The sequence below is a fragment of the Vibrio chagasii genome (assembly GCA_041879415.1).
Taxonomy (GTDB): Bacteria; Pseudomonadota; Gammaproteobacteria; order Enterobacterales; family Vibrionaceae; genus Vibrio.
Genome location: CP090852.1, coordinates 692,059 through 807,401, shown reverse-complemented (window position 1 = coordinate 807,401; position 115,343 = coordinate 692,059). Strand labels below are relative to the sequence as shown.

At 44.5% G+C, this 115,343-nt stretch carries 96 protein-coding genes (2 of these 96 only partly in view); 54 read left to right on the top strand and 42 right to left on the bottom strand.

Features of this window, described 5'->3' with window-relative positions:
• On the bottom strand, window positions 1-772 hold the 5' portion of the coding sequence (locus L0991_17515; protein XGB65327.1) for an acyl-homoserine-lactone synthase. The gene continues 446 nt to the left of window position 1, outside the view; the window shows 772 of its 1,218 coding nt (coding positions 1-772); the start codon lies at window positions 770-772; its stop codon lies off the left edge, out of view.
• A 419-nt stretch (window positions 773-1,191) separates the two neighbouring features.
• Between L0991_17515 and L0991_17510 the strand changes: the two genes are divergently transcribed.
• A complete protein-coding gene (locus tag L0991_17510; protein XGB65326.1) occupies window positions 1,192-3,621 on the top strand; it encodes a M9 family metallopeptidase in 2,430 nt (809 codons plus the stop codon).
• Between the two features lie 205 nt (window positions 3,622-3,826).
• Window positions 3,827-4,219, top strand: coding sequence for a cystatin domain-containing protein (locus tag L0991_17505; protein ID XGB65325.1), 393 nt, complete (start codon window positions 3,827-3,829; stop codon window positions 4,217-4,219).
• 95 nt (window positions 4,220-4,314) lie between these two features.
• On the opposite strand, the gene L0991_17500 is transcribed toward L0991_17505, so the two are convergent.
• Together L0991_17500 and L0991_17495 are read right to left on the bottom strand one after the other, a co-directional pair.
• Complete coding sequence (locus tag L0991_17500) at window positions 4,315-4,911, bottom strand: hypothetical protein (protein ID XGB65324.1); 597 nt, start codon at window positions 4,909-4,911, stop codon at window positions 4,315-4,317.
• Between the two features lie 233 nt (window positions 4,912-5,144).
• Entirely contained in the window at window positions 5,145-6,743 is a 1,599-nt protein-coding gene (locus L0991_17495; GenBank protein ID XGB65323.1) for an isocitrate lyase, read from the bottom strand.
• Window positions 6,744-6,872: 129 nt separating this feature from the next.
• Here L0991_17495 and L0991_17490 point away from each other — a divergent pair, with 129 nt between their 5' ends.
• Both L0991_17490 and L0991_17485 read left to right on the top strand, forming a co-directional pair.
• Window positions 6,873-7,826, top strand: coding sequence for a LysR family transcriptional regulator (locus L0991_17490; GenBank protein XGB65322.1), 954 nt, complete (start codon window positions 6,873-6,875; stop codon window positions 7,824-7,826).
• A 118-nt stretch (window positions 7,827-7,944) separates the two neighbouring features.
• Complete coding sequence (locus L0991_17485) at window positions 7,945-10,128, top strand: malate synthase G (GenBank protein ID XGB65321.1); 2,184 nt, start codon at window positions 7,945-7,947, stop codon at window positions 10,126-10,128.
• Window positions 10,129-10,279: 151 nt separating this feature from the next.
• Here the strand turns inward: L0991_17485 and L0991_17480 are convergent, their stop codons facing one another.
• The gene (locus L0991_17480; GenBank protein ID XGB65320.1) at window positions 10,280-11,707 is read right to left on the bottom strand and encodes an NAD-dependent succinate-semialdehyde dehydrogenase; all 1,428 of its coding nucleotides are present in this window, start codon (window positions 11,705-11,707) and stop codon (window positions 10,280-10,282) included.
• Window positions 11,708-11,794: 87 nt separating this feature from the next.
• Window positions 11,795-12,583, bottom strand: a complete 789-nt coding sequence (locus tag L0991_17475) for an IclR family transcriptional regulator (GenBank protein ID XGB65319.1) — start codon at window positions 12,581-12,583, stop codon at window positions 11,795-11,797.
• A gap of 154 nt (window positions 12,584-12,737) precedes the next feature.
• Between L0991_17475 and pta the strand changes: the two genes are divergently transcribed.
• Both pta and L0991_17465 read left to right on the top strand, forming a co-directional pair.
• Entirely contained in the window at window positions 12,738-13,811 is a 1,074-nt protein-coding gene (gene pta, locus L0991_17470; protein ID XGB65318.1) for a phosphate acetyltransferase, read from the top strand.
• 74 nt (window positions 13,812-13,885) lie between these two features.
• Window positions 13,886-14,653, top strand: a complete 768-nt coding sequence (locus L0991_17465) for a sulfite exporter TauE/SafE family protein (GenBank protein XGB65317.1) — start codon at window positions 13,886-13,888, stop codon at window positions 14,651-14,653.
• Between the two features lie 50 nt (window positions 14,654-14,703).
• On the opposite strand, the gene L0991_17460 is transcribed toward L0991_17465, so the two are convergent.
• Together L0991_17460 and L0991_17455 are read right to left on the bottom strand one after the other, a co-directional pair.
• A complete protein-coding gene (locus L0991_17460) occupies window positions 14,704-16,425 on the bottom strand; it encodes a cobalamin biosynthesis protein CobT (GenBank protein ID XGB65316.1) in 1,722 nt (573 codons plus the stop codon).
• A gap of 3 nt (window positions 16,426-16,428) precedes the next feature.
• Window positions 16,429-17,409: a MoxR family ATPase gene (locus L0991_17455; protein ID XGB65315.1), complete on the bottom strand. Its 981-nt coding sequence runs from the start codon at window positions 17,407-17,409 to the stop codon at window positions 16,429-16,431.
• A gap of 264 nt (window positions 17,410-17,673) precedes the next feature.
• Between L0991_17455 and xsc the strand changes: the two genes are divergently transcribed.
• The 10 genes from xsc to L0991_17405 all read left to right on the top strand — a co-directional run bounded on the left by xsc (window position 17,674) and on the right by L0991_17405 (window position 29,908).
• The gene (xsc, locus tag L0991_17450; protein XGB65314.1) at window positions 17,674-19,485 is read left to right on the top strand and encodes a sulfoacetaldehyde acetyltransferase; all 1,812 of its coding nucleotides are present in this window, start codon (window positions 17,674-17,676) and stop codon (window positions 19,483-19,485) included.
• 376 nt (window positions 19,486-19,861) lie between these two features.
• Window positions 19,862-20,668, top strand: a complete 807-nt coding sequence (locus L0991_17445) for an FRG domain-containing protein (GenBank protein XGB65313.1) — start codon at window positions 19,862-19,864, stop codon at window positions 20,666-20,668.
• A gap of 284 nt (window positions 20,669-20,952) precedes the next feature.
• A complete protein-coding gene (locus tag L0991_17440) occupies window positions 20,953-21,378 on the top strand; it encodes a nuclear transport factor 2 family protein (protein XGB65312.1) in 426 nt (141 codons plus the stop codon).
• A gap of 48 nt (window positions 21,379-21,426) precedes the next feature.
• Entirely contained in the window at window positions 21,427-22,893 is a 1,467-nt protein-coding gene (locus L0991_17435) for an FAD-binding oxidoreductase (GenBank protein ID XGB65311.1), read from the top strand.
• 116 nt (window positions 22,894-23,009) lie between these two features.
• On the top strand, window positions 23,010-24,011 hold the full coding sequence (locus tag L0991_17430; GenBank protein XGB65310.1) for a TRAP transporter substrate-binding protein: 1,002 nt from the start codon (window positions 23,010-23,012) through the stop codon (window positions 24,009-24,011).
• A 163-nt stretch (window positions 24,012-24,174) separates the two neighbouring features.
• Complete coding sequence (locus L0991_17425; protein XGB65309.1) at window positions 24,175-24,717, top strand: TRAP transporter small permease; 543 nt, start codon at window positions 24,175-24,177, stop codon at window positions 24,715-24,717.
• A 34-nt stretch (window positions 24,718-24,751) separates the two neighbouring features.
• Window positions 24,752-26,092 carry a TRAP transporter large permease gene (locus L0991_17420; protein XGB65308.1) on the top strand — a complete coding sequence of 447 codons (1,341 nt, stop codon included), beginning with the start codon at window positions 24,752-24,754 and terminating at the stop codon, window positions 26,090-26,092.
• A gap of 11 nt (window positions 26,093-26,103) precedes the next feature.
• The gene (locus L0991_17415) at window positions 26,104-27,024 is read left to right on the top strand and encodes a cache domain-containing protein (protein ID XGB65307.1); all 921 of its coding nucleotides are present in this window, start codon (window positions 26,104-26,106) and stop codon (window positions 27,022-27,024) included.
• A gap of 247 nt (window positions 27,025-27,271) precedes the next feature.
• On the top strand, window positions 27,272-27,844 hold the full coding sequence (locus L0991_17410; GenBank protein XGB65306.1) for a hypothetical protein: 573 nt from the start codon (window positions 27,272-27,274) through the stop codon (window positions 27,842-27,844).
• A gap of 456 nt (window positions 27,845-28,300) precedes the next feature.
• Window positions 28,301-29,908 (top strand): BCCT family transporter, encoded by a 1,608-nt coding sequence (locus L0991_17405; protein XGB65305.1) that lies wholly within the window; start codon window positions 28,301-28,303, stop codon window positions 29,906-29,908.
• Window positions 29,909-30,089: 181 nt separating this feature from the next.
• Here the strand turns inward: L0991_17405 and L0991_17400 are convergent, their stop codons facing one another.
• The gene (locus L0991_17400; protein XGB65304.1) at window positions 30,090-31,016 is read right to left on the bottom strand and encodes a M14 family metallocarboxypeptidase; all 927 of its coding nucleotides are present in this window, start codon (window positions 31,014-31,016) and stop codon (window positions 30,090-30,092) included.
• A gap of 174 nt (window positions 31,017-31,190) precedes the next feature.
• Here L0991_17400 and L0991_17395 point away from each other — a divergent pair, with 174 nt between their 5' ends.
• A complete protein-coding gene (locus tag L0991_17395; GenBank protein ID XGB65303.1) occupies window positions 31,191-32,096 on the top strand; it encodes a DUF808 domain-containing protein in 906 nt (301 codons plus the stop codon).
• Between the two features lie 135 nt (window positions 32,097-32,231).
• Here L0991_17395 and pyrC read toward each other — a convergent pair whose 3' ends face one another.
• Window positions 32,232-33,260, bottom strand: coding sequence for a dihydroorotase (gene pyrC, locus L0991_17390; protein ID XGB65302.1), 1,029 nt, complete (start codon window positions 33,258-33,260; stop codon window positions 32,232-32,234).
• Window positions 33,261-33,452: 192 nt separating this feature from the next.
• The gene (locus L0991_17385; GenBank protein ID XGB65301.1) at window positions 33,453-33,611 is read right to left on the bottom strand and encodes a YqaE/Pmp3 family membrane protein; all 159 of its coding nucleotides are present in this window, start codon (window positions 33,609-33,611) and stop codon (window positions 33,453-33,455) included.
• 218 nt (window positions 33,612-33,829) lie between these two features.
• Here L0991_17385 and L0991_17380 point away from each other — a divergent pair, with 218 nt between their 5' ends.
• Window positions 33,830-35,686, top strand: a complete 1,857-nt coding sequence (locus tag L0991_17380; GenBank protein XGB65300.1) for a hybrid-cluster NAD(P)-dependent oxidoreductase — start codon at window positions 33,830-33,832, stop codon at window positions 35,684-35,686.
• Between the two features lie 86 nt (window positions 35,687-35,772).
• On the opposite strand, the gene nadE is transcribed toward L0991_17380, so the two are convergent.
• Complete coding sequence (nadE, locus tag L0991_17375) at window positions 35,773-36,603, bottom strand: ammonia-dependent NAD(+) synthetase (GenBank protein XGB65299.1); 831 nt, start codon at window positions 36,601-36,603, stop codon at window positions 35,773-35,775.
• A 109-nt stretch (window positions 36,604-36,712) separates the two neighbouring features.
• Between nadE and L0991_17370 the strand changes: the two genes are divergently transcribed.
• Both L0991_17370 and L0991_17365 read left to right on the top strand, forming a co-directional pair.
• Entirely contained in the window at window positions 36,713-37,234 is a 522-nt protein-coding gene (locus L0991_17370) for a nicotinate-nicotinamide nucleotide adenylyltransferase (GenBank protein XGB65298.1), read from the top strand.
• Window positions 37,235-37,256: 22 nt separating this feature from the next.
• Window positions 37,257-37,748 carry a hypothetical protein gene (locus tag L0991_17365; protein XGB65297.1) on the top strand — a complete coding sequence of 164 codons (492 nt, stop codon included), beginning with the start codon at window positions 37,257-37,259 and terminating at the stop codon, window positions 37,746-37,748.
• 151 nt (window positions 37,749-37,899) lie between these two features.
• Here L0991_17365 and L0991_17360 read toward each other — a convergent pair whose 3' ends face one another.
• Window positions 37,900-38,526, bottom strand: a complete 627-nt coding sequence (locus L0991_17360; protein ID XGB65296.1) for an AraC family transcriptional regulator — start codon at window positions 38,524-38,526, stop codon at window positions 37,900-37,902.
• A gap of 175 nt (window positions 38,527-38,701) precedes the next feature.
• On the opposite strand from L0991_17360, the gene L0991_17355 reads away from it, so the two are divergent.
• Complete coding sequence (locus L0991_17355) at window positions 38,702-39,808, top strand: 1-acyl-sn-glycerol-3-phosphate acyltransferase (protein XGB65295.1); 1,107 nt, start codon at window positions 38,702-38,704, stop codon at window positions 39,806-39,808.
• A 104-nt stretch (window positions 39,809-39,912) separates the two neighbouring features.
• Here the strand turns inward: L0991_17355 and L0991_17350 are convergent, their stop codons facing one another.
• The gene (locus L0991_17350; protein ID XGB65294.1) at window positions 39,913-40,512 is read right to left on the bottom strand and encodes a hypothetical protein; all 600 of its coding nucleotides are present in this window, start codon (window positions 40,510-40,512) and stop codon (window positions 39,913-39,915) included.
• 122 nt (window positions 40,513-40,634) lie between these two features.
• Between L0991_17350 and L0991_17345 the strand changes: the two genes are divergently transcribed.
• Window positions 40,635-40,931: a YnjH family protein gene (locus L0991_17345; protein ID XGB65293.1), complete on the top strand. Its 297-nt coding sequence runs from the start codon at window positions 40,635-40,637 to the stop codon at window positions 40,929-40,931.
• A gap of 37 nt (window positions 40,932-40,968) precedes the next feature.
• On the opposite strand, the gene L0991_17340 is transcribed toward L0991_17345, so the two are convergent.
• Window positions 40,969-41,268, bottom strand: coding sequence for a YfcZ/YiiS family protein (locus L0991_17340; GenBank protein ID XGB65292.1), 300 nt, complete (start codon window positions 41,266-41,268; stop codon window positions 40,969-40,971).
• Window positions 41,269-41,798: 530 nt separating this feature from the next.
• Between L0991_17340 and L0991_17335 the strand changes: the two genes are divergently transcribed.
• On the top strand, window positions 41,799-42,260 hold the full coding sequence (locus tag L0991_17335; GenBank protein ID XGB65291.1) for a TetR/AcrR family transcriptional regulator: 462 nt from the start codon (window positions 41,799-41,801) through the stop codon (window positions 42,258-42,260).
• A 391-nt stretch (window positions 42,261-42,651) separates the two neighbouring features.
• On the opposite strand, the gene L0991_17330 is transcribed toward L0991_17335, so the two are convergent.
• The 6 genes from L0991_17330 to L0991_17305 all read right to left on the bottom strand — a co-directional run bounded on the left by L0991_17330 (window position 42,652) and on the right by L0991_17305 (window position 47,541).
• Complete coding sequence (locus L0991_17330) at window positions 42,652-43,434, bottom strand: heme ABC transporter ATP-binding protein (protein ID XGB65290.1); 783 nt, start codon at window positions 43,432-43,434, stop codon at window positions 42,652-42,654.
• The gene (locus tag L0991_17325) at window positions 43,434-44,471 is read right to left on the bottom strand and encodes an iron ABC transporter permease (GenBank protein XGB65289.1); all 1,038 of its coding nucleotides are present in this window, start codon (window positions 44,469-44,471) and stop codon (window positions 43,434-43,436) included. Before L0991_17325 ends, L0991_17330 begins: the two co-directional genes overlap by 1 nt.
• Window positions 44,472-44,577: 106 nt before the next feature.
• Window positions 44,578-45,468: an ABC transporter substrate-binding protein gene (locus tag L0991_17320; GenBank protein ID XGB65288.1), complete on the bottom strand. Its 891-nt coding sequence runs from the start codon at window positions 45,466-45,468 to the stop codon at window positions 44,578-44,580.
• 164 nt (window positions 45,469-45,632) lie between these two features.
• On the bottom strand, window positions 45,633-46,046 hold the full coding sequence (locus L0991_17315) for a biopolymer transporter ExbD (GenBank protein ID XGB65287.1): 414 nt from the start codon (window positions 46,044-46,046) through the stop codon (window positions 45,633-45,635).
• Entirely contained in the window at window positions 46,043-46,744 is a 702-nt protein-coding gene (locus L0991_17310; protein ID XGB65286.1) for a MotA/TolQ/ExbB proton channel family protein, read from the bottom strand. The genes L0991_17315 and L0991_17310 overlap by 4 nt, the downstream gene beginning before the upstream one ends.
• 2 nt (window positions 46,745-46,746) lie before the next feature.
• Window positions 46,747-47,541, bottom strand: a complete 795-nt coding sequence (locus L0991_17305; GenBank protein ID XGB65285.1) for an energy transducer TonB — start codon at window positions 47,539-47,541, stop codon at window positions 46,747-46,749.
• Between the two features lie 161 nt (window positions 47,542-47,702).
• Here L0991_17305 and hutW point away from each other — a divergent pair, with 161 nt between their 5' ends.
• The 4 genes from hutW to L0991_17285 all read left to right on the top strand — a co-directional run bounded on the left by hutW (window position 47,703) and on the right by L0991_17285 (window position 51,096).
• The gene (hutW, locus tag L0991_17300; protein ID XGB65284.1) at window positions 47,703-49,112 is read left to right on the top strand and encodes a heme anaerobic degradation radical SAM methyltransferase ChuW/HutW; all 1,410 of its coding nucleotides are present in this window, start codon (window positions 47,703-47,705) and stop codon (window positions 49,110-49,112) included.
• A gap of 57 nt (window positions 49,113-49,169) precedes the next feature.
• Window positions 49,170-49,691 carry a heme utilization cystosolic carrier protein HutX gene (gene hutX / locus L0991_17295; GenBank protein XGB65283.1) on the top strand — a complete coding sequence of 174 codons (522 nt, stop codon included), beginning with the start codon at window positions 49,170-49,172 and terminating at the stop codon, window positions 49,689-49,691.
• Window positions 49,692-49,826: 135 nt separating this feature from the next.
• Window positions 49,827-50,357: a heme utilization protein HutZ gene (hutZ, locus tag L0991_17290; protein ID XGB65282.1), complete on the top strand. Its 531-nt coding sequence runs from the start codon at window positions 49,827-49,829 to the stop codon at window positions 50,355-50,357.
• Window positions 50,358-50,535: 178 nt separating this feature from the next.
• Window positions 50,536-51,096, top strand: a complete 561-nt coding sequence (locus L0991_17285; GenBank protein XGB65281.1) for an ATP:cob(I)alamin adenosyltransferase — start codon at window positions 50,536-50,538, stop codon at window positions 51,094-51,096.
• 90 nt (window positions 51,097-51,186) lie between these two features.
• Here L0991_17285 and L0991_17280 read toward each other — a convergent pair whose 3' ends face one another.
• The gene (locus tag L0991_17280) at window positions 51,187-52,101 is read right to left on the bottom strand and encodes a chemotaxis protein (protein ID XGB65280.1); all 915 of its coding nucleotides are present in this window, start codon (window positions 52,099-52,101) and stop codon (window positions 51,187-51,189) included.
• A gap of 213 nt (window positions 52,102-52,314) precedes the next feature.
• On the opposite strand from L0991_17280, the gene L0991_17275 reads away from it, so the two are divergent.
• The 4 genes from L0991_17275 to L0991_17260 all read left to right on the top strand — a co-directional run bounded on the left by L0991_17275 (window position 52,315) and on the right by L0991_17260 (window position 57,401).
• Window positions 52,315-52,593, top strand: coding sequence for a peptidylprolyl isomerase (locus L0991_17275; protein ID XGB65279.1), 279 nt, complete (start codon window positions 52,315-52,317; stop codon window positions 52,591-52,593).
• A gap of 279 nt (window positions 52,594-52,872) precedes the next feature.
• Window positions 52,873-54,108 (top strand): dipeptidase, encoded by a 1,236-nt coding sequence (locus tag L0991_17270; protein ID XGB65278.1) that lies wholly within the window; start codon window positions 52,873-52,875, stop codon window positions 54,106-54,108.
• A gap of 283 nt (window positions 54,109-54,391) precedes the next feature.
• Window positions 54,392-55,618: a dipeptidase gene (locus L0991_17265; protein ID XGB65277.1), complete on the top strand. Its 1,227-nt coding sequence runs from the start codon at window positions 54,392-54,394 to the stop codon at window positions 55,616-55,618.
• 376 nt (window positions 55,619-55,994) lie between these two features.
• On the top strand, window positions 55,995-57,401 hold the full coding sequence (locus tag L0991_17260) for an alpha-amylase (protein ID XGB65276.1): 1,407 nt from the start codon (window positions 55,995-55,997) through the stop codon (window positions 57,399-57,401).
• A gap of 107 nt (window positions 57,402-57,508) precedes the next feature.
• Here L0991_17260 and L0991_17255 read toward each other — a convergent pair whose 3' ends face one another.
• From L0991_17255 to L0991_17240, 4 genes are all read right to left on the bottom strand, one after another.
• The gene (locus L0991_17255) at window positions 57,509-59,380 is read right to left on the bottom strand and encodes a methyl-accepting chemotaxis protein (protein ID XGB65275.1); all 1,872 of its coding nucleotides are present in this window, start codon (window positions 59,378-59,380) and stop codon (window positions 57,509-57,511) included.
• Between the two features lie 435 nt (window positions 59,381-59,815).
• Window positions 59,816-61,186 carry a YjiH family protein gene (locus L0991_17250; protein XGB65274.1) on the bottom strand — a complete coding sequence of 457 codons (1,371 nt, stop codon included), beginning with the start codon at window positions 61,184-61,186 and terminating at the stop codon, window positions 59,816-59,818.
• Between the two features lie 228 nt (window positions 61,187-61,414).
• Entirely contained in the window at window positions 61,415-62,089 is a 675-nt protein-coding gene (locus L0991_17245) for a DUF1275 domain-containing protein (protein XGB65273.1), read from the bottom strand.
• Between the two features lie 153 nt (window positions 62,090-62,242).
• Entirely contained in the window at window positions 62,243-62,725 is a 483-nt protein-coding gene (locus L0991_17240; protein XGB65272.1) for a GFA family protein, read from the bottom strand.
• A 32-nt stretch (window positions 62,726-62,757) separates the two neighbouring features.
• Here L0991_17240 and L0991_17235 point away from each other — a divergent pair, with 32 nt between their 5' ends.
• The 3 genes from L0991_17235 to L0991_17225 all read left to right on the top strand — a co-directional run bounded on the left by L0991_17235 (window position 62,758) and on the right by L0991_17225 (window position 65,471).
• Entirely contained in the window at window positions 62,758-63,411 is a 654-nt protein-coding gene (locus tag L0991_17235; protein XGB65271.1) for a hypothetical protein, read from the top strand.
• Between the two features lie 123 nt (window positions 63,412-63,534).
• On the top strand, window positions 63,535-63,834 hold the full coding sequence (locus L0991_17230; GenBank protein ID XGB65270.1) for an isoamylase early set domain-containing protein: 300 nt from the start codon (window positions 63,535-63,537) through the stop codon (window positions 63,832-63,834).
• 344 nt (window positions 63,835-64,178) lie between these two features.
• Entirely contained in the window at window positions 64,179-65,471 is a 1,293-nt protein-coding gene (locus tag L0991_17225) for a peptidoglycan DD-metalloendopeptidase family protein (GenBank protein ID XGB65269.1), read from the top strand.
• Window positions 65,472-65,594: 123 nt separating this feature from the next.
• Here L0991_17225 and L0991_17220 read toward each other — a convergent pair whose 3' ends face one another.
• Both L0991_17220 and L0991_17215 read right to left on the bottom strand, forming a co-directional pair.
• Complete coding sequence (locus L0991_17220) at window positions 65,595-67,439, bottom strand: EAL domain-containing protein (protein XGB65268.1); 1,845 nt, start codon at window positions 67,437-67,439, stop codon at window positions 65,595-65,597.
• A 105-nt stretch (window positions 67,440-67,544) separates the two neighbouring features.
• Window positions 67,545-68,441: a LysR family transcriptional regulator gene (locus L0991_17215; GenBank protein ID XGB65267.1), complete on the bottom strand. Its 897-nt coding sequence runs from the start codon at window positions 68,439-68,441 to the stop codon at window positions 67,545-67,547.
• A 107-nt stretch (window positions 68,442-68,548) separates the two neighbouring features.
• On the opposite strand from L0991_17215, the gene L0991_17210 reads away from it, so the two are divergent.
• The gene (locus L0991_17210; GenBank protein XGB65266.1) at window positions 68,549-69,754 is read left to right on the top strand and encodes a multidrug effflux MFS transporter; all 1,206 of its coding nucleotides are present in this window, start codon (window positions 68,549-68,551) and stop codon (window positions 69,752-69,754) included.
• 97 nt (window positions 69,755-69,851) lie between these two features.
• On the top strand, window positions 69,852-70,202 hold the full coding sequence (locus L0991_17205; protein ID XGB65265.1) for a hypothetical protein: 351 nt from the start codon (window positions 69,852-69,854) through the stop codon (window positions 70,200-70,202).
• A 520-nt stretch (window positions 70,203-70,722) separates the two neighbouring features.
• Here the strand turns inward: L0991_17205 and L0991_17200 are convergent.
• The 3 genes from L0991_17200 to L0991_17190 all read right to left on the bottom strand — a co-directional run bounded on the left by L0991_17200 (window position 70,723) and on the right by L0991_17190 (window position 73,448).
• Entirely contained in the window at window positions 70,723-71,340 is a 618-nt protein-coding gene (locus L0991_17200) for a glutaredoxin (GenBank protein XGB65264.1), read from the bottom strand.
• Window positions 71,341-71,409: 69 nt separating this feature from the next.
• A complete protein-coding gene (locus L0991_17195) occupies window positions 71,410-72,300 on the bottom strand; it encodes a DMT family transporter (protein ID XGB65263.1) in 891 nt (296 codons plus the stop codon).
• A 155-nt stretch (window positions 72,301-72,455) separates the two neighbouring features.
• Window positions 72,456-73,448 carry a porin gene (locus tag L0991_17190; GenBank protein XGB65262.1) on the bottom strand — a complete coding sequence of 331 codons (993 nt, stop codon included), beginning with the start codon at window positions 73,446-73,448 and terminating at the stop codon, window positions 72,456-72,458.
• A 376-nt stretch (window positions 73,449-73,824) separates the two neighbouring features.
• On the opposite strand from L0991_17190, the gene L0991_17185 reads away from it, so the two are divergent.
• Window positions 73,825-74,844, top strand: a complete 1,020-nt coding sequence (locus L0991_17185) for a succinylglutamate desuccinylase/aspartoacylase family protein (GenBank protein XGB65261.1) — start codon at window positions 73,825-73,827, stop codon at window positions 74,842-74,844.
• Between the two features lie 328 nt (window positions 74,845-75,172).
• On the opposite strand, the gene L0991_17180 is transcribed toward L0991_17185, so the two are convergent.
• The 4 genes from L0991_17180 to L0991_17165 all read right to left on the bottom strand — a co-directional run bounded on the left by L0991_17180 (window position 75,173) and on the right by L0991_17165 (window position 79,831).
• Entirely contained in the window at window positions 75,173-75,892 is a 720-nt protein-coding gene (locus tag L0991_17180) for a DsbA family protein (GenBank protein XGB65260.1), read from the bottom strand.
• A 106-nt stretch (window positions 75,893-75,998) separates the two neighbouring features.
• Window positions 75,999-76,568 (bottom strand): protein disulfide oxidoreductase, encoded by a 570-nt coding sequence (locus tag L0991_17175; protein ID XGB65259.1) that lies wholly within the window; start codon window positions 76,566-76,568, stop codon window positions 75,999-76,001.
• A 3-nt stretch (window positions 76,569-76,571) separates the two neighbouring features.
• A complete protein-coding gene (locus L0991_17170) occupies window positions 76,572-78,635 on the bottom strand; it encodes a thioredoxin family protein (protein ID XGB65409.1) in 2,064 nt (687 codons plus the stop codon).
• 947 nt (window positions 78,636-79,582) lie between these two features.
• Window positions 79,583-79,831: a hypothetical protein gene (locus tag L0991_17165; GenBank protein XGB65258.1), complete on the bottom strand. Its 249-nt coding sequence runs from the start codon at window positions 79,829-79,831 to the stop codon at window positions 79,583-79,585.
• A gap of 251 nt (window positions 79,832-80,082) precedes the next feature.
• On the opposite strand from L0991_17165, the gene L0991_17160 reads away from it, so the two are divergent.
• Both L0991_17160 and L0991_17155 read left to right on the top strand, forming a co-directional pair.
• On the top strand, window positions 80,083-81,687 hold the full coding sequence (locus L0991_17160; GenBank protein ID XGB65257.1) for a mechanosensitive ion channel family protein: 1,605 nt from the start codon (window positions 80,083-80,085) through the stop codon (window positions 81,685-81,687).
• Window positions 81,688-81,840: 153 nt separating this feature from the next.
• Window positions 81,841-82,674 carry a RecX family transcriptional regulator gene (locus L0991_17155; GenBank protein ID XGB65256.1) on the top strand — a complete coding sequence of 278 codons (834 nt, stop codon included), beginning with the start codon at window positions 81,841-81,843 and terminating at the stop codon, window positions 82,672-82,674.
• A 31-nt stretch (window positions 82,675-82,705) separates the two neighbouring features.
• Here the strand turns inward: L0991_17155 and L0991_17150 are convergent, their stop codons facing one another.
• Window positions 82,706-83,500 carry a LuxR C-terminal-related transcriptional regulator gene (locus L0991_17150; protein ID XGB65255.1) on the bottom strand — a complete coding sequence of 265 codons (795 nt, stop codon included), beginning with the start codon at window positions 83,498-83,500 and terminating at the stop codon, window positions 82,706-82,708.
• Window positions 83,501-83,758: 258 nt separating this feature from the next.
• Here L0991_17150 and L0991_17145 point away from each other — a divergent pair, with 258 nt between their 5' ends.
• The 3 genes from L0991_17145 (at window position 83,759) to L0991_17135 (ending at window position 86,379) form a co-directional block, all read left to right on the top strand.
• Entirely contained in the window at window positions 83,759-84,679 is a 921-nt protein-coding gene (locus tag L0991_17145; protein ID XGB65408.1) for a DUF3187 family protein, read from the top strand.
• Between the two features lie 155 nt (window positions 84,680-84,834).
• On the top strand, window positions 84,835-85,875 hold the full coding sequence (locus L0991_17140; protein ID XGB65254.1) for a porin: 1,041 nt from the start codon (window positions 84,835-84,837) through the stop codon (window positions 85,873-85,875).
• A gap of 192 nt (window positions 85,876-86,067) precedes the next feature.
• On the top strand, window positions 86,068-86,379 hold the full coding sequence (locus L0991_17135; protein ID XGB65253.1) for a hypothetical protein: 312 nt from the start codon (window positions 86,068-86,070) through the stop codon (window positions 86,377-86,379).
• An 81-nt stretch (window positions 86,380-86,460) separates the two neighbouring features.
• Here the strand turns inward: L0991_17135 and L0991_17130 are convergent, their stop codons facing one another.
• The gene (locus tag L0991_17130; protein XGB65252.1) at window positions 86,461-88,308 is read right to left on the bottom strand and encodes a M3 family metallopeptidase; all 1,848 of its coding nucleotides are present in this window, start codon (window positions 88,306-88,308) and stop codon (window positions 86,461-86,463) included.
• Window positions 88,309-88,560: 252 nt separating this feature from the next.
• Here L0991_17130 and L0991_17125 point away from each other — a divergent pair, with 252 nt between their 5' ends.
• The 8 genes from L0991_17125 (at window position 88,561) to L0991_17090 (ending at window position 106,084) form a co-directional block, all read left to right on the top strand.
• Entirely contained in the window at window positions 88,561-97,740 is a 9,180-nt protein-coding gene (locus L0991_17125) for an RTX toxin (GenBank protein XGB65251.1), read from the top strand.
• 34 nt (window positions 97,741-97,774) lie between these two features.
• Entirely contained in the window at window positions 97,775-99,934 is a 2,160-nt protein-coding gene (locus L0991_17120) for a type I secretion system permease/ATPase (protein ID XGB65250.1), read from the top strand.
• A complete protein-coding gene (locus L0991_17115) occupies window positions 99,927-101,252 on the top strand; it encodes an HlyD family type I secretion periplasmic adaptor subunit (protein XGB65249.1) in 1,326 nt (441 codons plus the stop codon). The genes L0991_17120 and L0991_17115 overlap by 8 nt, the downstream gene beginning before the upstream one ends.
• A 33-nt stretch (window positions 101,253-101,285) precedes the next feature.
• The gene (locus L0991_17110) at window positions 101,286-102,599 is read left to right on the top strand and encodes a TolC family outer membrane protein (GenBank protein ID XGB65248.1); all 1,314 of its coding nucleotides are present in this window, start codon (window positions 101,286-101,288) and stop codon (window positions 102,597-102,599) included.
• Window positions 102,599-103,237 carry an OmpA family protein gene (locus L0991_17105; protein ID XGB65247.1) on the top strand — a complete coding sequence of 213 codons (639 nt, stop codon included), beginning with the start codon at window positions 102,599-102,601 and terminating at the stop codon, window positions 103,235-103,237. Before L0991_17110 ends, L0991_17105 begins: the two co-directional genes overlap by 1 nt.
• Entirely contained in the window at window positions 103,237-104,181 is a 945-nt protein-coding gene (locus L0991_17100) for a phosphate ABC transporter substrate-binding protein (protein XGB65246.1), read from the top strand. Before L0991_17105 ends, L0991_17100 begins: the two co-directional genes overlap by 1 nt.
• A gap of 210 nt (window positions 104,182-104,391) precedes the next feature.
• Window positions 104,392-104,958, top strand: a complete 567-nt coding sequence (locus tag L0991_17095; protein XGB65245.1) for a hypothetical protein — start codon at window positions 104,392-104,394, stop codon at window positions 104,956-104,958.
• Between the two features lie 217 nt (window positions 104,959-105,175).
• Entirely contained in the window at window positions 105,176-106,084 is a 909-nt protein-coding gene (locus tag L0991_17090; protein ID XGB65244.1) for an aldo/keto reductase family oxidoreductase, read from the top strand.
• Window positions 106,085-106,150: 66 nt separating this feature from the next.
• Here the strand turns inward: L0991_17090 and L0991_17085 are convergent, their stop codons facing one another.
• Entirely contained in the window at window positions 106,151-106,825 is a 675-nt protein-coding gene (locus L0991_17085; GenBank protein ID XGB65243.1) for a prepilin-type N-terminal cleavage/methylation domain-containing protein, read from the bottom strand.
• 183 nt (window positions 106,826-107,008) lie between these two features.
• Between L0991_17085 and dbpA the strand changes: the two genes are divergently transcribed.
• Window positions 107,009-108,388, top strand: coding sequence for an ATP-dependent RNA helicase DbpA (dbpA, locus tag L0991_17080; GenBank protein ID XGB65242.1), 1,380 nt, complete (start codon window positions 107,009-107,011; stop codon window positions 108,386-108,388).
• Window positions 108,389-108,493: 105 nt separating this feature from the next.
• On the opposite strand, the gene L0991_17075 is transcribed toward dbpA, so the two are convergent.
• Window positions 108,494-108,667, bottom strand: coding sequence for an RNA helicase (locus L0991_17075; protein ID XGB65241.1), 174 nt, complete (start codon window positions 108,665-108,667; stop codon window positions 108,494-108,496).
• Window positions 108,668-108,943: 276 nt separating this feature from the next.
• Between L0991_17075 and L0991_17070 the strand changes: the two genes are divergently transcribed.
• Window positions 108,944-109,780 (top strand): DUF6279 family lipoprotein, encoded by an 837-nt coding sequence (locus L0991_17070; protein ID XGB65240.1) that lies wholly within the window; start codon window positions 108,944-108,946, stop codon window positions 109,778-109,780.
• Window positions 109,781-109,863: 83 nt separating this feature from the next.
• On the opposite strand, the gene L0991_17065 is transcribed toward L0991_17070, so the two are convergent.
• From L0991_17065 to L0991_17055, 3 genes are all read right to left on the bottom strand, one after another.
• Window positions 109,864-110,487, bottom strand: a complete 624-nt coding sequence (locus tag L0991_17065) for a 3'-5' exonuclease (GenBank protein XGB65239.1) — start codon at window positions 110,485-110,487, stop codon at window positions 109,864-109,866.
• A 70-nt stretch (window positions 110,488-110,557) separates the two neighbouring features.
• Complete coding sequence (locus tag L0991_17060) at window positions 110,558-110,962, bottom strand: DUF296 domain-containing protein (GenBank protein XGB65238.1); 405 nt, start codon at window positions 110,960-110,962, stop codon at window positions 110,558-110,560.
• A 101-nt stretch (window positions 110,963-111,063) separates the two neighbouring features.
• Window positions 111,064-112,269 carry a DEAD/DEAH box helicase gene (locus tag L0991_17055; GenBank protein ID XGB65237.1) on the bottom strand — a complete coding sequence of 402 codons (1,206 nt, stop codon included), beginning with the start codon at window positions 112,267-112,269 and terminating at the stop codon, window positions 111,064-111,066.
• Between the two features lie 167 nt (window positions 112,270-112,436).
• Here L0991_17055 and bluB point away from each other — a divergent pair, with 167 nt between their 5' ends.
• Window positions 112,437-113,105 (top strand): 5,6-dimethylbenzimidazole synthase, encoded by a 669-nt coding sequence (bluB, locus tag L0991_17050; GenBank protein XGB65236.1) that lies wholly within the window; start codon window positions 112,437-112,439, stop codon window positions 113,103-113,105.
• An 88-nt stretch (window positions 113,106-113,193) separates the two neighbouring features.
• Here the strand turns inward: bluB and L0991_17045 are convergent, their stop codons facing one another.
• On the bottom strand, window positions 113,194-114,825 hold the full coding sequence (locus L0991_17045) for an NAD(P)/FAD-dependent oxidoreductase (protein ID XGB65235.1): 1,632 nt from the start codon (window positions 114,823-114,825) through the stop codon (window positions 113,194-113,196).
• 256 nt (window positions 114,826-115,081) lie between these two features.
• Between L0991_17045 and L0991_17040 the strand changes: the two genes are divergently transcribed.
• Window positions 115,082-115,343 carry the 5' portion of a ferredoxin family protein gene (locus L0991_17040; GenBank protein XGB65234.1) on the top strand. It continues 62 nt past the right edge of the window, so the window shows 262 of its 324 coding nt (coding positions 1-262); its start codon is at window positions 115,082-115,084; its stop codon lies beyond the right edge, outside the window.

Below are 115,343 nucleotides of genomic sequence, written 5' to 3'. Positions count from 1 at the left end.
GCGTGAAAAGCTGCAATTCTGAAAGTTGTTGGTAGCCGTGCTCAGGTAAGCAGTATTGCCAGTGTTCATTACTGAACACTGGCGCGTAGCTTAACCAGGTTTCATTCTTCGACCAATCTTGAATGAGTGCGGAAGAGACCAGTGTTGGGAAGGGCTCATCGACAGGGTGCTTGAGTAAGACAAAGTGTTTACCCGATTGCGAAAGGTGCAATAAAGGCAGCATCTCATACCATTTTTCACCCTTTATGAAGATCTCTAGATTACTTAAAGCAATCGCATCATTGATAGGCATGGCTTGTGGATGACATGGCGTCTGTACCATGAGTGGGTCAGCTTCGATATGTTCAATGATCGCACCATAATACGCACAATCTTGGATCGGCAGATCCATCGTTGAGATCGGGCCATCGCCAAGCGGAGATTTTTCCTTTATTGCGGCAATCTCAGATTCACACCAAAAGTCTAACCATGACATATAACATTGGCTTGCTGCCTTCTCTAACAAAACCAATTCAGGCGCCAAAGTGCTTGGATATCGCTGAATGAGATCGCGATAGTCCATCAACTCAAACAACACTGACAGGCTTTTGTTTTGGTGCTCCGGGAACAAAGACTCAAGGAGGTTTCGTCGATAGTCAGTAACGGTTTGGAAAAGAGTTGTGCGTTGTTGTGGCTGATAAGTATTGATTACGAGATCTATCAATATATGTTGCTTTATTTCGATAGACTCATCGCTAGCCAACAGCGAGTCTAAAGACGACAGTAATTTCATGGTGTGAACCTAGCCTAGGTTTATATAATTATTTTTATTCGATCTGCACTTATTTCCTGACACTTATATTATGTAAGCCTTGAACTAACGTTATTTTCGTTGTGTATAAATAACGTTGCTTGTGTCTATGAAATGAAAACAAGTTGCATAATCGAGCGCAAGTCTACTACTTGCGTATTTTCTTAACAACAGAACTTTTCTAGTTTATGAAGTGCTAAATTAGTTTCTTCTCAATAACTTAGGCGTCATTCATACGCTCAGCCTAACATGTAGCTAGCGAGCATAAACCTTTGGTTTTATAAACTGATACAAAATATCTATTTTTTGAAGCAATCTCATAATTAATACGCAACTAAATTCACCTTTATAATTGTAGGGAATATAACGGCGACCCAAATATACAACTAACAAATATAATTATGCTTCATACTCGTTTATTTCCACGTCATCGCTTGGCGCTCGCTTGCTTACTTTCTAGCGCATCTACTTTCTCGTTCGCTCAAAGCCAATGTGAGGTGTCTGAACTTCAGTTGTCACCTGATCTCGCTCTTGCGGTTTCACTAGCCGACAATAGTTGTTATAGCTCTTGGTTCTCTGCATCAAAAAGTTCGTTATCCAATATCTACAGCGAAAACAGCCTGATCCAAATTAGTAATCTACTGAACTTAGAGATAGCCCGTTACCGAGGTGAATCTGAGCAAGCACGTAAACTTGAAAACTTAGGTGAATTTGTACGTGCAGCTTATTACGTTCGTTATAACGCGCGAGAAGAAGATTTTTCAGAGGCTTTGAGTGAGCGTTTTGCACACTCAACCAATGCATTTCTTGCTAATCCTAATTCGCTAAACCAAGGGCGAGAACAAATTGGTGCGCTGAAGAGCCTGACTCTAATGGTCGACAACGTGAAGCAGCTTTCACTCACTATGGATGCACAACTTGCGGCACTTAGCCACTTCAACCGTGAAACGGCGCAAGACACACAGTGGGTCGATGGGCTCAATAATCTATTTCGAGCGATGGCCGGCCATGCCGCTCGAGATGGCTTCTACGACTACCTAGCAAACAACACTCAGCATATAGATACACTAGCGAAATTTGCTCGCGACAATCGATGGGCTTTGGATACAGATGCAAGTTTTCTGGTTTACAACGCGGTGCGCGAGACTGGGAGATTGCTTGCAAGCCCAGATAAAGCGACTAAAGATAAAGCGTTACAAGTGATGCAAGATGTGATGGTGCAAAATCCATTGGGTAGTGAGCACGACAAACTGTGGCTAGCGGCGGTAGAAATGCTGGGATACTTTGCACCAGAGGGTTTGAACGGGCTCGATCTTGAACAGGCGAAGCGCGACGTTGCCCGACGTATCTTACCTAACCGCTACGAGTGCCAAGGTCCTGCTATTCTTCGCTCTCAAAATTTAACCGAGTCACAAGCTGCAAAGGCATGTGATGTATTGGCGGTAAAAGAGGCAGACTTCCATCAAGTGGCTAATACTGGGCAGCAACCGGTGGCTGACGACAACAATCATAATGTTGAGATCGCGGTATTTGGTAGCAAAGGCAGTTATGTTGACTACTCTTCATTCCTGTTTGGCAATACGACAGATAACGGTGGTCAGTACTTAGAAGGCAATCCGGCCGACTTGGATAATGTAGCGCGTTTCGTGGCTTACCGTTACGACAATGGGGATGAGCTCGCTATTCTGAATTTTGAACACGAATACACTCATTACCTAGATGCACGCTTCAATCTACATGGTTCATTTAATGATAACTTGGCTCATGGTTATGTAGTGTGGTGGTTAGAAGGCTTCGCTGAATACATGCACTACAAGCAAGGCTACGATGCTGCAATTCGCTTAATTGATAGTGGCAAGATGCACCTATCGGATGTGTTTGCGACCACTTACTCTCATGATTCGAATCGTATTTACCGATGGGGGTATTTAGCGACTCGCTTTATGCTAGAAGAGCATCCTAATGAAGTGCAAAGCTTACTGGCGCTGTCTCGCTCTGGTCAGTTCGCTGATTGGGCAAAGCAAGTTAAAGTGCTTGGCCAGCAGTACGATGGTGAGTTTGAGCGTTGGTTAGATACGGTAACGACTGAAGATAAACCAGAACCCGGAGAACCAACTGAACCGATAGAACCAAGCGATCACATCAAGGCTCTTGTTGCTAACCAAAATGTGCTGTTGAGCGGTGAAGCGTACACTGAGCAGCTGTTCTACGTCGAAGTGCCTGAGAACACCACCCATTTTGAGGTATCAATTGAAGGACAAAATCTGGGGGATGCAGATCTCTACATGAGCTACAACCGCGCTGCACATTACTATGATTTTGAGTTCAGCCAGTATGGCAGTGGTAGTAATGAGGTGGTGACATTTGAGCCAGAGGCAACGGGATATATTAAGCCCGGTCGTTACTACATGAGTGTTACGGGACGAACTGAATTCAACGGTGTGAAGCTGCTTGCATCGTTAAAAACAGAGCAACCCGTTCCACCCTCTCCGGATCAAGATGACCTAACGCCTGTGGTATTAGAGTCAGGTAAAGCTCACCTGTTTACGGTTCATCAACAACGTTACGCGGCTGTTTATATTCCAGAGGGAGTAAGAGAGGTTCGCGTATGGTTAACCGATCAAAACAGTGGTTCAACAGAACAAGGTAATGTTGACCTGTTTGCGAGCCGTGCATATTGGCCAACCGCTGGACAGCATGACTATGCGTCGGATTATCGTGGCAGTAATGAGTATCTACAAATACCAGTGACTGAAGAAGGGTACTTACATTTCTTGTTAAGTGCAGAGCAGCAAGGTGATCATGTCGAGATGCTGGTCTATTTTCATTAAGGCACAAATCTCGATTAGGTGAAATAACAAGCCGAGTATGGACACTCGGCTTTGTTTTCTGACAGTTTTCTGTGTTTATAGAGTCGTTACACCATAATCTCTGATTAAGTGATGACATTGGCGGTTTAAGCTTGTAAGCATATGAAACACCGAGATAACGGTGTAGTCACTTGTTAAAACTGAATGATTTATTTAGTGAGGATTTATGAAGAAAGCACGATTAACATCACTACTTGGAGTAGCGACTTTAGTTGGCGTGGTTGCTCTGGCTGGCTGCAGTCAGAATGGTGAAGTGATGACTCAATCACAAGAGAATACGAATCCGATCTGTAGTACTAAAAACCTAACAGGTGGTTGGTCGAAAAGTGAAGTCACACCACAAGCAGAGCAAGCGTTAGACGCCGTGCTTAGTCAAATGAACACGTCTGCGAAGCTTAAACAGATTTTGAGCGTTCGAACTCAAGTTGTGGCTGGTTTGAATTACGCGATTGAGTTTGAAATGGATAATGGTGAAGTGTGGAATACGATTGTATACCGCTCTCTACAAGGCGATATCGAAATGGTTCAGGCCGCGCAGCAAGGCCGTTTGTGCCAATAGCCCCAGTTAGATATCGAACATAATATCTCACACAAAAATGGCTCCCGACTGGGAGCCATTTTTATTCTGCTTTATCGTAAGCTCGTAACGGTTTATTACGCCTCAGATAATTCAGGTTCTGATACTTCGCTTTCGGATAACTCCACAACGCAAGCTCGGCTGATGTCTTCATCGATGTACGCCATGCCCAGTTTGTTCAGGTAATCCATGCGGTCTGCAGTACGAAGATCGATATCTGGGCCTGCAATATCGTTCTCTTGGTAAACCTTAGCGAGATGCGCCATGAACTGTTCGCCTACACTCATCATCAGCAAGCTCATTGCGCCAACATCAGGTCTTACTTTAGCGCGTTGCTTTTCAGATAAATTCACCTCTAATACAACAGGCTGCTCCTCACCTTCGAAACGAACGCTGCGCTCTCTCACCGTTTGTTGTGCCCAGTAGTACGCAAGCTCTTTACTCTGAGTTAGGAAGACCGGCTCGACAGACTCTGTGTAGTTATTGCCGATGGTTGCCATGGTTTTTACGGCGGCTTGGTTGAGTGCTTTATCGCCCGAGCGTTTTAGCCCTTGGCCTTTAATGGAAGCGATTAATGCTGAAGAGGTTCCGTGATACCAAGTATCACCTGTTGCGAAACCGTTCTCTGATAGCAGTGTTTTTGCATCTTGTAGGTGTTTAGGTATTGAAGTCATAGGCGCTCTCAATCAAAAGAAATTTCAACAAACAGGAATCTCATAAAACATGAATACAGTTAGCTTAAACCGAAGTTGCTCACTTGGCCGTGGGTTAGGACACAAATCTGAGACTTTGAGATAAAGCCGGCAGTACAAGCTTTATCTCAAAGCCTTCCCCCGGATCTTACCGAAGTAAGAGAGAAGGGCGGGGGAGGCTTTAGTTTTAGTGACTAATCAAAAAGTGCTAGCGATTAATCAAATTGGTTCGATGTATTTAGTTCACCCGCTGCTTTTAGTGCGTTTTCACCCGCGAAGTACTCTTTGTGGTCATCACCCATATCTGAACCAGACATGTTTTGGTGTTTAACACATGCGATACCTTGGCGGATTTCTTTACGTTGAACGTTAGCAACGTAACCCAACATGCCTTGGTCACCGAAGTACTCTTTTGCAAGGTTGTCAGTAGACAGCGCTGCAGTGTGGTAAGTAGGCAGAGTAATCAAGTGGTGGAAGATACCCGCTTCACGAGAAGCATCTGCTTGGAACGTACGGATCTTGTCGTCAGCACGCTGAGATAGTTCAGATTCATCGTACTCAGCGCCCATTAGGTTAGCGCGGTCGTATGCAGAAACGTCTTCACCAGCTTCAACCATCGCATCATATGCTTGTTGGCGGAAGTTTAGCGTCCAGTTGAATGAAGGAGAGTTGTTGTATACCAGTTTCGCATTAGGGTGTACTTCACGAACGCCATCCATCATCTCTTTGATTTGGCCGATGTGAGGCTTCTCTGTTTCAATCCAAAGTAGGTCAGCACCCGCGTTGATTGCTTCAATACAGTCAAATACACAGCGGTCTTCACCAGTACCTTGACGGAATTGGTACAAGCCAGATGGTAGACGCTTAGGACGTACCAGCTTGCCTTCACGGTTGAAGCAAACGTCGCCTTGTTTCATGTCAGCTACATCGATCTCTTCAACATCTAGGTAAGAGTTGTAGATGTCACCTTGGTCGCCCGGCTCTTTCACTACTGCGATTTCTTTTGTTAGACCAGCACCTTGTGAATCGGTACGAGCAACGATGATGCCGTTGTCGATGCCTAGCTCAAGGAAAGCGTAACGAAGTGCACGGAGTTTCGCGTGGAAATCAGCGTGAGGTACGGTTACTTTGCCGTCTTGGTGACCACATTGCTTCTCATCGGCAACTTGGTTCTCGATTTGTAGACAACAAGCACCAGCTTCAATCATCTGCTTAGCCATTAGGTAAGTCGCTTCTGCGTTACCGAAACCAGCATCGATATCCGCGATGATTGGCACTACGTGTGTTACGTGGTTGTCAATTTGGTCTTGGATGCGATCTTGTAGGTCAACATCACCGGCTTCACGAGCTGCATCTAGTTCACGGAATAGACCGCCTAGTTCACGTGCATCTGCTTGACGAAGGAAGGTGTATAGCTCTTCAACTAGCGCTGCAACTGATGTTTTCTCGTGCATTGATTGGTCTGGTAGTGGACCGAACTCTGAACGAAGTGCTGCAACCATCCAACCAGAAAGGTATAGGTAGCGGCGATCTGTTTTACCATCAAAGTGCTTCTTAATAGAAATCAGCTTTTGTTGGCCGATAAAACCGTGCCAGCAACCTAGAGATTGAGTGTATTGAGAGCTGTCTTTATCGTAAGCCTCCATATCCGCACGCATGATATCCGCCGTGTATTGTGCGATATCTAGACCTGTTTTGAATTTGTTTTGAGCTCGCATACGAGCAGCAGATTCAGCATCGATTGCATCCCATGGAGCACCTGCAGCGCTTTTTGCAACTTCTATCATTTCGATATCTTGTGTAATTTGCGACATAACTATTCCTTAGTTTCACGTGGGTATGGTTGCCAACTTGGCTTGGATTAAAACTTTGCTATGGACAAAGAATAATCATACATGTGATAATTTTGTTAATTTATAGTTATTATATTCGGTATTTTTTATATGAATATTGCTCGTATAGACCTTAATTTACTTGTGTATTTAGACATGTTGCTACGTGAAAGAAACGTTACGCGAGCAGCGAATCAGCTTGGGATTACTCAGCCTGCAATGAGTAATGGACTGCGCCGATTACGCGATCTACTTGAGGATCCGTTGTTGGTCAGAACAAGTGAAGGAATGGTGCCAACCGAGCGCGCGCAAAAGTTGCAACCTTTGATTCGCAACATCTTGGCGAATGTAGAAAAGACCTTGCAACCAACGACGGAATTTAACGCAGAAGACAGTGAACGCGTATTTCGTATCATGGCGAGTGATTATGCGGAATCCACCATTATCCAGCCGTTATTAAAAAGGTTGAGTGAGATAGCGCCGAAAATACGCCTCGATATTATGACGCCAAGTGATGTGAGTTATCAGGATGTAGAGCAGGGTACTGTTGATATCATCATTAACCGCTTCGACGATATTCCCCAGTCCTTTCACCAGATGAGCCTTTGGCACGACGGCTTCTCTTGCTTGTTTAGCTGCGACAATCCGATAGCTGACAATTTCGATATTCTTTCTTACTTAAAAGCGCAACACATTTGGGTGAGCAAAACCGGTATGGGTACGGGGGTTGGGATTAACCCAAGTGAAGCGCAGAAATTAGGTTGGATTGATGAAGCGTTAATGCGTATAGGTAAAACCCGAAACATTACTGTGTTTACTCGACACTACCTGTCAGCGATTCTATTCGCGCAACAGAAAAACCTGATCCTTACCATCCCAACCAAAGCAGCACAGCTGCAACGCAACAACCCTAAGTTATTGATCAAACCGGCTCCCTTTGCCATCGAACCTTTTGAAGTGAAGATGGCGTGGAGCCCGTTGTTACAAACCAATCCAGACCACCAGTGGATGCGCCGCTTGATCAAAAGTGTCGCCAATGAAATCGAAAGTGGTGTGACGGAATAGCCCTATTTTTAGGGTATTTCTTTTGTGAATGTCCATTATAAGTGGCATAAATTAGCTAAATTTTCGTCAGTTACGTAAATTTAAGTGAGTAGTCAGTGATTAACTTGAGAGAGATTTTATGAGCAGTCGTATTCAACAGGGAAGCTTGAACATAGATAGCACCCTCTACCAACTAGTTAATGAACAGATCATCCCTGGCACGGGTATTCTTGCAGAAGACTTCTGGCAGTCATTTGCAACCATCCTCAAAGATCTGGCACCAAAGAATCGTGCATTGCTTATCAAGCGTGAAGATCTCCAACATCAAATCGATGTATGGCACCAAGAGCGTGCTGGTCAAACTCTGGATGCTGCAGAATATAAACAGTTCCTACAGCAGATCGGCTACCTAGTACCTGAAGGCGATGATTTCCAAGTAACGACTGCCAATGTTGAGCCTGAAATCGCAACTCAAGCTGGGCCGCAGCTTGTAGTGCCTATCATGAACGCGCGATTTGCACTTAACGCAGCAAACGCGCGCTGGGGTAGTCTATATGATGCGCTCTACGGCACAGACGTGATCAGCGAGAGTGATGGCGCAGAGAAAGGCGGTAGCTTTAACCCAGTACGTGGTGCCAAAGTGGTGAGCTATGCTCGTGGTTTCCTTGATGATGCCGCACCGCTCAATGGCGTTTCTCATAAAGACGTGACTAAATACAGCATCAGCAACGTGAGCATCGGCAACACGCTTACGGCGACTCTCGATAACGGCGAAGAAGTCACGCTAATCGACCGCAATCAATTTATTGGTTATCAAGGTGACGCTAGTGCGCCGTCTTGTATCCTGCTTAAACATAATAACCTTCATATCGAAATTCAAATCGATCCTAGTGCGCCAATCGGCAGCGTAGATGCAGCCGGTATTAAAGATGTGCTGGTGGAAGCTGCACTAACGACCATTATGGATTGCGAAGACTCAGTTGCCGCTGTTGATGGTGAAGATAAGGCACTGGCTTACCGTAACTGGTTAGGCTTGATGAAAGGTGACCTACAAGAGTCGCTAGAAAAAAATGGCAAGACCATTGTTCGTAGCCTGAATCCAGATCGCCAATACACCAGCGTAACGGGTGGTGAGATCTCGCTTAAAGGTCGAAGCATGTTGTTTGTTCGTAATGTTGGTCATTTAATGACGAACCCAGCGATCATTGATGATGAAGGGAATGAAGTCCCTGAAGGCATCATGGATGGCATGATTACTTCACTTATCGCTATGCACGATTTGAAAGGTAACAGTGCTTACCAAAACTCGACCGCTAACAGCATAAATATCGTAAAACCTAAGATGCATGGCCCTGAAGAAGTGGCATTTACCAATGAGCTTTTTGGTCGCATTGAAGACGCATTAGGTTTAGAACGCTTTACTATCAAAGTTGGAATTATGGATGAAGAGCGCCGTACCTCTGTGAACTTGAAAGAGTGTATCCGCGCCGCTAAAGATCGTGTTGTGTTCATCAACACAGGTTTCTTGGACCGAACGGGTGACGAGATTCATACGAGTATGGAAGCGGGTCCATTTGCTCCTAAAACGCAACTTAAAACCATGACATGGATTGGCGCTTACGAAGATCAAAACGTTGATCTGGGCTTAGCTTGTGGCCTGCAAGGTAAAGCCCAAATTGGTAAAGGTATGTGGCCAGAACCAGACAACATGGCGAAGATGATGGATGCCAAAATTGGCCACCCACAAGCGGGTGCTAATACCGCTTGGGTTCCTTCGCCAACCGCGGCTACTTTGCACGCATTGCACTACCACAAGGTCAGTGTTCCAAGTCGCCAAAAAGAGCTACGCGAGCGTGTGAGAGCGAACGTTGACGATATCCTTACTATTCCTCTGCTGGGTAATCAAAAGCTGACTGCACAAGATATTCAAAATGAATTGGATAACAACACGCAAGGCATTCTAGGTTACGTAGTGCGTTGGATTGACCAAGGTGTAGGTTGTTCGAAAGTTCCTGATATTAATAACGTAGGACTTATGGAAGACCGTGCCACACTGCGTATTTCGAGCCAGCACATTGCAAACTGGTTACGCCATGGCATTTGCGATGAAGCCCAAGTGATGAAAACGATGAAGCGCATGGCTGCTGTTGTTGATGAGCAAAACGCTGGGGATCCAAGCTACCAGAATATGGCGCCTAATTTTGAAAACAGCATTGCGTTTTCTGCAGCGTGTCAGCTGGTGTTTGAAGGCTGTGCTCAGCCAAGCGGTTATACCGAGCCAGTACTCCACGCTATGCGCTTGAAACTCAAATCACTTAAATAGCTAAACAACCGGATAATAAGAAAGAAAAGAATAATAACGATAAAAGTAACCCCCCTTAACCGAGCCCAAGGTGCCGCGCAGTATAGCGCGGCTTTTTTTTGCTTTCGTTTTCAGAGGGGTTGAGGAGAAAAGCCTAGTTTCCACCGAAGCCTTAATTTCCACCGAAGCATAGATACTTAATATCCATGTACTCATCGATGCCTTCTTTTGCCCCTTCACGACCAATGCCCGACTGTTTCACCCCACCAAACGGTGCTACTTCAGTAGAGATCAAGCCGTCATTGATGCCAACCATACCGTATTCAAGCGCTTCTGCTACCTTCCACACCCGGTGAATATTCTGGCTGTAGAAGTAAGACGCTAAACCATAAATCGTATCGTTCGCCATCTCGATGAGTTCTTCATCACTGTCGAACTTCATAACTGGAGCGACAGGGCCAAAGATCTCTTGTTGAACGATGTCCATGTCATGTTTCACGTCTTTAAGAATGACGGGTTGAATAAACTGGCCATCGAGTAATTGAGTTGGTGTAACAGGCTGTGCACCTTGCTCAATCGCTCGGTCAATTAAGCTTTGGATATTTTGCTTTGCTCTTTCACTGATGACTGGGCCGATATTGACGCCTTCATCTAAGCCATTTCCGACCTTAAGCTGTTGTACTGCTTGGTCGAACTTAGCTACAAATTCATCGTGTACTTTACTGTGGATATAGAAGCGGTTAGCACAAACACAAGTTTGCCCTGCATTACGGAACTTAGATGCCATTGCACCTTGCACGGCAGCGTCGATGTCTGCGTCATCAAACACAATAAAGGGTGCGTTGCCGCCAAGTTCCATTGAAGTGCGTTTGATGCCTTTGGCGGCTTGCGCCATCAAGATGCTGCCAACACGGGTAGAGCCGGTAAATGAGATCTTTTTGATTAATGGGTGAGAGGTAAACAGTTCGCCGATTTGTTCCGGACTGTTACCTAAAACCACTTGAATAAGGTCTTCAGGGATTCCAGCTTGGTAAGCCAGTTTAACGACCGCAAACGCAGAAAGTGGTGTCTCGTCAGAAGGTTTCACAATGAAGCTACAGCCAGCCGCTAACGCAGGCGCTGCTTTACGGGTGATCATTGCAACGGGAAAGTTCCATGGCGTGATGGCACAGGCTACCCCAATCGGTTGTTTGATGGTGACTAAGCGTTTATCTGCCGCAGTACTAGGGATCGAATCGCCGTAGGTGCGCTTGGCTTCTTCGGCGAACCACTCAATAAAGCTTGCTCCGTAAACCACTTCGCCAGTCGCTTCTGCCAACGGTTTACCTTGTTCCATGGTCATCAAGCGAGCAAGGTCATCTTTGTTTTCAAGGATCAACTTATACCAATTATTAAGCAGCGCAGCGCGAGTTTTGGCTGGAACTTTTGCCCACTCTTTCTGCGCGATATTTGCACGCTTGATAGCTTTATCTAGCTCCACCTCGGTAGAGATTGGCGCATAGCCAATGAGCTCACCGGTTGCTGGATTGGTGACCGCAACCGCGTTATCTGCTTCTGTCACCATAAAAGAGAGTAATTGCTTGTTGTTGATTTTGAGCATTGTGGTTCCTTATTGATGATTACTTAACACGTGTTGACCTAGTGAGTGAACTTACCGCTGACGAGGAGCCAGATAGCCTCAAACTATTTATTGTTGGCCCCAGTTGTCCGCTTCGATTTTCGCTAATGCTTTCGCCGCTTTTTGTAGTGCAGGCAAAAACTTAATCGCTTCATCTGGCTTCACTCGAATCACAGGTGCTTGAATTGCTAAACCAAGGTTGGATTGACCGGTTGGTGATGGGATGAGTACCGCGATACACACCAAACCTGGAAGAAACTCTTCATCGTCAATCGCATAGCCTTGGATCTTCGCTTCTTCGATATCTTGTTCTAGAACGGAGTAGTCGGTAATGGTTTTTACTGTGTACTGCGTCAGAGGCACATTCTCGATCAGTCGTCTGCGTTGTGATTTCGACATGTGAGCCAAAAACAGTTTGCCGGTAGCCGAGCAATGCACTGGAACGCGAGAGCCGGGTTGGAGGTGGAAACGAAGTGGGGCTTCCGTTTCTGCACGGTCAAGATAGATGATCTCGCCGCTCGATAGCGCTGTCAGGTTACAGCTCTCGCCAACTTCTGCACGTAGGTTTTCAAGAATCGTGCGTCTTGCACTGTGCATAGTGCTATTGAAGAGTAGGTTTTCGGCCAGTTTTCTGAGTCGAATCCCCGAACTGTAGTGCTTATCGTCACCATCTCTTTGAATGATGCCTGCTGATTCCAGTTGTTGCAGCATACGGTGCAACGTCGGTTTAGGAAGCCCGGTTTCTTCGACTAATCCTTGAAGAGAAATGAATTCGTCTTTCTGTGCGATTACCTCTAATAGAGCAAAAAGTCGAAGAGTTGGCGTATCTCCTTGAACTTGTGGTGTTTCTGTTTGCATACAGTGATTCATCCTTGCGATATGTCTATGTGTAAGAGTGTACATAGCAAATCAATTTCCTTCAATTATCTGAATAATATTTGACCTTTTTTATTATTTCAATAATATAAAGTTAAATTATGGAACGATTAATCTCAATAAATGGAATTTTATCATGAAGGCAATTGAACGGATTATTGATAAGGCGCACTTAGATCGTAAGCGTGTGGTGTTGAGCGAAGCGGAAGATCCTCGGGTACTCGCCGCAGCACGATTAGCGGTTGATAAGCAGCTCGCCCATATCACGCTAGTGGGGGATGAAAAGGCGATCATTGAAGCCGCGCAGTTGCATCATATTAATCTTGCTGGCATTCACATTGTTTCACCTCAAACGTCAGCTCTGAAAGCCGTGCTGGCTGAGCGCCTATATGAATTACGAAAAGCCAAAGGAATGACTTATGAAGATGCTTTGGAGAAGGTTAAAGACCCACTGATCTTTGCCAATTTGATGGTGAGGGAAGGGTTAGTAGACGGCACGGTTAATGGTGCGGTGTATACCACTTCTGATGTAGTACGAGCCGCGCTGCAGATCATCGGCCCTGCTCCCGCTAGCGAGTTGGTGTCGAGTTTCTTTCTCATGATGTTGTGTGAGCCTTTCCATAACCTAAAAGGTGGTCTGATTTTCAGTGACTGCGGCTTGGTGATTAACCCCAATGAAACTGAGCTGGCATCCATCGCGGTTGCCGCTTCTCAAAGTGCTCAGGCGTTGCTAATGGAAGAGCCCAAGTTGGCGATGCTTTCATTCTCTACCAACGGTAGCGCGAAACATGAGTCAGTCGATAAGGTGCGCAGTGCTGCGCAGATAGTGAAACAGCGTTGCCCTGGTATTGCGGTTGACCAAGATGTTCAGCTTGATGCAGCGATTGTTACCGAAATCGCGGCTAAAAAGTTGCCTGATTCCGAAGTGAAAGGTCAATCGAATGTGTTGATCTTCCCCAACCTTGAAGCGGGCAATATAGGTTACAAGTTGGCAGAAAGGTTAGGTGGTGCGGTCGCCATTGGTCCTTTGCTCCAAGGGTTGAATCAACCGGCGAATGATCTGTCGAGAGGTTGTAGCGCGGAAGACATTTTTAACGTGATTGCGGTGACAGCCGTTCAAGCGCAGCAAGGTAAAGCAGCAAACTCAACTCTTGATACCGAAGCTAATGTGGAAGAGAAAGAAGAATCGGAATTTGAGTTTAGGTACTAAGCCTTAATTAGCCAAAGCTGAATACCTAGATCTCGCCCTCACACTAAATAACAAGTATCGAATTAGGATTGCTAATGGAGTTACCGGTGTTACTCGCTATTTTGGCCACCATTGCGCTAGGCACCTATTTTCAAACGGTCACGGGCTTTGGGTTAGGCATCATTGTAATTGGTTTGACGGTCAGCCTTAATCTGGTTTCCATTAACGTTATTGCCGCCGTGGTGAGCATTGTCACCTTGTTCAATTGCTTGGTTGCTTTAATGGGTAAGCCTTTGCTTGGTGAGCTAAAAATCCTTGTGGTGTTAGTGCTCGGTATTATCCCTGGGGTTTCGCTAGGGGTGTTCTTGTTGGGCGAATTGAGCGAATCTGCAACGCATATCCTACGGGCTTTATTGGGCGCTATGGTGTTATTCGCTGGTCTGAGTTTTATGTTCAAACCTAAAACCAGAACAGAACGCTCAGCAACTCTATCATTTTATGTGTCAGGGTTTAGTTCTGGTCTCGCGGGTGGGCTGTTTGGTATGGCGGGCCCACCGATTGTTTATCATCTCTACAGGCAACCTTTTACGCTTGATTTAGTACGAAGCACACTGCTGATGGTGTTCGCTTGCACGTCGATGTCACGTACCGTGAATGTTTACGCTGCAGGCGATATGGAAGCGAGCATATTGTGGCTATCTGCGATTGCTATTCCTTTGGTGGCGCTTGTCACCATGTTTGCGCGCCGCTTTCCGCCTCCCTTGTCTAATGATCAATTGAGGAAGTTGGTGTTTGGTGTATTGATGTTGATTGGTGGATATTTGATGGCGGTCTCGGCATGGTCATTGTTGGGAGCTTCGTAAAATCCGCTTTATCAGTGAGGCTAGCGAGTTGCTAGCCAAAGCTTCATAGATTAAACACGCTTTAGCATCTCAAAGATCCCTCTACATAGTCCAAACAAGCAGCTCTCTTGCGCGTCCAACGTGATGTTGCTGCGATAATAGGGGCTCAAATCAACCCCCATACCTACGCCGTGGATCTCAATGTTATTCTTAGTCGTCTCGCGTTCAATCACTTGTTTGAGGTGGTTATCTAAATAGAATTGATCATTGGCTGTGCTGGTGGCGGTATCCATCGGGCAGCCATCCGAAAACACAAACAAGATTTTTCGTTGTGCGCTGTGCTGCTGCAATCGCTGGCTAGCAAACTGAACCGCTTCTCCGTCAATTCCTTCTTTGAAGATGTCTGCTTTACGAAGGCTGGCAATACCGAGTCGAGCGCGTCTCCAATGCGTATCAAAATCTTTAAATACGATATGTCTAACCTCATTTAAACGCCCAGGATGTTTCGGTTGGCCTTGTTTAAGCCATTGACGATAGACCTTGCCACCGTTCCAGTTATTGGTGGTAAAGCCGATAATCTCAAAGGGGATATTGGCGAGTCCAACGGATTTGAGAATCGTATCCATCAGTAGGCTGAGTTTATGACTGTGTTTTTGCATTGATCCCGAACAGTCCATCAAAAACGTGATGGCACATTGGTGGGACGGGCCAATTTCAGGCTGATAAAAAACCGTACGGTCTAAAGGAGCTGTGATGAGCTTAGTGATGGTGGTGGCGTTCACGATGCCTTCTTCTAGGTGTTCTTGGCGCCGAATTCGTTGTGGTGTGGCGACAAAACCAGACAGCATGGCAGCTAAGCGCCGGGTATTCACTTGTCTCGCCATCAAGTCATCAGTGAGTTTTTGCCTCAGTTCGAATAACAGGGCACGCCTAACAAGCTTATCTGCGGCGATCACTTGATCGAACTCTGAGTTAAAGATCTGGTAATTGGCACCGGAGAGCTCGAATACCTTACTACTGCCAGTGATGTCTGCATCAACCTCTTCCTCTTCTATGTCACCATCAACGATTAACGCAAGTTGTGCGAGGATTTTAATGTCTTCTTCGACAGTTGGTGTGCTTGAGTTTTCACTCTCCTGTTCTTCGCTGATAAGTGCTTGTGCCAGAGACGCGAGCTCGTTGGCATAGTGAGCAAACCGCTGTTGATCGGCTCGATGCTCTTTTAATTGCTTTAGACAGCTACCGAATATAGGCACGATGCCTGCCCGAGTTGATTCAATGGTTTCAGCGATGGGCTCCGAGACTGGAACACCCGTTAAGCGAGTGTGGATGACCTGCATTAATGTGAACAACAAAATACCAATGCGGGATTCAGTAAAGCCATTTTGATGATATTGATCGCTCCAATACGCAAAGTTGAACTGAATGCTTTTAGAGACGCCTTTGAGGTAAGCTGGGACTTGTGACTCGATTCGTACCTGCTCGCAAAAATCGAACAGTAGACGCTCAACTTCATTTTTTGGGCGCAGTGAATAGTGAAGCTCAGCATCAGAAAGCAGCAGCCTCAATGCGGAGGAGTCAATTTTACCGTTCATCGATAATTTACTATTGATGAGCTCATGGCGTGACACAAAGGTGAGATCGTTGGTGTGTGCTGATAAGTGATAACAAGGACGGCTACCGTTGTAGAGGCGCTCTCCTCGGTAATTCAGATTCAACTCACCGCTGATCGCTCTGGCAACCGATACGCCAATATCGAGGATCTTTTTCTGTCGGGAGGAAATATTAGCCATCGATTAGGACTCCGATTGAGCATAGCTCTGAGTATGATCCTCTAGAGCCTCACCAAAGCAGCGGAAGTAATATTCGCGAACCAGCTCCTTCTCTTCTTCTTCACAACGGTTGAGGAACGACAGCCTAAATGCAGTGGCTACATTGTTGAATATTCGAATATTCTCAGCCCATGTGATTACTGTTCTTGGCGACATAACCGTTGATAAATCGCCTGCTCTAAATCCATTTCGCGTTAAACCGGCGGTGGCGATCATTTTCTCTACTAACTGCTGACCGCTTTCATTGTTTAGCTCTGGGCGCTTTGATAGAACGATCTTAGTTTCATGGTGTGAGTCTAAATAGTTAAGTGTCGCGATGATGTTCCATCGGTCAAGTTGGCTATGGTTAAGCACTTGAGTACCAGAGTACAAACCGGAAAAGTTGCCTAAACCGAGTGTATTGCAGGTCGCAAACAGGCGGAAAGAAGGGTGGGGAGTAATCACTCGGTTTTGCTCGAGAGAAGTGTATTTGCCGTCTTGCTCTAGCAGTTGCTGAATCACAAACATCACATCAGGTCGGCCCGCATCGTATTCGTCCAACACTAATGCGATGGGTTGCTGAATACTTTGTGGAAGAATCCCTTCCTTAAACTCTGTTATCTGCATTCCATCTTTAATGACGATGCTATCTTTGCCAATGAAATCTAATCGGCTTAAGTGTCCATCTAGGTTGATCCTCAAGCATGGCCAATTTAATCGTGCTGCCACTTGCTCTATATGAGAAGACTTGCCGGTTCCGTGTGTACCTTGTATTAGCGTGCGACGGTTAGATGTGAAGCCCGCTAATATTGCGAGCGTGACTTCAGGATCAAAACAGTAGTTGGGATCGATCTTCGGTACGTACTCTCCCTCCTTCTCAAAGGCTAACACCGTTAAGTCGCTATCGATGCCGAAATGCTCTCTTACACTTACCTGTTGCGTTGGTCGCAATTCCTCATTGTTCATTTTTTATTCCCCATTCTCGCTTTCATGACTGCTGTGATTTTTGAACTGCTACGGATTATTAACCTCTCTCTTGGAGTTAACGGCACTTTTTGTACGAAAAACTACCAATAATGTGATCTGGTTTTATTAATTAGAATGAATTGTTCCATTTTAACGCAAAAAGTTGACGCGCAAAAAATCTACTACTAAGGTGAATTTGAATTCGAAAAAGAGACAATTCATTCCGAAAAATGAAATTTAGGTTAACTCAAGGAGAATGGAAGAATGAGTGAGCAAGAAAAACGTACGGTTGTTTCCGGCACAGTAACAATGACACCATCAGAAGCGTTCGTTGAAACTATGGTCGCCAATGATGTCACCGATATGTTCGGCATCATGGGTTCGGCATTTATGGATGCAATGGATATCTTTGCTCCTGCTGGCATTCGATTGGTCCCAGTGGTACACGAGCAAGGTGCTGCTCACATGGCAGATGGTTACTCGCGAGTCTCTGGTCGCCACGGGGTAGTTATTGGCCAGAATGGCCCGGGTATCAGTAACTGTGTAACAGCAATTGCAGCAGCGTATTGGGCACACAGCCCTGTTGTTATTGTGACGCCAGAGACCGGCACTAAAACAATGGGCTTAGGTGGTTTCCAAGAATGTAACCAACTTCCAATGTTCCAAGAGTTTACTAAGTATCAAGGGCATGTAACGCACCCTGACCGTATGGCGGAGTACACGGGTCGATGCTTTGACCGTGCAATGAGTGAGATGGGGCCTACTCAACTTAACATTCCACGTGACTACTTCTACGGTGAGATTAAAACCGAGATCCCTCAACCAGCACGTTTAGACCGTGGTCCAGGTGGGGAAAAATCTCTGAATGAAGCGGCAGACTTGATTGCTGAAGCGAAATTCCCAGTCATCATTTCTGGTGGCGGTGTGGTAATGGCTGACGCGGTTCAAGAGTGTGCAGCACTGGCTGAAAGACTGGGCGCGCCAGTAGTAAACAGCTACCTACACAATGATTCGTTCCCAGCAAGTCACCCATTATGGTGTGGCCCACTAGGTTACCAAGGTTCGAAGGCTGCAATGAAGTTGATGGCTCAAGCGGATGTGGTTATTGCTCTCGGTACTCGCCTTGGTCCATTCGGCACATTGCCTCAGCACGGTATGGATTACTGGCCGAAGAACGCAAAAATCATTCAGATTGATGCGGACAACAAGATGCTTGGCTTGGTTAAGAAGATCTCTGTGGGTATTTGTGGGGATGCGAAAGCGGCTGCAGTGGCATTAACTGAGAGATTGGAAGGTCGTGCACTGCTTTGTGATGACAACAAAGGTGCTCGCCAAGACACCGTCGCAACAGAAAAAGCGCTGTGGGAAAAAGAGCTTGATGAATGGACGCACGAGCGTGACTCGTTCAGCTTGGACATGATCGAAGAAAACTCGCATGAGACTCCATTCTCTGGTGGTGAATATCTTCACCCACGCCAAGTACTTCGTGAACTAGAAAAAGCGATGCCAGAAGACGTAATGGTCTCAACGGATATCGGTAACATCAACTCGGTTGCAAACAGCTATTTACGTTTTGAAAAACCGCGCAGCTTCTTTGCGGCAATGAGTTTCGGTAACTGTGGCTACGCGTTCCCGACCATCATTGGTGCGAAAGCAGCAGCACCTCATCGTCCAGCTATCTCTTACGCAGGCGACGGCGCGTGGGGCATGAGCCTGATGGAGACCATGACGTGTGTTCGTCATAACATTCCTGTGACTGCGGTGGTATTCCACAACCGTCAATGGGGCGCAGAGAAGAAGAACCAAGTTGACTTCTACAACCGACGTTTTGTCGCTGGTGAACTAGACAACCAAAGCTTTGCAGAGATCGCTCGAGCAATGGGTGCTGAAGGTATCACGGTTGATAAGCTAGAAGATGTTGGTCCAACTCTACAAAAAGCCATCGACATGCAAATGAATGAAGGCAAAACAACCATCATTGAGATCATGTGTACTCAAGAACTGGGCGACCCGTTCCGTCGAGACGCATTGTCTAAACCGGTTCGTTTCCTAGATAAATACAAAGATTACGTATAACCAATAGGAAGTTTGTCCGGCACTGTATTATCGAAAGTGTTAGGGAGAAGGCTATCGAGATCGGAGTCGGACAAACAAATTCAGTGATGGTTTTTGATATTAAATTGAACGTGAAAGAAAACTCTTTTTTCATTAAGTCATATTTTTCACGTTCATTGCTCTGAATATTAGAGCACTAACCAAATCACTATTACTCCACATTACATTGTATCGATATCGAGGTTTTATCAGTAATTATTATTCAACGAATATTAAAATAGTAATTATTGATGAGTCACTGGATTTATTCGACTTTAGTATGAGTATTCGAAGAGTCGTTAACCTTTATTTTTAGCTAAGAATCATTATTTATATAGGTGAGTGGTAGAAAATAGATATGAACAATAAACGTTATATAAGCTCACTCAAAGAACTTTACCAAATAATCGATTCTTTTATTAACGAGTGCAATGAGCCTTGTGGGTTGATTTATAACGTTTGTGATTACGAAAACAATAACTTGATGCCAAGCTTGGGCCGTTCTAACCGTAAGAACTTACGAAGAGTCGAACAAGATCTGCTTTCAACTGTTCGTGTCTATGGTGGGCATTCATTGAACTCTCACGACATAAATGATTGGTTGTTGATGTGCTTAGCTAAGAAACAGGGATTTCCCACACGTTTACTTGAATGGAGCGATAACCTGGTTAATGCGTTGTGGGCTTTGTGTCATAGCCAGAGTAAAGACTGCATTAATATTACTAAAGTGATTGGTTTTGAAAGGGTTAGTGATTTCTTCACGCCATGTGGTGCTGAGAAAACTCAGATATTTCATGTTGTTGATTGTGACCAGCAAGAACAACGTAAGGACAAATGGTATTCCATTCATCCGTTTAAGGAAGGTTGCAATGATGCCATTCAACCTTTGTACGACGAGCAAGGATATTCAAACGGTCTAGTATCCGTTCATGTCCTTCCGTCAGCCAAAGTAAATCTAATAAAGGAGTTAGTATCCATGAATGTGTTAAATGAACCTACAGAGTATAACGAAGAGACAATGGTTGATTTGAAAAATGAATCACACGTCGATGGAAATAAGGTTATGGGTAAAGAAGGAAGCAACATCGAATTACAAGTTAATACTCATAATCGAACTTTGGAACAATATGGCCGAAAGTACCATCAAGATTTTGACTTCGACTAACGACTAATATCTTTATCGAAAATTAAGACTTCGCTTATGTCTTATTTTAATTATTTAAATAGAGTGAAGTCTTGTTTAAATAAACTTAGAACACTAATTAAATTTATAAAAATACGAAATCTGTGAGCTTAAAGATTGTATATAACACAACTCGAAGTTAGAGTTATTCGGCTTGTTATCAAGTTGTTAAATCTTCAAGTTTCTAGTTTAAAAACTCTAATAAAAAAGTGGCGCAAAGCTACTGAAATTTAAACCAATAACGTAAACATAAAGGATTCTGGAATATGAATATGCAAACCAATGCAGCGACATTCGTGCTGGAAAACCAAGTCGACACCGCTTTTTTACAGTCATTCAGTGATGCTTGGAATAACCATGATATCGAAGCATTAATGTCGTTCATGACTGAAGATTGTGTATTCCATACTGTGGCTGGCGAAGGCTTAGTTGGAAATACTATCGAAGGGTACGAAGCGGTTCGAAAGAGCTTTGAATTGGTTTGGCAGAACTTCCCAGACGCCGCTTGGAGCGATCCTGTCCACTTTGTGTGTGGTGATCGCGCTGTGAGTGAATCAACATTCTCTGCGACTAACCCGGATGGCAGCATTATTGAAGCTCGCATGGTTGATGTATTTACTCTGAAAGACGGAAAAATTAGCGTTAAAAATGCCTTCCGTAAAACACGACCTCTTTTGACTCCCAAAAGCTAGACACGAAACCGCAACCCGTTCACGTGTTATGACTAGGAGAGTCGAATTATGAGTTTAGTAATGGAACAACCGGCTGCCGATGTGCAGCCAAAGGTGAAAAACACCCAAGCACAAGAAAGTACTCAAGCAAAAGATAGATACGATCCAAAGTACGATCCACTTAAGGATAAAACGCCAGGTCATGGTAAAGAATACGCCCCAACGTATTGGGTAGATACTGCAGGTGCTCCACCTGAAGATGATGGCCCAATCACATCTGACATGGATGTCGATGTGGCGATTATCGGTTCCGGCTTTACTGGCCTGAGTACCGCGATACATCTTGCAGAAATGTATGGCATAAAAGCGACAGTGATTGAAGCTAACCGTTCAAGCTGGGGATGCAGTACTCGAAATGGTGGTCAGGCGCAGTGTGCCTCTGGGCGTTTGAAGCGTTCACAATGGATTGAACGCTGGGGCCTAGAAACGGCGCTAAAAATGCACCGCGAGTGTGTAGATGGCATGGAAACCTTCAAGTCACTGATCAAAGACATCGATTGTGACCCACAACCGGGCGGTCACTTATATGTTGCTCACCGTCCAAAAGTCATGGCAACACTTGAGAAAGAAGCCAAGTTGTTGCGCGACACGTTTGATTACGATGCGCAGATCTTAGATGCAGAAACCGTAAAGCGTGATTACGTTGGTGATCAAGAAGCGGCAGGTGCGATGCATGAGCCAGAAGGGATTGGCATTCATGCAGGGAAGCTGGCGTTTGGTTATCTAAGAAAGGCGCGAGCACTCGGCGTTAAAGTTCACCCATCGAGTCCAGTTATGGGCTGGGAGACTCGTGGCGGTGTGCATTACCTGAAGACGCCTGGTGGTGTTGTTAAAGCGCGTTCTGTCGGTGTTTGTACGGGTGGGTATACCAGCCAAGGCTTGCATTCAGAGCTTAAAAATCGCCTGTTGCCAGTACTGTCCAACTCAATGGTCACACGTCCGCTAACTCAAGATGAAATCGCCACGTGTAACTTCAAAACTAATCAAGTGATTACTGATACTCGAATTCTGCGCCACTACTACCGTTTGTTACCGGATAACCGAGTACAGATTGGTACACGCAGTGCTATCAGCGGCAAAAACGCACCTGAAAAGAAATATGAAGACATGCTAAGAGCGGACCTTACTCGAAAATTCCCGTCTCTTGATCAGATCAAAATCGATTATTCATGGTGGGGTTGGGTGGACGTCAGCCACGACATGATGCCGAGGATTTATCAACCGAATCCAAAACAATCCATCTTCTACGCCCTTGGATATGGCGGTAATGGCGTTATGTATTCCGCTCAAGCGGGTAAGCGTCTTGCTCAGTGGATTGCAGGTGAAGGTCACACGCTCGACCTACCAATATTTGAATCAAAACTTCCGTTCCCCAACGTGAGGGAAGTGGTGGAATCAGAGATGTTTGCGCCGTTTCGAAGAATGGGGCAGCGGTTCCTTTATCAGTGGTATTCGTTAAAGGATGAAAGGCTGTAACTACCCGAACATTGTTTCCAAAATAGGGAAATAGAACTACGACCAGGAAAGTTTACCAGGTCACCTTGTGAGCAAAGTACAGGCAGGAAGTCTGTATGAAAGGAAAGGTTAAGACTATGAAATTTATTAAAAATAAAGTTATTGCTGGTGTCACCATTGTAGCAACAGCGGTGCTATCTCATACCGCGGCAGCAGCGAATTTTAAAATGGCCATCGGCGATGCTGCTGGTGGTACGCAGTGGGAATTGGCGACCTCATTCTCTGAACTCATGGAGCAAAAAACAGACGGTAAAGTAAAAATCGATCTGTTCCCGAACGGTCAGTTAGGCAACGAGCAAGACACAGTCAACGATGCGGCAATCGGGCTTCTCGACTTCTCTGTACTGGCGATCAATAACGTAACGCCTTTCTCTCCGACGGTTGGTCTATTGACCATGCCTTACGTAATTCAGAGTGCAGAAGAAGCTGTGCTACTGACTCAAGGTCAAGTAGGCCAAGACTTAGTTGATAATACGATCCGTGATGCTGGTGTGCGTATTGTCGGTTGGGCGTATTCAGGCTTTAGGGTTCTGACTAACTCGAAAAAGCCTGTCGCTTCGCCTGAAGATCTAAAAGGGCTCGTGATTCGTGTTCCTCGTAACGAAATCATGATCGCTTCTTACCAAGCATGGGGCGTAAACCCAACGCCAATGGCATGGTCTGAAACCTTTACCGGCCTTCAACAGGGCGTGGTAGATGGTCAAGATAACCCTTACATCACAGTGCATGCGATGAAGTTCAATGAAGTACAAAAGTACGTGACCAACATTCGCTACATTTTCTCTCTAGAACCTCTAATTGTGAGTGAAACGGTCTTCCAACAGCAAACACCTGAAATGCAGAAGATCATTCTTGAAGCCGGTCAGGAAGCGACAGAGCACAGCTTCGCTTATCTAGAAAACACGGAAAACCAAATTCGTGAAGAGCTACAAGCGAAGGGCATGGTATTCACCGACCCAGCAGATAATGAGCAAGAGTGGATCAGCAAGGTGACTAAGTCAGTTTGGCCTAAGTTCTACTCAAGCATTGGAGGCAAAGACAAGCTAGACGACGTTCTTGAGTTACTAGGTAGAAAGTAACGATTAGATTCGCCCTATCTGCTGTTCTACGCGACTTAATCACCTAGCGATAGAACAGTGAGATAGGGCATTTACATGGCTGTACTCGTTGAGCTGTTCTGTACCTGATCTTTTAGGACCGTGAGCGACTGGTTGTCATGTGAAAATCAACATTGGAGGTTATATGTCAGTCGCTAAAACAATAAAAAAACACCTGAACAACATTGAGGAATATACATGTTGTTTGTTACTTGCAAGCTTTGTCCTATTGCTGTTTACACAAATCCTGACGCGTCAGCTATTCGACTACTCAATCCCGTGGGGGGATGAAGTCGCTACTTATATGTTCGTTTGGTTTGCCTATTTAGGGGCTGTTGTGGCGGCGAAGATGTCGGCACACAACCGAGTGAGCTTTCACTTCAAATTCTTTCCGCCCATTGTGCAAACCGTCAGTGAAACCATCGCTGATTTCTTATGGCTCTGCTTCAACGGTTACTTTGTCTATCTCAGTTATGACTTTGTGTTCAACAAAATGAACCTGTTTTGGAAGTCTCAGACTACAGGTATCCCGATGAAGTACTTCTACATGATTTTACCTATCGCGTTTTCCCTGATGATGATTCGAATTATCTGGAACAACTATGAGCGCCTATTCAAAGGGGCAACCAATGAAGATCCAGAAGTGAAAGAACTGCGAAAAATGACTGCACAAAAGTCGATGCAGTAGTCACAGAGAATAGTCGTAATAGAGAGATGTAATAATGGAATCCTATTTAACTCTAATTTTATTTGGTGGCTTCTTAACCCTGTTAATCCTAGGTGCACCAATCACGGTATCACTGGCCGGCGCTTCGATGGCGGCTTATATGTTGCTCGACAAAAATCCGATCGCACTGGTACAAATCGCATTTACCTCGGTAGGTAACTTCCCGCTTATGGCACTGCCTGCTTTTGTGCTTGCGGGCGCATTAATGGAGGCGGCAGGGATCTCCAAACGTTTGGTTGATATTGCCGAAAGCTTAGCGGGGCCAGTAACAGGCGGCCTTGGTGCGGCAACGGTAATGGCCTGCCTTTTCTTCGGTGCGATCTCTGGCTCTGGACCAGCAACCACTGCCGCGGTAGGTATGCTAATGGTGCCTGCGATGGTTAAGCGTGACTACGATAAGAGCTATGCCTCGGCTGTAACGGCAGCATCTGGCGGGCTAGGGATCATTATTCCGCCATCCATTCCTTTGGTTATTTTTGGTATCTCTGCGATGGGCTTGATGGCGCCACCAGAAGCCATTGCACAACATGGTCAATTTGCATCTTTATCGATTCCAAAACTGTTTGTCGCAGGGGTTGTGCCGGGTTTCATCATGGCATCGACACTGGTGCTGACCAACTATTTCATTGCTAAGCGAGAAGGCTACAAAGGGCTTACTGAAACCTGGTCATTTGGTGATGTAAGGCATTACTTGCGTCGAGGTTTGTGGTCGATACTAGCGCCATTTTTGATTCTTGGTGGTATCTACAGCGGTATGTTCACACCAACAGAGTCCGCAGTTGTAGCAATCTTCTATTCGCTGTTTGTGGGTGTCTTTATTCACCGCGAATTGTCATTTAAAAGCGTGATGAAATCTTTATCCACCACGACCTGGATCACCGGGCGTGTGTTATTGATCCTCTTTGCCGCTACTGTATTTGGCCGCTTACTGATTGAACAAAAAATTCCAGTCGTGGTGGCTGAGTCACTGCTCAGTTTTACTGACAACATGTACATGGTGTGGGCACTGACGATTACCTTGTTGTTGTTCATCGGCATGTTTATGGAAACCTTAGCGGCGATCATGATCATCGTGCCGGTTCTGTTACCAATCATGTACATGCTGGGGGCGGACCCTACTCACGTGGGCATCGTGGTGGTGTGTACCTTATCGATAGGCTTTGCAACGCCGCCGCTTGGCGAAAACATCTTTGTTGCATCAGGGATAGGTGGTTCCACGGTTGAGCAAATCACTGCGAAGATCCATCCCTTTGTTCTTGCTTCGGTTGTAGGCGTGTTTGTTATCGCTTTCTTCCCACAAATAACGCTTTGGCTTCCGTCCTTAGTGGGCTATTAGGAGAGATAACCATGAGTGTATCCAAAATTATCCTTATCAGTTGCGTCTTGTTTGCCGTTATTGGTGGCATGGGCTTACGGGCTGAGCATTCGGAGTCGGAGAAGGCTACCCAAGCTGTCAATGTGCTCGATATTTCTGAGCCCCATGTGGTGAGCGAGGCTGAGAGAAGAGCCAAAACTTTGCTGGCGAAAGCGGTAATTCACGTTCAAACCGAGGGAGATGAAAGCGTCAAAGATTTCATGAGTGACCCAGAATACATTGACGGTGAGTTATACGTGTTTGCACTCGGAATTGACGGTCAATTCCTTGCCAGTGGCGGCTCTTCAATGGTGCTGGTGGGCGATAGTGTGTTGGACACGCAAGATGTTTATGGCAATCCGTTTTTCCGAGAAATAATCACCAAAGCCGTCCACAACGGTTTTGGTGAGGTGGAATATCACTGGACCAACCCAACCGATCGTATGGGAGAGCCCAAAACGACCTTCTTTGAACGTGTTGGAGATGTGATTGTTGCCGTAGGCTTCTATCCAGAGCGTTCTAGTGCGGCTGAAGCTAAGCGCTTATTGGCAAGAGCGATGACCGCGATAGTGGAGTCGGAGCAACAGAGCCTGGCTGAGTTCAATGATGCCGACGGTAGCTTCGTAGAAGGGGATTTGTATGTGTTTGTGATGGATATGAGTTCAGGAAAGCTGCTGGCGCATGGGGTGTCCCCTGAATTAGTTGGGCGATCACACAACGAAATCTTGAGCCCAGATGATAAACCGATCCTCACTGATATGTTGAATCTTGCACGCGAAAATGGCCGTGGAGTTTATACCTATCGCTGGTTAAATCCATTGTCGAGTAAGGTCGAAACCAAGCATACCTACTATCGAGTTATCGATAACAAGCTGGTAGGGGTTGGATATTACACAAAATCAAACAAGACGTAAAAATGAGAGTGCGGTGAGTGTGAGTCTATTTAAATTAATGACTTAATGCTCATTTTACCCCTAAAAATAGGAGTGTGTAAAAAAGCAATTTAGTAAAATTCACAGTGTGTAATTTTTGTTGTGAAATTGTTTCAAAAATAACAGTAGTATGAAAAACATGGAAACCAAGCAGTAAAGAACAAATCTGAAAAGGGTCAATTAGGATGTTTGACCCGAGTGAAATTTAAAGCCGTACGAGGGATAGACTATGAATATGCTGACACTAGACAAAACAGAACTTCACAGAAACCATTCAACTTTTATTGCTGAAGCTGTCTTTGCCGTCGAAATGGTGAAAGCAGACAAGCAACTCGAAAAGCAGAAGATGGCGAAACAGTTGCTAGATACTCTATTTCCTCTTGAGTCGGGCTCTCACGAAGATGTTGTGAGCTATGAGATTGACTACCGACATGTTCAGGTTTACTTCAAAAATGGTGAACATACAGGCCTAAAACGCGCGAAGCATTTTGTGGCATATACAGGTGATAAATCTAAGCCATCATCAATCCTGTTCCGCGATGAAAGTGGTACACATGTGGAAGTGACGATTGGTGCTCGCAAAGGCACAGGTAATCTTGAGCTTGTTGACATCGAAGACATCCAACTAGAGACATGCACCACATTTGGTCAAACAGACGCGAGTATTTCTTCTGGAATCCGACACTGGGTTAGCTTAGTGAAGGGCGATGAAAGCGGTCGACCAAATGCATCAAGTGAAGATAAAGAGTTCACTGCGAAAAATGGTGATGATTACAATCTTGGATTCTGTTTCGCACTCTAATATCGAGCGCTGCAGTGCGCAGCGCTAACATCCATTTCTCTTTTACCTTTGGTAATTTCCCCGCCCCTATAGCGGGGCTTTTTTATTAGAGCTATAAGTAAATTGGACGATTATTAAAATTATATACAGAAAATTTGAATATGAACTTACGGTGTGCGGTTTTGATTTAAACCACTGTATTTAAATGATTTTATAGTTTTATTTTATTCTGGCTTTATTAGGTTAATTATCATTATTCAGGCGATTATGAGTAACTATTGAGCTAAAACTCAGTCAAAATGCTTCGTGTTGTGCTATATTGTGCGGCTTGGGATTGAGCAAGTAAGTCCATTCACTATCTCAAATAGTGACTTTCACCATGCTTTATTTAGGTGATTTGGCGAGCCAATCAAGTAGTAGTTGGATATGGAGCGAGTCCTTATATTCGTTGAATCGGATATACGAACATCATAATTTATGAGTTTTAAATCAAAAAAGTACAGTATTGATTCTACTGACTATCAAGTTGGTCAAGACAACGTCAGTAAATGGGGCATGGATGTCCATAACACAGTTTTCGTAGCCTCTGTTGGCTTATCTCTTCTCTTCATCATCACCCTCCTTGCTCTGCCTCCTGCAGATGCCAAAGCGGCAATTGACTCCATCAAGGGTGCGGTTCTATCAAAGTTTGACTTCCTGTTCATGTGGGGAGCCAACATCATGTTAATTTTTGCTGTTATTTTGGCATTCTCACCTCTAGGTAAAGTTCGCTTAGGTGGCGAAGACGCAACGGCAGACTATTCAATGGCCTCTTGGATTGCGATGTTATTCGCAGCAGGCATGGGTATTGGACTTATTTTCTGGGGTGTTGCTGAGCCAACTGCGTTCTTTACCAACTGGTTTGGTACTCCATTGAACGCAGAACCTTTTACAGAAGCCGGTCGTGAGTTAGCGCTGGGTGCAACGGTATTCCACTGGGGTTTCCATGCTTGGGCTATCTACGGCATGACAGCGCTTTGCCTAGCGTATTTTGTTTATAACAAAGGCCTACCACTATCTATGCGCTCCGTTTTTTACCCAATCTTGGGTGAGCGAGTGTGGGGCAAAACAGGTGATGTGATCGATGTGCTAACGGTACTGGTTACTCTGTTCGGTTTGGCGACTTCGTTAGGCTTAGGTGGTACGCAAGCGGCAAGTGGTATTAGCCATGTGTTTGGCTTGGAAAACAATATCCTACTTCAGCAGTCTATTATTGTTTTGATCATGGGCCTAGCGATCATCTCTGTACTTCGCGGTATGGATGGTGGTGTTAAGTTCCTAAGTAACCTAAACATGGTTATTGCGTTTGTATTCCTTGGTCTTATTGCAGTGCTTAACTTCACAACTGTGCTTGATTCTGTGGCAACAGCGGCAACAGGCTATGTGAAAAATATCTTGGCATTGAGCCAAAGCACTGGTCGTGAAGACACGACATGGCTGCATGGTTGGACTGTGTTCTACTGGGCGTGGTGGGTAGCGTATGCACCATTCTTTGGTATGTTTGTAGCGCGTATTTCTAAAGGTCGTACGGTTCGTGAGTTCTTGTTCTGCGTACTGATTATCCCGACGTTAGTAACTTCGGCTTGGATGTCTGTGTTTGGTGGTGTGGCTATTGAACAGGTCATTAATCATGTTGGTCAACTTGGTCTTGATCAAGGCATCACAGATGTATCATTAAGCTTGTTCCACATGTTAGATGCGTATTCGTTTGGTAGCATCCTATCGGTTATCGCAGTAGCACTTATCATTGTGTTCTTCGTTACGACACTAGACTCAGGTTCGATTGTTATCGATGGCATGACGGCTGGTGGTAAGCTTGAAGTACCTGTGAAACAGAAAGTAGTGTGGGCAGTTATTTCAGGCGCGATTGCGATGGTGATGCTGTGGATTGGTGGTACTCAATCTATCCAAGCACTGCAATCTATTACAATTATCGCGGCACTACCGTTCACTATCATTCTTCTGATTGGTTGTGTGAGTCTGCTGAAAGGTCTATTTACAGAAGTAGATAAAGGCCAAGCAAACGTGAGCGAAACAGCGAAATAGCGCGACTTTCTAGTGAGGTAAATTGCTCACTAATGACGCCATAAGTATTGCTGAAACTCTCTTGTACTCTGTGCGAGGGAGTTTTTTATGTGCGCTATCAAGAAATAAAAAAGCCACAAGTGATTCGTCAGTTGTGGCTTTTCTCAACTTTATTCTAGTTCTCTAGAGATAAATTATTCGCTTACGCATTTAGCTCGTGTTGAATCACGTAATCTAGAGCACCAACGACAGCTGCAACTTGTGCGTCGTTACACTCTTCGTCGGTTACTTTGTCGCTGTCTGGGTAAACTTCTGTCGTTGTGCCGTATTTGCAGTTCGTTACGCCGCCACATAGGCCTAGCTCTTTCATTGGGTAGTTAATCACACCGTGCTGTGTCACCTCTGAACCAATGATCTTACCGTCTGCATCTGCTGGTGCAATGTGCGTTACTTTTTCAACTGAAGCAATGACAGCCGCTTGGAATTCTGGCTGAGGGTTTTCAGTGTCACCTACTGTGTAGAAACCATCTGGAATCATACCTTCGATGTACTCAATGCCGTCACGAGCAGCAAGTGCTGGGCGGAATTCAGTTTCATCAGAATCTGTCGTTTCGTGTAGGTCAACGTGTACCAGTACCTCTGGTAGAGAAGACACTAATGCACGTAAGTTTGCTGATTCTTCAGCAGGGGTACCTTCATAGAAAGAACGGTTTGGATCAACGGCATTTGGGTTCCAGCGGTTGATGACTTCGTAACCCCAAGGGCTAACACAAGGTGCAACTACTACGTTGAAATGCGCTGAGTATTTCTCTGCTTGAGTCTCTGCGAATTTGATCGCACCGTGCACACCACTGGTCTCATAACCGTGAACACCGCCTGTTACTAGAACGGTTGGTTTAGATGCATCCCAGTTTTTGCTCTTGATTGCAAACAGAGGGAAACGAGCCTCATCGTAGCTCAGTGCGCCATATTGCTCGATGTCAAAGCGGTCTGCTAATGCTTGGATTTTAGGAACCACTTCTTGCTGGTATTCGCGCTTAACGGTTCTTTGATCAAACCATGCTTGACGTTCTGCTTCTTGCCATTTTTTTCCAGGTTCACCGATAGGGTAGCTGTATTCACTTTTCATCTATACTTTTTCTTTTATGTTCGTGAAAGATGCAGACAGACTAGTCCTGTCTCGCTGAGACGGCAATAGAAAACACAGTTTGTGACTTTATTTTTTACAGACTCATAACTTTGATGAGTGAATTGATAGTGTTACATTTTATCTGTTGTTCAATCCTTTAAAAGAGACAATAAAATGGCTGGAGCAAGTTTACTCACACTGTTAGACGACATAGCCACAGTGCTAGACGATGTTGCACTGATGTCTAAAGTGGCGGCGAAGAAAACCGCAGGTGTATTGGGCGATGATTTAGCACTTAACGCACAGCAGGTTTCGGGTGTGTCTGCTGAACGAGAAATCCCTGTGGTGTGGGCGGTTGCAAAAGGCTCATTTAAGAACAAGTTGATTCTTGTGCCTGCCGCCTTATTGATTAGTGCATTTATTCCTTGGTTGATCATGCCGTTGCTATTAATTGGTGGCTTATTTCTTTGTTTCGAAGGGGCTGAGAAGATCTTAGAAAAGTTCTTCCCGCACGCCCACCAAGATAACGACAAAGGAGAAGAAGATAAAACCGGTGAGTCCATTGAGGACTATGAGAAGAGAAAGGTTAAAGGCGCAATTCGCACCGACTTCATCTTATCTGCAGAAATTATTGTGATTGCTCTGGGTACCGTGACGGGGACCAGTATCTTGACCCAGATTATTGTCGTGAGCTTGATTGCTGTCGTAATGACGATTGGTGTCTATGGCTTGGTTGCAGGGATAGTGAAGTTGGATGACTTAGGTTTCTATCTTCAACGTACATCTGACGGTAGCGCAGTCAAAACAAAGCTTGGCAATGGGCTTGTTTCCTTTGCGCCAAAGTTAATGAAGATGCTTGCTGTTGTCGGTACGGCTGCCATGTTCTTGGTTGGTGGTGGTATCGTGGTTCATAACGTTCCTGCGATTCATCATTTGATTGAACCTATCATCATGGACTTCAGCGGGCATACGATAGCGACTGCAGTTGTTCCCACTTTGTTGAATGGCGTGATTGGTGTAGTAGCAGGGTTACTTGTTGTCGCGGTTTGGAGTGTGATAGAGAAGGTTCGCGGCAAGTAGGGCTTAAACAAAGTCTTAGGCAATGAGTTTGTTAGATACTAAACAAAAGGGTCACCCATAATCGGGTGACCCTTTTTAGTTGAAGTGAAGTATTTACGAAGTATCTACAACGTATTTACTTTGCCTTGCGAGTGCTTATTTTATTGACCAAGCGATCGTCTCGCCGCCACGAATTGGCACAACGATGTCTGAACCAAATGGCATGGTTTCAGCAACGTTCCACTCTTCTTTTACTAGAGTGATGGTGTCAGTGTTACGTGGGATGCCGTAGAAGTCTGGACCGTTGTGGCTTGCGAACGCTTCTAGGTTCTCAATCTTGCTTTCTAATTCGAACACTTCAGCGTACAGTTCAACAGCTGCGTGTGCCGTGTAAGAACCCGCACAGCCACATGCGGACTCTTTTGCGCCTTTTGCGTGCGGTGCTGAGTCTGTACCTAAGAAGAACTTCTTGCTGCCGCTTGTCGCTGCTTCAATTAGCGCTTTTTGGTGAGTGTTGCGCTTAAGGATTGGTAGGCAGTAGAAGTGTGGCTTAATGCCGCCAACCAGCATGTGGTTGCGGTTGTAAAGCAAGTGATGGGCTGTGATTGTCGCGGCAACGTTGTCGTTCGCGTTCTTTACGAAATTCGCAGCATCTGCAGTCGTGATGTGCTCTAGAACGATTTTTAGGTTAGGGAAGTCATTCACGATTGGCGCAAGAACGGTGTCTAGGAACTCTTTCTCACGGTCAAAGATATCAACATCGTGCGTGGTTACTTCGCCGTGTACCAAAAGTAGCATGCCAACTTCTTGCATAGCTTCTAGTACGTGGTAGATGTTCTTCGCAGAGGTTACACCTGAGTCAGAGTTAGTTGTTGCGCCAGCTGGGTAAAGCTTTGCAGCCACAACAGCGCCAGATTCTTTCGCTTTGCGAATTTCATCAGGTGTTGTGTTGTCTGTCAGGTAAAGTGCCATTAAAGGCTGGAACTGCTCGCTTGGCTGCTCTGCCATGATGCGTTCACGGTAAGCTAGAGCCATTTCGGTATCAGTTACCGGTGGGATGGTATTTGGCATGATTAACGCTCGACCATTGTAGCGGCTGATATCGCGCACTGTATCTTTTAATACTTCGCCATCGCGTAGATGAACGTGCCAGTCGTCAGGACGAGTAATCGTAAGTTGTGTCATTGAAGGCTCCCACCATTTGAAGTGTTATGTAGTTGGAGCCTAAACTCGGCGAAATCTGTGAAAGCAATCGCTTACGTTTAGGCGACAGGATGATAGTGGAAAAGCACTTTCATTTCATCCTATTTTTAACTCTTCAGGGTTAGGAGCTTGTTTTTCTGCGTATTTTATTCGGTATTTATTTTTGAAGATGGGTTATCGAGTCGCTACCCACAACCCGTGGATCATTCCCGGAACCCAGAAGAAGAAAGTGAGGACGATGTTGATCAAAAGGTCTTTGCCTGCGCCTCGTGCGAAAAACACACCCAAAGGAGGAAGCAGTACACATAAGATGATAATGACGAGTTTGTTCATGATAAATCCTTTTTATTCAATGAAAGTTCAATGCACTAACTGTATTCACAGTATAGAAGGTCTGGAGAGTGTTAATGCATTGCTGCCTTAATGTATAGAAGACAATGAGTTAAACATCTCAAGATATTCGCTTAGTATCAAGTGTTTAATGGCTGCCAGTTTATCTATTTATAACCATTTGTTAGCATTGGGACAAACTATAAAACATTGGAATCGTTATGTCGCAGTCACCTCTAGATCGAAAGGCTTCAGAGCAAGCTCCTTCCTTATCTCAAATCAATGTGTTTCCGGTTAAATCAGTGGGCGGCATTGCGCTTTCTTCTGCTTGGGTTGAAAAACAAGGTCTCACTTTTGACAGACGTTTCATGCTGGCATTGGCTGACGGCTCAATGGTTACGGCGCGTAAATATCCTAAAATGGTTAAAGTGTCTTCCAGCTTACTGCCAGATGGCTTGATTTTTACTTACGAAGGCAAAGAGCCACTGCGCCTTAAGTATGCGAACTTTAAGATGCAAGAAGCGCCAGCAACAGTGTGGAAAGACAGCTTCACGGCCTACACAACCAGTGACGAAGCTGATGACTGGTTTAGTGATGTATTGGGTGTACGTGTTGAGCTACTTTTCTCTGGTGAACAATCGAATCGTGTTCGTGAAAAGTTGGGCCATAATGTGAGTTTTGCCGACGGTTACCCGATGTTGATCATCAGCCAAGCTTCGCTTGATGAGTTGAATCGCCGCAGCCCTGAAACGCATTCCATGGATCAGTTCCGCACCAATTTTGTCGTCTCAAACACTGAAGCGTTTGCTGAAGATGGCTGGAAGCGTATTCGAATTGGTGAGGTTGAGTTCGAGGCGGTGAAGCCTTGTGAACGTTGTATTCTAACCACGGTTGATGTTAACAGTGGTGAGTTAAGAGCGACAAAAGAGCCACTGAATACCTTCTCTAAATTCAGAGCCAATGATCGTGGTGGTGTGTTCTTTGGTCAGAACCTAGTCGCTAAGAACGAAGGCTTAGTTAGAGCGGGTGATGTGGTTGAAGTACTCGAAACTAAAGAAAAAGAACATTACGAAGACACATGGGTAGAGTCGCTGCATTTAACTTGCGTCGAGCGTGAAGAGATCGCTCGAGACTTTACAACATTTTGGTTAGAGCCAGCGAAAGAGAACCACTCTTTACCAAGTTACCAACCAGGTCAGCATCTGCCGATTGAAATGGTTATTGATGGTGAAAAAGTGTCTCGTCGTTACACGCTATCTTCAAGCCCATCTCGCGCGGGTCGTTTAGCGATTTCAGTGAAGCGTGTTAATGATGGCCAGATCTCCAACTGGTTGAACGATAATTTCCAAGTTGGCGATACCTTAGTTGCGCAAAACCCAGATGGTGCTTTCTATTTAGAAGAGAACCCAACGCACCCATTATTATTGCTTTCTGCGGGTAGCGGTATCACGCCTATGCTGTCGATGCTTCGCTATTTAGCAGACCATGGTCAGGTTAATGATGTGGTGTTCTATCATCAATGCAGCAGCGAAGAAGATATTCCTTATCAAGCTGAGATTGACCAGATCGCCAAAGAGCACAAAGGCTTACGTGTGATCTATTCGTTGAGCCAACCAACGAAAGAGTGGGATGGTTTATCTGGTCGTTTGAGCGTGTCGCATGTCGCCAAGATTGAAGCGCTTCATAAACGCCAAGCTTTTGTGTGTGGTCCTGATGGCTTTATGGATAATGCAAAGAAACTACTGATTCAAATGGGCTTGAATCCTCAGCACTATCATCAAGAAGCATTTGGTGTCGCACAATCAACGGAAGAGACAGTTAAGCAGCTGCAGCTAAGTGTTAATGGCTATCTATTCGAAGGGAATAACCAGTCTACCTTATTAGAGCAAGCTGAGTCGGCGGGTGTATCTATTGCATCAAGCTGCCGTGCCGGTTTTTGTGGTGCTTGTAAAGTGACCCTTGAGTCTGGGCAAGTTCACCAACCAGATGTACCAGCGCTGCAGGAGCACGAACGTAACATGGGCCAGATTTTAGCATGTTGCAGTGTGCCTCAAACGGATATCGAAGTTGTGGATTAATGGCTAATTAAGTCACTCCCTCCATAAAATAGAAAAGGCCGGAAGTTGAACTTCCGGCCTCTTTAATTTGAGATTAACTTAAAGCATTAATCGTAGATCGTCGGGATTGGTTGACGCTTGTGCTGTGTTGCTTTGTAGATGCTCACTAAGCGGTCTGATACGTCTTGAGGTACTTCTTTACCTTCAAGGAAATCATCGATTTGATCGTAAGTTAAGTTTAGCGCTGCTTCGTCAGCTTTTTGAGGGTCAAGCTCTTCTAGATCGGCAGTTGGCACTTTCTTAACTAGCTGCTCTGGTGCGCCTAGTGTTGCCGCAAGCTCACGAACTTGACGCTTGTTTAGGCCAAATAGAGGTGCTAAATCACAGGCACCGTCGCCGTGTTTAGTGTAAAAACCAGTGATGTTTTCTGCTGAATGATCGGTACCAATCACAAGACCACCAACGTAACCTGCGATTTCGTATTGTGCGATCATACGAGCTCGAGCTTTTACGTTACCTTTTACAAAGTCGATTTTTGCCGAGTCTGTTGGTAGTAGGCCCGTTCCTTCAAGTGCAACGTGAGAAGCCGCGTGAAGTCCATCAACACCCGCTTTAATGTTTACAGAAACTGATTGAGAAGGCTGGATAAAAGAGAGAGCAAGTTGTGCTTCATCTTCATCTTTTTGCTCACCGTAAGGTAGGCGAACTGCGATGAATTGGTAGTCGTTGCTACCTGTGCTTTCATTCAAGCTGTCAACTGCCAGTTGTGCTAGACGACCACAAGTAGTCGAGTCTACACCACCACTGATACCAAGAATTAGGGACTTACAGCCAGACTGCTGAAGTTTCGTTTTGATAAAGTCCACACGACGAGTCACTTCGAAGTGAGGGTCAATTGAAGGTAGTACGCGCATTTCGTCACGAATTAACTGTTCCATTCGTATTCCTTTCCTGCAAGCAAATTAAAAATCTAGTGTTATCATACCTAAATCATTCGATTTAAAAACCTCTTTGCACAAGCTTAGAAAGAGAAGGCAGCAATTAATAATGGAAAAAATAGCCATTTTCGGTAGTGCGTTTAATCCGCCGAGCTTAGGGCATAAAAGTGTGATTGACTCACTGGCTCATTTCGACAAGATTCTTCTGGTACCAAGTATTGCCCATGCTTGGGGAAAAGAGATGCTAGACTTTGATACGAGATGTCAGTTAGTTAATGCATTTATTAGTGATCTTTCATTGGATCAAGTTGAACTATCATTGATCGAAAAGAGTTTGTTCACGCCCGGTGAAAGTGTGACAACTTATGCGGTACTCAGTGAATTACAAAAGTTACATGGTGACGCTGAACTTACGTTTGTAATTGGACCGGACAACTTCTTCAAGTTCTCATCTTTCTATAAGTCAGATGAGATTACCGAGCGATGGTCTGTAATGGCTTGCCCGGAGAAGGTGAAGATCCGCAGTACAGACATTCGTAATGCATTGATAAGTGGAAGCGATGTATCAAAACTGAGTACAAAGTCAGTTACAAAGATGTTGCAAGATAGTGGACTGTATACAATAATGTAGATTCACTAATTCAAGAGGTCTGATGACTATGCTAAAGCGCGCGATACCAGCGACGATAATCATTGCAGCATGCAGTTTACCTGCACAGGCTGAATGTGACTTTTTTAGCTTAGACTCAATCATGCTGGCTTCTGATGATGAAAATAGCTGCCTAGATTTTTCTACGAGCATCGAGTCTTTCGGTCAGCGCATGCTAGAAATCACTGGTATGAGTGAAGAAGAAGCCGAGAGCACACCTGACTATTGGTCTGACTGGGTACTTCAAACCAAGGACACGCCACTGTTAACGCAAAGCCTTGAGTCTAACTATGTTGGATTGGGAATGTGGTTCCCTGAAGATTTGGAAGACGAACAGTATGATATGTCTACTGAAGAGTGGCTTTTGAACCATGGTTTGCAATTGAGCATTGGCTTCGGTGAGAAAGTAGAAGGTCAACCACGTATGCGTTTTGATTATCGTTGGCACGATTCAAGAGATGCCGATTTGATGATGCAAGTCGAGTTACCATTTTAGACGAACGCGATCCTTCTATAAGATTGTAAATCTAGCTTTTATTTATCCTGAATTAGTAATAAGAATTAAAAAAGCCGCAGAAACTCAGTTTTTGCGGCTTTTTAGTATCTAAATTTTGGCTTTTCTCAGCGATATTAGGCCTTATTAGCGACTATAGGTCGTCACCAAACACCAGCATACACAGTTGTTCAAACTCTTCTTCTTTACCCGAGAATAGGTCATCGATCACAGCAGCACGCTTCTGGCCTGATTGCATGCGCTTCTTCGCCTCGCGCATTACCATCACTAAGGTGTGCTCTTGTGGCAGATTAGAGTCATCAATGTTCCACTGATTGAATCGTTGAGACAACGCACTTTCACAAAGCAGTGGTTTGAATGCCAACACTTCTTGCTTGAGTACAGAAAGCATGTCTTTGCACGCTTGCTCGGTATTGTTAGCACCGGAAGCTCGGTCGTGAGTAAGCTCTAGCTTCTCTAGCAACGCCAAAGAGAGGTTGGTTTGCGTGATGTAACCTGCTTGGCGTGGGAAAGCATCCGTCAGTCGAACAGAGAAATCGACACGGCTAACTTGAGTGTTAGGGAAGTAAGTCAACGAAGTTAAGCAGTCAAATGGAATCCAAACGCTTTGGCCAGGTTCTACGGCGTACTCCTGCTTACCCAGTTTGATCAAAACCAAGCCACTTTGAACCGATACAAGGCTATGTTTTAGTACTTTCTTGCGTGGTGTGATCACCAGGTGTGAAAAGTAAGCCGATGTATATTCAATAGCGAAGTTCATAGATAGTACCTTAATTTTGGGGCGTCAAGATTACCGTTAATCTCAAAGAATGCCAACAATAACAGGCTATTTTCACTGTTTCTGGTCTGACCTTGTCAAAAGTATGGGCTCTGTAGCTGCGAGAAGTCAAAACAACGCGTAGAATGAGCCAGCTTTTTATTATATGAATGAAAAAATGACCTCTCCAACCGATCCATATGTTGATATTCGTCCTTACGGCGATGATGAAATTCCAGCGGCACTAAACCGTCTTATTAATGATGAAGAATTCATCAGTGCGATTCTGAACTACCGTTTTTCGAATCACGCAGCTTGGTTCCAAGCATTAATGAGCCCAATTCTACGTGTTTACTTAAAAATGAAGTGGAGCAAGCTGACTAGCGTTGAATCCATTCAGATTGAAGTGAAAAAGTACTTACGTGACACGTTAGCGAACACCACAAACGGTGTGACGTACACAGGCTTAGAGTCATTGGATGTGAATCAAGCATACTTGTTTGTATCAAACCATCGTGACATTGCTATGGATCCGGCGTTGGTGAACTACGCATTGCATCAACAAAATCACCAAACTTGTCGCATTGCGATTGGTGATAACCTTCTGAAGAAGCCGTGTGCGACAGAACTGATGCGCCTGAATAAGAGCTTTATCGTTAAGCGCTCTCTTAAAGGGCCGCGTGAAATGATGAAAGCGTTAGGCCAGCTCTCTTCTTACATTAAGCACTCTTTAGACACCGGTAACTCTATCTGGATCGCTCAGAAAGAAGGCCGCGCAAAAGACGGTAATGATTTCACTGATCCTGCAATCCTTAAAATGTTCCATGTTGAAGGACGCAAGCAGAAGGTGGCATTCCCTGAATACGTGAAGTCACTGAAGATTGTTCCTGTTGCTATCTCATATGAAAATGACCCTTGTGATACGGCGAAAGCGATCGAGTTGTTTGAAAAAGATGTAAACGGCAGCTACGAAAAAGGCGAATTTGAAGATATTGAGAGCATTATCCAAGGTATTGTGGGCAACAAAGGCCGCATTCACGTTGGTTTTGGTCAGGTTATCGATCAAGACTTTGAGACTCCAGAAGCATTGGCTGAAGAGATTGATCGCCAGATCCATGATAACTACAAGCTGTTCCCAGTAAATCTACTGGCGGCAGAGAAAGAAGATGACTCGATCACTGCTACGGTTAAGAAAGAGTTCGAAGATAAGTTAGCGACGTTACCAAAAGGTGCGCGCCAGTACTTGATCGACAGCTATGCTAACCCAGTGAAGAACATTGGTTAGCGAACATTTCGCTTAATTGATTGAATTGAAAAAGGAGCCTTGAGCTCCTTTTTTTGTTTTTCTGCTTATACTTTTGTTGGAAAGGAGCAAAGTTAAAGGCAAGGCTAGCGCGCCACGGCACCGCCCAGTTCCAAATTTGTTGGCCAAGTCGTGACTGTGTTGCCACCTAAATAGATATTGCCTTTCACCGTCATCGTCTCTGGGAATGCAGTAATTGCTGAGCCGCCGATATATAGGTCACCGTCAATCACAATGCCGTTTGGCAGTTCGGTTAAAGGAGTGCGAATCACGCTAAGGTCGCCTCTCACTCGCAAGCCGTTGGGCAGCCTTTGCAGTGGGGTGTCAGTGAAGTTAATGAACCCGCCGACTCTGACGCCTTTTGGCCAGCTGGTGATTTTGCTACCCATGAAGTCGGCGTAGCCTTTGATTTTTACACCACTTGCTACTCTGGTTAGCTGACTATTAGAAGCCTTGAGGCTACCGTTAACATCAAGCCCTTTAGGCAAACGTGTGATCGGGGTGTTTTCGATATTAAGATTACCATCGACCACTAAACCAGTTGGAAGCGCTGTGTAAGGCTTATTTCGGAGATATAAGTTTCCGTAATTGTCCAGATGGTTCAATATTTGATAGTGATCGATTGGTTCTGCACTGACATTTGTTATGGTTAAAGAACCAATAATAAGTGCAATTATTCTGAGCATAACAGGCTTCTTATTACGATAGACGCTAACACTATAATGGAAAAATTATTCTCGCATAGTGTTTTACCCATTTGGCGGTAGATAAAATAGAAATCGTTTGGCTAATCAGAAATTAAACGACAATGGCAGGTAAATGGATGACTAGAGTAAATATACAAATAGTTAAGAGCGTTTTGGTAGCAAGTGCAATTTTTTGCTCAATGCCTGCTAGTGCGAACAAAGTAATTTCAACACCGGGGAAAGCTGCGGTGGTGGTTACTCAAAGTGGTCAACAGCAACGAGTTTGTTATTACGATGACAAGGCATACAGCATTGGAGCGGTGCTCGAAGTCTCTGGTGTTGTGATTCAATGTGCTGCGGAAAACGATTTTGAAACGAATGGCGCACTTGCTTGGATACAAATAAAAAAAGACGAGTAATTTAACTCGTCTTTATATAGGAGCATAAATGCTTATATTAACGCGCTAGAGAGCGAGTCTTAAGTTCGAAAATAATCTTTTCTGCGCTTACTTCGAACTTGAAGCGTGCATGCAATTCAGTACTTTCTTCGGTCATTTCTGACGCTTCATACTCAACATTGCTAGACACTTGCTTTGCTAGCTCTACGTACTTTGCAAATTCAGCTTCAATTAGTGCTTTCGAGTTGCCGTATACAGTTACTTCAGCAACATCGTCACCTTCTTTAATGATGAACCCGATTTCGCCTGCACAGCCGCAAGCTTCACATACGTCGTTGTTACCCATATCTTGGCTCATAAATAATCCTCTTACAAAATCTGAGGTTATTCTAACGAGCAATTTGAACTGTATCTACAAAAATTAAAATCTTTGAACTAATTCGCACTGGTATGCTATGTTGTTTGTTGTGGGATTAAATGAATATGTACATTCGCGCCGACAAATATGTATGTGATCTATCTCATGTTTTGTTGAAAAGCAGTGTCATTAATTTGTTAGAATATCATTCAGTTAGTTGCGTCGTGACTAATTTTATAAGACTATCTATTGCTTGATAGGTATTTATACAATGAATTTATTGTTGGGTATTTGATATTCTAAGTAGTTATTTTAGATTAACCACTTAGAGCGGTAAGGTTACTTTCGAAGAATAATTAGACAAAGTGCCCAAAGAGGCAGCACTGTAAAGTTGTTTATGCGAAGTACTGGCGGGTATTTTAATGGAAATACTTGCGAAAAAATGCCTTGCTCACATAATGCTGATAACAATTTTCATTCTGACTTCATTTTATTGAGTTAGATGGATTTACAAAGAGAAGAGCCTGAATATGCCAAAGCGTAGTAAAGAAGATACAGAAATCACAATCCAGAAGATTATGGATGCCGTTGTAGACCAGTTACTAAGGTTGGGTTACGACAAGATGTCATACACGACGTTGAGTCAGCAAACGGGCGTTTCTCGTACAGGTATAAGCCACCACTTTCCAAAGAAAACAGATTTCACAGCTGCTCTAGACGGTCGAATCTTCAAGATGTTCATGGAGCACATTGATTTCGAAAATGGTCTTGATGCATTTTCAGCTAGCTGGGTTAAAGCGCTTGAAGACGCTGAGTTCCTAGCAATCTTACGTTTACTTTTCCACCATATCGTTACAGCTGAAAACGCACACGAATTTGCGGCAAACGGTATTGATCGTCTTTACAAGCTAACTGAGACTCAGTTTGGTGATACAAGCGGTAAAGAACTTGAGTGGTTGATTGGTAAATCACTGATTCGTATGAGCCAATAATCAATACGTACTAAAAGAAGCTCCTGAGGGAGCTTTTTTTGTGCCTATCGTCTGATATCTGTCACTTCTTTTCTTTTGTCACTCTCTAAAGCAGCTCGTTTATTCGCGTCTCTAATAGCGATATTTCTTTTCTTTTTATAGGCTTACATTTGCCTTGTGCTCATCTTTTTCAATCTAACTTGGCGAGTGTCTACTGATAATGTTCATTTCTAGCGCCTCAAAGGCTCGAGGTGAGACGTTTTGGGAGCATTGCTATGGTTACTGGTAAAATTAAGTTTAAGGCGAGAGAGAGGCTATGAGCCAATAAAAAAACCTCGATAAAATCGAGGCTTATAGTGATTTAATTGTCATTAGTGGCGGGTGCTAAAAATGAGCAGGATCTAAATTGAATTTATTGTGCTGGGTGTACCTGAGGAAAGCTCATCGTCGGGTGCTTTTCTACGATGCTTTTATATCCATAAACATCTTCAATCATTGACGGCTTGAGCGCTTCCCAAGGGCTGCCATCACACACTAAATTACCATCTTTCAATACCACCAATCGGTCGGAATACTGAGCCGCTAAGTTTAGATCGTGCAACACCACGATAACGGCTGCATTATGATTGTCTGCAAGTTCTCTCGCGATCTTTAGCGTGTTGTGCTGGTGGGCAAGATCCAATGCAGAGGTGGGTTCATCAAGCATCAAGATGCATTGGTCGCCAGAGTGGTGGAGTTGAGTGAGTACTCGAGCCAAGTGAACTCTCTGCTTTTCACCACCGGAAAGAGAGGGATAAAGCCTCTCTCCTAAGTGAGATACATCGGCGATGTCCATCTTTTGGTTCGCGATGTTGGTCAGCGTCTTATTTGACTCTTGCAGTGGAATACCACCAAGTTCAACAACTTCGTGCGCCAGAAACGGGAAAGTTAACGTACTGTGTTGAGGAAGCATAGCCAGATGTTTAGCCAACTTGTGTGAAGGCCATTTGTCTTTAGCATGCCCAAAGTACTGAATGTCACCACTACTGGATATCTCTTTGCACAAGGCTTTGAGTAGTGTGCTTTTGCCTGCTCCATTTGGGCCAAGCAGCGTGGTGACCTTTCCTGCTTCAATCTCTATGGATACGCTATCTAGTATCTTTTTGCTGCCGAACTTTACTTCAATATCGGTCGCTTTTAACGCTGCAGGAAACATTAAAGGATTCTCCCTTTCTGTTGGAATAGTAGGTACAAGAAGAAGGGCGCGCCAATAATCGCAGTGACAATACCTACTGGTAGTTCTGCTGGGGCAAGAGCAACGCGTGAGAACATGTCTGCCGCTGTTAACAGTAGTGCGCCTAGTACCGCTGATAAAGGCAACAGAACTCGATGATCAGGACCCGCTAACATGCGACCTAAATGTGGGATAACCAGTCCGATAAAACCAATCATGCCAGATAGGCTTACCGTGATACCCACACCCGCTGCTGTCAGCAGAATAAGCTGTCGTTTAAGTTTTTGAACTGGAATACCCAGGTGTTGCGCTTCTGATTCACCTAGGAGTAGGGCATTCAGAGACATCGCTTGTCGGTAAAAAATGACGAACAGTCCAACGAGCGTAATTGCAGCAAGTATAATCCCCGACCATTTAGCGCCAGCTAATGAGCCCATCGACCATAGCGAAAGGTCACGCAGCATTTGATCATCAGCGATGAAGTTTAAGAAGCCTATCCCTGCACCTGAAAGTGCGCTGATTGCGACACCCGCTAACAGCATGATAGTTACTGAAGTTCCGAACTTGCCAGTACCAAGTTTGTAAACCAGTAATGTGGTTAGAGCGCCACCCAAAAAAGCAAATACAGGTACTGCGGCAAAGTTCATGAATGCCGGATATTGAAGTGAAAGCTCAGAGAACAGAACGATAGCTAGTGCAGCCCCTAAGGCCGCACCGGCAGACACGCCAATGATGCCAGGCTCAGCCAGTGGGTTACGGAATAGCCCCTGCATGACGGCACCGCATAGTGCGAGAATGGCACCAATTAGCATGCATAGTATGGTTCTAGGCAGTCGTATTTCTTGAATGACTAAATTGATGTGAGGCGCTAAGTCATTGTTTGGACGAATTAAGCTCGTTGCGCTGTCCATTAAACTAATATTCATTGGCCCAACAGTGATTGAGTACAGCGCGACAAAGGCTAGGGTTGTACCTAGGCCTAACATCGTTGTTTTTAGGGGGACGGATCGTAGCAACATAAAGGGCCTCTATGTCTATTACTAGCCAGAAAGCTCATCACCAACATGGTTCTAAAGGATTGGTGATGGAGCTAGGCTATAGCAATAGTTGGAATAGGTAGTCGAGTTATAGCGGATAGATAAGTGCGTTTAGTCGCTTCGCTTCAGAAAGGCTTTCCAGACCAAGTCCGCCCACTAAAGCGCTGCCATTTACAGTGATGATTTGCTTGTTCATGCCTGCAGGGGTTGCCGCTAACATAGGTAACGACTTAAGAATCGCATCAGCGCCGCCCATTTTTTGGTAACTGCGGCCACTCACTAAAATGACATCAGGTTGCATCTCGACAAGCGATTCCATTGATAATGGTTTGTAAGATGTAAGGCTTTGAGCTGCTGGGTTGATACCGCCAGCCAATTCAATGATTGCATTTGGTGACGTTTCACCACCCGCTACGTTGGCAGGACGACCTTCGTGCAGCAATAGGAACAGTACTTTCTTGGCTTGGTTATTTGGTACTTGATTGGCTTTAAGTGCTGCAATCTTTTGATTCACATCGGCTTTAACTTGCTGTGAGTGATCTTCAGTGTGTGTGATCTTTGCGATTTGGTCGATACGTTTTAGTAGCCCTTCCACGTTAGCCTCAGTGTTAACGATTTCGACATCGACGCCCGCAGATTTCAGTTGAGAGATTGCGTTGTCCGGTCCCATCTCATCAGAACCAATCAGTGTGGTTGGCTCTAGAGCAAGCAAACCTTCAGCAGATAGGTTTCTGTGGTAGCCGATCTTAGGCAGTTTTTCAGATTGAGGGAAACGACTGGTCACATCAATGCCAACCAATTGTTCTTCTGCGCCAAGCGCTAAAACCAATTCTGTAACGGCGCTGCCAGCACTGATGATTCGCGGTTGTTCAATGTCGTTAGCCATTGCGGTTGGTGCACTAAGAGCCAAGCTCATTGCTGCCAATGAAAAGAGAGAAGTCTTGGTCTTTAGTTTATTGAGCACGTTTAAATTGTTCATAATAATGTCTTTATACTGTCTTTTTGTATCGCGAAGATTCTCAGTGAGCAGTCCGTTCGCATTGTGAGTTTCTAATCAATAGAGAGACTCGGCTCCGGCTGTTTGGTCTTAGTAACCAAGGACCAAGCCCTCTGAATATTGGTTTGTTCTAACTGTCGTGTTTTCTAGTTATCGTCAGTGAGCAACTGAGTCGCAGGAATTCCGTTTTCTTGAAGGAAAGACAGAAGTTTCACTAAGTTCTCAACGTTGGCAGCTTTATCGGCCCCGATAATGATTGGCTTTTTATCCGTTGAGCCTGTCTCTTCGAGCAAGGCGATCTTGAAGTTTTCCCAGTCAATGTACTCTTTCCCGTTGATAGCCCAGTATGGTTCATGGTCTAAGATATTGACGCTAATCGAATCTTTGTGGACCTCTGAAACGTTTTTGACGTCTGAACTGGGTAGGTCAACTTCAAGTGACTCCAGCTTTACTGAAGCCGTAAGTAGTAGAAAAACCATCACGATAAAAATGATGTCGAGCAGCGGCGTTAAGTCTGGAGTTAGGCTCTGCGTATGGGACGAGTTTGGCGTTTTAATCATGCTTGGCTCACATCACCCACAGAGGCTTGGTTTGCCGACGTATGATTTACATCGCCAGACTGGTTCGTTTGAATCGACATGCCTTCTAGCCACACATTTACGTAATTCAGAGTATGTTCAAGTTGCGCTAGTACTCTGTCCGCCCATAGCCCGAGCAGTTGCGCACCAGAGATAGCAGGTAGAGCAATCATCAAGCCAGCTGCGGTTGTTCTCATCGCTAAACCAAGTCCATCTGCCAAATCATTGGGTGTGATGCTGCCTGTTGTCGCTGCAACACCTTTAAACATCTCGATAAGCCCAAGTACTGTACCCAGTAGGCCGATAAGTGGACTGATAACACCAATTAACCCCAACAGTCTTAATCCTGCGTGCAGTTGGTGGCGTTTTTCTTGAAGCCAAATGCCAGCAGCATCTTCACGTAACCCTTTTGAAAATGAGTGGTGAGCGAGCAGCATAGAGACACCTTTGTAGAGCAAAGGTCTTTTACCTGAAATTGAATGAGCAAGTGCTTCGATTTCTTGGCTGTTAGTCGGTGAAATTTGGTTGAGCTCGCGGCGAATCGCACGTTTGCCAACACCGATGCTGAGCATGACTTGGAAGATTCGCTCAGCGATGATCATTGCCGTGAGTGCTGAACAGATGAGAAGCGGCCAAGTCATTAAGCCAAGTTGATCTTGTAAGTAACTGATTTGTTGCATGATTAATCCAACCTAAAACGAACAGGTATTTGTACACGGTGAGCGATTGCTCGGCCGTTGACAGTGTGAGGTGAGAACTTCCATTGTTTAATGGCTTCTAATGCGGCGTTGTCGAGCATCAGTGCGCCTGATGAATTTACTAATGCTTGTTTAACTTGTTTACCTTCAGCGTCTAGCCAGATCTCGTAAGTTGCTACACCCTCGATACCACGACGTCGTGCTTGGCGAGGGTAATTCGGCGGTGTAGGGCGAGAAGAAAATGATGGCTTCGTGATTAATACGGGCTCTTTGTTTGATAGGCCTTGGTTTACTTCCTGAGGCTGGTTTGCAGACTCGTCCATATTTTTATCGACTTTCTTGTCGGCTAACTTTTCTGGTTGTGGCGTAGGTTTTGACTTTGCTTTTGGCTTAGGGCGCTCTTTCTTAACGACCTTCTTTTCAGCTACTGGCTTTTTTTGAACCGGCTTCTTTTCGACTTTCTTTGGCTGTGGCTTGTTGGTGATCGCCTTTTTCTTAGGTGTTGGTTTAGCCTGTTTTGGCTCAACAGCTTTTGGCTCTACTGGTTTAGGCTCTGCCTTTGCAACAGGTTCTTTTATTGGTTCTGGTTCAACGGGCTCGGTGACCGTTTTTTGTTGAGCTTGAGAAGGTGTGCTCTTCGGAGTGAAGTTGATCGATACCGTGTTCGATTGGCTACCTGCAGGCATCGCAAATACTTTGGATTCTTGAGCGACAAATAATAGCGCCGCATGAATCACTAACGATGTACCGCCTGCAATAACATACCTAGGAACGTTCACTTTCAATCCTTTACCAAATCTAAATTCTGTACCGGATTATTGCTTAGAATCTAAATAAGATCAATTATCAATTGCATTATCATTTGCGGCTATTTATGATTCTCTCAGTTTTTAGCGAATAGTCTTCCAGACTTTGCTATGTAAGTGTTTAGAGAGATTATATGAGTCTTAATATTTATAAATTTGACGAATCAATCTTGGGCGTTTCTAGCCCTGATCCGCTTCGTTTTGCGTTTGCCAAAAAGCATTCTGCACACGCCGGAGGAAGCTCTATTCCGGTTGATCCGAGCAAGAAGTTGGAGCTCTTTGATGAACTGATGCTGAGTGAAGGGAAAAAACAGGATAAGCGTTGCTTGTATATCCATATTCCTTTTTGTCGCGTGCGTTGTACTTTCTGTAATTTTTTCCAAAATGCGGCAAGTCGCAAATTGGTAGACGAGTATTTCGATGCATTGATGGTCGAGCTCAAGCAAAAAGCCAAAACACCATGGGCACAGTCTGGGTTGTTTCATGCCGTTTATATCGGTGGGGGAACTCCAACCGATTTGTCGCCTAAACAAGTCGAGCTATTAGGCAAGGCTATTCGCCAATACTTCCCACTCGCCAATGATGTTGAAATGACTCTAGAAGGGCGCATCAACCGATTCGGTGATGACATGTTTGATAGTGCACTTGAAGGCGGCTTCAACCGATTCTCATTTGGTATTCAAAGTTTTAACACCAAAGTACGACGCAGCGCGAAACGTTTAGATGACCGTGAAGTGGTTCTAGAGCGTATCAGCTCTTTAAGCCGCACTGAGCAAGCACCGATCGTTCTCGATCTACTGTATGGACTACCGTATCAATCGATGGATGTGTTCCAACAAGATCTGGAAGACTACATGTCGACGGGGGCACACGGTATTGACCTTTACCAACTGATTGTTGGGGGCAGTGCTCCTATGCTTAATCTGGTTGAGAAAGGGAAGATCCCACCACCGGCTAATACGCCAGATAAAGCAAGCATGTATTTAGCGGGTGTTGAGTTCATGGCTAAGCACAAGGTTAAACAGCTGAGCGTCAATCACTGGACTCGCGACAACCGTGAACGCAGCATTTACAACAGTTTGGCGAAAACCTATGCCGAGGTTTTGCCTATTGGTTGTGGTGCTGGTGGCAATATCGGTGGTCACGGCGTGATGCAACATCGAACTTTAGACAGCTACATGGAGTCTATTAAGCAAGGGCAATTACCAATAGCCATGATGACCAAACAGAGTGCCTTGGAACCTACGTTCTCCACATTAAAGGCCGGCTTTGATTCTGGTGTGGTTAGAAGAAGCACACTTCCAAGTTTTATGGGGCAAGACACCTTCGATTACCTGAAACCTCTATTCGAACATTGGGAACAGAATGGTTTGGTTGAGCTTTCAGAAGATTATCTGAGTCTTACTATCGCTGGCAGCTTTTGGGCAGTAAGCCTAGCTCAGAGTGTTATTCAAGTGCTTAACGCCGAGTATCAGGCTGCGAACCCGGCTCCGAATGCAGCCGCAGCGGGTGTTCATCCACACGCAAGTTTGAAGCACGCTTAATATCGAATTTTCATTTTATAACTTACGTAATTACTTATTTATACGGAAATATATCCAATGACAGATACAACATTAGAAGTAACCGAAACTCTAGAGCAACGTGTCGCGCACATCCTAGAAGAAGAACCAAAACTGCTGCCAACTGCTATTGCAGAGAAGCTGGGCGTTTCAGAGGTTGAAGTCGTCGCTGCTTTTCCAAACGACATGGCAGTGATGCTAGATGGCAGCCGTGCTCAAGAAATTTTGGAAGGCTTAGTGGGTTGGGGACCAGTGACCACGATCGTGCACTCATTTGGATCTATCTTTGAAGTAAAGGCGCCGTTCCCGAAAGGTAAAGTAGCGCGTGGCTACTACAACTTGATGGGTAAAGATGGTGAGCTTCACGGTCACCTTAAGTTAGACAATATCAAACACATCGGTTTGGTGAGCAAAGCGTTCATGGGGCGTGAAAGCCATTACTTTGGTTTCTTCAGTGAAACGGGTGAGAACATTTTCAAGATTTACCTAGGCCGCAATGAAAAGCGTGAGCTTATCGCCGACCAAGTAGAACGCTTCAAAGCACTAAAAGAACAAGCTTAAGAAAAATCAGCAGCAGTTAATAAAACATTCATGCTCGAGGACCACATAGATTAATGGTCGTTGTAAATCGCCACTAGGGTCGCTCAACCTCGAGCAAACATAATAAATCAAAGAAAGCGAAGTAAGGAATTACCCATGGAACAACAAGTAAAACAAGAACGTCTACAAGGTCGCCTAGGTCCAGAAATTAAAGAGTTTCGCCAAGAGCGTCGTACCCTTCAACTGGCAACGGTTGACGAAGAGGGCCGCCCGAACGTGAGCTACGCGCCTTTCGTTCAAAACCAAGAAGGTTACTTTGTTCTAATTTCTGATATTGCTCGTCACGCTCGTAACTTGAAAGCGAACCCACAAGTTTCTTTAATGATGATTGAAGATGAAGAGAGCTCAAAGCAGCTTTACGCGCGTAAGCGTTTAACGTTTGATGCACAAGCAAGTGTTGTTGAGCGTGAAACAGAGCTTTGGACTCAAGTGATTGGCCAGATGCAGGAGCGTTTTGGCGAGATCATTGATGGCTTGAGCCAACTTCAAGATTTCTCCTTATTCAACTTGAAAGCAGAGAACGGCCTGTTCGTTAAAGGCTTTGGTCAAGCGTACCAAGTGTCTGGTGATGACCTAGTTGACTTCGTTCACCTGCAAGAAGGTCACAAAAAAGTATCGAACGAGTAATTCCATTTATAGGATTACTAAGAAGCCCTCCATTTCGGAGGGCTTTTTTCGTTTGATTGTCTCTGCTATTTCATCAGTAAACCAAGAAATTGAGTGCCGTTGAGATGATAAAAGCAGACTCAGCTAAAGAGTTTGCTATATTGGCGTCTGATTAATAGTTATGTGTAAGGATCGCCACGTGAAACCAGTAAGTCGAGATTGGGACGAGTTCTGTTATCCATTTATTTATGAAGACAGTCCTATCTGTGATTTTGAGATTCTATCGGATGAACTCTGTTGCCGAATTGGATTGGTGCTGTCTCTAGAGTTAGAACCACAAGTTCGTGAGATCCTGCAACGCCTGCAGCCGAACATCTACCACTTGAATGGCTCGGTGCGTGGCAAGCTAGCGATTTCTGAGTCCGAATTGGTCGAGCTTAAGCAAGATTACCACTGTATTCGCGAGCAGTTAGAAGGTGGCTTCAAAGGGTTTGTTTTGCCTGGCGGGCATCGAGTATCGAGCGAACTTCATTTGTGCCGTTGTCAGGCGAAGAAAGTTGTTCGCGCTTTGGTGAGCATTGAGCACCATGAAAGTAAAAAGTCGCCGGATCCGATTCTTTTTAAATACGCTAACTTAGTCGCGAACACTCTGTATGCCTTGGCGTCTTATACCAATCATATCAATGAGGTTGAGGAAGTGGAGTTTGTGAGTAAGAGCTATTCTATGCCAAAAAGCTCGATGCCTAAAAAGAAAGACTAACGTTTAGTCCTGTTCTGATTAATCGATGAAAGTCTATGAAGTTTCCAAGCTAAACCATCAAGCATGATGGTTTAGCTCCTAAGATAGAGTTTAAGCGGTCGTAGAGGCGTTGTTTAAGACTTTTGCGCCACGCAGCATGGCTTCGATTAATTCACCTGCATTGAATTTCTCAAGTGCTTCATGGGCACCCACCTGGTTAGCACGATCCACACAGATCTCACTCGATAGTGAAGTGTGCAAAATACAATAGGCATGGCTCAGTGCACTGTCATTTTGTACTTCAAATGCAAGCTCATAGCCATCGAGTCCTGGCATCTCAATATCGCTCACTAACAGGTCGACCGCATTACCCACGCTAGCTTGGCGTCTCATTAGGTCGATCGCATCTAATCCGTTGTTACAAATACTGTAAGGAATGTTGATGCTGTCTAGAGCATCAGACAGCTGCTTACGCGCAATCAAAGAGTCATCCACTAATAAGATATTCAGTGCTTTTAGACGTTCTCGTTCAACATCCGTCAGCATAGGGATTTGTGCGTTCTCGTAATCAGGGTAGATCTTGGAGAGCAGCAACTCTACGTCGAGCATCTGTACGATACGATCTTCAAAGCGCGTAATGCCCGTCACAAACACATTTCGTCCTACGCTTGCTGGTGGCGATTCAATGCTCTTCCAATCACATTCGATGATTTTATCGATTGAGCGAACCAAAAATGCGACTACGGTTCTCAAGCAGTCCGTCACGATGAGTACGCAATCTTGGTATTCAGCCGGAGTGATCGGACGAAAGCCTATCGCGGCAGACATATCAATGACAGGGACAGTGAGCTCGCGGATGGTCACTGTGCCAATCACATGGTGATGAGAATAGGGGATTTGGGTCATTGGCTGAAAAGGGACAATTTCCCTGACCTTAAGCGTGCCAATAGCAAAACTTTGAGTGAGGGACAGCTTGAACATCAACATTCCCTGTGACTGACTCGCTTTACTTATCGGTTTGGCCATAAGTGGCTCCTGTTTACTATACGCTTAATTTATAAAGAATAATTTAAAGGTAAATAACAGCCGCGGCAAGTAACTATACGGTTTTTAGGGGCTTTAAGGTGGTTGTTTTCGGTTATTGAGTGAAGAATGGTAGCGCTTGGGTTAAAATCACGCAAAATACTCGCTGTCGATGAAATAGGTCGGCAAGCAGACTGCAACAAACTGAGAGTTATCATGGCAAGAACAGCAGCAGCGCTTCATATTTTGGTGAAGCACAAAGAACAAGCAGAAGACATCATCAAGCAGCTTAAAAAAGGCGCTAAGTTTCAGACGCTAGCGAAGAAATACTCAACGTGCCCATCTGGTAAAAAGGGTGGCGATTTAGGTGAGTTTCGTAAGGGGCAGATGGTGCCTCAGTTTGATAAGGTTTGTTTCTCTGGCGAGACGCTGGTCCCACATCTTGTTAAAACGAAATTTGGCTGGCACGTGGTTAAGGTTCTTTACAGAACATAGTCACTAAGAACCCGCCAAGACACTTTAAGACGTTTCACTAGCGTCTTAAATTTGGTTATCAGTGAGTTAAACCCTCAACTTTAACTCACTTTCTCTTCCTTCCTTTTGACTCAAAACTCGCCCCTTCTTTATTCTGCCAAGCCATACCTAAAGTCATTCGATTCAAAACCGAAATACAAATCGCGGATGTCGCGAAATGCACATTTCGAATGTCAGGCTGCTTTATCATTCTCTACATCAACTGAGCACTTAACCGCTAAATAATGTAGAGGCTATGTCATGAAAAAATTACTTCTTGCAGCAACAATTGCATCCCTATCTACCGTTGCTAATGCATCAATCGAGACAAAAGATTGGCATGAATTTGCTTCACCAGAAGCGCAGGCGTTTGCCAAAGAAACCATTGTATTGGACTTCTACGCGTCACCTAGTGCAGTAGGTTTCACGTCAGATTCTGACGTTGCTAAGTATATCGACCTTGCACATGAGCGTGGTGTGACTGGCGCTTCAGTGACGATTGCTGCACCGCACACACCTAATATGCTGGCGTTTAAGTCTGAGCATGCGAAGTGGACTCAAGCTTCATCTTCGGCGAAAACACCTATTCGATATGTTGAGAACGTTGAGGACTTCCAACTCGCTCATGAAAACGGCGAATACGCGATCATGTGGGCAAGCCAGACAACCATGCCTTTGGAAGGGGATGCATCTAACGTCGCGGTGATGGCCGAACATGGCATTAAAACTATGCAGCTAACCTATAACGAAACTGAGCTGACTGGTTCTGGTGTTATCTCGATGATCAACGGTGATAAGTCGGGCTTAACTGAGTTTGGTAAAGAGGTCATTGATGAGATGGTGAAACACGGTATTACTGTCGATCTATCGCATACTTCCCACTATACGACACAAGACATAACAGACTACATGCAAAAGCATCACAAAGGGGTGCCTGTTATCTATTCACACTCACCGATCGCATCGACTTATGGTTGTGAGCCTCATGAAACGTTGAGCGAAACGAAACAACGCATGGCAGAGAAGAACCTACAAAAAGAACATCCAGACTACCGCTTATCTGCGTGTTACCGATTAATTTCTGATGAGCAGGCTGAGACAGTCGCAGAGATGGGCGGTGTGGTTGCTGTAACCGCGACTGAGTTCATGATGGACGGTATTTGGCCTGAAGACATCACTCCAAAGCAATTTGCAGAGATGATTGATGGTGCAGTAAAAGTGGCTGGTATTGACCATGTTGGTATTGCGACTGATGACATGATGACAACAGCAAAAGTAGTGCCTTTCGCCGTTGCTAATGCCGATAAATACGCTGATAACGGTTACATGGTGGATGCGTTCAACAAAGGAGCAACAGGCTGTGCTGAGTTATCTAAGCATATTGCAGGCGTTGTTGATGCTTTGTGGGAGATGGGGTATTCCAATGAAGACCTTGCTAAATTGTTCGGTGGCAACTTGATGCGAGTTTATGAGCAAACATGGACACCAAAAGCTTAACGACTGTGGCCCGCTGAATGCGGGTCTTTTTATTCTGCTCAGCTACTACGGTTTGAATCAAACAGAATAAAAATTTTTCTTTATACATCGTATTGTTTAAGCTATTTTTTATTAGTTAAACTTATGAAAGTTATAGACTAATAACCTTTGTTAGAGACTCTCCTCTTGAGCTTACTCTCTATCAGATTTTGAGGCATTTCAGCCACGGATGCATCGTGCTCAGATTTGGAACTATGGATTGATACAGACCTATAGATAGGTTACCGACAAACAAGGATACGTTATGAAAAAGCTCTTACTTGCTACCGCCATTGGTTTGGCTTCGACCAGCTCGTTTGCGTCAATTGAGACAAAAGACTGGTATGACGAAGCATCACCCAAAGCTAAACAGTTTGTTAAAGATAATATTGTCTTAGACTTTTACGCTTCTCCAAGCGGTACTGGTTTTATCAAGGACTCGCAAGTTGCTGATTACATCGATTTAGCTCACGAACGCGGTATTACTGGCGCTTCCGCGACCATTGCTGCCCCAAATACCCCCAACTTACTTGCGTTTAAATCCGAGCATGGGAAATGGACCAAGGCTACTTCTTCCGCCAAGACGCCTATTCGCTACGTGAAAAGCGTAGAAGACTTTCAACTAGCCCACGATAATGGGGAATATGCGGTTATGTGGTCATCGCAAACGACTATGCCGCTCGATGGTGATGCTAAAAACGTTGCGGTGATGGCTGAGTATGGTGTTAAAACAATGCAGCTAACCTATAACGAAACTGAGCTCACGGGTTCTGGGGTTATCTCAATGCTGAATGGTGACACCACGGGCTTGACGGATTTTGGTAAAGAAGTAATCGATGAGATGGTCAAGCATGGTATCACGGTGGATCTTTCCCATACATCACCATACACAACCAGCGACATTACAGACTACATGCAAAAACACCATAAAGGTGTCCCTGTTATTTATTCTCACTCTCCTGTAGCGTCTACGTATAACTGTGAACCTCATGAAACCCTTGAAGAAACACAGCAACGCATGGCCAAAAACGACCTCAAAAAAGGTGACCCTGATTATCGCCTTGCCGCTTGTTACCGATTACTTTCAGACGAACAAGTAAAAACGGTCGCGGATATGGGCGGTGTGGTTTCGGTTGTTGCCGCTGAGTGGATGCTAGATGGTATTTGGCCGGAAGATATTACTCCGCAACAGTTCGCAGAGATGATCGATGGCGCAGTTAAAGTGGGTGGTGTTGATCATGTTGGTATCGCGACAGACGATATGATGACAGTTTCAAAAGTGGTGCCTTTTGTTCAAGCAAACCCAACGAAATATGCAGATAACGGCTATATGGTGAATGCTTTTAACCAAGGTGCAACAGGCTGTGCAGAGCTTTCCAAACACATGGCAGGGGTTGTAGATAGCCTTTGGAAAATGGGTTATTCGGATGAAGACCTAGCCAAAATTTTTGGTGGTAACCTCATGCGTGTGTACGCACAGACTTGGAAGTAATACGTGTTGCCTAATAAGGTAGCAAATACGATATTTGATCAGTGATTGAAGCTGAGCATTCTATTGAACATCTGACTAAAGATCTTAATAGAACCTAGTGTAAGATATGTATTAGATGGAATAAAAGGAGCGTATATACGCTCCTTTTTTGTGACTTTTTGATAAATTTAATTGGATTATGGCTGAGTGTTCATCCCAGACGCTATGCGATAATTAATGCTACGCCCTTCATCATCCACCACGAGTAATTACTAGGAGGAGGAGGGGTTTTAATGAGTAACTCATATAATAAATGCCATTCTTGAGGACATTTAAACAGCTTTGCCTTTACCTTTCTTATCTAAAAAGCTGTAAACGAGTTTGGTAGGAGAACAACATGGACAGTTCAGCTATGTTAAGCAATCCAGCGACAGATGTTATCTTGCACGCTTTTGACTGGTGCTATGCTGACGTAATGAAGAACGCCCCACTGATTCAGGAGTTGGGATATAAATCGGTTTTAGTTTCACCAGCGATGAAATCACTACGCGCCCCTAAAGGCAGCGATCGAGCGTCTCGAACTCAGTGGTGGCAACGTTATCAGCCACAAGACTATCGTATGATTGATAACCAGCTCGGTGATACGATCGATTTTATTGCGATGGTGAAGACGCTTAAGCAGCACGGCCTTCGTACTTATGTCGATGTGGTATTCAACCACATGGCGAATGAATCTAGTATCCGTAGTGATTTAACGTATCCAAACGAACAAGATCTGACGTCTTATCAAAATGATCCTGAATACTATGAATCAATCCGGTTGTTTGGTGATCTGTCTAAGCCACTTTTTGATGAAAATGACTTTGTAGAAGCGTTCGGCATCAAAAACTGGAAAGATACGTGGGAAGTTCAAAACGGGCGTATCACAGGGGGAGCCAGTGATCCAGGCCTACCAACATTGCTCGATAACGACAATGTGGTCGCGCAGCAGCGAGCGTATTTAAAAGCTCTAAAAGCGATTGGTGTGAAGGGCTTTCGTATTGATGCTGCAAAACACATGACACTGTCACACCTGAGAAAAGTGTGGACGGATGATATCTGTGAAGAAATGCATATCTTTGGTGAAATTATCACTGATGGTGGCGCGACGGAGGAAGAGTACCAACTATTTCTCGAGCCCTACCTAAAGCACACTCGTTTAGGCGCTTACGATTTTCCACTGTTTAATACTATCTATAAAGCGTTTGAAGAGCAGGGCAGTTTTAAGTCTTTGATCAACCCTTACTGCTTTGGCCAAGCTCTATCGAATATGAGAGCCATCACTTTTGCTGTGACCCATGATATCCCAAACAATGATGTGTTCTTGGAACATATCATGGATGAAGTTGATGAACGTCTTGCTCACGCTTTCATTCTTGGTCGCGATGGCGGTGTGCCGCTTATATACAGTGAGCTGAGCACCAGTGGTATTCTGGATCAACATGGCCAGCCTCGTTGGCTCAATGATTGGCAAGCGCCATACATGAAAAGCATGATTCAATTCCACAATCATGTTCATGGTGAAGCGATGCGTGTGGTTGAGGCCAATGATGACTTGATGGTGTTTGTTCGTGGAGACAAAGGCATTGTAGTGATCAATAAGTCTAAGCGAAGCAAAACGGCATCGTTCTCTTGGACTGGACCTGTAACGGACTTGCTGTCAGGTAAAGTAATTGATTGCATTGATAGCAAAGTAACGATCAAGGTTGAATCCAATCAATGCATGATGCTGACAACCAATGACCCCGAGCCTGTGAACAGTTAATCGGCCCACTTTGAGAAGAGATTAAAAGAAAGGCCCGTCTACTCGTGTGAGTTAGCGGGCCTTTTTGATTTGAAGCTAAGAATCTAGCTGCTCAAAGCTAAAGGTGACTAAACCGTGAACTTGTTCAGCAGTTCGTCTTGTTGGCGAACGTTGTCGGTTTGCACTTGCATCGCCGCATTTGCTTCTTGAGCTGCAGTAGACACCTGTGTTGAAAGGTCTTTGATCTTAACAGTGTTGTTGTTGATCTCTTCCGCCACTAAGCTCTGCTCTTCTGCCGCTGATGCAATCTGAATGTTCATATCAGAAATGCGTTGAATGGCGTCACGGATGCGATCTAGTGAAGAGTTAGCTTGCTGCGCTCGTTCAACGGCGTCAGTAGCTGTGTCTTTACTTTGGTTCATCGCATTCGATACTGAGCTTGCACCGGCTTGAAGTTGTTCAATCATGTTGCGGATTTCAGTTGTCGACTCTTGAGTACGCTGTGCCAGAGTACGAACTTCATCTGCTACGACAGCAAAACCACGACCAGATTCACCCGCACGTGCTGCCTCGATCGCTGCGTTTAGTGCTAATAGGTTGGTTTGGTCCGCGATATCGTTAATTACCTTAAGAATCGTTTCGATATTCGCTGTTGCGGACTCTAGAACTTGTACTTCAGCAACGGCTTGGTCGATACGCTCAGATAGGTTATCAATCGCTTGTGTAGTTTCACTTACGACCGATGTGCCGTCTAATGTAGCCTCGTCCGCTTCACGAGCCGCAGCTGCTGCACCTTGAGCATTATTTGCTACTTCGGTTGCGGTTACTGCCATCTCGTTCATTGCGGTCGCAAGCTGCTCTAGCTCTTGCAGTTGCGTGTTCATAGCGCTTGCTGACTCACCAGCACCTCTTACTGTGATTTCAGTACCACGTTTAATCTCCACACCAATCGCCTTCGATTGAATGATTTGATTTTGTAGGTTTTCAGTAAAGGTATTGAAGCCTTTTGCTAAGTCAGAGAACTCTTTGTCTGTGTTGGTATCTAGACGCTTAGTCAGGTCACCTTGACCACTCGCTACGTCTTGAATCGCTTGGTTAAGTGCATCCAGTGGACGCATTAGAACACGAATCAGAACCGTTAGTGCAACGATACTAAGAATCACAGCGATCAAAGAGTAGATCATTGAGCTATTTTTCAAGTCTTCGACTGTTTGGTACGCGATCTCTTCATCAAGGATGGCACCAATGTACCAATCTTCACTTGGGATATGAGTGAAGTTAACTAGGAACATCTTACCGTCAACTTCGATCTCTTGAGAGCCCTCACGAATGGTTGCTTGTGGCATGTAGCTTGAAAGCATTTCACCGTTGTTTTTCGCGTTCGGGTGAGCGATCGTTGTACCATCAGCAGTCACAAGGAATAGGTAGCCTGCATCAAATAAGTTTACTTGGTTTACCAATGTTGCCAGGTTGGTTAATTCCAAATCGTAGAACATACCTGCTGTGAAGCGGCCGTTGTCTTTAACTGGAGTACCAACTGAGATGATCACCTTCTTGCTTGATGCGTCCACATAAGGAGCGGTGACGACTAAACTGTTTTTGGATTTAGCATCAATATACCAAGGGCGAATTCGAGGGTCGTAATCTGGACCTGCTTCCCAACCGTCATCATTCTCGATAACGAAACCGTTTGCTTCATAACCAAAACCAACGGCTAGGAAGCTGTTTTTCAGCTTTGGCTTTTCAAGAATGGATTTAACGTAGTTACGATCTTGAGGATTAATTTCGATGACTTCAGTCGTCGATTGCGCCAATGCTTTTTTAGCGTTCATTTCTGATACCACGGTGTTCTTAACACCAGATACCATCTCTTCTAGGCTCGCATTTACGTTGTTCTGTACAGCACTTCTCACAGTGTAAAGTTGTTGTATTGAAAGCAATGATACTGTCACTAGCAGCAAGGCTGATGATGCAGCAACCACCTTATGGCTAAATTTCATTGAATTTTCCCCTTCTCACAGGCTTTGCGAAGACTAAAGTTAATTGTGTTTTTGTATTTATATATATCGACAGGATTGAAATTTACTTGAATGTAAATTCACAAAACAGACTACAAAAATACAACAACCTAAACAATACAAAATTCACTAAATCACATATTTGTTACTTTTAGTAGCTGCTTCAATGAGTTGAGGAATTAGAAGTTTCGGACTTTAAGATGAAATTAAAAATGTATTAATTTTACCTTTATGCGCTTTGTTTTCTATATAGAGGAGGGAGCTTAGAGAAAAGATATGAAATTAACTGATATGCCTATTAATTGTGAATCTGAATATAAGGTGACCTGGTGTCCATATTTTGTGCAAATAAAAAGCCCCACAAAGTGGGGCTTTATAATTTAAGCGGCTTACTTAATTATATAAGCAGCATCTAAATTAGAATATTAGATGAGCAACGCCTGCAATAACTGGAAGTGTAATTAATGTACGCAGAATAAAGATAATAAATAGTTCTGCGATATTTACAGGAATCTTACTGCCTAGAAGTAGAGCACCTACTTCAGACATGTAAATCAACTGAGTTACCGACATTGCTGCAATCACAAAGCGAGTCATTTCGTTATCAATAGACGCTGCAAGGATCGCTGGGATGAACATGTCTGCAAAACCAACCACGATGGTTTCTGATGCCGCAACCGCTTCAGGAACGCCCAATAGCTCAAGGAACGGAATGAAAGGTTGACCTAGGAATGAGAACACAGAAGTGTACTCTGCAATGACCAACGCCATTGTACCAAGACCCATAACTACAGGTAGTACACCAAATACCATGTCCACCGCGTTACGAACACCTTCGCCAAATACAGACTTAACTGATTTGACTTGTGATGCTTTGTTTACTGCTAGCTCAAGGCCCCAAGAGAACGTTGAGTGACCAGCAGGGATTGCATCTGCATCTTTCTCTGGCTTGCTGCCATCAATGAAAGTGTCTTTTTTCATGCTCAAAGGTGGCAGGCGAGGAATGATTACCGCTGCAACAATACCCGCTAGACAGATTGCTGCGTAGAAAGGTAAGAACAGGTGCTCTAGCTCTACTTGAGCAATAACCACAAGGCTGAACGTGATAGATACTGCTGAGAAAGTAGTACCCACAACCGCAGCTTCACGCTGAGTGTAGAATTTCTTCTCGTACTGTTTGCTTGTCAGTAGGATACCAACGCTGCCATCACCCAACCAAGAAGCCATGCAGTCGATAGCACTACGACCAGGTAGGTTGAAGATAGGGCGCATAACTTTACTTAATAGCGTGCCAAACAGTTCTAGCAAACCAAAGTTAAGTAGAAGAGGCAGTAAAAGACCTGCAAAAATGAACACTGAGAATAGTGTTGGAAGTAGACCTTCTAGAACTAAGCCGCCGGTGTTCTCTTCCCAGATAAACTCAGGGCCAACTTGGAAGAACGCCATGAATGCAGCTGCACCACCAATTAGACGAACTGCCAACCACAATGGAGAAGGGTTGAAAAGGCCGTTTAAAAATGAATTCGATGTAATGAATGTAGGCTTGAAAATGGTGCTTAAAACTGAAGCTACAGACATGAAAGCGACGATCGCAGTGATGATAGAGACTAGATATTCACCGAAAACCGCTTGAATTGACTTGGCTAGGATAGCAACAGGGATGGTGAGATCGCCTTGGTAGCTAATTGGAGCCATGAAAAGGAATAAACCAATCAATGATGGGATTAGGAAAACCCAGAAACTGCCTTTAGATTTCTCTGGTTGAGCAGTATTCGTGTTGTTAGACATGTTATTGTTCTCGAATTTCTACACGTAAAAAAGCCATTTCCTTGGCATTTTTATTCACTAAACGTCCGTGTTTTCTTATTGGATGCAAGATTACCCAGTATTAATATCGCTTGCAATACTATTCATCAAATATCGCTAAATATTCATGCGAGTTATTCTGCTATGTATTAAGAGTTTAGAATAAAGTGTTGCGGATGTTACGTAATTTGAGGATATATTGCCAGTTTTTTATAAATTGGCTGGAGTGTCTGTTCGATACGTCAAATAGAGCCAGTAGCTAAACGCAATAATAAAGGCGAAAGAGGCAGGGAAAGCGAGAGCCAAAATCTCAAAACGTTGGAACAAGCATGCGCCCGTTAAGCCACCAAATAGAAAGCCTACGACAATGAACATGAGCAACTTTGCTTTTCGGCGATCAAAGGGGGTACCTTTTAGGCGTGCACCAATCATGATTCCTAGATCCGTGATGATGCCACTCATGTGAGTGGTACGGATAATGGCGCCGCTGTAGGTGGTGATCATTGCGTTCTGCAAGCCACAAGCTGCCGAAGCAAAATATTGGCCTGAGGTGTAACCTTGTAGAAGTGCCCAAAGTGCTAGGAACAGCAACCCACCTTCTATACAAAGAGCAACGCCGTATCGGCGCCCTAGCTTCAGTGCTTGGTTTTCGATGAAAAAACCACTAAAAGCCGCGCCCAACATAAAGCTCATGATAACGAGTAGTAGGTGCAAAGAAGCGGAGGTAGGCGTAAGTAAGCTACTCCCTAGCAAAGAGACAGTGCCTGAAATGTGTGAGATCGCCTGGTGTTGGAAACCAAGTAGACCAATAGCATTTACGCTGCCAGCAAGGCCTGCTAGCAGGAGAGCGCCGTATTCAACCCAGCGAGGTAGCTTAGAAATCATGTGGTTCACCCTGGGTTAAAAAGAGGGGCAGATTATAACGCTAGCAAAAAGTTTCGCTAGCGTTGTAGAGCATCGATAATTGATCTTAGGCAACAGTATTGCAGTTTGTTTTCCGACAAGCATTGTCACAATACTTGGGGGGGATCGAGGACACTAATTATAGTGACTCATTTGATGGTCAAATTTGACCCAACCATGTTTGCGCTCTTCGTAGACTGAAAAGCTCGGAAGCGGGAAATCTTGTTCTTTAAACAACCCAAGCGGGATGATGCAAAAATCCGAGGCTGCGACGGATTGTAGCAGCATGGTGGTGCCACACTTTGGGCAGAATTGATAAGTGACTTCATTGCCTGTATCGCTAATGCGCGAAAATGAGGTTACCTCTCCACTCAGAGAAATTTGTTCCGTTAGGAATCGAGCTTGTACACCAAACACACTGCCGGTGCGTTTTTGGCATTCATAGCAATGGCAGACAGAGGTTCGTTGAGGCTCCCCTCTACACACGAGATTGACTGCACCGCAGCGACATTCGCAACTTCTGATATTTTTATCTTTACTATGATTGATATCCATCCGTGCTCCAGTTCTGATTAGCCCTGTATTGATAATTATACTAAAGCCCTTTATGGTCTGCACAACAGGATGAAAACAAAAGAATAAAATGGCTCATGAAAAAGAAAATCTTACCGATTCCCCTGATTTTACTCATTCCCATTGTGATGTTGGTGGTTGTCATCGCAGCGGGGGTTTACCGCTTCAGCTTAAGTGATGAAGAAATCTTGGCGAAGTTCCCTTCTTCTCAGGTCAGTTACGACTCGGTTGTGGAAACTGTGTTTGACTTGAAGACAACTAACCCATGGACAATCAAAGTACCTGAAACGAATGCTTACGCTTTTATTAATGAAGTAGATGAGCCGCAATCGCTGGCTTCTGGACGTTACGATTCAGGCGTGGAGCGCGGAGTGGTAACCGTTGATACTCAAAAGCTGTTCGCTGTCAAATTGGGAGAAACTCACTTTTATGTCGCGCCAATGTCGGTGTCTAACCAAGGTAGCGGTGTCTTTTATTATCTAGGCTTGTTCAAGCATGACCAACAGCGCAGCCGTGTGGTGCTAGTGGATCAACTCTTCCTCGGTGATCGTGTTCAGATCCAAACCTTAGAGGTCGCTAAACAGGAGGGCACTCAATCAAAAGACAAACAAAGTGGGGAAGGTTTTATCGGCTTTACTCAGCATTCTGCGGAACAATCATTTGCAGAAGCACCTTCTGAAAAGGTGTTAATGAGCTTTTCTTTTGATACGCAATCAATTGGTAAGCAATAACGTTTTTGTTAGTGTAAGGATCTGTTGTTTATGTGAGCCAAATTACATATTATCTTACGTAGATGAATGAAATTTAGACACTCGTAGCCTTGTGTCTGCTTACTTTACAAATGGAGCTTGCTAATGATTAATAAACGTTTTTTTAAAACGAAAGATGAAGTTGAAGTGACTTTTGAGCTAGAAGCTCAAGAAGCGAATTCTGTGTCTATCGTTGCTGATTTCCTTGATTGGAAAGCGACGCCAATGAAAAAGTTGGCAAAAGGGAAAGTATATAAGTTTAAAACTCGCCTGCCTAAAGATGGTGAGTTTCAATTCCGTTACCTTGTTGACGATCAGCAATGGGTAAACGATGCTAATGCCGATCGTTACATCCCTAATGAGTTTGGTGAAGATAACTGCTTGGTATCAACGGTAAGCGCTTAATCGCTGCTCAAGAAACTAAGCACTTTTTTCCAAACGTGAGTTGGTTGAGTTACTCCAAGCCCACTCCGAGGCTTGATGAAATTACTCACTAATTCGCTTCGCTTATTAATTAATCGAAACGGAATAACGTAAATCAATATAAAGCAGAGACTAGCCGTTTCTGCTTTTTTATTTTCAAATTTAGCGGTTAATTTTATTCGATGGAGTGCCTTGTTTCAGCCTCGGCAACTCAATGACTTAGCGATATCCAGTAAGATTCGCGTCATATTATGACAATGCGTTGATGATTTATGCGTTTGAAAAGCATATCCTATACCTTTATGTCGTAGAAAGACCTGTTTACCGTGTATTCAAAAATATTTTCCTCTCCGTTTGCTGAGCTTTCACCTGTAAAAAAAGTAGCGATTTTAGGACTGCCACTTGTTGCCGCACTCGGCGTTGCTCTGCAATCGTCTCAATCGAATCTGACGAAAACGATCGATTTGAACTTACCTGACTCAACCGTGATTGAGTCTATTTTGTCACCTTCTTCTGTCGTGGTTATTGAACCGCCAACGTTTGAGTATCAAATTCAATCGGGTGACAATCTAAGTAGCATCTTCACTCAACTTGGTTTCTCTTATAAATCGATGATGAGTGTGATGGAAACCGACTTAAACTTCCTTGCACTTGATACGCTCCGCCCTGGTAACACGCTCCGTTTTTGGCGTGATGAGGCGACAGGTGATCTATCCAAAATGGAACTTCAATTCAGCGTTGCTGACAAAGTGGTTTACCGACTACTTGAAGACGGCTCTTATGAGTTCGAAGACATCTCTATTCCAGGTGAGTGGAAACAAAAACCTTTAGTGGGGGACATTCAAGGTAGTTTCTCTGTATCAGCAAATAAACTGGGTCTAAATGGCCTTGAGATCGACCACGTTGTTACCTTATTAAAAGACAAGTTGAACTTTAGCCGTGATCTACGTGCCGGCGATAAGTTTGAAGTGCTGCAGAAAGCACAGTTTGTCGATGGTGTTGCCACTGGCAAGCGCGAAATTGAAGCGATTAAGATCATCAACAAGAACCGCGTTGTCTCTGCGTATCTGCATACTGATGGACAGTACTACGATGCAAATGGCGATAGCTTGCAACGTGCTTTCCAGCGTTATCCGGTAAGCAGCGGCTGGCGTCAAAGCTCTCAATTTAACCCTAAGCGTTTGCACCCAGTGACAGGTCGAGTTTCACCGCACAACGGTACTGACTTCGCAACGCCGATTGGTACGCCAGTTCAGGCAACGGGTGACGGCAAAGTGATCATGACACGTAAACACCCTTATGCAGGTAACTACGTAGTGATTCAACACGGTAGTACGTATAAAACGCGCTACCTGCACTTAAGCAAGATTCTGGTTCGTAAAGGACAAACGGTTTCTCGTGGTCAACGTATCGGGTTATCAGGGAAAACGGGTCGAGTTACTGGCGCACACCTACATTACGAACTGATTGAACGTGGTCGTCCTGTTGATGCGATGAAAGCGAACATTCCAATGGCAGACTCTGTGCCGAAAAAGGAAAAATCAACGTTTATCGCGGCGAGAGACGAAGCGGATGCCTTGCTACAGAAAGAGCTAGAAGCGCAATCAAACAAGAGTTAATGATTGACGTTTAGTCGCCATTAATAAGATCTTTAAGATCACACTAATGAAATAGCCGCGATATTGAGCCTAATTTTGAATTATAAGGCTATGTATCGCGGCTTTTTTCTACGTTAGTTATGCTCAAGCGAGAGGCTCAGAGTGTGTCACGTAGCTGACAATCGCTTCTGGTCTCATTGGTGGAGAGTAGAGATATCCTTGGATCTTGTCGCATCCCATTGCGTGTAACTTTTCTAACTGTTCACGTTTCTCAACGCCTTCAGCCACTAGTGACACATCGAGTCTATGTGCCAGTTGGACAATCAACCAAACGACGCTCTCTGAGGTGGAGTTGGTTAGCAAGTTGCGAATGAACGTAGCATCAATTTTAATGCAGTCGATCGGATAGCTGTGAATGTAGTTCAGGCTGGAGTAGCCAGTACCGAAATCGTCCAAGGCGATAGTAAAACCCTGCTCTCTGAGGTAGTTAAGTGCGGCTTTCGTTTCTTGGGTCGGTGATAGCAGCACGGTCTCGGTTAGCTCGATAACAAACTCGTTTGCTGTAAAGTGATGTTGCTCAATGGTTCGAGTAAGGTAAGAGATATAACGCTTAGAGTCGTTAAGCTCGTGGGCAGAGCAGTTTATTCCGAGCTTGATTTTATAGCCTAGCCCTTGTTCTAACGTTTTCTTTGCACGGCATACTAATTCGATGATGCGTTCACCCAGTTCAACAATCAATCCAGACTCTTCTGCGACTTGAATAAACTCCACTGGAGAGATATCACCATGTTGCGCGGTTTTCCAGCGTGTCAGCACCTCAAAGTATTCCCAACGTTTTTCCCCCTGGCCAACGATAGGCTGGGCAACCACGTACATGCCATTGCCATCTGGCGTTAGGTTATTGGAAATAGGGTTTTCAAGTTCACTTCGCAGTGCGGCAATGAGCTCTGCCTTTCTTTGGTAGCGAAATCTTAGGTGGGTGTCATAACATTGAATGTGGGTATCGGGGCTTTGTTTACACTCTTTTAATGCCAAGCTGGTGTTGAAGATGATCTGCTCGACATCCTTGTTGTCTCCTTCTGAGCGAGCAATACCAATACTGACCTCAAAATCGATCTTGATGTCGACGCTTGAGTAGCCTTGTTTGATCTTCGCTAGTATTTGCTCACAAATGGCGATTGGGTCTGAGTGGTAGGTGATGAAAGCAAATTCGTTGCCCGCGGTACGGAATGTAAGGTTGTTTTCGGGTAAGGTGCGGCGTAACGTCTCAGCGACGAACTGTAGCACTTTGTCACCAATATAATTGCCGTGTTGGTCGTTGATCGCTTTAAAGCTGTTGATATCGAGTAAGGCGACAGAGAAGGGTGTCACGCTTTGCTGAGTGATTGACTCTAGGGTATCTGACAAGCAGCTACGGTTGAGTAAGCCTGTTAGGCTGTCGTGCGAGACTTCATAGCTAAGTTGATTCACCAGTTGCTCAGAACGGTCGTTGAACCACATCTCCCTTAGTGTATGGATAATGATATCGGCGAACAGCTGATGATGTTTGATGACCTCTTGTTGCTGAGTTGGGCTAAGCGGTGACGTGAAAGTTGAAAATAGTACGCCCATCACTTCGCCACTCTGAGTGCGAGTTGGGATCGCGATAGAGTTCTGTGAAGTGATCTCTTGTCGAAAGGCCGATGTCGGTAGAGATTGAACGACATATTGAGCAAACGAGCAGTCCGGGTGTTTTTGATTAACGGCCTGCTGGTAGATATGCCCGTGACGTGCGTTTATCTTATCGTGTAAAACATGATCAGAGTGCGCGATAACGAGAGGAACAATTTGGTCTGGAAAGTACTTCTTCTCAATGATGCTGGTGTACTGCGTATCAAAGGTTTGATGTAAGGTGAGCACAGCAGACTCAAGAAGGTCGACACCTTCCAACTTCAATAAGCGACCTATGCGCTCTGTGTTTATTATGCCGTTCTGTGTATGTTGAGTCATAGTCACCATCCATAGTTAACCAGAATCACCGCGTATAATTGTGATATGCGTCTTGTTTATTATTGTCCTCTATGCATATTTTTTCAAATTTATTTGTGACTAGTTTCACAAAACCTGAGTGCTACGTTCTTTGTCGAGCCTATCTTTGAGGTGATCCAGAAACAGTTTGGTTCGTGTATGTGAGTAATCAAGCTTAGGGTAGTAAGCGTAAACCATCACCTCATCAGCGGTGATATTTGGCAATACTGGAACTAATGTCCCTTGTTTTAGATCTTCTTTGATCATGGCTTTGATGGTCAATAACACGCCCATGCCTCGCTTGGCCGCGTGAAATAGAGCCTCAGGATTGGTTGTCGCAAAGTTTCCATTCAATGTGATTCGTTGTCCTTTCGTTAACGTAACCTCACGAGTAGGGCGTTCACCCCAAATCAGTGAATTGTGTTGCTCTAAATCTTGCTCGCAGCTTGGGTAGCCATGTTTCGCCAAGTAGCTTGGAGCAGCATAGAATCCCGCTTTGTGCTCAAACAAAGGTGTTTTTTTAAAGCTTAACGAGTTGAGTTGCTCGAGTTCGCGACTTATCACTAGATCTAAGCCAAGTTCAGGCAGCTGCCCTGACGTGGTGGTAATCAGTTGTACTTTTATGTCTGGATACTTTTCTAAGAAATCGTCCATGTGTTGGACCAGAAATTTAGACCCAACCGCTATGGTTGCCCCAATTTTTAACAGGCCTGCCGGAGTTTGGTTAACCGAGCGAGTCTCATCAATGATCGACTGCCAGTTATCGAGCTGATCTTTGGCTCGTTGGTAAAAGAGTGCGCCTGCTTCGGTTTGGCTAATCGAGCGAGTCGTACGCTTAAGTAGCTGAGTCCCGATACGCTCTTCAAGCCAGCTTACCCGCTTACTGATCGCCGAGCTGGTGGTATTAAGCTTACGGGCTGCACCATTAAAACTGCCTTCTTCCACCACTTTTACATAACTTTTTACGTTAAGTATCCAATCCATATTCTTTCCTGTTGGGACTTAATCAAATTCCAATTTGGTTAATTATCAATTGCTGGCTCTGAATGTAAACTCATCTTTGAACAAATAACAAACGAAAAGGAAATTTTTTGAGCCAATCGACCTTTAAAAAAACACCATTACTGTTGGCGATGATGATCATTGCTACTGGGCAAGTGGGTGTCAGTATTTACCTGCCATCACTGCCGCTGATTGCTGCTGACTTAAGTGTCACTCAAGTTGATGTACAGCTGCTCGTCACACTATTTTTAGTGGGCTTTGGCTTATCTCAACTATTTTACGGACCGATGTCAGATGCAGTTGGACGAAGACCTATCTTCTTGTTAGGTCAGGGTGTTTATTTGATTGGTACTGTTGTTTGTGTCGTCTTTTCTGACAACATGACAGCGTTAGAAGTAGGTCGCTTATTACAAGGCTTAGGGGCGGGTAGTGCTTCGGTGCTCGGGCGTAGCGTGCTTCGCGATAGTTATGATGGCGCACAACTTACTAAAGCGTTGTCTTATATTTCAATTACCGCTTCGATCATGCCGATCATCGCCCCTGTATTTGGTGGATGGATTTCATTCCACCTTGGTTGGGAAGCGGTGTTCCTGTTTGTTTTGCTCTATCTACTCGCGATATTCACTCTGGGCTATTTTGTTCTTCACGAGACGCTCCCCTATAGCAAGAGTCGTTTTCAGGTAAGCCAAGTCGTCAAGAACTACGGAAGTTTGATAACGAATCGACAAGTGTTGAGTAGTGCCAGTTACAACTGGATGAGCTACATGGCAAGTTTGGTGTCGTTATCTTTGTTCCCATTCTTAATGCAGGAGCAATTGGGGCTGACAGCTGCGGAATATGGGTCATTAATGATTGTGCCTTCGGCGGGCTTGCTGATTGGCAGTGTGGCATTGAATGTTCTGAATCGTCGTTTTAGTACACCTCAATTAATGAGCTTTGCGATCTTGATTATCTTAGCGTCTGGAGTTTGGTTGCTGACACATGAATTAACCATCTTTAACTTAGTATGGGCGTTTACTTGGCTGACCATTGCACAGGGCATCTCATTCCCTCTCTCTATTAGCATGTTGTTGGAACCACATAAGAAACAAGCGGGGGCGGTATCTGCATTATCTGGCTCGATTCAAATGTGTTTAGCAGGTTTATTAGGCGGTTATTTGGTAGAGAGCTGGGTGACGAATCATCTGCAGCTCGGCGTGTTCTATTTAGTGATTGGTGCGGCTATGGGCTCGGTGCTGTGGTCCTCAACACGAATGAAAAAGAAGCTTGGCGATACAGAAGTCGAATATGGTTAGCTTGTTGTGCTGATGTTTGTGTATGCGGCCTTTAAGACGTTGTATTTGGATAGATGGTTTTCTACAATATCGGCGTCCATTTAATAGGTAATAAAACATGCAGCAAAATGAATTTGAAGTACTGGTAAAAGCTATCTGTGCACTAGATGGCCTACCACAGGCACTTGAGCTATTGAAATCCAATGAAGATACTGAAGTCGCTGAGGCTGCCGCATCACTGACTGGTCAATTTGCGCTAGCTGAAGTTGAAGGTGAAAAGCGTATTTACCACGTGACACTTCAAGAAAACGAACAGGGTGAAGAGCAAGAGTACATCGAGCATGTGATGAATGAAGGCGATGACTTGATCAAATTTGCCGCTTGGTTCTTTGAAACAATGTTCGAACTAAAGCAAAAAGAGACTTACCAGATTGCTGGTAAAACTTACCGTCAGCCAAAGCGTAGCTAAGCGTTCGTTGTCGCTAACAGCTATAGTTTGACACGGCTGTTGTTAAGCAAAACATTCATAAAGAGCAGCTCACTTGAGCTGCTTTTTTTGTGAATATCTCAAGCCGCTCTTACGCTTAAAAAGGTGTGTTGTAATAAGAATAGGTGACTTGCAGTAAAGTGTGATTTAGATCTTGTTTTTAGGCATTTTCAGTGTAGAATCCGCGCACAAGAAAGTTGATTATGTGCGGAGATAAGCATGAACTACGAACTAGGCCACGCATACCTTGGTCAAATGGCAGCAAAAAACATGATGCATGAAGCAATGTACGGCAAGTCAAAGCCGAAAAAAGCATCTTTCATCAAGAGAATGATGAAGAAAATGGCTAAATAACCATTTTCCAAAACGGAATTTTAAAAGGCCTTAAACTCTTTGAAGTTTAAGGCCTTTTTCGTATGCGCGATAGGTGATTTTACCGCTTTGTTCTATTGTGGATGGACACAAAAAACATTAATGGGTGGCTGAAATTCTTTAAGGAAGATTAGCCAGTTGATTGGTTAGATAGGTCGACGACGTTATTTGGAATGCTGTCTAAACCGTTTTCCTTCATCCAAGCTTCCAAGTTATCAGCCCCGCCGATGTACTTACCATCAAGCCAAATCTGAGGCACGGTTACTGGCGTTTTTTGACCGATGTGTGCTTTCACCTCAGGAATCATTCGATATAGAGCTGCACTGTCTTTAACCACGTCATGGTAAGTATACTCGACACCCGCTTCATCCAACATTTTCTTTGCTTTTACGCAGTATGGGCAGGTTGCTTTGCCGTAAACAATATTGCCTTTTAGGCTATCTCGTTTCGTCCACTCTTGGATTACCGATTGTACGAGCACACCACGGTTAAGCGCTTCACCTTGGCTTACTACCTTACCTTCCACAACTAAGATAGGGGCGTGCCATGCACCGAGTTTTAAAGGCTCCCACCAGTGAGACAACCAATCTTTCACTTCTAGTTCGACATCGACATCTGCCAGTTCATTCTCAAAGGTGTCCTTCAGAATGTCTTTGGTAAGGGTACATTCTCCACATGGGATGTTTACTTTAAATGGACCCCAGCTGCCTGCCCAACGGTACAGTGTAATCTTGATTGGTTTCTTCATGGTTACGACCTCGCTTCAAATTCTCTTATCAATATAGAACGGACAGCAGAACTATTTATTTCAAACCTTCTAAATTTTCTTCGTTTTAGCTGGTTTTTTTGTTTCCCAGTGAGTGATGAAGGCGACAGAGGCAATAATGATTGCCGCACCTAACCATAGACGACCGGGCGGCACCCAACTGAATACCAGCCATCCAGCCAGTACATTTAGAGGCAATTTTGCATGGTCAAACGGTTGGACAAAGGATGCATCAGCCACTGAGTAGGCTTTTACAATGGCCCATTGTGCGAGGGCGGTTAACACACCAATGACAGCCAGGATACCCCAAAGGGTACTGCCACTTGGAGTTTGCCAGTCTGGCACGGCCAACATGATGTTGAACGGTGTAATCAACAGCAGTAGATAAACCACCATGGTTGATGGGCTATCTTGCGATGACAGTTTCTTCACCATCAGCGAGTAGCAGGCCCAGAAGAATGCAGCGCCGACAGGCAATAAGGTTGCCCAACTAAAGTCTTCGGCCCATGGCTCTAGAATGATCATTGCACCAATGAAGCCTGCTAATGTTGCTCCCCAGCGTGCAGCACCAACTTTTTCTTTTAAGAACAGTCCCGAGCCTATCGTCGCAAACAGCGGAGAGGTCATCAGCAGTGCGATACCTTGCCAAATTGGCACAGGGTAAGCGAGCGCCCATATCCAAAGCTGGATACCAATAACCGACAAAAAGACACGAAACACGTGCAGTTTGAGATTGTCGGTTTGGAGTGCACGGCGAATGCCTAGTGTTTTCAAGTAGGGAAGAATGGCTAATAAAGCGATGGCGTATTGAATGACGGCAACGGTAGTAGAAGTCAGTCCGAAATGAATGCTAGCAATTTGAGTCAGGCTGTTAATTACGGCAAAGGCTAAGCCTGCAGTAAGCATCCAGCTAGCGCCTTGGATCGGATGGTGTTGTGACATGATGTTTCTAATTATTTGATGTGGTTTGCCTATGATACGGATTTAGCACCACTTAACCAGAAAAAGCATCGATGAAGTTGGTCAGAATATTCGAATATGAAAAAAGGTTGAGCAATTGCCCAACCTTTTTAGTGTCTACCTAAAGTAAATTTAGATTAGAAGTCGTAGCGAACACCTAGGCGAAGCGTATCTTCACCTTCAGTTGTTAGTCCTGTAGTTACGTCTTTCACTTCATCTAAGCCATTGATGTAGTAAGAAAGGTATGTACGGAAGTTGCTGTTTAGTTTGTAGTAGCCAACAAGCTCGATACCATCAACAGAGTCGGCCGTAGAACCGTTTGCCGCTTCATCTTCTTGATATGTGTATACTGCTGCAGCAGAAAACTGCTTAGTGATTTTATATTGTGCTGCGAATTCCATTGCAGTGAATGACTCAGCGATAGGGCCAACGGCTTTATCGTTTAAGTCACCCGTTGAGTAAGTTGCTGCTAGGTAAAGGTTATCTAGTGAATATGCTAGGCCAGCAAGGATTTGGTTTGCGCTTCCTTTACCTGCTCCTAGATCCTGACCAGAGTATGCAAGACCAAGGTCTAGACCGATTGGCAATGAATAAACACCAGAGATGCCGTAGCCATCAGAGTCTTTTTCACTGTTTGCTTGGTAAGTTGCTTCTAACTGAAGTGCATCAAAGCCACCGCGGTATGCAAATACGCTATCTTCTTTATCTGAAGCTGCATCGATTACTTGCTGAACACCTGAGAACTCAGTGATATCTGTAAAGTCAGATACGATGACTGAAGCCATGTCTTGGCGGCCTACTGAGACTGCTTGTCCATCGAAATCTACACCAGCGTACATGTAACGGTTATCAAACTCGCTATCACCAGTGCTTTGCTCTGCTTCGTAGAAACCGAATGCAGTAACCGTATCGGTAAGTTCTGTTTTACCGCCAAGGTTTAAACGGAAACGAGTCTTATCTTCCATTGTACCTTCAACTTCAGCACCACCAGAACCAATGAAGTCACCACGGAATTCCGCACGACCACCAATCTTAAGCTCAGTACCGTCAGAGCTGTAAACTGTTGCTGCTAGAGATGAACCTGAAACTAGTGCTGCTACCACTGCAGAAGCTAGAACTGCCTTTTTCATAATCACTTACCTTGTATTTTAAAATCCGTGAGCGAAGTGCTCTCCGTTTCGATATGAAGCTAATTTAGAGCAGCTAAATTAAGCTTTCATTTCTATAAAATTACATTTCAGTGAATAGGGAAATTTTTTAAGTGTTGATTTTATTGCACTTTTATTTCAATTGGTTGAGTAATTAGTGAATAGTTATCCAAATGAAGTATTTGGAGAGTAGTCACCGGGTTGGTCTCAATCTGAAAGATAAATTGAGGAAGTGGGAAGAGAGAGCAATCGAGTAGCGTCTCTTGGGCTGATTAACTGCTTGTACTGATTACGATATCCTCTATGATGCAAAAACTGGCAACAGAATAGATTTTGTTCAAAAGCATGGAGAAGTTGGATGAGAACAGAGTACTTAGGGGATGTTTTACAAGGTAGGCAGGTTATTGGCTCTTTGAATGTTGAAGACTTGCCGATTGGAGAGCATCAGTTTTGGTTTCAAGTCACCAGTGATGGGTTAGGACAACCAAAAAATATGCCTGTCTCTGTTTTTAAAGGTAGCCAAGATGGACCTAAGTTGATGATCACCGCTGGTATCCACGGCGACGAGCTCAATGGCGTGTTAGCTGCACAGCAAATTATTCGAGATTTAGTGGGTAAAGAGCTAAAAGGAACTGTGACTGTTGTACCAACGGTGAATTTGTCAGGTTTACTAAACCATAGCCGAGACTTTATCTCTTCCGACCCGGGTTCTTGCCCTGCGAACCTCAATCGACTTTTCCCCGGAGACCCGCATGGCTTAGCAGCCGAGCGCTTTGTTGCTTCTTTATGGGAGCGCTTACTCAAGCACAATGCTACTTTTGCCGTCGACTTACATACTCAAACTCGTGGTGCGGTATACCCGCTATATGTATTCGCGGATTACAGAATTGATCAATGTTTAGAAATGGCAAGACTTATGCGACCGGACTGCGTGCTCAATGATCCCGGCGATCCAGGTATTCTTGAAACGGTTTGGAATCGAAGTGGAATCCCAAGTATTACAGTCGAAGTAGGGATGGGGAAATTCACTCAGCCCGATATGATTCAAAGAGCTGTAAACGGCGTTTTTAATATGCTGTCTTACTATGACATGTTTGAATCTGCTCAAGCATCTGACCTCGCAAATAAGCAATTACCTGGAATGGATTGGGTTGAAGGCAACAACGTGGTGTCGATTCGTGCTGATATTGGCGGATTTGTCCTTCCCAAAGTTGAACTTCTACAAAGTGTAGAAAAGGAAGATTTGTTGGCTGTTCAATATGATGCGTTTGGCAATGAGTGCCGCCGCTATCATGCGCCTTCGGCGGGGCGCGTTCTCAGTTACAACGTGGATGCGTTGAGAGAGCCTGGTGCGCTTGTCTGTCGTTTATTGAGTTAAGTGCTATCGAGTTTCACCTTTAGGCACTTGCTCTATCACCTTTGAAACACTCAAAAAAAGACCGAGCTAAGCTCGGTCAAAGGACAGTTGTCTAGAGTTAACACGTCTTCGCACTCTCGACAGAACTGTTTTTAAGCTACCGAGATTAGATTAAGAACCCATTGCGTAGTGGTGACACTTAGAGTGTTTTTCTATTGCAAAATGATGACCTTACAGTCATGACTTCAAACCGCAGTGAAAATACTGGCAAACAAAAAAGCCTACTGTGAACTAAACAAGTAGGCTTTTGGTTTTTACTGGGTGGCTTTGCCTTTACTTATTAGCGAGATTAAAACGCTTCATCCACGATCTCTTTCAAGCGATCGTAAGGAACATACCCTGGTAATATTTTCCCATTCATCATCAGTGTTGGTGTGCCTGTTAAACCGAGTGCACTAAACGTTTGGTGGTTGGTTAGCAGTGTTTGGCTTTGGTCCGGCGTCGTTTCTAATTGTGCTTCTGTTCCAGTTTTCTTCGCGACTGCTTGCAGTGATGATTTGGTGTGAATGCCACTTTTCGCCATCAGTAATCTGTCGACTTCTGGGAATGCTTCTGGCTTATCCTTCCAAACTTTCATCGCATATAACGCTGCATTTGTATCAAGGCCGCTTACTTGTTGCTGTTTGAACGACAGGTACACATTGATAATCTTAATATCACTGTCTTCTGAGGCTAGTTGAACCAAGCCTTTTTCTAAGCGCTTACAGAATGGGCAGTTGTAGTCGGTAAAGTTAATGATCACCGACTTACCATCAGGGTTTCCGGTAATTGGATGAGCATCATTGTTGTATAGCCAATCATGGCTCTCTGCTTGAGCTTTCTTTGCTTGCGCTTGCCCTGCAACATACTGCTCTAAGCTGGTGTGTAGCCCCGAAATTGTAGAAGGGTTCTCTTTGAGGAATTGGTTGATCTCCTCAAGCTGCTGTACTTGCTCTTTGTTTAGTTCTGCGAAAGCGCTTGCACTCATCATCGAGCCTAAAATCAGTGTGCTAATCAGAAGTTTTTTCATGTTATTAATCTCAAATTCTTTTAATGGCGAGCGCCAATTGAGTTGCGCTCGCGCTAATGTTCTTTAGTTGGTTTAAATTGACCTAGTGGCCTGTTTTGCAGATAAGTTATGCAAAGTAAGTTCTTAGCCAAAGTCCGATTGGAGAAGTAACGCCCGTGGCGATACTGCTTATCTTTCCATCTTTGATGATGACAATACTTGGTGTGACATTGATGCCCCAACTTCTGCTGATCGAACCAGAAAGATCATTAATCACAGGGAAATCATACTCCTTGGCATCAATGAAACGTTGAACTCGTTCATCTGGCCCGGAGGACAAAGCAACAGAGACGACTTGATGTGAATCACTGAAGCTATTCACGGTCGGGCTCACCAGTTTGCACGCACCGCACCAGGTAGCCCAAAAGTAGACAATCACTGGTTTGCCATTTTTACTGAGCTCAATAACGTCAATATCCTCACCTTGGATCGATTGACCCACGATTGGAATGGCATCTCCTTGAGGCATGTTTCTGCTGTGATAAAAATCCATGACAAAAGAGACAACGCCCACGATTAAGATCATTGAGATGAGCTCTTTTCCCCACTTCTTAAGACGGTTCTGCTTTTTCACTTCGTGCTTTGCATAGCCACTTTCCGTTGTGCCAGTTGTATCTTTCGCGTTGGGAGTCTTCATTGATTACCTCGCTGCATCGATAGCTTGAACAACCGTGTCGCTGTCTAAAATCACGGGTAGAGGGATGCCTTGTGTGTAGCTTGGGCCGTAAACGATGTTAAATGGAACACCGAATCGCCCATTACTTTGCAGGTATTGGGTGACACTTTCGCTTGGTGTTGTCCAATCGCCCTTCATTAAAACAATGTCTTCTTGCTGTAGGTGGCTGTACACCGGATCTTGGAGAATTACACCGATCTTGTTTGCTTTACAGGTGATACACCACTCAGCCGTCACATCGACAAAGACCGTTTTACCTTCCTCAACTAACTGAGGAATTTGTTTAGCATCTAACTTCTGCCAAGGTAGGTCATCGACAATCGGGGTCGCCCAGTTATCAGCGGTCACGCTACCGATGATAAGCGCAGCACCAAACGTTAGAGTAGTGGTCGCCATGATAGGAATCAGTACTTTTCTGCCTAGTTTCATGCCAATCCAAATCAATACCGAAACAACAATAAACAAAGACAGCAGGATGGTCGGGAACTTACCGATGAATGGGGTCAGTAAGCTTGTTAACCATAAGCTGGTGATGAACATCATTAAGCCAAATACCAACTTAACTTTGAACATCCACGCGCCCGGCTTCGGCAGCAATTTGGTTAGGCTTGGGAACAGCGCAAAGATTAGCCAAGGCGCACTCATACCAATGCCAAGTGCAATGAAGATAGCCCATAGTTCTTGGTAGCTTGCCCCAAGTGCATAAGCTACGGCGGTACCAAGGAATGGCGCGCTACACGGTGTTGCTAAGAGTGTGGCAAACATGCCTTGAACGAAGTGACCCGAATGTGAATCGTCACCTTTGGTCGCCATCCAGGTGTTTAAACCTGAAGGCAGTCGGAACTCAAATAAACCCAATAGGTTAATTGAGAACAGCAAGGTTATGATCAGCATGAACCCGATAAACCAAACGTTCTGGAATTGGATTCCCCAGCCTATCGCATTACCACCTACTTTTAGGAGTGTCATGCCAAGTGCTAGCAGTGCGAATGAAGTAATTACACCAGCAGCAGAAGCCAGGAACGAAAGTCGAATGTGACGATGAGAGGCACCTTGATTCTGAATGATGCTGTTTAGCTTCATTCCTAATACGGGTAACACACATGGCATGATGTTGAGGATCAAACCACCAATTAAGGCGAAACCGATCATCGCAATAAAGCCGTTGTTGCTCTCTTGATAAGCGATTGGCTCTGAGCCTACTTTAGCTGTCATCTCTTCAGCAAAGTTGGTATCTGAGACAGTGACACTTACCGTGCGATCGGTTAGATCGACTTCACCAATCCAGTTGCTCACGTCAAATACAGCGGTCATTGTATTGTCGGTAATATGAACGGTAGGCTGAGAGAAGAAGTCGTCGATTACTTCTTCGCCGTCAATCAGTACCATAGGTTTATCCCAGCCATCTTTACTCGTCAGCTGAGTTACCAATTGTTGTTTGCTTTTGTCCCAGTACAGGCCATTCACAGAAGTTCGATTAGCTTCGCGTGGAGACTGACTCATGCCCTGATTGAACAAAAACATGGCTTCTTCATCGAGCTCCAATGTTTGTGGATCAATCGGCAATTCAATGTCGTAATCTGTTAAAACACAGATATTGGTACATGACGGAAAGGTGAAAGACGCCTTGAATATTGCAGGCTTGGTGTTGTCTTTCAATGTGAGCGTCACCGGGAAACTGACATGCTTTTTATAGCCCAATGTCATTACATCTAGCTGCTCGTAATATTTAGGGATAGGCCAATGCCACTCAACTGATTCGATGTTGGTGGAGCCAGACCAGTCCCAGCTTGGCGGGATGCCTCCTTCACCAGGGCTACGCCAATAGGTTTTCCAGTCTCCATCGAGCACGACATCGAGTACGGTCTGAATTTGAGAACCGTCATCGGATTGTTCCCCTGTCGACATCATTCGCATCTTTACAGGCGGGTGCTCAGGCACACTCAGCCAGCCGGTCGTTTGTGCCAGAGCTGTGAATGACGTCATTACCAGTAGGGCAGTAACTATAGTTTTCGCGCATGTACGCATACAGAGTGCCAAACAATCGGCAAACTTAGTTAGAAGTGTGTTGTACACAAATGTATCTCCAAAAAATAAATAAAAGGGTGTAATGGCCCGGTTATTTATTCTCTAAATATACAGTGCTTTAAGTGTAAGCGGTGCTTTGTTGGTCGAGCAGAGCGATGATTGTCTCTGGATAATCTCGATATGTGAGGCGGAAGGCTGAATGCTACAGCGATCAGAAGAATAAAAGGGATCAGCCAGCCAGTTTTAGGTGTCGCGAAGGTGAGCATTTTAGAACTCAGGTCACAGGCACTTGAAGTTGGCGCAGACAGTGATTTAGATGCTTGAGAACCGAATACGCTGGAATAAAGCTCAGACATTTTTTCAGACGAAGCCATAGAGGCTTGTGGATCACTGCTTTCAGTACCAAGGCGTGTTGATTGACTAACCGAATAGTTGGAGAACGTAACTTTATTTGCAGACAGCGTACTCGCCAGACAAGTTATGATAACCAGTCCGGTAAGGAAAAGCGCCCAAAGCGATTGCTTTTGTTGGCGGTTTTGGTGAGATAAAAAGAATCTAGGTGTGCTTAGCAAATCAATCAGTAACAGAGTCAGTTAGTATTGGGTCTTGGTCTTTAAATTGACGAACTATTTTTAATCACAGGGTTATCAAACAGCTCATTTCACGGCGGCTAGCTTAGATAACTTTGCTTTGTGCTACAAGTCATAAAACTGTCAAAGCCCAAAGGTGTATCATCACCAAACCTAGACGTTAAGGCACCGCGATTGGAGTTAAGTTCATAAGAATCTGATCTTTTTTAATATTTCTTTTTACGGTACCGCTAACAAACGTTTGTGATGATATCGGGTAAAAAAAAGCCCACTCATTCACCTGGAATCTGATTGGGCTTGTTCAATTCTTATCTGTGGCTGCAGAAGCTTAGTATTCTAACTTCCTGCTTAGCCGTTTTAGTGACTGCGGCGTGGGCCGTTACGCACTAGGTCTTTGCCGTTTTCAAATACTTCGTCAGTGATCCAACGAGCAAGTAGAACCTGGTGGCTGCTATTGAATACTGCAACAAAGTGACGACCGTCAGAGTTATTGGTCGCCATACCAACGCCTTCAACACCTTCTAGGCCTAAACCACCAGCTTCTACTGAAATTAGGAATTGTTCTAGTTCTTCAAGCGTTTTAATTACATCAAGTTCGTTGTTCATTTTTTCATTCTCTTGCTGTAACCAATACCGGGTAATAAGGCGTTTCAAAGCATGCGCCTAAAGCCGATCTCAGTCGTTATTCTTTGTTGGATGCGTACTCTACAGGTCATGGAGAGCGATTGGAACTCTCAAATATTAGATACGGGCTGATATTTTGCGAAGTTTTAACACAACATACGTTTAAATGCTTGTTATCCATCTTCTTTTTACTACTATTTATAGGGTCAATTTAGACAGTAATAGGAATTAATATGATGAAGGTTTGGCGTTGTCTATTGTTAATGTTGACGTTTGTCGCATTCGGAAGTTTCGCGCAAAGTGTCGATAAGATAACACAAGTACAAGATCAGCTTATGCTCGATCTGGCAACATTAGAAACGGCGCATGATGCTGAGAAACCCTTTCTTGAAGATATTTTGAGACGCAAGAACCAAGGGCTACGTGAGGAGATTTTCACACAACTCTCTTCTGACAAGAAGGAAGGGCTGGATGCCGTTCTGGCTCAGCAGGTTGAACTTTTACAAAAATTACTGACATTGAACGAAGATAAAATCGTTTCAATGAGTAAAGAAAACCGTTCGGCTGAAGGTGATGTTAAGAAGCGTCTTGAATTACGCATTCAGAAACGAATCGGAATGATGGACACCTACTACCAGCAGCTTGCGAAAACATTAGCATGGTCAAAAGAGCGTGGTGTCGATGTTACTGCATCGGAAGATACGCTGAAAAAGGCGTTAGTGTCTCGTTCTAAATACCTAACGAACGCGATCCTCTACACAGATACGCAGCGACAAGATTTAGAAGCACGCTTGTCTTTTGTTAATGAAGAAGAGAAAGCGACTATCAAAAAGGAGCTTGAACGCTTCAGTGAGCGCACGAGCGTGATGGTTGCTAGCTTAGAAGAGACAATCTCTCTGATGGAACCTTTTGGCGTCGACGTAACCTCATATAAGCGAGTGTTGCTGGCGACAACGGGAGACATTAACGCTGATGTGTTAGACGTTGATGTTGCATTGGAGCTTTTAGATGGCTGGCTTCGTTCATTTAGTGCGTGGGCATTCGAAAACACGCCATCATTTGTTGTTAAACTGGCTCTGTTCTTAGGTATTTTGTATGTAACACGTCTATTGTCGAATGTTGCGCGCAAGACCGTTCGTAAGAGTGTGTCACATTCTAAAATGGATTTCAGTGTATTGATGCAGGACTTCTTTGTGTCAATTGCATCGAAAGCAGTCGTGTTTATCGGTTTGCTTATCGCGCTGTCACAAATCGGTATAGAGCTAGCACCACTGCTAACCGGTTTCGGTGTTGCTGGTGTGATCATTGGTTTCGCATTGCAAGATACGCTATCTAACTTTGCTTCTGGTTTGATGATCTTGATCTACCGCCCGTACGATGTGGGTGACATGGTGAAAGTGGCTGGTGTTCAAGGCACGGTAAAAGACATGAGCCTTGTATCGACCACAGTACAGACTATCGATAACCAGCGCTTGGTGATTCCAAATAATAAAATTTGGGGTGATGTGATCAACAACATTACAGCAGAGCGTGTTCGACGTGTCGATATGGTATTTGGCATTGGTTACTCTGATGATATTGATAAGGCGAAAGCCGTATTAAACGAAATCATTGTTGCGCACCCTCTAGTGCTAAAAAAACCAGAGCACATGATTAAGCTACATACTTTGAACACATCTTCTGTAGATTTCGTGGTAAGGCCGTGGGTTAAGACCGACGATTACTGGGATGTATATTGGGATGTGACGGAAACTGTTAAGAAACGCTTCGACGAAGAAGGCATCACTATTCCGTTCCCTCAACGTGATGTGCATATATATAATCACGAAGAGAGCTAATCGCTCATTGATTAACGTGACAATTAAATGGACGCTATTTCGGCGTCCATTTTTTTGTTGCCGTGTATCTTAAGCTTCATTCCGTTATCTCACTTCACCCAACTCAGAATTGCGTTATCATGGGGCAGGCTTAATCTTGATAGTTGAAATTGAATGGATGACTCACAGCAAAACCCGGATATTAAAAAAGCAACGGTAAGAAAAGCGCGACGAATCGAAAGCGTCATGAACTCTGCCATGTGGCACTTAACCCAGAGGGATATGACTGAAAGCGAGTTGACTGCGAAACTGAAAGTGAAAACGGACAATCAAGATTGGATTGACGAAACCTTAAGGAACTTGAAAGGTTACGGCTATCTAAAGTCAGATCAGGATTTTGCAGAGCAATTTGTTGAGCAAGCCTTCTTTGGCGAATTTGGCTCGCGATACATCGTTGAGAAGTTGAAGAAGAAAGGGCTAACAGATTCGGTTATTTCGGATGCGATTCACAAGGTATCTGCTGAGAAAAACATCGATGAACAAATGATCTTGATCGATCGAATCAATCATTACTATTCAGGCTTTACCATGAGCCGTGAAAAGCTTGTAGCGACACTGCAAAAACGTGGCTTCAGCTATCAACAAGTCAAAGTTGCTATCGATCAGCACCCACAAGCTCATGAGCTTAAGAGTAATATCCAACTCAAGGCCGAAAAAGCCGATTTGGAGAAAGAGGTGTTGAAATACGCGCGAAAAGGGAAGGGGTTGACTGCCATTCAGCAAGAGCTGAAACAACGACAAATCGATACCAGCGAGCTATCAGCGTTAATCGATCGATTAATCAACGAAGAGCAACTGGACTTCTACTCGTCTTGTTTAGAACAATTACAGAAAAAGTCTTACGATCTTAATGATCATAAAGAGCGCTCCAAGGCTTATGCGATGCTCAGCCGTAAAGGTTTTTCATCTGATGAGATAAAGTTCGCGTTAAGTGAAGGTAACGAATAGCTAGTGACTAGATAAACCGAGTTAAATACGTCTATCGAGTCGCGTCTCTATTTTCAGTAATTCCTAAGCCGTTACGCAAAGCAAATTGAACCAATTCATTGTGATTATTTAGGTTCATTAACCCAAGCATTCTGTACTTATGCGATTCGATGGTACGAGGGCTGAGGTGCAATTTATCGGCGCACTCCTTGGCAGTGTACCCTTGAGCGATGAGTGATAGCACCTTGGTTTGCTTTTTCGATAACAACAACAGCTTATCACTGTCGTCTTCCCACAAGTTCTCACTTTGATTCAACGTTCGAGCTAACGTTGAATGCTGCCAATAACAAAGCCACATCTCACACACAAGCTTCAGTCGCTTAATGTCTTCTAAACCCAATGTGGTTTTATTGTCATGGAAGTTAGTGAACGAGAGTGCTCCCCAACGTTGGTTAAACAGCTGCAAAGGTATAATACAGTGCCACTTGCCACCTTGTTTATATATTCGGCGTAGCACATCGTTTTGAATTTTAGCGAGCTGATCTTCTGAAAACTCTAAGTAGGTTTCTTGGGTTTTGAGGAGCTTCAAATACTCGAGATGGTTACAGCCTAAAAAGTCTTGCTTATTGATAGATGGAATATGTGATTTAGATACCGAGATTGTTTTCCCATCTTCGAGCAGTACCATAGAGTTTGGGTACAGGGTTAATCTGTCAATATCAAACCAGTCTAGAACGTCAAAGCTTGCCGTGGACCAAGTTGCAGTAAAATCTTTTGGATCACTATTGATCAAAGTTTCAGACTGATTCATCAACAATTGCTCAAAGCTCTGGCTAGAGACGTTCACATTTTATCCTTATCAAAAGTTAGGTTATTCATTCACGCGGTGAAGATATTCGTTAAAACGCTCGAGAGCAAGTGAACATTAAAAGATCGTTAAGGTGTTCTTAGCTCGATTTTTTTAGAACAGATTATTCTATGTATTTTAGCGAAAAGCAGTAAATTTGCTGCATTAATTGAACGCTGTTTTTAAGAAAATCGGACGTTTTAAACCATTGAGAAAGTTGTGACAGCGTTAAGAACATTTCTGACTGTATCCCTATCAATATTGCCTTTTCATAGTGCTGTAGCATCTCCAATGTTTGTCTATGCACAATCTCCCATTCATTCGAATGTACTCTCTACACAGCTTCGTTCTGCTGAACCAAATAGGACTGGTACGATTGAGTTTAAGTCCTCTTATACGCAGGCCAGTGTATGGGCACATACACAAGCTTACTCCTTAGACTATTATCAAAATCAATCCAATATTGCAGTTCAATGGCAAGCGTCTCCGATTTGGAAAACTGAACTCGATTATCGTGTTGTCACAGCCAAAGATAACGGTTTAGATAGTTTTGTGATGGGGTTTCATGATCTGTTTGGTGTTGGGCAGAATGGCCGTGATGAGGTTGCAGAAGACCAGTTCACTATGGATTTTCATAATGCCGGTATTCATGTGTCAGATTTCGAAGGTGATGACCTAACCAATGCGCTTACCTTCTATAATGAGTTGTTACTGTATTCTCGAGGACCGATGTCACTGTCGGCTGGTGGTTCACTGTTTTACAACAATGTAAGAAGCGGGCAGTTTGCGAGAACCAGTTTCGAGCAGGGTGTCCAACTCAACTACAGCTATATCACTCCAAGGCACAGTTTCTTTTCTACCATTGGCCTTGTGCATCGAAACAGCGATGGTCACTTAGTGAGTGATGAGAGGCTAGCACTTGAAAACGTGAGTGCTAGCTGGGCTGTTGGGTATGAATATCGATGGAATCAGCGCCATAGCTTTGTCCTTGAATCGCTTAACTATCAAGGCTGGTCGACCAATGATCCAGATTTCTCGGAGCCATCGAATGAGGTGGTTGTGGGGTATCGCTATCGTTTGTACCGCCTTGCTTTAGAAGCCTTGATGATTGAGAACATTCGTAATATGGATAACAGTACTGATATCGGTTTCACGCTCGGCTTACGTTTCTCAATATAAAAGCGATATCAACATATCATTATTTAATTAAATTCATCTTGGCTATAAAATTTCAGTAATTTTACGGTATATCAATAACTGTAATTTTTGAACAATAGCGCCACTCCAAAAGGCCGGACTAACAAGGCCGAATCAATATATAGGTAGTGGTAATCATGAAAAAAACATTAGTAGCACTTGCGATTGCAAGCATTTCAACTTCAGCATTCGCTGTAAACACAAGCAGCCAAAATAGCCAGAATGAAGAGATGTTTGCTTTTGATTCTATGCACAAAGATCAATTCTCAGTAGCAGGTTCTTTCGGTGTTGGTGGTTACTACGACACAGGTTCAAAAGCATTTTACGATGACTGGGCGACTGGTCTAACACTTGCGGTAAGCTACCGTAACAACCGTTTTGTTGGTTACTTCGAAACTGACATGATGCTGAATTACACAACTGACGATAACGTTGCAGCGAACGACGCAGCTACATCTGGTTGGGTGAATGGTATTGATACAGGCCCTGCGACAGACGTTGATAAAGCTTGGTTAGGTTTCGACACTGGTTACGGTATCGCTTCATTCGGTTGGGAAAATGATACGGCACTAGATAAAGTTGACGGCGCAGGCGATAACACTTACGAGTTTGGTGCTTCTGCTGGTGATGCTTCTGATGCATTCAATGTCGTTAAGTTCCAAGGCGCAACAAGCGGTATCGCTTACGGCATCTCTTACTTTGAAACGAAAGATTCTCGTAGCGACGACGACTTCGACAAAGGTGTGAACGGTTACATTGGTCTAGAGCAAGAAGTATTCAACCTATACGCTGGCTACGAAAACCGTAACTACGAAGATGATTTCGAAGTATACACAGTAACTGGTAACGTGAAAGTTGGTGCTCTTAAGCTAGGTGTAAACTCTTGGATTGAAGAGAGTGACTCATCTAAAAACAAGGGCTACTACCTGTCTGGTGGTTACACACTATCTGAAGACCTAACCATTGCAGCTGGTTACGCATCTAGCAACAATGAACTTGACGGCCAGTCGGACGTAGACGCTTCTTACATCAACATCGCAGCTATGTACCGTATTGCTGACAATGCTGATATGGGCATCGATATTAAGCAAGATATCGAAGGCTCGCGTATTGGTTCAACAAGTATGCAATACGACGAAGAAACACACGTATTCGCAGCAGCTTACTACTACTTCTAAGAGTAGTGCCGAGGCTTAGGCACGCTAAGAACCAAAGCCTTTAAAACTCAAATATTGAAACTGAACGTCATGGTGTAATTGCTGCCCGGTCTTTACACCATATTCTCTTCTTTGCGCAGCTTAAGCATCCACTGTTCGACATGTGCTATGCCACTCAAGCGTTACGAGTGGATTATTATCTGGAGATACAAAATGGTTAAGAGCATATCTGGCAAGGGTGTCATTTATGGCAATGAGACTCTGTTTACGTGCAAGCCTAATCGAAATGGATTGTTCGAATTGGCACGTAAACATGGAAGAGCTGCTGGTACTCGTCCACAAGACTCACAAAACAAAGTCTACGCAGAATCTTTAGATGAAGCATGGAAATTACTGAAAACTGAAAAGTTTTATATTGTGTTGACGGGACAGGTATACGGCATTCACAGAAAGTCTTTGAGAAGCGTTGAATCGGTTGATATTGAATTCGATACCGAAACACGCTCGGTGTGCGCTACGGCGTAATGCCAATATTGAAAAGAAAAAAGGACGATTAATATCGTCCTTTTTTTATCTGTTTAATCAACGAGTGATTGTGAACGTTGGTTATCGTCCGTATTTTTCAACAATAAAACGCTCAAAATCATCACACATTTGTTCATTCGATTCTTCATTATTCGCTAATTCAGTTGCGCCATCGACAATCGATATTTTCGCATTTAAATCTGCGATTTGTGCACGTTCACGAGAAGCTAGTTGTTTGATCTTTTTCTCTTCAATTGCCCATGCTTGATCAGGTGTTAAGTTGCACTCATCAGCCAGGTATTTTGCATTGAAACCTTCTCCAGTCAGGCTCTCTATTGTTCCATTGTGATTAACACTATTGCCTTTATACCAATAGTGCTTAGCCAATAAAGGGCCGATCTCAGGGTTGTCTGTTAAGTAACCGAACTTGTCAGTGAAGTAAGCTCGCGTTTGATACACCGCCATGTGAGCCAGTAAGTAACCTTGATATGCGCAAGAAGCTTCGTCTGATAACAGGTGCGGGATCGCCATTAATGGACGTGGGCTGCAATCCAAACCAAGTATGCTTTTCTCGCTACGACGAGCGAGCTCAGTGATCTTCTCAGGTGTAAGATCTTCGTCAGCCATTTCATACAGCGCTCGTTCAAAGTAAGGCACCACAAGAATGCTGCGTTCTTGGTAGGCTCTGAATGGCTGCTTACTATCAATCATCGCTTTAATAAGCTCATCAGGTACCGGCTGACCTTCATCATTGACTGCGTATTGTTTTAGCCAATCGGCATCATTCAATAGGCTATCGCAGAACATAGACTGAGTTTCCGCGTAAGCCATTGAGGTCGGTGCAAACTCTTGAGAGAAACACGGAGCGTTCATTTTGACGTTGGCAAAGTGTGCCGCGTGCCCGCCCTCATGAAACAGAGTGTTGATTCCATCATAGCCGCTGCCGACTTGATCGGGCTTAGCGTTACTTGTGAAGTTGACTTGAGCTGGCACCCAAGTGTCTTGGTCATAAAAAGAAGGAATAGGTCCATGACAAAAACCATTTGGGTACTTGCCTTTGCGATCAAGCAGATCCAACTTCAGTGTGGCTTGAGAATATTCGATATTTAATCGGCCAAAAGATTCAACCCAGCGTCTCAATGACTTTGAGAACGGGACGTAAGGGTCGAGGTCATTCATCACGTCACCAGCAAAAGAGTAGGTGAAGTTATGGCCTTCGAGTGCGCTTTGACCCTTTTGGGCAGCCAAGTTGGTGAGACTTTTTTGGTGACTATCTCGGGTACGCAACTCAAAGTCGTCCAAAATCGCAAACAGTTGCTCAGTGGTCATCTGCTCCGTTTTTACGACGGAATAATCGAAAAACGTTTTGAACCCCAGAGACTGGGCAAACTTATTGCGTTTTTTGATGAGTTCAATAAAGCCGTTCACAAGTAGCCATTGTTCTAGCCCCAATAAGGCTTGGTGTGCTGAACGCCTAACTTGCTCACTACTGTTACTTCTCACCGCTGAACCTAGGACAGGAAGCGAACCTTCTGTTTCTTGTCCCACTTCATTTACGTAAGTCATCACGTGGTTTTGCTTTTTCTCAAACAGTTCCCCTTCAAACTTGATGAGGTCGGCCTTTAGCGCTTGTGAATCTTGCGATTCGATAGCATGTGATTTGAACGTAGCTAACCAACCATTTAGCCCGGTTAAGGTGTTCTCTTTTTCTTGAGGATCTTGAATTTGGTCGATGGTACTGAGCTGGGCTTCGATAGCCTTTATCTGCTCAGCAGAGCTTAGAAATTCGGTCCACTGAGTTTGAGCGAGGGTGGAGCCATCATGGTCGTCACTGATGCCCATGTAAGTATCCCAAAAGAAGTCTTCTTTCGTTTTGTGAGTTGCAAGATACTTGTGATTCAATTGGTTGAGATAGTTCGTTGCCGTCATGACATTCCTTGAAAATTAACCAGTAATTTCAACATTATGACATATTCATTAAATGTATTTTGTGACGTTAGATATAACTGAATGGAAGTCACAGCTTATCGGTTTACTTTACAGCGTATCAATGGTAATTAATTAACTGTTAAAGATTTGTTGTTTGCTAGTATTGATTAGAGTGTTTTTGCTGATTTTTTAGTCTTTTATTGAGCGCATTGATGCCCTCAATGTCAGCGTTTTGTAAGGAAGAGGTTTAGGATGGATCCTATTTTATATATCGAAGTTGGTGGGGTAATTTGGCAGGTATTTCCTGACGGTACTTGGCAGCCATTACCCGCTTCCCAAGCGAAGGCCGATGGCGTACAAGTTGTGAGTATTGAACCTCAGAACTTGGAGCAGACTCAACCTCTGACAGAACCACAAATAGAAGCTGTAGAACAACAGTTGGAAAAGGTGGTGGCACAGCTTGTAAACAACATTGAAAGCTCACCAGAACAGCCGAGCGCTTCAAACGACCAACCTAGCGCTAGCGCCTCTTTTATTGCTTACGTTCGTTCGACATTAGATGAAACTCTGGCAGAAGCCGGTTTTGATACTCGACCAACAGAATACTTTGAAGACGACACAACATCGAATGAAGGCAACCTCGACATACTTTTACCGAGTGCAGCATTAACCGTTGATATTTTAGATGGTGGTGATGGATACGAAAACCAGTTCGAAGTACCTTCAGTCACGATAACGGGGACCGCTGTTGATGTTCGAGACGGGCGCACCGTTCTTCTAACGATCACTGACATTAATGGTAATACGGTAACCACAACGGCAACCACAAGCGATGAAACCTATGTGGTAAACGGTGTAGATCTCTCTTCATTGGCTGAAGGGGATCTTAAGGTCGATGCGGTGATTGCTGATGAGTTTGGCAATAGCATTGCAGCTAATGACTCTACAATCAAAGATACCCTAGCCACAATCGATGTTGATTTTGATGGCTTTGGTGATGAGTTCTACAATCAATTCGAAATTGCCAACGGAGCGCTAGTCGGTACCGTTGCCAATGTTGAAGATGGTCAGACGATAAGCATTTCCATTACCGATAGCCAAGGCCTCACGCAAGAATACACAACGATCGTATCGGGTGGTACATGGACTCTCACTCTACAAGACTACTCAAGTTTTGCGGAAGGGGAGCTGACGGTTATTGCTAACACCATCGATATTGCAGGGAACCCAACGACAGCGACTGACACCATAATTAAAGATACGTTAGCGAGCATCACTGCAAGTGTTGATGATGGCGGCGATGGTGTTCTCAACAGTTTCGAAGTTCAGTCTGCTAAGTTCTTCGGTACCGTCCAAAATGTTGAGGATGGCCAAACGGTCAATATCCGTATTTCAGACAGCACCACCAACGTTATCGTTCTAACGGCAACGGTTGTGAATGGTGCTTGGTCTGTCGAGGGCGTCGATTTAACGAGTTTCGCAGATGGCAGTATTACCATTGAGGCTGACACTATTGATGTCGCTGGCAACCCAGCGAATGCAGTAAATAGTGCAGGGGTCATTGTTATTGATACTGTTTCGCCTGTTATTGATATTGATACGCTAGATGGCTTTAGTATTTTGGCATTTCGTAGCGGCCAACTTACCACCATGCAGGGTACAACCAATGTTGCTGAAGGGTTGCCAGTTTACATTGAAGTAAGCGATGGAACTCAGATCCTAGTCTTTGAAGGCGTTGTTGATTCTTCGGGCAACTGGTTGGTGGAGAATATTGATATTTCTGCCCTTGATTCGTCTGCTGAATGGACGATTGACGCAAAAGTTTTCAATACCGTCGGCAACGAAGCTATCGATGACATGCCAACGATTATTCTTCCTGAGTCTGTGGTGTTTTCTGAAAATATCATTGGCATTTTTGGCGACGAAACACAAACATCCGATATCCGTATCGACTTTGCAGATTTCTCATTTGGTGATGATCAAAGTCTAGCTGAGTCATTAACCTCTCAAGACTTAACGATTACTGTCGCAGTATCGGCTGACAAGCAAAGCTTGGTTGGAACACGAAGCGATGGTCAAGTTGTATTTGATGCGGCTATTTCTGGCAGCAACGTAAACATCAACTTCTATAAGGCGATCGACCAAGAGGCTGGTTTAGATTCAATTCAGACCGCGCTGGTTATTGAGGGGTTACAAACGGATGCGGACGGCACCACTGAGCTCGTTATTGGTCATCTGCCTATTGTTATTAAAGATTCGGACCCACTCATTTTTGATGAATCTTATGAAGTTATTGAAGGTGAAGTGGTATCTGGCAATGTACTCAATAACGACATCGATCTCGATACCCAGTTAACTATAAGAAGCGTTGAAGTTGATGGGACGACACAAACAATATCAGGCAGCGCTCCAGTTTCATTTACTCTTGATGAAGGTGTTTTAACCGTCTTTGCAAATGGTCACTGGACGTTTGTCGCCAACAGAAACTTAGATCATACGGTAGCTCAAAACATCAGTTTCAATTATGTCGCTGGCGATAGCAGTAACGACTTCGGAAATGGCACCGCGGTTATCGATATTTTCGATGGTGATGCGGGACAAATACTAGATGGGGATGCGACCACCACTGAAACGGATGTTTCGGAAGGTGTACAAACCGTTGTAGGACAATTCACAGTTTTAGGTGAATCTGACAATCCTGACCCTGATTCATTAGTGTTTAATGCTGATACCCTCAACCTGCTTGATGCTTTGAACCTGACAACGAGTGAAATTCTCTTTCCACTGTCTTACACGCTGTCTGGCGATGGGAAAGTTATTACCGCTCAAGTAAGTGGTGAGACGATCTTTACACTGACGCTTTCTGCAACTTCAAGCGGTGATGATGTTTTAGCTAATGTCACGCTCGTGTTGAATAAACCACTTAACCACGAATTGGTTAAAGACTCTTTTACTCTGCCAATGATCATTGAAGGTAATGACCTTGATGGAACACCATTAGGGGAAGGGCGATTCGAATGGATTGTGAAAGATGGCTCTGACCCTATATTAGTATCTGTCAGTGATGCTGCGGTTGATGAATCTGACCTCTCAAGTGGTGCAACGACAAGCACTGGTGTTTTCAGCCTCAATTTAGGTAGTGATTACGAGGGAGCACTTTTCTTCAATTTAGCCGATCAACCCTTGTTATTTAGTGGAGGCGAACAGATTGTCTACACTATCTCACCGAACGGAAACTTACTTACCGGTTACGTTGGTTCTGTCAGTGCCGAGAACGTTGCTTTTACGCTGAGTTTCCCTCAAACCGACAGCCAAGTCGACTCTAATGTCACCTACACATTTGTTCTAAACAAAGGCTTGGATCAAAGCTCTCCTACGGACCAAATTCCATTTGTTGTTACCGCTAGAGATGATGACAACGATGAAACTAAATTAACCTTGAATGTATCAGTGACTGATGGCGGTGAGCCAACGATTGGTTCAGGAACGGTTGAACTGAGTGAAATTCCTGTGGCTGATAGTACTCCATCGGGAGTTGGTTCAACAGCTAACGTGAGCTTAGCCGTGACCGCAGGGAATGACCCGCTGGTTTTCTTAGGTTTGGATGTGACCACGGGCCAAGCTGTTCTTGATAGCGATGGTGTAGCAGTAACCAGCAATGGTGAAGCACTGACTTGGCGTGATAACGGTAATGGTACCTTTGATGCGGTTCTTGGTAATGGCGATGCTGTTTTCAGAATTAAATTACCAGATAGCTTCAGCCTTGAAGCCAATGGTTCAACAAACGTTGATGTCGTTATCGAGCTTTATCAGTCCATTGATCATGGCTCAGGTTCTAAAGACACCGAGCTGACGATTCCAGCTTCGATAGTCACCATTGACTCCGATGGTTCGAGAGACACGCAAGCGTCTGATATAAAAATCTATGACGGTAAAGATCCTGAAATTTCAGTCATTGGAAGCATCTCGGTTGATGAAGATGGCTTGCTAGGAGATGGTCAGCAAGTTGGAGTAGAAGATAGCAGCCCATCTTTAGGTATTATTGAAGGCTCCGATGATGTTGTTTCTGTCACGGTCAACACCGCTGCTTTTGATTCACTTGGCTACACCAGTGCCGGTAAAGCGATATCCCTTCAAACTGTTGATTCTGATGGTTGGTATTATGGGCAAGACACTGACGGCAATAACGTATTTAGAATTCGTTTTAATACTGACGGGACCACTGAGTTTGAGCTCTATGCACCACTAGATCATGCATATGGTAATAATGGCGAGAATAACTTAGCTCTTAATTTCGAGTTGGTGGTGAACGATGCGGATGGAGACAGCTCAGATCCTGCCACTTATTCCGTCAACGTAAAAGATGATGTGCCGACTGCTCGAGATGGATCTATTGAAATGGTTGAGGGTGATAACCTTACTGGGCAATTCTTAACCGAAGAATATGCAGGCGCCGACGGTGCAGAAATCATTAGCGTCACTTATCGTAATGTCACTTATACGTTTGATAGCGCAGGTACGCCAATCACGATCGAATTGATTAATGATTATGACAACGGGTCAATTTACGGCCAGTTTACGCTTTCACCTGATGGTAGCTACCAGCTCACTACGAATCCTAATGTAACGACTGATCCAAATGATCCAAAGATCATTGATGACATTGATTATTTGGTGCGAGATGCGGATGGCGATGAAGTCGTTAGTAACGCAGAGCTTGTACTGGACGATAACGAAGGTTTTATTCGTTATGAAGATTCGGAAACCACAGAAGATAACGATGCAATAATTGTCGTTAGTGTTTCAACGGGTGATATTGACCAAAGTGAAACTGTTACCGCTATCGAGTTCTCCGAAGCATCATTGAATGGCGGTAGCTTGTATCTTGATGGAGTATTGCTTCAAGTTGTCGACGGCAAGGTCACCTTATCAGGAAGCCAGCTGACGATGATTGATAGTCAGTTTACGGGTCCTAATGGGCAGTTAACCTATCGTCCAGCGCTTCATGAGTCTAATACTACTTCGACGGTTATTTTGGCAATCAATGCCATCATTAGTACCGACACTGTACCAAAAGAGCTCACCGCTGATATTGCTGTTTCTGTTTTACCTGTAGCCGACGCACCGGATTGGTCTGACTCGGTCTTCACTTATCAATCTGTGGAAGATGACGCCGACCCTATTAAGCTTGATATTACCGCTCAACTCGTTGATCAAGATTCGTCGGAAACGCTGACTTATACGATAAGTGGCATTCCTGATGGTCTGAATATCACCTTGGATGGAAATTCCGTTAAAGAGGGTAAGGAGTACACTCAGAATCAAATCGACAAAATGGAAATCAGAGCTGATGAAAACTTAGCGGGTCGATTTGAATTCGAAATTACTGCGATTGCCACTGAATCCGGAAACTCCTTCGCTGACCCTGCCGATAAAACGGCTGATAATGTTCATACTGTCATCGTAGAGATCTCTCCTGATGCGGATAAACCAATTCTATCTGTCAAAGATTACAAAGGTTTGGAAGATGAGAACATTTTCCTGAAGAACGTAATCAGTGGATCGCTGACTGATACCGATGATTCTGAATCCTTAAGTTATCAAATTGAAGTACAAGACGGTTGGTCAATTCAAGGTGGGTTATTTGATCTAATTGGTCCTAACACATATCTGGTGTCCGCTGAAGCTATTGAGAACGGTACTGCTTATCTAATACCTAAAGAAGACATCAGTTCATTTACAGAAGACCTATACATTAAGGTAACGGCTGTTTCTTATGAGTCGACCATTGACTCGCTAGCGCCTATTAATTTGACGGCGGTTAGCGACACTGAAACCATCAATATTTTCCTTAAAGGTGTGGTGGATGAGCCGGTCGTTGTAGACGGAGGCAACGCGCACTGGGAGTACGATAGCAATACTAAAGTTATCAGTAACCAATCTGTGCTTAACGAAGATGGTTTGATTCGACTGGATTTTGTGGTCCAAACTTCGGACGACGATGTTTCAGAAGAGATTAACGTACTGCTTACCAACATCCCTGAAGGTACTTTGCTGGTGGATGCGTTGGGAGAGCCAGTATCGCTGACGATTGCGTACATTGATGACATTACAGGGCCTGTCTTCCAAGTTTCTAACGCACAACTCAATGACTTATACCTTAAGCCAGTTCCTGACTTCAGTGGTGAATTAGAGCTCACAGTCATTGCTATCTCAACGGAACCAGATGGTGATTCGGGCGAATTTCCGATGACCTTAAAGGTAGAGCTAGCACCTGTCGTTGATCAAGAAGATGGCCAAGTCGTTAGCACTCAAGGTATCGAAGACAGCCAAATAGGCTTGAACCTAGAGCCATCTGTGAATCAAGATGTGGATGGCAGTGAGTCCTTGACGGGGTATGTCATTGACAGTCTTCCGGCTGATCTGACTCTTTACTTTGATGGCAGTGTAATTGAAGTACCTGCTTCAGGTTTAGATCTAGAGAGTCTATTAGATAGCACAACGCCAACCCTTTCAGAGCTTTTAAACAGTGGCAGGTTGTCGGTAACCGCAACCGAAGATTTGAGTGGCACATTCACAATACCAATTACCTATGAAGTGACTGACACCTCGTCAACAGGGGCAACGGATGTAAAAGACATTTCAGGCACAATCAGTGTCACTGTCGATGCGAGAGTTGAATTAGATACTCGTTTAGAAAGTTCTGGGCAAATATACATCAGCGATGATGGCTCACCAGTCAACGTATCGGACGCAGTCACTTTTGTTGATGCTGATATCGATGGCTCAGAGTACTTAGATTACATCTTGATCGACGTGCCTGATGGCTATTCTTTGATTATCGATCACCCTAATGGTGCAGCCCAAGACGGTTCAGGGAACTGGATTATCTCGGCTAATGGGCTGACGAGTGATTCTATTCAAGAACTGGCTCAAGAAATCTTGAGTGGTATGACAATCTCTAGCCCGAATGATACACCAGTTCTAGATATCGTTGTGCGAGCTCGTGTTATTGATGGCGAAGACTCTAAGTACATTAATACCTCATTTCAAATTCAGATTACCGGACATGATGGCGGTGGAGGCTCTTGTGACCCTGTGGGGCCACCTAGCCCAATCCAACCTGATGGCGAGATTAAGACTCCCGAAGGTGAAGATATCGACTTAACGGGCTTGCTAAATACCGATGTAGCGAGTGACCCTGACAACGAAATTTCTTTCTACATTCCAGCAGACTCACTACCAGAAGGCGTAGAAATTTCTGGTGATGGTGTGATTGCAGAATACGACGCATCAGGTGAAATTGTTGGTTACTCGATTACTGCTGATGGCTTGTCAAAGCTAACCCTAACCGGATTGGATGAAGACTTTGCTGGTTGTATCGACTTTACGATAGAGACCATTGAGACCTCGCCATGTAACGGTCAGACCGTCACCACAGAACAGACAATTAGCATTCAAGTTTTGCCTGTTGTTGATGACATTACGGTGGAAGCTGACTCCACGACAATTCAAGAAGATACAGCGACAGATCTTAACCTTGAGCTTGTGTTGGGTGACAGTGTCGAAGACGGTCAGTTAATCACTGGTGAGGGTAATAGTGCGACCGGTAAAGAGACCGTTAACTCTTTGACCATCACGGTATCAAACGGCGGTACGCTGTCGGAAAGTCCTTCAGATACAGGTTTGTTGGTTGATAATGGCAACGGTACATGGACGGTTACAGACCCTAGCCGATTGAGTGATGTCTTAGTCACGCCTCCTGAACATTATAGTGGCGAAATTACCCTGACTGTGACAGCCAACATTACTGATGAAGCGGATTGTGTCACTGAAACCGATACGCAAGATAAAACCACGGTTGTGACTATCACGGTTGAGCCAGTCGCGGATGAGGCGAATTTAGTCACACAAGACATTATTGGTGATGAAGACACTTATATTTCATTGTCCTCACTCAGTGCAGAACTGATTGACCAGGATGGTTCTGAGAACATGTCTTTGGCATTAAAAGGTGTACCTGAAGGAGCTATCGTTGCGATAAAAGTGGGAGACTCTTATGAGTTGGTTCCAAACAACGGTGCAGATGGCGGCACCTTCAATGGAAACCCTACTTATGAGTGGCAATTAGATCCAAGCCAACTTGCGAACTTGGTCATTATGCCGCCAAGAGATTTCAGTGGAGACATGAATTTGGTGCTTGAGGCAATCACTCAAGAAATCGGTACCACTGAAATCCGCTATACCGAATCTGACTTTACCGTAGGTGTGAACCCAATTGGTGATAAGGTGGAATTCTTCGACTTACCTGAACAGATGACAGGCAGTGAAGATGAAGGCATTGTTATTCCACTGGATGCGAATAGTTTCGAGACCAACAGTGATGAGTTCTTATTAATTACAGTCACGGTGAATGGGACTTCGGACCCTTCGGGTTTAACTGGGCTTGATAGAATTCGTATTGGTTCTGAAACAAGCTCTTTCACTAATGTTGGCGGCATTATACAAGCTTCGATCCTCGTCAAAGCAAGTTCTGTTGATGAGCTTGAGTTCTTTGCTGGCGACGCTTGGGGCAACCTCGATATTACGATCACTGGTCAAACGGTTGACCAAAATACGGTGCTTGGTAATTTGGTCACAGATACTGGCGAACCAAGTTCACAAGATATGACCTTGGTGATTACACCAGAGCCCGATGCTCCGTTGCTAAGCCTTGAATACCCATCAATTGTCGCTGAAGCGAGCGGCATTATTCCTCTTGGTTTAGACCTTTCTCTCGTTAACCCTGCCGATTCTGAGGAGGGTTTTATTACCATCTACGATATTCCAGCAGGTTTAACTTTCTCGCATGGTTCTATGGTCGATGGTCAGTATGTCGTGGAATTAGCGGATGTGCCTAATTTAGCGATTACCGGCGGCTACAACAGTGGTGATCAATTTGATCTAACAATTGAGCCATCAGCAGAAATCGGCAATAACCAAGCGGTTGGTCTCCCACAAACCGTATCGGTTGAGTTTGTGGCTGAAGGTGACTCTACGATTACCGCCACAGACGACAATGATTTGCTAATTGGTGGTACAGGCTCGGATAGCTTTGTATTTGAATCTTCAGGTTTAGGCAGTGCAGATGCGCCGAGCTTCGATGTGGTTCAAGATTTTGATGCCTCACCAGACACGGATGCGATCGATTTGTCAGGTATCCTGGGTGGCTTAGGTATCGCGACGGGCATTGGTGCGACACAGTACCTCGATCTAGAAGAATCAGCGGAAGGCGTAACGATTTCCATCAAGGCCAATGGAGACGATGACGTCCAACAAAATATCTTGCTCGCCGATGTTACGTATGATGATTTGTATCAGGGTGATAGCAGCAGTGCATTAGAAGCACAAATTTTACAAAAAATGATAGAAGACAATAATTTAACGCTGTAAGTTAGATGTACAGTCTATAAAAGGAAGTTTTAGATTGGTAGAACAAAAAGACAGCTGGCTAGGTTGTGTGGAGTGGTTATGCGAGCATTTTAATCTGCGTAGCCACCCGTCCAAAATAGTGTCTGGCCTACCTTTAGACCAAGGAAGGCTTAATGAGTCCCTTTTCCCAAGAGCGATTGAGAAATCAGGCTTGACTCTGAGTCATGTAAAGAAAGAATTACTGACGCAATGTCAGTTTCCGGTTGTTGCTGTAAAATCAGCGACAGGAGCTCCCGTAGTTGTTACCCAAGGCGCTGTTGATGATTTTGAGGTTTTAGATTGTGAATCTAACTCCAGCCAGACTATCTCGTTAAAAGAGTTGGTTGCACAAGTCGAACCTTATGTTTGGCAAGTTGGCGCTCAAGCTCTCGATGATGCTCGTGTTCAATCGCACGAACGCAGTGAAAGTAAATCAAACACGCGCTGGTTGTGGCGAGTAGTTAAAGAAGTGAAACCTTGGTACCGAGACCTGTTTATCGCTTCGTTCTTGATCAACGTATTGGCGCTAGTCGTTCCACTCTTTACCATGAACGTGTATGACCGTGTGGTACCAAACCAGGCGTTCAACACGCTTTGGGTGTTGGCCGCAGGCGTTGGTATTGTCGTTGTTTTTGATTGGGTATTGAGAAGTTCACGAAGCTCTGTGACTGATATGGCGGGCCGCTATATAGACAACAAGCTGTCTTCTCAGTTGTTCTCAAAAGTCCTCGGAATGAAACTCGAAAACCGACCGCAATCGGTAGGTGCATTCGCAAGGCAGCTTCAAGATTTCGATAGCGTAAAAGATTTCTTCACTTCCATTTCTTTGGTCACGCTGGTCGACTTACCGTTTACTTTGCTATTCCTTTTGCTTATCGGTTGGCTCGGCGGTGCGATGATGTTCATTCCAGTTGCTATCATGCTTGTGCTGGTCGTGCTCAGCATTGCCATGAAGGGCAAAGTAGAAAAAACATTTGATGAAACCGCGCGTCTATCGACACAAAGGCAAGCACAGCTGTTCGATTGTTTGACAACACTTCCCGATATCAAGCAGAACAACGCGGAAGGCATTACTCAAAAGCGTTGGGAGCAGACGATCTCCTCGCTATCTCAATGGCAGACTCAGTCTCGCCACTATTCAAATATCGTGACCCATTCCATTCAATCGAGTCAGCAGATTGTCACTATCACACTCATTATCTTCGGCGTGTATCAGATCTCCGAGGGCCTGCTCAGCATGGGTGGTTTAATTGCTGTCGTGATGTTGAGTGGCAGAGCCGCGAGTTCGGTTAATCAACTTTCTCTTCTCATGTTGAGGTTTCAGCAAACCCGTTCGGCGGTTGAAGGCTTGAACCAGATTATGGAGTTACCTCAGGAAGAGTCGAAACACCAAGTGATAGACAAGGGCGACTTTGATGGTGGAGTGAGGCTTGATGAAGTGACTTTCACTTACCCAGAGACACAAAGCCCTGTATTGAAGGACATCTCACTAGAGATCAAACCGGGTGAGAGAGTGGGTGTGATTGGTGCTGCAGGTGCCGGTAAAACCACATTATTATCGATTGTTGCTCGCCAGTATCTACCCACGACAGGGCAAGCGTTCTATCAAGAAATTGATGGACAGCTTTGGCCGACCAGTGTCTTACGAAGTGGTATGGGTTGGGTAGGGCAAAGCACCAACCTTATCTTTGGTAGCGTATACGACAACGTCACCCTAGGCGCGACCAACGTTGACGAAGAGAAGTTAAGACGTGCACTGCAGCAATCGGGTTTGAATGGCTATATGGGACGTTTAAGTAATGGCTTAGAAACGCCAGTGGGCGAAGGAGGTCGACTGCTCTCAGGTGGTCAGCGTCAAGCTGTCGCGATTGCAAGAGCCCTTTACCGCTGTCCAAAACTTTTGATCATGGATGAACCAACCAGCGCGTTAGATAACCAAGCTGAAATACAGTTCTTCAATGCACTGCAAAGTATGCCGAGAGAAACGTCTATGCTGATCAGCTCACATAAATCTTCCTTCTTGATGATGTGTGACCGCGTGATTGTGTTAGATAAAGGTCAGATAGTCGCGGAAGGTGAACCCAAAGATATTCTATCGCTACAGAAGAAAAGTGTCCCTAAGGGGGCGAGCCGCTTTAAGACGGTTTCAGTGGTGAAAGGAGGTCGTCATGAGTAACGATATTCAATGGACCAATAACCACTTAGCGTTTCGTTCACGTAAGTTGATTTGGTTAAGCGCACTGTTGATCGTGTCGATCATTGGTTGGGCGACGTGGGCAACGCTCGAAGAAGTGGTGATTGGTGAGGGCAAAGTGGTGCCTAGCCTTTCAGTCCAAACGATTCAGAGTTTAGAGGGGGGCTTGGTTCAAGAGATCATGGTGCGACAAGGTCAATCTGTGGTGAAAGGGCAGCCTCTGGCGAAGTTAGAAGACACGCGTTTTAAGGCGGCATTTTTAGAGTCGGCTCAACAAGCGGATACTTTGCTGGCTCAACAATTAAGGCTAAGAGCCGAACTCTCGACCGTGGTGTTAAACAACGATGCTAAAGAGTGGTATGAGCGAGTGGTATTGGTGCCACAAGACATTGTTGTCGATGTATCAAGCCACCCTGCATTAATGAACGCCAAAGCGAACTATCTTGAGCGTTTAGGCCAATTAAAGTCGGAACTGGAAGAGGCGGCACTACGTATCGAGCAACAAGCTCAGGCTCGTGTTGATACCCTGAATAACATTCAGACGCTTGAGAGCAGCTTAGAGATCGTGATTCGAGAGCGCAACATGCTCAAAGATGTGGTGGCCAGCGGTGCGGTTGCAGAAGTTGAGTTATTAAAACTGAATCGCGACGTGGTGAAGCTTAAGGGTGATATTGCGAGCTCAAGAGTGGCAGCTCAGAAACAGATGGCGGCGTACTCAGAATCTATTGCCGATCACCGCAGCATTGCATTGGATTTTAGAACTAAGGTGCAAGGTCAGCTCAATGAAGTAACCAGCAAAATCGCGCAACTTAACGAAAGCCAACAGGCAATCGCCGACCAACTTAAACGAACGGAAATCGTAGCACCTGTCGACGGCACGGTGAAGGAGATCTTTGTTCGCACCATCGGTGGTGTTGTTCGCCCTGGTGAGCCGATTATTGAGCTGATCCCATCCAACAGTCAGCTGATTGTGGAAGCTAAGATCTCCCCGCAAGACATTGCATTTGTTCACAAAGGGTTAGGGGCAACGATCAAGTTCTCGGCTTACGACTTTGTGATTTATGGCGGGTTAAAAGGTGAAGTGACCTACGTGAGTGCCGATGCCTTGCAAACTGAAGACGGCAACGCGTATTACCGAGCCCATATTCAATTAAACGAAGACCAGCAACAAAACTCTGCCTTTAGCATTATCCCAGGGATGCAAGTGGCGGTTGATATCTTAACCGGTGAAAAAACAGTATTGAGTTATTGGTTGAAACCTATTTTACGAGCTAAGGAAAACTCACTTCGCGAGCGATGAAGTGCGTCAAGCATAAATATAAAAGGAAGTGTAATGCATTCAAAATTCTTACTCTCTTCTTGCTTACTAATGAGCGGGCTTTCTCAAGCTGCTTCATTAGAAGAATCAGTGGCATTTGCCATTGACTATAGTCCAGAGATATTGGCGCAGTACTCCAGATACCAATCGGTAATACGAGACGGAGATGCGGCGAGTGGCTTGTATATGCCACAAGTCAATTTATATGCAGCAGCGGGTTATGAAGAGACTCGTTATAACAGCGGAGCCAAGTTACCGTCTGACGATCGAGGTTTAACACGAACAGAAATTGGCGTTAAAGTCTCTCAGCTACTGTTTGATGGTTTCAAAACGACCTCGAATGTCGACCGTTTAAGTTACGAAGCGGAAGCGGAGCGTTTGACCCTGATTTCTCGTGCTGAAAACGTGTCACTGGATGTGGTTCGAAATTACCTTGATATCTTGAAAGCAGAGACACTTCTGGAGCTTTCTAAACGTAACGTGAAAGAGCACCAAGAGATCTATCAAGATATCCAAGATAAAAAGAGCAAAGGCTTAAGCAGTAATTCAGACTTAGCTCAGATCTCGGCTCGTGTCGCGACGGCACAATCTTCATTGATCGCGGCTCAGAACAACCTGTTTGATTTGCAAACCCAGTACTTACGATTGGTGGGTAAGCCGGCGGTGAACTTGGTGTATCCACGTTTTGATTACGCTCTGTTACCAAGTTCTGCTGAAGTCGCTCTTGAACAGGCGGTAGAGAATCACCCTGAAATCAAAGCTTCTTTGCTTGATATTGACGCGGCTCGTAAAGAGATGCGTAGAGAGAAAGGCGATTACTACCCAGAGGTCAAATTAGAGCTTCACGCGAATAAGAATGACAACGTCTCGAATCCGCCTGGTGGCGTCGACGAAGATGCCCGAATCATGCTGACCATGGATTACGATCTGTTTAATGGTTTTTCTACAGATTCACGTGTCGAATCGTCAGCGTGGCGCGTAGAAGAGGCTAGAGCGATTCGAGTCAGAACTGAGCGCGAAGTGAAAGAGGGGACTCAACTTGCTTGGAATGCCTATAAAATGCTTGAACAGCAAAAGTCGTTACTTCAACAGAACGTGGATGCTGCCAAGATAGCCGAGTTAGGTTATATCCAGCAATTTAATGTTGGCAGACGAAGCCTATTGGATGTTCTCGATGCCAAGGTTGAGGTTTTCTTAGCTCGACGAAACTTTATTAGCACAGAATACGATCAGACATTGGCAGCATACCGAGTATTAAACGCGATGGGCATGTTGACCTACGCATTGAGGGTTGAACATCCAGAAGAGTGGCAAGGGGAGAACAAGTAATGAAACATATTAAACTCGCACTACTTAGTTCTATTTTGCTGATGGGCTGTGCTGAAACGCCAGACACCACGATGACTCGTCACCAAATCGATGATTTAGCGGATAATGACCGTGATGGTGTCATCAACCAGCGAGACCTGTGCGCGGACACACCTGAAGGCGTAACCGTTGATATCAAGGGCTGTGCGAACTGGAAGATTGTAGAAGACGTTGAAGTACTCAGCGTGGCATTTGATTTCGATAAGTACGACCTTAAACCAGAGCATACGGCGGTGTTGAATGAGTTAGTTCGTTTGCTTGGTGAGCAGCCGGACGCATCAGTAACCTTGGTGGGCGATACTAGCTCAGAGGGTACTAACACTTACAACAAGGCATTGGCTAAGAGAAGAACGGGCGTAATCCGAGACGCACTGATCGACCGCGGAGTTGATAGTAAGCGTATCTTCGAGCAAGAATTTACTCAGATAACCAGCTTAACTCAGCATCTTCACAAGCGTAAACGTAGAACCATTGCTGTGTTAAAAACCGAGAGTATGGAAGTGAACCCATCTTGGAATATTTTTACTTCAGAGATGCAGCTAGACAGTAACAGTGACGTTGAATCTAAGATAATGATTGACCCGGAAGGAGGCCAGTAATGAAGAGTCTATCGAATAAATCTGGCTTACTGCTTGCCGCTATACCGGCCCTTTTCTCTCCAGTAACATTGGCGAATGACGTCACAGAGATCGGCTTAGTCGCCATTGAGCCTAATATGGAAGCCTTGGTTGAAGACTTGCTTAAGAGTCAAGAGATCGACTTGGAGCTTTTATTGAGTGACAGCGTGCCAGAACAGATGATCATGCAGCGTTCACGTGTGGGTATTACTTCGAAAAAGTGGACCGACAAAGAGATGGCAAGGTTTGACATGCGCTATGGCTACAGGCCGACAGAGCTAATGTTTACCGCCGATGTGATTGCAATTTTGGCCAATGAAGATAACCCTGCCACATCCATTACGGTCGCTGAACTTATCGATGTGTTTGGGTGCTCGAATGATCCTAAGCACCCTAAATGGACGCCAACTAGTGATGCTCGTAACGGCGAAAGCCTAGACACCCATATGCTGCCTTTCGCCATCGACCATAACTTGAAAGGGCATACTACCTTTTCCAGTTGGGTTGAGTGTGGAGCGGATGGGGAATATGCACATACGCAGTTCCTATCGGACTTACCACATCTTATAAACAAGATTGAAGATGAAGAGGCGGCGATTGGTTACACCGTATACTCGGATCAAATCTCTGATGTGAAATGGCTGAGTGTTGTCGATAACTTAGGGGTTAATTATGATCTTAACAAAGAGACAATTCTCTCTGGGCGTTACCCATTAGCGACTGTGTATTACATGTACTTGAACATCCCAGCACACCGTAAAGGGTTTACTGAACAAGAGAAATTCTTTATCGGCCTAACGCTTTCTGAAGACCATCAAGAGGTGCTAAATCAGTACGGTTTCATCAGCTTACCGCCAGAAGCGATTCAACGTAACAAAGTGAGATTGTCGCTTGAAGAACCTGCTATTGAAGGTGGATATAAATAATGGGTACGTCATGTTGTTATTTTAAAGGCGGAGTGATATTCTTACTTTCGTAATGGTTCTCAACGTGACGGATTACGTTATTCGGCGATGAATTTATCTAGCGGGCATGTATGCCCGTTTTTTTTCGCCTAAAATTTGTGGCTGCACAGGTTGTAGGTTGTTTGGTTACGTATAATGAGTGACGTCTAGTGATTTGAATAAGCCACATAAATGAAACGTCTTTCTGCCCTAATCGTACTATTAGCTTTCAATATCCTCTCTTTCTCCGTTCAAGCGAGTGAAAGCTGGTGGTTGCGAACCGTGTTTAACACGAGCCTCGCTCAGCCTAGTTCCCAACACTATATTAACGACATCGATTTAATGGATTGTGGCGAAGTCGAAGGCACTCAGCTGTGTAGTGACCTAACGCAGTACTACGATCTTGATGTGTATGTCGAGTTGGACTTAACAGCATCAAGTGTCGAAGCCGTTCGTTTCACACTGCCATATTCCAAATTAAGTTACACCAAACTTCAAGCATACCTACGCCAAGATGGCTTTGCGCTCAGCTCAATTCGTATTGGGGAAGATGAGTTCGATGTTGTGAGCCAACTTGAACTGGCAGAAAGGGAAGGAGTAAGTGCTGACATCGTGGACAAGCAGTTGATCGAGTTTATGAATGGATCGCACGACTCTTCAGTGCAAATAAGCCGATGGCATGTCCCGAATATTGACTCTCCCTGGATCGTTCTAACGAGTGACGAAGACAATTTGACCGTGGAACTTAATCGCTTTTAATCACTCAAATTTATAGAAAGTGTTATTTTTCATTCGAGTAAACCACCTTTTTCGTAGAACGCCTGAGAGCCAGACAGCAAGCTATTATTGATTTGAGTGTTCGTTTTTCTGTTGCTCTCACAGTTTTAGCAAGCGTTTACCTTTGCCATTTGTTAAACGTTGAGCCGTCGGTAAAACGAGCATAGGATACGCTCAGTATTGATAAAGGAGACAACCCATGGTTGCAAAAGTAACGATAGCGCCACAAGGCCCAGAATTTTCTGAGTTGGTGCAAGGATACTGGCGTACGGCAGAGTGGGGCATGACCCCTCAACAACGTCTAACTTTCCTTAAGCAACACATAGACCTTGGTATCACAACGGTTGATCACGCGGATATCTATGGTAACTACCAATGTGAAAAGCTATTTGGTGAAGCACTCGCGTTAGAGCCTAGCCTTCGAGACGAGATTCAAATCGTCACCAAGTGTGATATCAACTTGTGTGGTGACCACACTCCTGAGCGTAAGATCAATCACTACGACACTAGCGCACAGCATATCTACCAATCAGTAAATAACTCATTAGAGCGCCTAGGCGTTCACGATATCGATGTATTGCTGATTCATCGTCCTGATGCCTTAATGGATGCAGACGAAGTAGCAGAAGCCTTCGCAGAGCTGCACAAAGTCGGCAAGGTTAAGCACTTTGGTGTATCTAACTTTTCACCACGTCAATTCGAATTATTGCAATCTCGATTAGGCAAACCGTTAGTGACTAACCAAGTTGAAATCAACCCATTGAATTTCGACGTTGTACACGACGGTACTTTGGATCAACTACAGATGAACCGTGTTCGTCCTATGGCATGGTCTTGTTTAGGTGGCGGTAGTATTTTCAGTGGTGATTCTGAACAAGCAATTCGTGTTCGTGAAGAACTAGAAGCGATTCGTCAAGAAGTGGGTGCTGATAGTATTGACCAGGTAATCTACGCTTGGGTACGTCGTTTACCGTCGAACCCAATTGCTATCATTGGCTCTGGTAAGATTGAACGCGTTAAGACAGCCGTTGATGCACTGAAAATCGAACTGACTCGCGAACAATGGTATCGTGTGTGGGTGGCTTCTAAAGGCCATGGTGTGCCATAGAAAGCAATCCGTAATGAAGCAAAAGCCAGCTAACAAAGCTGGCTTTTTAGTTTAAGCGTGAAGCACCTACTTGTCGTATGGTGGTGGAGTCGCGACCGGATACTCTCGAAGCTCATTTGCCCAACTAAAGCCATTGGATAGGTTTTTGGTGCCAGAAACCATGATGCCATCCACTGCGTTATATAGCAGGTAAGGCGCGTTATTCAAATCACCTTCGATGTTGTAATAGTGGCAGTAGGAAAAGTATTTTGACCTCTGGTGGATATAGACTTGGTATCCAGCATCACGAGCGGCAATTAACTCGCTTTCTTTAACCGTTTCACCATTTTTCCATCCGCCAGTACCAAAGTTGATATCTTCGAAGTGATCACTATTTAATATGTCCTGGAAAAGCTCGTAGCATCCTCGCGCATTATTGATATCTCTGCGAACGCCTGAGTTACTATTGCGAACGGGATAGCAACTGCCAGAAAAGTTTGAGTAAATTCCGTCGATATTGAAGTCAGAAGTATTCTTGCCTTGAAGCTCAGTCACATCACCACCTCTGGCTAAGCAGGCGCCTTGGTAGATCTCAGCACCAGCCCGGAAATTGTCAAACAGTGCTCGGCTTGTTACTTCTCTTGCATCATCAGCAATGGATAAAAAACGAGGAGCCGCAATAACTGCGACAACTGCAAGTATGGCAATGACAACAATCAGCTCTAATAGTGTGAAGCCTTTATGCCACGAAATTCTTTTCATACTGATGATTCCTATGGGGATAATGTTTTTTATTTTATAGTATTCCGTATTTTTCGTTCAATTAACACCGCCAATTGATAAATATTTCTTATGATTGTTTGTTCATCCAAACTGTGATTAAGGTGGAATAATTTTCAAAAACACTCATAATGCACTCTGTTTTTCACCAGTTGGATATTTCCATTGAGCACTTCAAAATTCTCTTCTATCGCCCTTAAACCTGAGCTTCTGCATACGTTGGATTCTCTTGGTTATACTGAAATGACGCCGATCCAAGCGTTAAGTCTTCCTACTATCCTAAATGGCAAAGACGTTATCGGTCAGGGTAAAACGGGTTCAGGCAAAACAGCTGCTTTCGGTTTAGGCGTGCTGCAAAACCTGCGCGTTAAGCGTTTCCGTGTTCAATCTCTAGTGTTGTGTCCGACTCGTGAATTGGCAGACCAAGTAGCAAAAGAGATTCGTACGCTTGCTCGTGGTATTCACAATATTAAAGTGCTGACACTGTGTGGTGGTATGCCAATGGGGCCACAAATTGGCTCACTAGAGCATGGCGCTCACATCTTAGTCGGTACCCCTGGTCGTATTCTTGATCACTTGGAGAAAGGCCGCATTGACCTATCTGAGCTGAACACGCTGGTATTAGATGAAGCGGATCGCATGCTAGAGATGGGCTTCCAAGACGCGTTGGATGCAGTTATCGATGCAGCACCAAAAGATCGTCAGACTCTTCTGTTTAGTGCAACCTTCCCTAAACAAATTAAATCAGTTGCTGACCGCATCATGCGTAACCCAGAAATGGTGAAAGTTGAATCGACGCACGATCACTCGAGCATTCAGCAGCACTTCTACAAGCTTGAAGGTTCTGAGGCTCGTGACGATGCTCTAGAGTTGTTGTTACTTCATCATCAACCAGAATCAGCGGTTGTGTTCTGTAACACGAAGAAAGAAGTACAGAACGTGACTGACGAACTAAGCCACCGTGGCTTTAGCGTTATCGAGCTGCATGGTGATATGGAGCAGCGTGAACGTGACCAAGCTTTGGTTCAGTTTTCAAACAAAACTATCTCGATTCTAGTTGCGACAGACGTTGCGGCTCGTGGCCTAGACGTTGATAACCTAGATGCAGTATTCAACTTCGAGTTATCTCGTGACCCTGAAGTTCACGTACACCGCATTGGTCGTACAGGTCGTGCAGGTAGCAAAGGTGTGGCGATCAGTTTCTTTGGCGAAAAAGAGATGTACCGTGTGGCTCAAATTGATGAGTACATGGACATGCCAATCGAGCCATCTGAGCTACCAGCGAAACCAATCGCAAAACCATACTACTCAAACATGGTGACGATCCAAATTGATGGTGGTAAGAAAGCCAAGCTTCGTGCAGGTGATATTCTTGGTGCATTGACTGGTCAGGGTGGTATCGAAGGCAAGTCGGTAGGTAAGATTAACTTATTCGCAATGCGCGCTTACGTAGCGGTAGAACGTTCTGTTGCTAAGAAAGCATTGAATAAGATCGAATCAGGCAAAATGAAGGGACGTCAGTTCCGCGCCCGAATTCTGAAGTAATTCGAGATTCTAGCCCTTTACTGTCACGTTAAACACGGTGCAGTAAAGGGTGTTTCTCAATGGGGTGGTCTATTTCCCCATTCTATATAACGATTAATCTGCTCTCTATTCATCTGGCCTTATCGAATAAAGGTCGTTCAGATGTTTCCCTTCGTTAAGATACCAAGTCATCGCTTCCTGTCGGTTGCTCGCTATTATTGTCATGGTAGTTACTTCCCCATCGTCAAAATAGCAAAGCTCGTATTCTAACGCGCTGGTATTTTCAGGAATAGCGGCCATAGCTTCCCTCCCAAATACTGTTCATTCGATACTCATTTAAATCGTGCAACTATTTCCAGCGTGCATTTCAAATAAGTAAAAAAGCCGAATAACATCACTGCTAACAATAGGTTTTATTTTAATCATTTGCCGAAATGGCTTATTTGGCAAGGCTAAGTCTCAATTTATCTGAAAGTTTTACGAGAACTTGCTTTTATAGCTAATGTTATAAGATCAAGAGTGAATCTATTTTGTCGTTTGGGTTTACTGATTAGTCATAGGCTGTGAGAGGGTGTAATGAGAAAATGCCGTTGGTTACTTCTATTGGTCTGTTTCCTATTTGTTGGGTGTGGCACTAAATTCGCTTATAACAACATCAGTTGGTTTGCGGTGAGTTACATAGAAGACTTTGTTTCTCTATCTAATAGCCAAGAGTCCGAGTTAGAGGCACGTTTAGACTCTCTTCAAGCATGGCACAAAGAAACTCAGCTGCCGCTTTATATTGAACAGCTACAAGTGCTGAAAAATATCAATCGGTCAGAGTTGAGTCCCGCTTTTATTGTTGAGCAAAGTGAGCAAATAAAGAATCACATTCGAAGCATCGTCAATAAATTCTCTCCTGACATTTACGCGTTAAGTATGCAGCTTAGCCCTAAGCAGGATAGAGAGTTCTTAACGAACTTTAGAAAAAAGCAGCAAGAGTTTTACGAAGAGAGATTATCTTTGAATGATGATGATTCTAGAGAACGATATCGTGATCGAATAGAAGAGCGTTTAGAGCGATGGTTAGGATCGGTATCAAAAGAACAAAAACAGATTATTGTGACTTGGTCTCAAGAGTGGATAAATACCAATGATAGCTGGCGAGAGTATCAAAATAATACTTATCAAGATCTCACTCTGCTCATGGAAAAGAAGAGCGACTTGCATATCTCTCAGCCGATTATTATGAAGTTGCTTTTGAACAATGAATCTTATTACCCAGACGGTTTGGAATATCAACTCAACAAGAATATGCAGACATCCGCCAAGTTCTTAGTGGACATCGCAGCGTTAAGTAGTGATAAGCAATGGTCTTATTTCATGAATGAATTAGAGAGCCTTGAGTCAACACTGATGACGTTGCAAGAGTAGGGTGTAAGCCTTTTTAATAAAAGAAAAGACCGCTCTAGAAACATAAAGCGGCCTCCTATCCAAACTCTTTTTTGTGAAGGCTATTAACCTCGGTTACTTACTAGGAGCTTTGGAATAGCGCCTTTGGCTGTCTTGGATATTTTCTGCATCAATTGGAAGGTAGGTTGTTGTATACCGTGGTCACTCTGTAGCTCATCAATCATTAATAACCATAGCCTTGCTGTCATCTCTGAATCGGCTAACGCTCTGTGGAAAGTACCATCGTTGTCGATATTCTTGAAACGCACAAGGTCACCTAATTTATGAGTCGGTGCGTCTTGGATAAGGCGACGAGCGATCAGCATTGAGCATGCAAATTGTCCATTGTAATCACGACCAATGTTATCCAACTCTGCATCAAGAAATCGTTTATCAAACGAGGCATTATGAGCAACTAATTGGCTGTCTTGAATGAAATCTGCAAATTCATCCATTACTTCTCCGCAGCTAGCAGCAGTGCTTAACATACGATTCGTGATTCCGGTATAGCCTTCAATGAACCCGCTCACGCGAAATCCTGGGTTCATTAGTTGTTGAAAGGTGTCGACTACTTCGCCGTTAACGAGTTTCACAGCACCAATTTCTATCGCTCGATCGCCCATATTCGGGGACAAGCCAGTGGTTTCGAAATCGAGAACGATAACGGAGTCTGCGGAGTGTGGAGCCATGGTGTTTCCTAATAACTGTTTATCTGTATCGCTTTATATAAGCGTTGGTATTGCCTTCGGTGTAGCCAGCTTATCGTGGGTTATTACTGATAGTGAGCTCAGTGTAACCTGTCGAATCGTCATGCTCTCTGCTGAAGGTCAAGGTATCGTAGCGATGAAGAATCAATTCAGCGGTGGTAGCGATGATGGTTCCTTCGAGTAAATGACCACCAATCACATCGCCATTCTCATCAGCTACCGAAATGTGAACGTGTTGGTGGTTGGGCGTCAGCGTTGCCATGACAGAGACGATTTCGAACGGCGCTTGAATTAACTTTGTGTGGTTTGCGTTTGCTAAGCGAATATTGATCTGAGAAACACAGCCTACACAAGATGCAATAGAGCCCGCAGCGACGTTATGTTTAGTTACTAGCTTCTGTAGTTCAAGCTTTAAGTCTTGGCCTCGGGTTAATCGTGTTGCAATTGGGGTGATCATTGGCTTCCCTCTCACTGGTTTAAAGAACAAAACGAAGCCTTAGTTGGCTTCGTTTTGTCATAATTTGGCAATACGCTTTGGCTTGAAATCAGCTCGGTTAATTACTTGCCTTCTTTTGCTTGCTGTTCTCTTTTCTTCTTAGGAACAAAGTTCAGCACCGAAATAGGCACTTCTTTGCGTGGTTCAAAACCTTCAACCACTCGGCGTTCAATCAAGTGACCAAGGCGCTTTTCAATAATGCATAGGTTCTTGAAGTTGTCTTTTGATAAGAAAGAGATCGCTTCACCGGTTGCATCAGCACGGCCAGTACGCCCAATACGGTGAACGTAGTCGTCTGCAGGGAAAGGCATATCGTAGTTAACAACTCGTGGTAGGTTGTCGATATCAATACCACGTGCAGCAACGCCCGTTGCCACTAGGAACTTAAGGTGACCTTTCTTAAAGTCAGCCAAGATCTTTTCACGAATCGCTTGGCTACGTCCACTGTGGAACGCTTCAGCATGAATGCCACGCTTTTCAAGTTGAGATACGAGCTTAGCCGCACCATGCTTGGTTTCGATGAAGATAAGCGCTTGATCCCAGTTACCCTCAGTAATCATGTGGCTCAGTAGTGCAGACTTACGATCTTTATCTACCGTTACCAACCATTGCTCAATGTTCGCTTTCGATGCGTCTGTCTTAGCAATTGAAATCTCTTCGGCATCACTGATAGCACTCTTCGCTAGTGCACGCACTGGTGTAGAAAGCGTTGCTGAGAACAGCAGGTTTTGCACATCTTGTGGTAAGCGAGCGATGATCTTGTTGATATCTTCGATGAAGCCCATGTCTAGCATGCGATCTGCTTCATCCAGAACTAACACTTCAACTTCATCAAAGTGAACCGCGCGTTGACCATACATGTCGATCAAACGTCCTGGCGTCGCCACTAGGATATCAACGCCTTCAATCAGACGATCTTTTTGATGTTGGTAAGAGACGCCACCGTACATTGCTAAAGATGTTAGGTTTAAAAACTTCGCGTACTTCTTGATGTTTTGCTCAACCTGAACCGCCAACTCACGCGTTGGTGTAAGGATCACAGCACGGATGCGTTTCTTACGTTGCGTTTCACCTTTACTTAGCATTTCTAAGATAGGGAGAACAAAGCTCGCAGTTTTACCTGTACCTGTTTGTGCTGCCGCAATAAGGTTCTTACCAGAAAGTACAATCGGAATTGCTTTTTCTTGAATAGAGGTTGGCTTTTCGTAGCCTTGTTTTGCAACGGCTTTAACAATAGGTGAGCTTAATCCAAGCTTGGAAAATGGCATAAGTTTCTCGGTATGATTTGGCTAAATAGCGATGGAAAGGTTCAACAATCTTATACAAGGATAAGATTAATGGCGGCATTCTACCATGTTGCTTGTGTACTGCTAGTAACATAGGTGCTTTAGTTAGATAATACTGACTCAACAACAACACGATAAGACAGGGAAGTATGGAAATTACACCAGATGAACGCGAAGCCGTATATAAAACGATTTTTTCTCGCCGAGATGTTCGTGGTCAGTTTCTTCCCGATGAGATCCCTGAAGACGTTTTGATGCGAGTTTTAACAGCCGCGCACCACGCCCCGAGTGTTGGTTTTATGCAGCCTTGGGACTTTATTGTCGTGCGAGATATTGAAACCAAGCAAAAGATCAAAGCGGGCTTTAATCAGGCTCATGCCGAATCAGCAGAAATGTTTACCGATGAAAAGCAAGCGATGTATAAACGCCTAAAGCTTGAAGGCATTGTCGAATCGCCTATCGGTATCTGCGTGACGTGCGATCGCAATCGAACCGGAAAGGTTGTGCTCGGCAGAACGATTAAACAAGAGATGGACCTGTACAGCACCGTGTGCGCGGTTCAAAACCTGTGGCTTGCGGCAAGGGCAGAAAACTTAGGTTTAGGATGGGTGAGCATCCTGCATGATTCAACGCTACGTGATGCGTTAGATATTCCAGAGAACATCGATATCGTGGCGTATTTGTGTATCGGCTACGTTGATCACTTCAAAGACAAACCTGAGCTGGAAACCATGGGGTGGCTACCAAGAAGAGATGTTAACGCTGCGATTCACGAAGGGAAGTGGAGCCCTAAGCAGTTAGAGGCAGATGAAAAGTAACGGCTACATTAGGGTAGCTAATATTAAGATCTAAAAAAGGGCTCATTGAGCCCTTTTTGATATTTGCTTTAGACCGTTAATTGAGCTCTTAAGCGATTTCGATCTTCTCAGCTTGGTTCTGCTCTACCATAGACAGTGCAAGTGCTTCCGCAACCTTAATACCGTCGATACCAGCAGACAGGATGCCACCCGCGTAGCCTGCACCTTCACCAGCAGGGTAGAAGCCCTTCAGGTTGATGCTTTGGAAGTCTTTACCACGCTTGATACATACCGGAGAAGACGTACGAGTCTCAACACCTGTTAGTAGGCCATCTGGGGTAGAGAAGCCTTTGATCTTCTTCTCGAACGCAGGGATTGCTTCACGAATCGCTTCGATTGCAAAGTCAGGCAGCGCTTTTGAAATATCTGTTAGGTGGATACCCGGTGTGAATGATGGTTGTACATCACCCAGAGCACTTGGATCACGACCTTTCAGGAAGTCGCCAATTTTCTGTGCTGGAGCATCGTAGTTCTCACCACCTAGTACAAACGCGCCACTTTCTAGTTCACGTTGTAAACGGATACCCGCTAGCGCGTCACCTGGGTAATCGCGTTCTGGATCGATACCAACAACGATTGCGCTGTTTGCGTTACGTTCTGCACGAGAGTATTGGCTCATGCCGTTTGTTACTACGCGGCCCTCTTCAGAGGTTGCAGCAACCACAGTACCACCAGGACACATACAGAAGCTGTATACCGTGCGGCCATTCTTACAGTGGTGAACCAGTTTGTAATCTGCTGCACCTAGAATTGGGTTGCCCGCGTTCTTACCGAAACGAGCTTCATCAATCATTGATTGTTTATGTTCGATACGGAAACCAACAGAGAAAGGCTTCGCTTCCATGTAAACACCACGGTCATGCAGCATTTCAAATGTGTCACGAGCACTGTGACCAACAGCCAGTACAACGTGGCGAGATTTGATCTCTTCACCGTTAGAAAGTGTTAGACCCGTGATTTGGCCATCTTCCATGTGAAGGTCATCTACACGAGTGCTGAAGCGGATTTCGCCACCCAGCTCGATGATAGAAGCACGCATTTTTTCGATCATGGTAACCAGTTTGAAAGTACCGATGTGCGGCTTACTTACGTATAGGATCTCTTCTGGTGCGCCAGCTGCAACGAACTCTTCGATTACTTTACGGCCGTAGTGTTTTGGATCTTTAACTTGGCTGTATAGCTTACCGTCAGAGAATGTGCCTGCGCCACCTTCACCAAACTGTACGTTTGATTCTGTGTTTAAAGTACGCTTACGCCAGAAACCAAAGGTATCTTTAGTACGTTCACGAACTTCTTTACCACGTTCAACGATGATTGGGTTGAAACCCATTTGGGCAAGTACTAGACCAGCGAATAGACCACAAGGGCCAAAACCGATAACAACAGGGCGCTCAGTTTGGTTTTCCAGCGCTTTAGCTACGAACTTGTACTCCATGTCAGGAGTCACTTTTACGTGTGGGTCGCTGATGAAGGCTTCTAATAGCTCAGCTTCGTTTTCAACGAGAACATCCAGCGTGTAGATAAGCAGGATCTTTGATTTCTTACGAGCATCGTAGCCACGTTTAAAGATATTAAAAGAGATAACCTGATCTGAGTTGATGCCAAGCTTCGCTTCAATCGCTTCTTGAATGGCAGACTCTTCGTGGTCTAGTGGAAGTTTAATTTCGGTTAAACGTATCATTTCGATGTCTCGTTCTTATAGGTGTCTTAGCTAAACCGCTTCTAGTGAATGCAGAGTTTTATGTAACACTGATGTTGGGAAGAAGCGATAAGCTCACAATGGCGCGCATTTTACGAGAATTTGATTTATCTGTCATACTAATTTGGAAACATGGAGCAAATAGACATGATATTAGAGTCGTATGATGTTGAATTTTGCTTTGGGATGAGTATTATCCCCATTCTTCAATTTTGACTAACTTATAGAGCAGAGCATCATGGCATTTGTCGTAGGCGATAATTGTATTCAATGTAAATACACAGACTGTGTGGCAGTGTGTCCCGCAGATGCGTTCCATGAAGGCCCAAACTTCATGGTAATTAACCCGATCGAATGTATCGATTGTGGTTTATGTGTACCTGAATGTGATGCTCAAGCGATCTTCCAAGAAGACGAACTGCCTGAAGATCAAAAGATCTTCATTGAAGTGAACGCAGAACTTGCTGAGATTTGGCCTGTACAAACAGAAGTAAAACCAG

What these genes read in the sequence shown, in the direction of transcription:
- L0991_17510 (XGB65326.1), top strand. Translation starts at nt 1,192, where the DNA reads ATGCTTCATACTCGTTTATTTCCACGTCATCGCTTGGCGCTCGCTTGC.
- L0991_17505 (XGB65325.1), top strand. Translation starts at nt 3,827, where the DNA reads ATGAAGAAAGCACGATTAACATCACTACTTGGAGTAGCGACTTTAGTT.
- L0991_17500 (XGB65324.1), bottom strand. Translation starts at nt 4,911, where the DNA reads ATGACTTCAATACCTAAACACCTACAAGATGCAAAAACACTGCTATCA.
- L0991_17495 (XGB65323.1), bottom strand. Translation starts at nt 6,743, where the DNA reads ATGTCGCAAATTACACAAGATATCGAAATGATAGAAGTTGCAAAAAGC.
- L0991_17490 (XGB65322.1), top strand. Translation starts at nt 6,873, where the DNA reads ATGAATATTGCTCGTATAGACCTTAATTTACTTGTGTATTTAGACATG.
- L0991_17485 (XGB65321.1), top strand. Translation starts at nt 7,945, where the DNA reads ATGAGCAGTCGTATTCAACAGGGAAGCTTGAACATAGATAGCACCCTC.
- L0991_17480 (XGB65320.1), bottom strand. Translation starts at nt 11,707, where the DNA reads ATGCTCAAAATCAACAACAAGCAATTACTCTCTTTTATGGTGACAGAA.
- L0991_17475 (XGB65319.1), bottom strand. Translation starts at nt 12,583, where the DNA reads ATGCAAACAGAAACACCACAAGTTCAAGGAGATACGCCAACTCTTCGA.
- pta (XGB65318.1), top strand. Translation starts at nt 12,738, where the DNA reads ATGAAGGCAATTGAACGGATTATTGATAAGGCGCACTTAGATCGTAAG.
- L0991_17465 (XGB65317.1), top strand. Translation starts at nt 13,886, where the DNA reads ATGGAGTTACCGGTGTTACTCGCTATTTTGGCCACCATTGCGCTAGGC.
- L0991_17460 (XGB65316.1), bottom strand. Translation starts at nt 16,425, where the DNA reads ATGGCTAATATTTCCTCCCGACAGAAAAAGATCCTCGATATTGGCGTA.
- L0991_17455 (XGB65315.1), bottom strand. Translation starts at nt 17,409, where the DNA reads ATGAACAATGAGGAATTGCGACCAACGCAACAGGTAAGTGTAAGAGAG.
- xsc (XGB65314.1), top strand. Translation starts at nt 17,674, where the DNA reads ATGAGTGAGCAAGAAAAACGTACGGTTGTTTCCGGCACAGTAACAATG.
- L0991_17445 (XGB65313.1), top strand. Translation starts at nt 19,862, where the DNA reads ATGAACAATAAACGTTATATAAGCTCACTCAAAGAACTTTACCAAATA.
- L0991_17440 (XGB65312.1), top strand. Translation starts at nt 20,953, where the DNA reads ATGAATATGCAAACCAATGCAGCGACATTCGTGCTGGAAAACCAAGTC.
- L0991_17435 (XGB65311.1), top strand. Translation starts at nt 21,427, where the DNA reads ATGAGTTTAGTAATGGAACAACCGGCTGCCGATGTGCAGCCAAAGGTG.
- L0991_17430 (XGB65310.1), top strand. Translation starts at nt 23,010, where the DNA reads ATGAAATTTATTAAAAATAAAGTTATTGCTGGTGTCACCATTGTAGCA.
- L0991_17425 (XGB65309.1), top strand. Translation starts at nt 24,175, where the DNA reads ATGTCAGTCGCTAAAACAATAAAAAAACACCTGAACAACATTGAGGAA.
- L0991_17420 (XGB65308.1), top strand. Translation starts at nt 24,752, where the DNA reads ATGGAATCCTATTTAACTCTAATTTTATTTGGTGGCTTCTTAACCCTG.
- L0991_17415 (XGB65307.1), top strand. Translation starts at nt 26,104, where the DNA reads ATGAGTGTATCCAAAATTATCCTTATCAGTTGCGTCTTGTTTGCCGTT.
- L0991_17410 (XGB65306.1), top strand. Translation starts at nt 27,272, where the DNA reads ATGAATATGCTGACACTAGACAAAACAGAACTTCACAGAAACCATTCA.
- L0991_17405 (XGB65305.1), top strand. Translation starts at nt 28,301, where the DNA reads ATGAGTTTTAAATCAAAAAAGTACAGTATTGATTCTACTGACTATCAA.
- L0991_17400 (XGB65304.1), bottom strand. Translation starts at nt 31,016, where the DNA reads ATGAAAAGTGAATACAGCTACCCTATCGGTGAACCTGGAAAAAAATGG.
- L0991_17395 (XGB65303.1), top strand. Translation starts at nt 31,191, where the DNA reads ATGGCTGGAGCAAGTTTACTCACACTGTTAGACGACATAGCCACAGTG.
- pyrC (XGB65302.1), bottom strand. Translation starts at nt 33,260, where the DNA reads ATGACACAACTTACGATTACTCGTCCTGACGACTGGCACGTTCATCTA.
- L0991_17385 (XGB65301.1), bottom strand. Translation starts at nt 33,611, where the DNA reads ATGAACAAACTCGTCATTATCATCTTATGTGTACTGCTTCCTCCTTTG.
- L0991_17380 (XGB65300.1), top strand. Translation starts at nt 33,830, where the DNA reads ATGTCGCAGTCACCTCTAGATCGAAAGGCTTCAGAGCAAGCTCCTTCC.
- nadE (XGB65299.1), bottom strand. Translation starts at nt 36,603, where the DNA reads ATGGAACAGTTAATTCGTGACGAAATGCGCGTACTACCTTCAATTGAC.
- L0991_17370 (XGB65298.1), top strand. Translation starts at nt 36,713, where the DNA reads ATGGAAAAAATAGCCATTTTCGGTAGTGCGTTTAATCCGCCGAGCTTA.
- L0991_17365 (XGB65297.1), top strand. Translation starts at nt 37,257, where the DNA reads ATGACTATGCTAAAGCGCGCGATACCAGCGACGATAATCATTGCAGCA.
- L0991_17360 (XGB65296.1), bottom strand. Translation starts at nt 38,526, where the DNA reads ATGAACTTCGCTATTGAATATACATCGGCTTACTTTTCACACCTGGTG.
- L0991_17355 (XGB65295.1), top strand. Translation starts at nt 38,702, where the DNA reads ATGACCTCTCCAACCGATCCATATGTTGATATTCGTCCTTACGGCGAT.
- L0991_17350 (XGB65294.1), bottom strand. Translation starts at nt 40,512, where the DNA reads ATGCTCAGAATAATTGCACTTATTATTGGTTCTTTAACCATAACAAAT.
- L0991_17345 (XGB65293.1), top strand. Translation starts at nt 40,635, where the DNA reads ATGGCAGGTAAATGGATGACTAGAGTAAATATACAAATAGTTAAGAGC.
- L0991_17340 (XGB65292.1), bottom strand. Translation starts at nt 41,268, where the DNA reads ATGAGCCAAGATATGGGTAACAACGACGTATGTGAAGCTTGCGGCTGT.
- L0991_17335 (XGB65291.1), top strand. Translation starts at nt 41,799, where the DNA reads ATGCCAAAGCGTAGTAAAGAAGATACAGAAATCACAATCCAGAAGATT.
- L0991_17330 (XGB65290.1), bottom strand. Translation starts at nt 43,434, where the DNA reads ATGTTTCCTGCAGCGTTAAAAGCGACCGATATTGAAGTAAAGTTCGGC.
- L0991_17325 (XGB65289.1), bottom strand. Translation starts at nt 44,471, where the DNA reads ATGTTGCTACGATCCGTCCCCCTAAAAACAACGATGTTAGGCCTAGGT.
- L0991_17320 (XGB65288.1), bottom strand. Translation starts at nt 45,468, where the DNA reads ATGAACAATTTAAACGTGCTCAATAAACTAAAGACCAAGACTTCTCTC.
- L0991_17315 (XGB65287.1), bottom strand. Translation starts at nt 46,046, where the DNA reads ATGATTAAAACGCCAAACTCGTCCCATACGCAGAGCCTAACTCCAGAC.
- L0991_17310 (XGB65286.1), bottom strand. Translation starts at nt 46,744, where the DNA reads ATGCAACAAATCAGTTACTTACAAGATCAACTTGGCTTAATGACTTGG.
- hutW (XGB65284.1), top strand. Translation starts at nt 47,703, where the DNA reads ATGAGTCTTAATATTTATAAATTTGACGAATCAATCTTGGGCGTTTCT.
- hutX (XGB65283.1), top strand. Translation starts at nt 49,170, where the DNA reads ATGACAGATACAACATTAGAAGTAACCGAAACTCTAGAGCAACGTGTC.
- hutZ (XGB65282.1), top strand. Translation starts at nt 49,827, where the DNA reads ATGGAACAACAAGTAAAACAAGAACGTCTACAAGGTCGCCTAGGTCCA.
- L0991_17280 (XGB65280.1), bottom strand. Translation starts at nt 52,101, where the DNA reads ATGGCCAAACCGATAAGTAAAGCGAGTCAGTCACAGGGAATGTTGATG.
- L0991_17275 (XGB65279.1), top strand. Translation starts at nt 52,315, where the DNA reads ATGGCAAGAACAGCAGCAGCGCTTCATATTTTGGTGAAGCACAAAGAA.
- L0991_17270 (XGB65278.1), top strand. Translation starts at nt 52,873, where the DNA reads ATGAAAAAATTACTTCTTGCAGCAACAATTGCATCCCTATCTACCGTT.
- L0991_17265 (XGB65277.1), top strand. Translation starts at nt 54,392, where the DNA reads ATGAAAAAGCTCTTACTTGCTACCGCCATTGGTTTGGCTTCGACCAGC.
- L0991_17260 (XGB65276.1), top strand. Translation starts at nt 55,995, where the DNA reads ATGGACAGTTCAGCTATGTTAAGCAATCCAGCGACAGATGTTATCTTG.
- L0991_17255 (XGB65275.1), bottom strand. Translation starts at nt 59,380, where the DNA reads ATGAAATTTAGCCATAAGGTGGTTGCTGCATCATCAGCCTTGCTGCTA.
- L0991_17250 (XGB65274.1), bottom strand. Translation starts at nt 61,186, where the DNA reads ATGTCTAACAACACGAATACTGCTCAACCAGAGAAATCTAAAGGCAGT.
- L0991_17245 (XGB65273.1), bottom strand. Translation starts at nt 62,089, where the DNA reads ATGATTTCTAAGCTACCTCGCTGGGTTGAATACGGCGCTCTCCTGCTA.
- L0991_17235 (XGB65271.1), top strand. Translation starts at nt 62,758, where the DNA reads ATGAAAAAGAAAATCTTACCGATTCCCCTGATTTTACTCATTCCCATT.
- L0991_17230 (XGB65270.1), top strand. Translation starts at nt 63,535, where the DNA reads ATGATTAATAAACGTTTTTTTAAAACGAAAGATGAAGTTGAAGTGACT.
- L0991_17220 (XGB65268.1), bottom strand. Translation starts at nt 67,439, where the DNA reads ATGACTCAACATACACAGAACGGCATAATAAACACAGAGCGCATAGGT.
- L0991_17215 (XGB65267.1), bottom strand. Translation starts at nt 68,441, where the DNA reads ATGGATTGGATACTTAACGTAAAAAGTTATGTAAAAGTGGTGGAAGAA.
- L0991_17205 (XGB65265.1), top strand. Translation starts at nt 69,852, where the DNA reads ATGCAGCAAAATGAATTTGAAGTACTGGTAAAAGCTATCTGTGCACTA.
- L0991_17200 (XGB65264.1), bottom strand. Translation starts at nt 71,340, where the DNA reads ATGAAGAAACCAATCAAGATTACACTGTACCGTTGGGCAGGCAGCTGG.
- L0991_17195 (XGB65263.1), bottom strand. Translation starts at nt 72,300, where the DNA reads ATGTCACAACACCATCCGATCCAAGGCGCTAGCTGGATGCTTACTGCA.
- L0991_17190 (XGB65262.1), bottom strand. Translation starts at nt 73,448, where the DNA reads ATGAAAAAGGCAGTTCTAGCTTCTGCAGTGGTAGCAGCACTAGTTTCA.
- L0991_17185 (XGB65261.1), top strand. Translation starts at nt 73,825, where the DNA reads ATGAGAACAGAGTACTTAGGGGATGTTTTACAAGGTAGGCAGGTTATT.
- L0991_17180 (XGB65260.1), bottom strand. Translation starts at nt 75,892, where the DNA reads ATGAAAAAACTTCTGATTAGCACACTGATTTTAGGCTCGATGATGAGT.
- L0991_17175 (XGB65259.1), bottom strand. Translation starts at nt 76,568, where the DNA reads ATGAAGACTCCCAACGCGAAAGATACAACTGGCACAACGGAAAGTGGC.
- L0991_17170 (XGB65409.1), bottom strand. Translation starts at nt 78,635, where the DNA reads ATGCGTACATGCGCGAAAACTATAGTTACTGCCCTACTGGTAATGACG.
- L0991_17165 (XGB65258.1), bottom strand. Translation starts at nt 79,831, where the DNA reads ATGAACAACGAACTTGATGTAATTAAAACGCTTGAAGAACTAGAACAA.
- L0991_17160 (XGB65257.1), top strand. Translation starts at nt 80,083, where the DNA reads ATGATGAAGGTTTGGCGTTGTCTATTGTTAATGTTGACGTTTGTCGCA.
- L0991_17155 (XGB65256.1), top strand. Translation starts at nt 81,841, where the DNA reads ATGGATGACTCACAGCAAAACCCGGATATTAAAAAAGCAACGGTAAGA.
- L0991_17140 (XGB65254.1), top strand. Translation starts at nt 84,835, where the DNA reads ATGAAAAAAACATTAGTAGCACTTGCGATTGCAAGCATTTCAACTTCA.
- L0991_17135 (XGB65253.1), top strand. Translation starts at nt 86,068, where the DNA reads ATGGTTAAGAGCATATCTGGCAAGGGTGTCATTTATGGCAATGAGACT.
- L0991_17130 (XGB65252.1), bottom strand. Translation starts at nt 88,308, where the DNA reads ATGACGGCAACGAACTATCTCAACCAATTGAATCACAAGTATCTTGCA.
- L0991_17125 (XGB65251.1), top strand. Translation starts at nt 88,561, where the DNA reads ATGGATCCTATTTTATATATCGAAGTTGGTGGGGTAATTTGGCAGGTA.
- L0991_17115 (XGB65249.1), top strand. Translation starts at nt 99,927, where the DNA reads ATGAGTAACGATATTCAATGGACCAATAACCACTTAGCGTTTCGTTCA.
- L0991_17110 (XGB65248.1), top strand. Translation starts at nt 101,286, where the DNA reads ATGCATTCAAAATTCTTACTCTCTTCTTGCTTACTAATGAGCGGGCTT.
- L0991_17105 (XGB65247.1), top strand. Translation starts at nt 102,599, where the DNA reads ATGAAACATATTAAACTCGCACTACTTAGTTCTATTTTGCTGATGGGC.
- L0991_17100 (XGB65246.1), top strand. Translation starts at nt 103,237, where the DNA reads ATGAAGAGTCTATCGAATAAATCTGGCTTACTGCTTGCCGCTATACCG.
- L0991_17095 (XGB65245.1), top strand. Translation starts at nt 104,392, where the DNA reads ATGAAACGTCTTTCTGCCCTAATCGTACTATTAGCTTTCAATATCCTC.
- L0991_17090 (XGB65244.1), top strand. Translation starts at nt 105,176, where the DNA reads ATGGTTGCAAAAGTAACGATAGCGCCACAAGGCCCAGAATTTTCTGAG.
- L0991_17085 (XGB65243.1), bottom strand. Translation starts at nt 106,825, where the DNA reads ATGAAAAGAATTTCGTGGCATAAAGGCTTCACACTATTAGAGCTGATT.
- L0991_17075 (XGB65241.1), bottom strand. Translation starts at nt 108,667, where the DNA reads ATGGCCGCTATTCCTGAAAATACCAGCGCGTTAGAATACGAGCTTTGC.
- L0991_17070 (XGB65240.1), top strand. Translation starts at nt 108,944, where the DNA reads ATGAGAAAATGCCGTTGGTTACTTCTATTGGTCTGTTTCCTATTTGTT.
- L0991_17065 (XGB65239.1), bottom strand. Translation starts at nt 110,487, where the DNA reads ATGGCTCCACACTCCGCAGACTCCGTTATCGTTCTCGATTTCGAAACC.
- L0991_17060 (XGB65238.1), bottom strand. Translation starts at nt 110,962, where the DNA reads ATGATCACCCCAATTGCAACACGATTAACCCGAGGCCAAGACTTAAAG.
- L0991_17055 (XGB65237.1), bottom strand. Translation starts at nt 112,269, where the DNA reads ATGCCATTTTCCAAGCTTGGATTAAGCTCACCTATTGTTAAAGCCGTT.
- bluB (XGB65236.1), top strand. Translation starts at nt 112,437, where the DNA reads ATGGAAATTACACCAGATGAACGCGAAGCCGTATATAAAACGATTTTT.
- L0991_17045 (XGB65235.1), bottom strand. Translation starts at nt 114,825, where the DNA reads ATGATACGTTTAACCGAAATTAAACTTCCACTAGACCACGAAGAGTCT.